112 protein-coding genes, 1 tRNA gene, 1 other RNA gene and 1 pseudogene (1 of these 115 cut by a window edge) are annotated in these 111748 nt (G+C 67.0%); 58 read left to right on the top strand and 57 right to left on the bottom strand.

The annotated features are described in order from the left end of the window. The 4 genes in view from cobJ to cobM are tightly spaced (at most 50 nt apart) and all read left to right on the top strand, a layout consistent with a single transcriptional unit that may run on beyond the window. Positions 1-762 carry the 3' end of a precorrin-3B C(17)-methyltransferase gene (cobJ, locus tag C0R46_RS18200; protein ID WP_102961083.1) on the top strand. 1113 nt of this gene lie to the left of the window's left edge, so 762 of the gene's 1875 nt are visible here — the last part of the coding sequence; its start codon lies beyond the left edge, outside the window; it ends in the stop codon at positions 760-762. 50 nt (positions 763-812) lie between these two features. Further along, on the top strand, positions 813-1043 hold the full coding sequence (locus tag C0R46_RS18195) for a toxin-antitoxin system TumE family protein (RefSeq protein ID WP_102961116.1): 231 nt from the start codon (positions 813-815) through the stop codon (positions 1041-1043). After that, complete coding sequence (locus C0R46_RS18190; RefSeq protein WP_102961082.1) at positions 1040-1402, top strand: HVO_A0114 family putative DNA-binding protein; 363 nt, start codon at positions 1040-1042, stop codon at positions 1400-1402. The genes C0R46_RS18195 and C0R46_RS18190 overlap by 4 nt, the downstream gene beginning before the upstream one ends. A gap of 6 nt (positions 1403-1408) precedes the next feature. Continuing rightward, entirely contained in the window at positions 1409-2179 is a 771-nt protein-coding gene (gene cobM, locus C0R46_RS18185; protein WP_102961081.1) for a precorrin-4 C(11)-methyltransferase, read from the top strand. A 3-nt stretch (positions 2180-2182) separates the two neighbouring features. Here the strand turns inward: cobM and C0R46_RS18180 are convergent, their stop codons facing one another. Continuing rightward, entirely contained in the window at positions 2183-2920 is a 738-nt protein-coding gene (locus C0R46_RS18180) for a cobalt-precorrin-6A reductase (protein ID WP_102961080.1), read from the bottom strand. Beyond that, positions 2910-4040: a cobalt-precorrin-5B (C(1))-methyltransferase gene (locus tag C0R46_RS18175; protein ID WP_102961115.1), complete on the bottom strand. Its 1131-nt coding sequence runs from the start codon at positions 4038-4040 to the stop codon at positions 2910-2912. Before C0R46_RS18175 ends, C0R46_RS18180 begins: the two co-directional genes overlap by 11 nt. A 53-nt stretch (positions 4041-4093) precedes the next feature. Here C0R46_RS18175 and C0R46_RS18170 point away from each other — a divergent pair, with 53 nt between their 5' ends. Genes C0R46_RS18170 through cbiB form a run of 3 tightly spaced genes read left to right on the top strand, consistent with a single transcriptional unit; the run spans position 4094 to position 7430 of the window. Next, positions 4094-5416 (top strand): cobyrinic acid a,c-diamide synthase CobB, encoded by a 1323-nt coding sequence (locus C0R46_RS18170; RefSeq protein WP_102961079.1) that lies wholly within the window; start codon positions 4094-4096, stop codon positions 5414-5416. After that, positions 5413-6438 (top strand): threonine-phosphate decarboxylase CobD, encoded by a 1026-nt coding sequence (gene cobD, locus C0R46_RS18165; protein ID WP_102961078.1) that lies wholly within the window; start codon positions 5413-5415, stop codon positions 6436-6438. Before C0R46_RS18170 ends, cobD begins: the two co-directional genes overlap by 4 nt. A 5-nt stretch (positions 6439-6443) precedes the next feature. Then, positions 6444-7430, top strand: a complete 987-nt coding sequence (cbiB, locus tag C0R46_RS18160) for an adenosylcobinamide-phosphate synthase CbiB (protein ID WP_102961114.1) — start codon at positions 6444-6446, stop codon at positions 7428-7430. An 8-nt stretch (positions 7431-7438) separates the two neighbouring features. Here the strand turns inward: cbiB and C0R46_RS18155 are convergent, their stop codons facing one another. Continuing rightward, positions 7439-8212: an adenosylcobinamide-GDP ribazoletransferase gene (locus C0R46_RS18155; protein ID WP_102961077.1), complete on the bottom strand. Its 774-nt coding sequence runs from the start codon at positions 8210-8212 to the stop codon at positions 7439-7441. A gap of 77 nt (positions 8213-8289) precedes the next feature. Between C0R46_RS18155 and cobT the strand changes: the two genes are divergently transcribed. Further along, on the top strand, positions 8290-9306 hold the full coding sequence (gene cobT, locus C0R46_RS18150) for a nicotinate-nucleotide--dimethylbenzimidazole phosphoribosyltransferase (protein ID WP_102961113.1): 1017 nt from the start codon (positions 8290-8292) through the stop codon (positions 9304-9306). A gap of 62 nt (positions 9307-9368) precedes the next feature. Here the strand turns inward: cobT and C0R46_RS18145 are convergent, their stop codons facing one another. Together C0R46_RS18145 and C0R46_RS18140 are read right to left on the bottom strand one after the other, a co-directional pair. Beyond that, positions 9369-12479: an efflux RND transporter permease subunit gene (locus C0R46_RS18145; RefSeq protein ID WP_102961076.1), complete on the bottom strand. Its 3111-nt coding sequence runs from the start codon at positions 12477-12479 to the stop codon at positions 9369-9371. Next, positions 12476-13777, bottom strand: coding sequence for an efflux RND transporter periplasmic adaptor subunit (locus C0R46_RS18140; protein ID WP_157944685.1), 1302 nt, complete (start codon positions 13775-13777; stop codon positions 12476-12478). Before C0R46_RS18140 ends, C0R46_RS18145 begins: the two co-directional genes overlap by 4 nt. Before the next feature lie 389 nt (positions 13778-14166). Here C0R46_RS18140 and C0R46_RS18135 point away from each other — a divergent pair, with 389 nt between their 5' ends. Further along, a complete protein-coding gene (locus C0R46_RS18135; RefSeq protein ID WP_102961074.1) occupies positions 14167-15660 on the top strand; it encodes a CoA-acylating methylmalonate-semialdehyde dehydrogenase in 1494 nt (497 codons plus the stop codon). A gap of 116 nt (positions 15661-15776) precedes the next feature. Here C0R46_RS18135 and C0R46_RS21375 read toward each other — a convergent pair whose 3' ends face one another. From C0R46_RS21375 to C0R46_RS18105, 7 genes are all read right to left on the bottom strand, one after another. Continuing rightward, the gene (locus C0R46_RS21375) at positions 15777-15896 is read right to left on the bottom strand and encodes an MFS transporter small subunit (protein WP_425349903.1); all 120 of its coding nucleotides are present in this window, start codon (positions 15894-15896) and stop codon (positions 15777-15779) included. A gap of 14 nt (positions 15897-15910) precedes the next feature. After that, positions 15911-17281 carry an L-lactate MFS transporter gene (locus C0R46_RS18130; protein WP_102961073.1) on the bottom strand — a complete coding sequence of 457 codons (1371 nt, stop codon included), beginning with the start codon at positions 17279-17281 and terminating at the stop codon, positions 15911-15913. Positions 17282-17378: 97 nt separating this feature from the next. Beyond that, the gene (locus C0R46_RS18125; RefSeq protein ID WP_102961072.1) at positions 17379-18587 is read right to left on the bottom strand and encodes an OpgC family protein; all 1209 of its coding nucleotides are present in this window, start codon (positions 18585-18587) and stop codon (positions 17379-17381) included. Positions 18588-18600: 13 nt separating this feature from the next. After that, positions 18601-20415 (bottom strand): glucans biosynthesis glucosyltransferase MdoH, encoded by a 1815-nt coding sequence (gene mdoH, locus C0R46_RS18120; RefSeq protein WP_245413662.1) that lies wholly within the window; start codon positions 20413-20415, stop codon positions 18601-18603. A gap of 196 nt (positions 20416-20611) precedes the next feature. Continuing rightward, positions 20612-20974: a hypothetical protein gene (locus C0R46_RS18115; RefSeq protein WP_157944684.1), complete on the bottom strand. Its 363-nt coding sequence runs from the start codon at positions 20972-20974 to the stop codon at positions 20612-20614. After that, positions 20971-22512: an OpgD/OpgG family glucan biosynthesis protein gene (locus C0R46_RS18110; RefSeq protein ID WP_102961070.1), complete on the bottom strand. Its 1542-nt coding sequence runs from the start codon at positions 22510-22512 to the stop codon at positions 20971-20973. Before C0R46_RS18110 ends, C0R46_RS18115 begins: the two co-directional genes overlap by 4 nt. 305 nt (positions 22513-22817) lie before the next feature. Beyond that, positions 22818-23282 (bottom strand): MarR family winged helix-turn-helix transcriptional regulator, encoded by a 465-nt coding sequence (locus C0R46_RS18105; protein WP_245413661.1) that lies wholly within the window; start codon positions 23280-23282, stop codon positions 22818-22820. A 256-nt stretch (positions 23283-23538) separates the two neighbouring features. On the opposite strand from C0R46_RS18105, the gene C0R46_RS18100 reads away from it, so the two are divergent. Beyond that, on the top strand, positions 23539-23949 hold the full coding sequence (locus C0R46_RS18100) for a dihydrofolate reductase family protein (RefSeq protein WP_102961069.1): 411 nt from the start codon (positions 23539-23541) through the stop codon (positions 23947-23949). Positions 23950-23960: 11 nt separating this feature from the next. On the opposite strand, the gene C0R46_RS18095 is transcribed toward C0R46_RS18100, so the two are convergent. From C0R46_RS18095 to pabB, 3 genes are read right to left on the bottom strand one after another with little or no spacing between them, the layout of a single operon-like run. Next, positions 23961-24821: an aminotransferase class IV gene (locus C0R46_RS18095; RefSeq protein ID WP_102961068.1), complete on the bottom strand. Its 861-nt coding sequence runs from the start codon at positions 24819-24821 to the stop codon at positions 23961-23963. Continuing rightward, positions 24814-25398, bottom strand: a complete 585-nt coding sequence (locus tag C0R46_RS18090; protein WP_102961067.1) for an anthranilate synthase component II — start codon at positions 25396-25398, stop codon at positions 24814-24816. The genes C0R46_RS18095 and C0R46_RS18090 overlap by 8 nt, the downstream gene beginning before the upstream one ends. After that, positions 25395-26792, bottom strand: a complete 1398-nt coding sequence (pabB, locus tag C0R46_RS18085) for an aminodeoxychorismate synthase component I (RefSeq protein WP_102961066.1) — start codon at positions 26790-26792, stop codon at positions 25395-25397. Before pabB ends, C0R46_RS18090 begins: the two co-directional genes overlap by 4 nt. Before the next feature lie 294 nt (positions 26793-27086). On the opposite strand from pabB, the gene C0R46_RS18080 reads away from it, so the two are divergent. Next, on the top strand, positions 27087-27374 hold the full coding sequence (locus C0R46_RS18080) for a hypothetical protein (RefSeq protein WP_102961065.1): 288 nt from the start codon (positions 27087-27089) through the stop codon (positions 27372-27374). Between the two features lie 29 nt (positions 27375-27403). Here C0R46_RS18080 and C0R46_RS18075 read toward each other — a convergent pair whose 3' ends face one another. The 3 genes from C0R46_RS18075 to C0R46_RS18065 form a co-directional block, all read right to left on the bottom strand. Further along, the gene (locus C0R46_RS18075; protein WP_102961064.1) at positions 27404-28150 is read right to left on the bottom strand and encodes a Crp/Fnr family transcriptional regulator; all 747 of its coding nucleotides are present in this window, start codon (positions 28148-28150) and stop codon (positions 27404-27406) included. A gap of 206 nt (positions 28151-28356) precedes the next feature. Next, positions 28357-28590: a DUF6894 family protein gene (locus C0R46_RS18070; RefSeq protein WP_102961063.1), complete on the bottom strand. Its 234-nt coding sequence runs from the start codon at positions 28588-28590 to the stop codon at positions 28357-28359. A gap of 242 nt (positions 28591-28832) precedes the next feature. Beyond that, positions 28833-28922, bottom strand: a tRNA-Ser gene (locus C0R46_RS18065). A gap of 386 nt (positions 28923-29308) precedes the next feature. Here C0R46_RS18065 and C0R46_RS18060 point away from each other — a divergent pair. The 4 genes from C0R46_RS18060 to C0R46_RS18045 all read left to right on the top strand — a co-directional run bounded on the left by C0R46_RS18060 (position 29309) and on the right by C0R46_RS18045 (position 32142). Beyond that, on the top strand, positions 29309-29608 hold the full coding sequence (locus C0R46_RS18060; RefSeq protein WP_102961062.1) for a hypothetical protein: 300 nt from the start codon (positions 29309-29311) through the stop codon (positions 29606-29608). 29 nt (positions 29609-29637) lie between these two features. Continuing rightward, positions 29638-30309 (top strand): peptide-methionine (S)-S-oxide reductase MsrA, encoded by a 672-nt coding sequence (gene msrA, locus C0R46_RS18055; RefSeq protein ID WP_102961061.1) that lies wholly within the window; start codon positions 29638-29640, stop codon positions 30307-30309. Between the two features lie 159 nt (positions 30310-30468). Further along, on the top strand, positions 30469-31464 hold the full coding sequence (locus C0R46_RS18050) for a BMP family lipoprotein (RefSeq protein WP_102961060.1): 996 nt from the start codon (positions 30469-30471) through the stop codon (positions 31462-31464). Between the two features lie 141 nt (positions 31465-31605). Next, positions 31606-32142 carry a methylated-DNA--[protein]-cysteine S-methyltransferase gene (locus C0R46_RS18045; RefSeq protein WP_102961059.1) on the top strand — a complete coding sequence of 179 codons (537 nt, stop codon included), beginning with the start codon at positions 31606-31608 and terminating at the stop codon, positions 32140-32142. Positions 32143-32222: 80 nt separating this feature from the next. On the opposite strand, the gene C0R46_RS18040 is transcribed toward C0R46_RS18045, so the two are convergent. Continuing rightward, positions 32223-32432: a SlyX family protein gene (locus C0R46_RS18040; RefSeq protein WP_102961110.1), complete on the bottom strand. Its 210-nt coding sequence runs from the start codon at positions 32430-32432 to the stop codon at positions 32223-32225. Between the two features lie 142 nt (positions 32433-32574). On the opposite strand from C0R46_RS18040, the gene C0R46_RS18035 reads away from it, so the two are divergent. The 7 genes from C0R46_RS18035 to deoA all read left to right on the top strand — a co-directional run bounded on the left by C0R46_RS18035 (position 32575) and on the right by deoA (position 39252). After that, positions 32575-34107 (top strand): ABC transporter ATP-binding protein, encoded by a 1533-nt coding sequence (locus C0R46_RS18035; protein WP_102961058.1) that lies wholly within the window; start codon positions 32575-32577, stop codon positions 34105-34107. Beyond that, positions 34104-34553 carry a VOC family protein gene (locus tag C0R46_RS18030; RefSeq protein ID WP_102961057.1) on the top strand — a complete coding sequence of 150 codons (450 nt, stop codon included), beginning with the start codon at positions 34104-34106 and terminating at the stop codon, positions 34551-34553. Before C0R46_RS18035 ends, C0R46_RS18030 begins: the two co-directional genes overlap by 4 nt. Then, positions 34550-35689: an ABC transporter permease gene (locus C0R46_RS18025; protein ID WP_102961056.1), complete on the top strand. Its 1140-nt coding sequence runs from the start codon at positions 34550-34552 to the stop codon at positions 35687-35689. The genes C0R46_RS18030 and C0R46_RS18025 overlap by 4 nt, the downstream gene beginning before the upstream one ends. Then, positions 35689-36657, top strand: coding sequence for an ABC transporter permease (locus C0R46_RS18020; RefSeq protein WP_102961055.1), 969 nt, complete (start codon positions 35689-35691; stop codon positions 36655-36657). The genes C0R46_RS18025 and C0R46_RS18020 overlap by 1 nt, the downstream gene beginning before the upstream one ends. Continuing rightward, on the top strand, positions 36657-37055 hold the full coding sequence (locus C0R46_RS18015; RefSeq protein WP_102961054.1) for a cytidine deaminase: 399 nt from the start codon (positions 36657-36659) through the stop codon (positions 37053-37055). Before C0R46_RS18020 ends, C0R46_RS18015 begins: the two co-directional genes overlap by 1 nt. Continuing rightward, positions 37052-37855, top strand: coding sequence for a purine-nucleoside phosphorylase (locus C0R46_RS18010; protein ID WP_102961053.1), 804 nt, complete (start codon positions 37052-37054; stop codon positions 37853-37855). Before C0R46_RS18015 ends, C0R46_RS18010 begins: the two co-directional genes overlap by 4 nt. A gap of 74 nt (positions 37856-37929) precedes the next feature. Further along, positions 37930-39252, top strand: a complete 1323-nt coding sequence (gene deoA, locus C0R46_RS18005) for a thymidine phosphorylase (RefSeq protein ID WP_102961052.1) — start codon at positions 37930-37932, stop codon at positions 39250-39252. A gap of 87 nt (positions 39253-39339) precedes the next feature. On the opposite strand, the gene C0R46_RS18000 is transcribed toward deoA, so the two are convergent. From C0R46_RS18000 to C0R46_RS17975, 6 genes are all read right to left on the bottom strand, one after another. Beyond that, on the bottom strand, positions 39340-39894 hold the full coding sequence (locus C0R46_RS18000) for a retropepsin-like aspartic protease family protein (RefSeq protein WP_102961051.1): 555 nt from the start codon (positions 39892-39894) through the stop codon (positions 39340-39342). A 160-nt stretch (positions 39895-40054) separates the two neighbouring features. Then, positions 40055-40684, bottom strand: coding sequence for a uracil phosphoribosyltransferase (upp, locus tag C0R46_RS17995; RefSeq protein ID WP_102961050.1), 630 nt, complete (start codon positions 40682-40684; stop codon positions 40055-40057). A 202-nt stretch (positions 40685-40886) separates the two neighbouring features. Further along, positions 40887-42083: a phosphopentomutase gene (locus C0R46_RS17990; protein WP_102961049.1), complete on the bottom strand. Its 1197-nt coding sequence runs from the start codon at positions 42081-42083 to the stop codon at positions 40887-40889. Between the two features lie 37 nt (positions 42084-42120). Further along, on the bottom strand, positions 42121-42738 hold the full coding sequence (locus C0R46_RS17985; protein ID WP_157944683.1) for a TadE/TadG family type IV pilus assembly protein: 618 nt from the start codon (positions 42736-42738) through the stop codon (positions 42121-42123). Continuing rightward, entirely contained in the window at positions 42735-43304 is a 570-nt protein-coding gene (locus C0R46_RS17980) for a TadE/TadG family type IV pilus assembly protein (RefSeq protein ID WP_102961047.1), read from the bottom strand. Before C0R46_RS17980 ends, C0R46_RS17985 begins: the two co-directional genes overlap by 4 nt. Before the next feature lie 128 nt (positions 43305-43432). Continuing rightward, positions 43433-43891, bottom strand: coding sequence for a pilus assembly protein N-terminal domain-containing protein (locus tag C0R46_RS17975; protein ID WP_102961046.1), 459 nt, complete (start codon positions 43889-43891; stop codon positions 43433-43435). 249 nt (positions 43892-44140) lie between these two features. Here C0R46_RS17975 and C0R46_RS17970 point away from each other — a divergent pair, with 249 nt between their 5' ends. From C0R46_RS17970 to C0R46_RS17920, 11 genes are all read left to right on the top strand, one after another. Continuing rightward, positions 44141-44314 (top strand): Flp family type IVb pilin, encoded by a 174-nt coding sequence (locus C0R46_RS17970; protein WP_102961045.1) that lies wholly within the window; start codon positions 44141-44143, stop codon positions 44312-44314. A 270-nt stretch (positions 44315-44584) separates the two neighbouring features. Beyond that, complete coding sequence (locus C0R46_RS17965) at positions 44585-44758, top strand: Flp family type IVb pilin (RefSeq protein WP_102961044.1); 174 nt, start codon at positions 44585-44587, stop codon at positions 44756-44758. Between the two features lie 108 nt (positions 44759-44866). Further along, a complete protein-coding gene (locus tag C0R46_RS17960; protein WP_102961043.1) occupies positions 44867-45376 on the top strand; it encodes an A24 family peptidase in 510 nt (169 codons plus the stop codon). Positions 45377-45535: 159 nt separating this feature from the next. Next, positions 45536-46363 (top strand): Flp pilus assembly protein CpaB, encoded by an 828-nt coding sequence (gene cpaB, locus C0R46_RS17955; protein ID WP_102961042.1) that lies wholly within the window; start codon positions 45536-45538, stop codon positions 46361-46363. An 11-nt stretch (positions 46364-46374) separates the two neighbouring features. Beyond that, on the top strand, positions 46375-47988 hold the full coding sequence (locus tag C0R46_RS17950; protein ID WP_102961041.1) for a type II and III secretion system protein family protein: 1614 nt from the start codon (positions 46375-46377) through the stop codon (positions 47986-47988). Positions 47989-48008: 20 nt separating this feature from the next. After that, positions 48009-48737, top strand: a complete 729-nt coding sequence (locus C0R46_RS17945; protein ID WP_245413660.1) for a CpaD family pilus assembly protein — start codon at positions 48009-48011, stop codon at positions 48735-48737. Between the two features lie 14 nt (positions 48738-48751). Continuing rightward, a complete protein-coding gene (locus C0R46_RS17940; RefSeq protein WP_102961039.1) occupies positions 48752-50026 on the top strand; it encodes a CpaE/TadZ family protein in 1275 nt (424 codons plus the stop codon). 39 nt (positions 50027-50065) lie between these two features. After that, complete coding sequence (locus C0R46_RS17935; RefSeq protein WP_102961038.1) at positions 50066-51562, top strand: TadA family conjugal transfer-associated ATPase; 1497 nt, start codon at positions 50066-50068, stop codon at positions 51560-51562. Further along, positions 51562-52572 (top strand): type II secretion system F family protein, encoded by a 1011-nt coding sequence (locus C0R46_RS17930; RefSeq protein ID WP_102961037.1) that lies wholly within the window; start codon positions 51562-51564, stop codon positions 52570-52572. Before C0R46_RS17935 ends, C0R46_RS17930 begins: the two co-directional genes overlap by 1 nt. 47 nt (positions 52573-52619) lie before the next feature. Next, positions 52620-53606: a type II secretion system F family protein gene (locus C0R46_RS17925; RefSeq protein WP_102961036.1), complete on the top strand. Its 987-nt coding sequence runs from the start codon at positions 52620-52622 to the stop codon at positions 53604-53606. 119 nt (positions 53607-53725) lie between these two features. Next, positions 53726-54040: a hypothetical protein gene (locus C0R46_RS17920; RefSeq protein ID WP_102961035.1), complete on the top strand. Its 315-nt coding sequence runs from the start codon at positions 53726-53728 to the stop codon at positions 54038-54040. Positions 54041-54166: 126 nt separating this feature from the next. Here the strand turns inward: C0R46_RS17920 and C0R46_RS17915 are convergent, their stop codons facing one another. After that, the gene (locus C0R46_RS17915; protein WP_102961034.1) at positions 54167-54982 is read right to left on the bottom strand and encodes a tetratricopeptide repeat protein; all 816 of its coding nucleotides are present in this window, start codon (positions 54980-54982) and stop codon (positions 54167-54169) included. Between the two features lie 164 nt (positions 54983-55146). On the opposite strand from C0R46_RS17915, the gene C0R46_RS17910 reads away from it, so the two are divergent. The 3 genes from C0R46_RS17910 to C0R46_RS17900 are packed head-to-tail and all read left to right on the top strand — an operon-like array spanning position 55147 to position 57817. Beyond that, the gene (locus C0R46_RS17910) at positions 55147-56523 is read left to right on the top strand and encodes a leucyl aminopeptidase family protein (RefSeq protein WP_102961109.1); all 1377 of its coding nucleotides are present in this window, start codon (positions 55147-55149) and stop codon (positions 56521-56523) included. 57 nt (positions 56524-56580) lie between these two features. Then, entirely contained in the window at positions 56581-56931 is a 351-nt protein-coding gene (locus C0R46_RS17905; RefSeq protein ID WP_102961033.1) for a MarR family winged helix-turn-helix transcriptional regulator, read from the top strand. Between the two features lie 13 nt (positions 56932-56944). Then, the gene (locus C0R46_RS17900) at positions 56945-57817 is read left to right on the top strand and encodes a C40 family peptidase (protein ID WP_102961032.1); all 873 of its coding nucleotides are present in this window, start codon (positions 56945-56947) and stop codon (positions 57815-57817) included. A 30-nt stretch (positions 57818-57847) separates the two neighbouring features. Here C0R46_RS17900 and C0R46_RS17895 read toward each other — a convergent pair whose 3' ends face one another. From C0R46_RS17895 to C0R46_RS21365, 12 genes and pseudogenes are all read right to left on the bottom strand, one after another. Next, positions 57848-58756 (bottom strand): LysR substrate-binding domain-containing protein, encoded by a 909-nt coding sequence (locus C0R46_RS17895; RefSeq protein WP_102961031.1) that lies wholly within the window; start codon positions 58754-58756, stop codon positions 57848-57850. Between the two features lie 367 nt (positions 58757-59123). Next, on the bottom strand, positions 59124-59624 hold the full coding sequence (locus C0R46_RS17885) for an SRPBCC family protein (protein WP_102961029.1): 501 nt from the start codon (positions 59622-59624) through the stop codon (positions 59124-59126). 3 nt (positions 59625-59627) lie between these two features. Beyond that, on the bottom strand, positions 59628-59972 hold the full coding sequence (locus C0R46_RS17880) for an ArsR/SmtB family transcription factor (protein ID WP_102961028.1): 345 nt from the start codon (positions 59970-59972) through the stop codon (positions 59628-59630). 138 nt (positions 59973-60110) lie between these two features. After that, a complete protein-coding gene (locus tag C0R46_RS17875) occupies positions 60111-61052 on the bottom strand; it encodes a 2-hydroxyacid dehydrogenase (protein WP_102961027.1) in 942 nt (313 codons plus the stop codon). 3 nt (positions 61053-61055) lie between these two features. Next, positions 61056-61724 (bottom strand): NUDIX domain-containing protein, encoded by a 669-nt coding sequence (locus tag C0R46_RS17870; RefSeq protein WP_102961026.1) that lies wholly within the window; start codon positions 61722-61724, stop codon positions 61056-61058. Continuing rightward, positions 61721-63397 (bottom strand): ABC transporter ATP-binding protein, encoded by a 1677-nt coding sequence (locus C0R46_RS17865; protein ID WP_102961025.1) that lies wholly within the window; start codon positions 63395-63397, stop codon positions 61721-61723. Before C0R46_RS17865 ends, C0R46_RS17870 begins: the two co-directional genes overlap by 4 nt. Positions 63398-63649: 252 nt before the next feature. Further along, the gene (locus tag C0R46_RS17860; protein WP_102961108.1) at positions 63650-64777 is read right to left on the bottom strand and encodes an ABC transporter permease; all 1128 of its coding nucleotides are present in this window, start codon (positions 64775-64777) and stop codon (positions 63650-63652) included. 116 nt (positions 64778-64893) lie between these two features. Continuing rightward, the gene (locus tag C0R46_RS17855) at positions 64894-66030 is read right to left on the bottom strand and encodes a microcin C ABC transporter permease YejB (protein WP_102961024.1); all 1137 of its coding nucleotides are present in this window, start codon (positions 66028-66030) and stop codon (positions 64894-64896) included. Positions 66031-66069: 39 nt separating this feature from the next. Further along, positions 66070-67938, bottom strand: coding sequence for an extracellular solute-binding protein (locus C0R46_RS17850; RefSeq protein WP_102961107.1), 1869 nt, complete (start codon positions 67936-67938; stop codon positions 66070-66072). Next, positions 67935-69770 (bottom strand): extracellular solute-binding protein, encoded by a 1836-nt coding sequence (locus C0R46_RS17845; protein WP_425349906.1) that lies wholly within the window; start codon positions 69768-69770, stop codon positions 67935-67937. Before C0R46_RS17845 ends, C0R46_RS17850 begins: the two co-directional genes overlap by 4 nt. A gap of 399 nt (positions 69771-70169) precedes the next feature. After that, a complete protein-coding gene (locus C0R46_RS21370) occupies positions 70170-70799 on the bottom strand; it encodes a c-type cytochrome (RefSeq protein ID WP_425349905.1) in 630 nt (209 codons plus the stop codon). A gap of 9 nt (positions 70800-70808) precedes the next feature. Continuing rightward, positions 70809-71561 (bottom strand): annotated as a pseudogene (locus C0R46_RS21365) (c-type cytochrome); the annotation flags it as partial. A gap of 195 nt (positions 71562-71756) precedes the next feature. Here C0R46_RS21365 and C0R46_RS17835 point away from each other — a divergent pair. Then, complete coding sequence (locus C0R46_RS17835; RefSeq protein ID WP_102961106.1) at positions 71757-72503, top strand: 3-deoxy-manno-octulosonate cytidylyltransferase; 747 nt, start codon at positions 71757-71759, stop codon at positions 72501-72503. Further along, positions 72500-73435, top strand: coding sequence for a prephenate dehydratase (locus C0R46_RS17830; RefSeq protein ID WP_102961021.1), 936 nt, complete (start codon positions 72500-72502; stop codon positions 73433-73435). The genes C0R46_RS17835 and C0R46_RS17830 overlap by 4 nt, the downstream gene beginning before the upstream one ends. Positions 73436-73467: 32 nt before the next feature. On the opposite strand, the gene nudC is transcribed toward C0R46_RS17830, so the two are convergent. Both nudC and C0R46_RS17820 read right to left on the bottom strand, forming a co-directional pair. Further along, positions 73468-74415, bottom strand: coding sequence for an NAD(+) diphosphatase (nudC, locus tag C0R46_RS17825; RefSeq protein WP_198598395.1), 948 nt, complete (start codon positions 74413-74415; stop codon positions 73468-73470). After that, positions 74412-74825 (bottom strand): HIT domain-containing protein, encoded by a 414-nt coding sequence (locus tag C0R46_RS17820; RefSeq protein WP_102961104.1) that lies wholly within the window; start codon positions 74823-74825, stop codon positions 74412-74414. Before C0R46_RS17820 ends, nudC begins: the two co-directional genes overlap by 4 nt. Before the next feature lie 85 nt (positions 74826-74910). On the opposite strand from C0R46_RS17820, the gene ffs reads away from it, so the two are divergent. Then, an RNA gene (gene ffs, locus C0R46_RS17815) (signal recognition particle sRNA small type) lies at positions 74911-75008 on the top strand. Between the two features lie 65 nt (positions 75009-75073). On the opposite strand, the gene C0R46_RS17810 is transcribed toward ffs, so the two are convergent. After that, positions 75074-75679 carry a methyltransferase family protein gene (locus C0R46_RS17810; RefSeq protein ID WP_102961020.1) on the bottom strand — a complete coding sequence of 202 codons (606 nt, stop codon included), beginning with the start codon at positions 75677-75679 and terminating at the stop codon, positions 75074-75076. A gap of 247 nt (positions 75680-75926) precedes the next feature. On the opposite strand from C0R46_RS17810, the gene C0R46_RS17805 reads away from it, so the two are divergent. From C0R46_RS17805 to C0R46_RS17790, 4 genes are read left to right on the top strand one after another with little or no spacing between them, the layout of a single operon-like run. Continuing rightward, on the top strand, positions 75927-77921 hold the full coding sequence (locus C0R46_RS17805; protein ID WP_425349904.1) for a DNA polymerase III subunit gamma/tau: 1995 nt from the start codon (positions 75927-75929) through the stop codon (positions 77919-77921). Continuing rightward, the gene (locus tag C0R46_RS17800) at positions 77918-78241 is read left to right on the top strand and encodes a YbaB/EbfC family nucleoid-associated protein (RefSeq protein ID WP_102961018.1); all 324 of its coding nucleotides are present in this window, start codon (positions 77918-77920) and stop codon (positions 78239-78241) included. Before C0R46_RS17805 ends, C0R46_RS17800 begins: the two co-directional genes overlap by 4 nt. A 20-nt stretch (positions 78242-78261) precedes the next feature. Next, positions 78262-78867, top strand: a complete 606-nt coding sequence (gene recR, locus C0R46_RS17795) for a recombination mediator RecR (RefSeq protein WP_102961017.1) — start codon at positions 78262-78264, stop codon at positions 78865-78867. 53 nt (positions 78868-78920) lie between these two features. Further along, the gene (locus C0R46_RS17790) at positions 78921-80174 is read left to right on the top strand and encodes a lytic murein transglycosylase (RefSeq protein WP_102961016.1); all 1254 of its coding nucleotides are present in this window, start codon (positions 78921-78923) and stop codon (positions 80172-80174) included. Between the two features lie 368 nt (positions 80175-80542). Here C0R46_RS17790 and C0R46_RS17785 read toward each other — a convergent pair whose 3' ends face one another. Both C0R46_RS17785 and C0R46_RS17780 read right to left on the bottom strand, forming a co-directional pair. Beyond that, complete coding sequence (locus C0R46_RS17785; protein ID WP_102961015.1) at positions 80543-82096, bottom strand: serine protease; 1554 nt, start codon at positions 82094-82096, stop codon at positions 80543-80545. Between the two features lie 143 nt (positions 82097-82239). Continuing rightward, positions 82240-83331 (bottom strand): DNA recombination protein RmuC, encoded by a 1092-nt coding sequence (locus C0R46_RS17780; protein ID WP_245413658.1) that lies wholly within the window; start codon positions 83329-83331, stop codon positions 82240-82242. Positions 83332-83528: 197 nt separating this feature from the next. Here C0R46_RS17780 and def point away from each other — a divergent pair, with 197 nt between their 5' ends. The 3 genes from def to truA are packed head-to-tail and all read left to right on the top strand — an operon-like array spanning position 83529 to position 85901. Continuing rightward, positions 83529-84041: a peptide deformylase gene (gene def, locus C0R46_RS17775; RefSeq protein ID WP_102961014.1), complete on the top strand. Its 513-nt coding sequence runs from the start codon at positions 83529-83531 to the stop codon at positions 84039-84041. Between the two features lie 59 nt (positions 84042-84100). Next, complete coding sequence (fmt, locus tag C0R46_RS17770) at positions 84101-85084, top strand: methionyl-tRNA formyltransferase (protein WP_102961013.1); 984 nt, start codon at positions 84101-84103, stop codon at positions 85082-85084. 1 nt (position 85085) lies between these two features. Continuing rightward, on the top strand, positions 85086-85901 hold the full coding sequence (gene truA / locus C0R46_RS17765) for a tRNA pseudouridine(38-40) synthase TruA (RefSeq protein WP_102961012.1): 816 nt from the start codon (positions 85086-85088) through the stop codon (positions 85899-85901). Here truA and C0R46_RS17760 read toward each other — a convergent pair. Next, positions 85859-86461 carry a hypothetical protein gene (locus C0R46_RS17760; protein WP_102961011.1) on the bottom strand — a complete coding sequence of 201 codons (603 nt, stop codon included), beginning with the start codon at positions 86459-86461 and terminating at the stop codon, positions 85859-85861. The genes truA and C0R46_RS17760 overlap by 43 nt on opposite strands. Beyond that, entirely contained in the window at positions 86454-87644 is a 1191-nt protein-coding gene (gene dapE / locus C0R46_RS17755) for a succinyl-diaminopimelate desuccinylase (RefSeq protein WP_102961010.1), read from the bottom strand. The genes C0R46_RS17760 and dapE overlap by 8 nt, the downstream gene beginning before the upstream one ends. A gap of 156 nt (positions 87645-87800) precedes the next feature. Here dapE and C0R46_RS17750 point away from each other — a divergent pair, with 156 nt between their 5' ends. After that, entirely contained in the window at positions 87801-89138 is a 1338-nt protein-coding gene (locus C0R46_RS17750) for a lytic transglycosylase domain-containing protein (RefSeq protein ID WP_157944682.1), read from the top strand. A 271-nt stretch (positions 89139-89409) separates the two neighbouring features. Here C0R46_RS17750 and dapD read toward each other — a convergent pair whose 3' ends face one another. Then, entirely contained in the window at positions 89410-90270 is an 861-nt protein-coding gene (dapD, locus tag C0R46_RS17745; RefSeq protein WP_102961008.1) for a 2,3,4,5-tetrahydropyridine-2,6-dicarboxylate N-succinyltransferase, read from the bottom strand. A 163-nt stretch (positions 90271-90433) separates the two neighbouring features. Between dapD and C0R46_RS17740 the strand changes: the two genes are divergently transcribed. Continuing rightward, positions 90434-90736 carry a hypothetical protein gene (locus C0R46_RS17740; protein ID WP_102961007.1) on the top strand — a complete coding sequence of 101 codons (303 nt, stop codon included), beginning with the start codon at positions 90434-90436 and terminating at the stop codon, positions 90734-90736. Positions 90737-90785: 49 nt separating this feature from the next. Here C0R46_RS17740 and C0R46_RS17735 read toward each other — a convergent pair whose 3' ends face one another. Then, complete coding sequence (locus C0R46_RS17735; protein WP_102961006.1) at positions 90786-91505, bottom strand: pyrimidine 5'-nucleotidase; 720 nt, start codon at positions 91503-91505, stop codon at positions 90786-90788. A 185-nt stretch (positions 91506-91690) separates the two neighbouring features. On the opposite strand from C0R46_RS17735, the gene C0R46_RS17730 reads away from it, so the two are divergent. Next, positions 91691-92602 carry an EamA family transporter gene (locus C0R46_RS17730; RefSeq protein ID WP_102961005.1) on the top strand — a complete coding sequence of 304 codons (912 nt, stop codon included), beginning with the start codon at positions 91691-91693 and terminating at the stop codon, positions 92600-92602. 28 nt (positions 92603-92630) lie between these two features. Here the strand turns inward: C0R46_RS17730 and C0R46_RS17725 are convergent, their stop codons facing one another. Then, complete coding sequence (locus C0R46_RS17725) at positions 92631-93950, bottom strand: MFS transporter (protein ID WP_102961004.1); 1320 nt, start codon at positions 93948-93950, stop codon at positions 92631-92633. Between the two features lie 297 nt (positions 93951-94247). Between C0R46_RS17725 and C0R46_RS17720 the strand changes: the two genes are divergently transcribed. Further along, the gene (locus C0R46_RS17720; protein WP_102961003.1) at positions 94248-95327 is read left to right on the top strand and encodes a DUF6910 family protein; all 1080 of its coding nucleotides are present in this window, start codon (positions 94248-94250) and stop codon (positions 95325-95327) included. Positions 95328-95360: 33 nt separating this feature from the next. On the opposite strand, the gene argB is transcribed toward C0R46_RS17720, so the two are convergent. The 5 genes from argB to dxr all read right to left on the bottom strand — a co-directional run bounded on the left by argB (position 95361) and on the right by dxr (position 101093). Next, entirely contained in the window at positions 95361-96257 is an 897-nt protein-coding gene (argB, locus tag C0R46_RS17715) for an acetylglutamate kinase (RefSeq protein WP_102961002.1), read from the bottom strand. A 147-nt stretch (positions 96258-96404) separates the two neighbouring features. Beyond that, positions 96405-97967, bottom strand: coding sequence for a DHA2 family efflux MFS transporter permease subunit (locus C0R46_RS17710; RefSeq protein WP_280953028.1), 1563 nt, complete (start codon positions 97965-97967; stop codon positions 96405-96407). Next, positions 97964-99316 carry an HlyD family secretion protein gene (locus tag C0R46_RS17705; RefSeq protein WP_245413657.1) on the bottom strand — a complete coding sequence of 451 codons (1353 nt, stop codon included), beginning with the start codon at positions 99314-99316 and terminating at the stop codon, positions 97964-97966. The genes C0R46_RS17710 and C0R46_RS17705 overlap by 4 nt, the downstream gene beginning before the upstream one ends. Further along, positions 99316-99822, bottom strand: a complete 507-nt coding sequence (locus C0R46_RS17700) for a MarR family winged helix-turn-helix transcriptional regulator (protein ID WP_102961001.1) — start codon at positions 99820-99822, stop codon at positions 99316-99318. Before C0R46_RS17700 ends, C0R46_RS17705 begins: the two co-directional genes overlap by 1 nt. Before the next feature lie 113 nt (positions 99823-99935). Then, positions 99936-101093, bottom strand: coding sequence for a 1-deoxy-D-xylulose-5-phosphate reductoisomerase (gene dxr / locus C0R46_RS17695; RefSeq protein ID WP_102961000.1), 1158 nt, complete (start codon positions 101091-101093; stop codon positions 99936-99938). Positions 101094-101307: 214 nt separating this feature from the next. Between dxr and C0R46_RS17690 the strand changes: the two genes are divergently transcribed. Next, on the top strand, positions 101308-102237 hold the full coding sequence (locus C0R46_RS17690) for an ABC transporter ATP-binding protein (RefSeq protein ID WP_102960999.1): 930 nt from the start codon (positions 101308-101310) through the stop codon (positions 102235-102237). Continuing rightward, positions 102234-103001: an ABC transporter permease gene (locus C0R46_RS17685; RefSeq protein WP_102960998.1), complete on the top strand. Its 768-nt coding sequence runs from the start codon at positions 102234-102236 to the stop codon at positions 102999-103001. The genes C0R46_RS17690 and C0R46_RS17685 overlap by 4 nt, the downstream gene beginning before the upstream one ends. A gap of 43 nt (positions 103002-103044) precedes the next feature. Here C0R46_RS17685 and C0R46_RS17680 read toward each other — a convergent pair whose 3' ends face one another. Both C0R46_RS17680 and C0R46_RS17675 read right to left on the bottom strand, forming a co-directional pair. Further along, positions 103045-103536 (bottom strand): DUF1579 domain-containing protein, encoded by a 492-nt coding sequence (locus C0R46_RS17680; protein WP_245413656.1) that lies wholly within the window; start codon positions 103534-103536, stop codon positions 103045-103047. Continuing rightward, a complete protein-coding gene (locus tag C0R46_RS17675) occupies positions 103533-104300 on the bottom strand; it encodes a DUF899 domain-containing protein (RefSeq protein WP_198598396.1) in 768 nt (255 codons plus the stop codon). Before C0R46_RS17675 ends, C0R46_RS17680 begins: the two co-directional genes overlap by 4 nt. A 76-nt stretch (positions 104301-104376) precedes the next feature. Here C0R46_RS17675 and C0R46_RS17670 point away from each other — a divergent pair, with 76 nt between their 5' ends. Beyond that, positions 104377-104826 (top strand): MarR family winged helix-turn-helix transcriptional regulator, encoded by a 450-nt coding sequence (locus C0R46_RS17670; RefSeq protein ID WP_102960996.1) that lies wholly within the window; start codon positions 104377-104379, stop codon positions 104824-104826. A gap of 121 nt (positions 104827-104947) precedes the next feature. Here C0R46_RS17670 and hmuQ read toward each other — a convergent pair whose 3' ends face one another. Both hmuQ and C0R46_RS17660 read right to left on the bottom strand, forming a co-directional pair. After that, positions 104948-105274: a heme-degrading protein HmuQ gene (hmuQ, locus tag C0R46_RS17665; RefSeq protein WP_102960995.1), complete on the bottom strand. Its 327-nt coding sequence runs from the start codon at positions 105272-105274 to the stop codon at positions 104948-104950. Positions 105275-105320: 46 nt separating this feature from the next. After that, on the bottom strand, positions 105321-107489 hold the full coding sequence (locus tag C0R46_RS17660) for a TonB-dependent hemoglobin/transferrin/lactoferrin family receptor (protein WP_102960994.1): 2169 nt from the start codon (positions 107487-107489) through the stop codon (positions 105321-105323). Between the two features lie 216 nt (positions 107490-107705). Here C0R46_RS17660 and hemP point away from each other — a divergent pair, with 216 nt between their 5' ends. The 5 genes from hemP to rirA all read left to right on the top strand — a co-directional run bounded on the left by hemP (position 107706) and on the right by rirA (position 111465). Beyond that, on the top strand, positions 107706-107894 hold the full coding sequence (hemP, locus tag C0R46_RS17655) for a hemin uptake protein HemP (protein WP_102960993.1): 189 nt from the start codon (positions 107706-107708) through the stop codon (positions 107892-107894). A gap of 2 nt (positions 107895-107896) precedes the next feature. Continuing rightward, a complete protein-coding gene (locus tag C0R46_RS17650) occupies positions 107897-108871 on the top strand; it encodes a heme/hemin ABC transporter substrate-binding protein (protein WP_102960992.1) in 975 nt (324 codons plus the stop codon). A gap of 11 nt (positions 108872-108882) precedes the next feature. Further along, positions 108883-109971 carry a FecCD family ABC transporter permease gene (locus C0R46_RS17645; protein ID WP_102961099.1) on the top strand — a complete coding sequence of 363 codons (1089 nt, stop codon included), beginning with the start codon at positions 108883-108885 and terminating at the stop codon, positions 109969-109971. Continuing rightward, the gene (locus tag C0R46_RS17640; protein WP_102960991.1) at positions 109971-110777 is read left to right on the top strand and encodes a heme ABC transporter ATP-binding protein; all 807 of its coding nucleotides are present in this window, start codon (positions 109971-109973) and stop codon (positions 110775-110777) included. Before C0R46_RS17645 ends, C0R46_RS17640 begins: the two co-directional genes overlap by 1 nt. Positions 110778-110967: 190 nt before the next feature. Next, on the top strand, positions 110968-111465 hold the full coding sequence (gene rirA, locus C0R46_RS17635) for an iron-responsive transcriptional regulator RirA (protein ID WP_102960990.1): 498 nt from the start codon (positions 110968-110970) through the stop codon (positions 111463-111465). Positions 111466-111748 lie beyond the last annotated feature (283 nt).

Raw genomic sequence — 111748 nt, 5'->3', positions numbered from 1 at the left:
CTCGTCGGCTACTCGCTCTACCTCGATCTTCTGGGGTCCCTGGCGGCCGGCAAGCGCCGGCACGATTTCGATCTCGGCGCGGAAGAGGCGCGGGTGCGCCATGCCATGGAACTGGCGGGCGAGGGGCGGAGCGTCGCCCTCGTCTGCTCCGGCGATGCCGGCATCTACGCCATGGCGACTTTGGTTTTCGAGCTTCTGGACAAGGGCGGCCTCTCCGACTCCGCGCGCCGGGTTGCCATAGCCGTCTCGCCGGGAATCTCGGCGCTGCAGGGGGCGGCGGCACGGGCCGGTGCGCCGCTCGGCCACGACTTCTGCACCATCTCGCTGTCCGACCTGCTGACGCCCTGGGCGGACATCCAGCGCCGCGTGCGGGCGGCGGCCGAGGCCGACTTCGTCATCGCCTTCTACAATCCGGTGTCGCGCAAGCGCCGCACGCAGCTCGCCTTCGCGCGCGATGTGCTGCTGCAGCATCGCCCGGCGGAGACGCCGGTGGTGCTCGCCACCAATCTCGGGCGTCCCGGCGAGCATGTGCGCATCGTGCCGCTCGGCGAACTCGACATCGACGAGGTCGACATGCTGACGGTTGTGGTGGTCGGCTCGTCGGAAAGCCGCACGGTGACGACGGGCGACGGCCGGCGCTGGGTCTACACACCCCGCGGCTACTCGGGAAAGGCAGGGACGGGCATGGCGGGGGAGGGAATGACGGGCGAGGGTGTGGCAGACAAGCTGACTTCCCTCGTTTCACCGGCAGCCCAGCAGTGAAGGCGAGTCTAATCCTCGACATCAAAGAGCCGATCGTAGGTGACCTCATCATGCAGATACGCATCTGGCGACTGCCCGAGGTCACGCCGGAGCGGCCGCATGGACTGAAATACTCGCTCTTCTGCGGGCGTCCCAATGAGCGTATCGTCGGATATGATAACGAGCTAGGCAAAGGCGATCATCGGCACTACCGAGATCATGAGGAGCCTTATGTCTTCGTCGACATTCCGACGTTGATCCTGGATTTTCGTTGTGACGTCATGAGGGAGATCGGTCTGTGAGCGAGATAATTCTCCATGTTGCGAGCTTGGACGCGTTCTTCGCTCATGCCCTAGCCTCAGCCCGACGGATCGACGCGGGCGACTACACACCTGAGACACCGCGGATCGGATTCCAGAGCATCGAGGAGCTTTGGCGCACCATGTCGCCGGAGCGGTGGGACCTCTTGGAAAAGTTGCAGCATGCCGGGCCGACCATGCCGGACGCTCTTGCCCAGAGGCTCGGCCGCGACGCCGATATGGTTGCCGCTGATGTCAAGGAACTGAGCTGGCTAGGCCTTATCGAGAGCGACGAAGAGGGTCGGCTCCACGTGCCTTGGTCGAAGATCACGGCCGAAGTCAGCATCGCCAACGCCGCCTGAGACACCATGACCGTTCATTTCATCGGCGCCGGTCCCGGCGCGCCCGACCTCATCACCGTGCGCGGCCTGCGGCTTATCGAGGCCTGTCCGGTCTGCCTTTATGCCGGCTCGCTGGTGCCGGAGGAGATCGTCAAGGCCGCCCCCGCCGGTGCCCGCGTGCTCGACACCGCGCCGATGACGCTGGACGAGATCATCGCCGAGATCGAGGCCGCACATGCCGCGGGAAAGGATGTTGCACGCGTCCACTCCGGCGATCCCTCGATCTATGGCGCCACCGCCGAGCAGATGCGCCGGCTCGACGCCCTCGGCATCCCCTATGACGTCACCCCTGGCGTCCCGGCCTTTGCCGCGGCTGCGGCGGCGTTGCAGAAGGAGCTCACGGTCCCCGAGGTCTGCCAGACGATCATCCTGACGCGCACCGCCATGCAGTCCTCCAAGATGCCGGAGGGCGAGGAGCTGTCGACGCTCGGGCAAAGCGGCGCGACGCTGGCGATCCACCTCTCCGTGCGCAACATCCCGCACATCCAGCGTGAGCTGATCCCGCTGCCCGCCTATGGCGAATCCTGCCCGGCGGTCATCGCCTACCGCGTCGGCTGGCCGGACGAGGCCTTCATCCACGGCACGCTCGGCGATATCCACCGCAAGGCGCGCGCCGCCAAGCTGACGCGCACGGCGCTGATCCTCGTCGGCCGCGGTCTCGGCGCCGAAGGCTTCATCGATTCCAAGCTATACGATGCCGACCACGTCCATGTGCTGCGCCCGGCGCGCAAGGCGTGAGCCTCAGCCGTCGAACCAGGCCATGACCTCATCCACCGACGCGACGCTTGGGCCCGGCGGCGCCGGTGGCCGCTCGATCATGATCACCGGCAAGCCGAGGTGCCGCGCCGCTTTGACCTTGCCGTATGACGCGCTGCCGCCCGAGTTGCGGCAGACGAGGTGGGTGGCGCGGGTGCGGGCCAGCAGCGCGGCCTCGTCCGCGGCATCGCCGGATGGCTTGCCGAGGATGATTTCCGCCGCGAAGGGCAGGGGCTCGGCGGACGGATCCACCATGCGCACGATCGCCCGAAGGTCCGGGCGCTGCGCGAACGGCTTCAGATGCTGGCTGCCAAGCGCCAGGAAGGGTCTGGCGCCGGGCGGCAGTGCGTCGCGCGCGGCGCCGAGGCAGGCAACGCTGGTCCAGTTGTCGCCGGTGACCGGCGTCCAGCCCGGCCGCTGCAGCATGAGGCGCGGCACGCCTGCGCGGGTCGTCGCCTTTGCCGCATTGCGGCTGATGCCCGCGGCGAACGGATGCGTCGCATCGACCAGGCGCCCGATGCGCTCATCTGTCAGGAACGCCGCCAACCCGTCGGCGCCGCCGAAGCCGCCGATCCGCAACGTCCCCGGCATGGCGGCCGGCGCCGCGGTACGGCCGGCGAGCGAGACGATCAGCCGCCGTTCCGGCCAGCTTGTCGTGATCCGTCGTGCCAGCGCTGCCGCCTCCGCGGTGCCACCGAGGATGAGGATCGTCTCAGCCGGCACGCGCGATCACCGCGCCGCCGCGATCCACCACGACGACGTCCACCGCGACCGCTGCGCCCCGCAGCACGTCGGCCGCCGCGCGCTGCGCCTCGATGGCAACGCCTGCGGCAAGGTCGATGCCCTCGCGGGCGGCGAGTTCCAGCGCGGCCTTCGCTGTATTGGCCGAGAGGATCGCGGCTCCGAGCGCCGAACTGCGCTTCGGCTGCAGATGCAGCGCCAGCGCATCGAGGAAGGCGAAGTCGACCTGACTGCGGCCGGAATGCAGGTCCATGGACCCCTGCGCCAGCTTGGTCAGCTTGGCAAAGCCGCCGGCGATGGTCAGCCGCGGCACGGGATGGGCGCGCAGATACTTGAGGAGCCCGCCGGCGAAATCGCCCATGTCGAGATAGGCGATCTCCGGCAAGTTCGGGTAGAGCACTCGCACGGCGTCTTCGCTCGCCGAGCCCGTGGCGCCGACGACATGGCCGAGCCCAGCCGCGCGGGCGACGTCGACGCCACGATGGATGGAGTGGATCCAGGCCGAGCAGGAGAAGGGATGCACGATTCCCGTCGTGCCGAGGATCGACAGCCCGCCCAGGATGCCGAGCCGCGCATTCCAGGTGTGGCGCGCCAGCGCCTCGCCATTGGTGACGCCGATGGTGATCTCGACATCGGCGGGTCGGCCTGCTTCGGCGCAGAGGGCGGTTACGACCTCGCTCATCAGCCGCCGCGGCACCGGGTTGATTGCCGGCTCTCCGGGCGGCAGCGGCAGGCCCTCCAGCGTCACCGTGCCGACGCCCGGGCCGGCCTTGAACATGATGCCGGAGCCTGGCGCGCCGAGCCGAACGGTCGCGACGATTTCAGCCAGATGGGTCACGTCCGGATCGTCGCCGGCATCCTTGATGATGGTCGCGAAGGCCTCGTGACCGGCGAAGCCCTGCCGGTTGAGGGCAAAACTCGGCCGCTCGCCCTTCGGCAGGGTGATCTCCACCGGATCGGGAAAGACGCCCGTGAGGAGTGCCGTCAGCGCTGCCTTGGTCGCCGCGGTGGCACAGGCGCCTGTCGTCCAGCCGCGGCGCAGCGGCCGGTCCGGCTGTTCCGCCCGCTTCCTGTTGCCTTCGCTGCCGAGATTGAAGCCCATGCGCGGCTTATAGAAGCCTGCTGCGGTGGGCGAAAGCACGTGAGCGCTGCCGTATGAGCGGCGGCCTCCTGATCGCCGCGCCGTCCTCCGGCGCCGGCAAGACCACGGTGACGCTGGCGCTCCTGCGCGCGTTGACGCGCCGCTTGACGCGCCGCGGCGTCACCGTGGCCTCGGCCAAGGCAGGCCCGGACTATATTGATTCCGCCTTCCACGCCGCGGCGAGCGGCAGCGCCTGTATCAACCTCGATCCCTGGGCGATGCGCCCGAGCCTGCTCGCGGCGCTCGCTGCCGACTCCTGCGACAAGGCCGAGGCCTTCGTGGTGGAAGCGATGATGGGGCTGTTCGACGGCGCGGCCGACGGCACCGGCTCGGCGGCCGATCTTGCCACCACCCTCGATCTTGCCGTGGTGCTGGTGGTCGACTGCGCCCGCCAGTCCCACTCCATCTCCGCGCTGGTCAGCGGCTTCGATCGGTTCCGATCCAATCTTCGACTTGCCGGCGTCATCCTCAACCGCGTCGGTTCGCCGCGCCACGAGGCGCTGCTGCGCGAGGCGCTGGCGCCGATCGGCACCCCCGTGCTCGGCGCGCTGCCGGCGCTGCCCACGCTCGACATCCCGTCGCGCCATCTCGGCCTCGTCCAGGCCGGCGAGCATCCGGAACTCGAGGCGTTTCTGGAACGGGCGGCGGACTGGATCGAGGCGGGGTGCGATATCGAGGCGCTCAAGGCACTGGCACGTCCGGCTGCTGATCGTCCCTCAGCAGTCGCGACGATCGAACGTCCCGCACCGCTGCCGCCGCTCGGTCAGCGCATCGCCGTTGCACGCGATGCCGCATTCGCCTTCGCCTACCCGCATCTGCTCGACGGCTGGCGACGGGCCGGCGCCGAGCTCACCTTCTTCTCGCCGCTTGCCGACGAAGCGCCCGAACCCTCGGCAGCGGCCGTCTACCTGCCGGGGGGCTACCCCGAGCTGCATGCCGGCAGGCTGGCGGCCGCAGAGAGCTTCCGCGCCGGCCTCAACGCTGCCGCGGCACGCGATGCGGCCGTCTGCGGGGAGTGCGGCGGCTACATGGTGCTGGGTGAGACGCTGGAGGACGCTGACGGGGCGACTCACGCCATGCTCGGCCTGCTGCCGGTGGCGACGAGCTTCCGCACCCGCCGTCGCCATCTCGGCTATCGCCGGGTCGAGGCCGCCGGACCGCATTGGCAAGGGACATTGACCGCACACGAATTCCACTATGCGACAGTCGTCCGTGAAGGGCCTGGCGAGCCGCTGTTCCCGGTGGTGACCGATGCACGTGGCGAGGCGCAGGGGCCGCAGGGCCTGCGCCGCGGCCGGGTCGCCGGCTCCTTCATGCACCTGATTGACCGGGCATGAGCGCGACCGAAGCTCACCGGCACGGCGGCGCACTGGATGCGGCCATCGCTCGCTATGGCGGCCGGCGAGAGGATTGGCTCGATCTCTCCACCGGCATCAATCCGGTTCCGCCGCCACTGCCGGAGCTTGCGCCGGAGCTTTGGACGCGCCTGCCCGATGCCGGCCTGGAAGACGAGGCACTGAGCGCGGCGCGGCGCTTCTACGGCGTCACGCAGGCCGATGCGATCGTCGCGGCGCCGGGCACGCAGGCGCTGATCTCAACTTTGCCGCATCTCTTCGCGCCGACGCGCGTCGCCGTCGTCTCACCGACCTATGCGGAGCATGCCGGCGGCTTTTGCGCCGCTGGTCACGATGTCCGGCGCATGGCAACACTGGACGACCTCGATGCGGGTACTCGCATCCTCGTCGTGGTCAATCCGAACAACCCCGACGGCCGCTCCTACAAACGAACGGCGCTGCTGCGCCTGCGGGACGAAATGGCGGTCCGCGACGGCCTTCTGATCGTGGACGAGGCCTTCATCGATCCCGATCCCGGCGAAAGCCTCGCCGGCGAGGCGGGGCGTCCTGGCCTTCTCGTCTATCGCTCCTTCGGCAAGTTCTTCGGTCTTGCGGGCCTCCGCCTCGGTTTTGCGCTGACTGAGCCGGATCTTGCCGCCAGGCTCGCATCCCGCTTCGGCCCTTGGGCGGTCTCGGGGCCGGCACTGGCGATCGCCAAAGCCATGCTGGACGAGAGCGTCGCCGCCACCGTGCGGCAGTCGCTTGATCGTCAGAGCGGCGCACTCGCCGCGGTGTTGGAGCGGGCAGGGCTGGAGCGCGTCGGCGGCACGACGTTGTTCCAGCTCGTCCGGCATGCCCGAGCCGGCGCGCTGTTTGAGGCGCTGTGCCGCCGTCACATCCTGACGCGCCCTTTCACGGACCAGCCGGACTGGCTGCGCCTCGGCAACCCGGCCGACGCGGCGGCTGCGGAGCGGCTGAGCGCGGCACTGCAAGACAGCCTGACCGAGCTCAGCCGGGGACGCTGATCGTGCTGACCGGTCACATCGCGACGCTGCTCATCGGATCGCTGCTCGATCGCCTTATCGGCGATCCGCCGTGGCTGTGGCGGCGCCTGCCGCATCCGGTGGTGCTGATCGGCGGCGCCATCACATCGCTGGAGCGACGCGGCAACCGGCCGGCGCTGCCCTTCGCCACACGCCGCCGCAACGGCGCCCTGGCGGTCGCACTGCTGCTCTTCGGCGCCATTCTCGCAGGACTGGCGCTACAGGCGCTGTTCGCCGCCGCTCTCGGCCGCTTCGCCATCCTGCCCGAGGCGGTGATCCTCGCTGTGTTCCTGGCGCAGAAAAGCCTCCTTAATCACGTCGCGGCCGTCGACGCGGCATTGCGCTCGGGCGGGCTCGCCGCCGGGCGCCGCACCGTGTCGATGATCGTCGGGCGCGATCCGGAACAGCTGGACGAGGCCGGCGTCTGCCGCGCCGCGATCGAGAGCCTCGCCGAGAACGCCTCGGATGGCATTGTCGCGCCGTGGTTCTGGTTCCTCCTTGCCGGACTGCCGGGCCTCTTTGCCTATAAGGCGCTCAATACGGCGGACTCGATGATCGGGCACATGAACGAGCGCTACCGCGCCTATGGCTGGGCGGCGGCGCGGCTCGACGATGCCGCCAACCTCGTCCCCGCCCGGCTGACGGCGCTGCTGATCGCCCTTGTTGCAGGACTGGAGCGTGGAGCCACGGCGGGACGCTACGCACTGGCCGTCGCGCGCCGCGATGCGCCGTCCCACCGCTCTCCCAATGCCGGCTGGCCCGAGGCGGCGATGGCCGGCGCCCTCGGCCTCTCTCTGGGCGGGCCGCGCCGCTATGGCGAGCTGGAGGTGTCCGCACCGATGCTGAATCCCGACGGGCGCCGGGAGGCAGAGCCCGCGGATATTGCGGCCGCGCTCCGCCTCGCCGATGGCCTGTTCCTGGCGCTCTCAACCGCTGTGCTGGTGCTGTGTCTCGGGCTTCTCGTCACCCGCTGAACGCCATGTCAGGCAAGCGCGACGGCAAGACCGAGCAGGATCGCGATCTCGCATAACTGCTGGCAAGCGCCGAGGCAGTCGCCGGTCTGGCCGCCGAGCCGGCGCTTGACGAAGGCGCGGAAGAGAAACGTCGCGATGCCGCCAAAAAGGATCGGCAGAACCACGCCGAGAGCAGCGGCCGCAGCGTATCCGAGCACCGCGAGGATCGCCGCGCCGAGGCCAAGCCCGAGCCCGCCGGTGCGCCGGCTCGGCTGGCCGACACGGTCGGCTAGCCCACCGATGTCGGCGGAGGGCAGGCTTGCCCACAGCCAGCCCATTGCGCCGCGGCTGGCCGCTGCTGCGGCGAGCACCGCCAGCGCTGCCGCCTCATGGGAGCGCCCGGCGATCTCGGCGGTAAGCCCGATCCTGAGCCCGATCGATAAGATCAGCGCCAGGGCGCCATAGCTGCCGATCCGGCTGTCCTTCATGATGACGAGCGCCCGCTCGCGTTCATGGTGGCCGCCGAGCCCGTCGGCGACGTCGCCGAGCCCGTCCTCGTGCAGCGCACCGGTGGTGAGGACCAGCACCGCGATCGAGAGCGTCGCCGCGACGAGAGGTGACAGGCCGACGGCCGCGACCGCCGCGACGGTGATTGCCGCCGGCAGGGCCGCGATCAGCCCGGCGATCGGAAAGGCATGGGCATCGTCCCCCAGCGGATGGTTGCCGGTGAAGGCGCGGCCGACCGGCGGCAGTCGCGTCAGGAAGGCCAGGCTGCGCAGGGTTGCCGCGGCGATATCGATCATCCATCCCTCGCCGTCTCTGGCGTCGAGGGCGCAGGTCCCTCTAAGAAGCGCCACGATAGACACGAACGGAGCCAATGATGTCCACCACCGGATTGCCCTTCGACGACATCCGCCGGCTGCTGGCAACCATGCCCGGTCCCGATGCCGCCGCCGTGCAGGCCAAGCGCTCGCGCGAAGGGCTGCTGACCAAGCCGCCAGGCGCGCTCGGCCGGCTCGAGGAGCTGTCGGAGTGGCTCGCCGCCTGGCAGGGCCGCGCGCCGGCGGTGACCCGTCCGCTGGTGGCAGTCTTCGCCGGCAATCACGGCGTCGCGGCCAAGGGTATCTCCGCCTATCCACCGGAGGTCACGGCGCAGATGGTGGCGAACTTCGCGGCCGGCGGTGCCGCGATCAACCAGATCTGCGCGGCCTACGATCTAGGCCTCAAGGTGTTCGACCTCGCGCTGGAAGTGCCGACCGAGGACATTTCCGAGGATGCCGCGATGGACGAGCGCGGCTGTGCCGCCACCATGGCCTTCGGCATGGAGGTGCTGGCCGGCGAGCCGGACCTCCTCTGCATCGGCGAGATGGGCATCGGCAACACCACGATCGCCGCGGCGATCTTCGCGGCCCTGTTCGGCGGCCCCGTGCGCGACTGGGTCGGGCCCGGCACCGGCCATGGTGCGGAGGGTATGGCGCTGAAGACGCGTGTCATCGAGCAGGCGCTGGAGCTGCACCGGTCGCATCTTGGCGATCCGCTGGAGGTGCTGCGGCGCCTCGGCGGCCGCGAAGTCGCGGCCATGGCCGGCGCCATCCTCGCCGCCCGCATGCAGCGCGTGCCGGTGATCGTCGACGGCTATGTCGCAACGGCCGCTGCGGCGGTGCTGCAGGCGGCCGAGCCCTCGGCGCTCGACCACTGCCTGTTCGGCCACGTCTCGGCCGAGCCCGGCCACATGAAGGCGCTGGAGCGGATGGGCAAGGTGCCGCTCCTGGCACTCGGCATGCGTCTCGGCGAAGGCACCGGTGCGGCGCTTGCGGCCGGCATCGTCAAGGCTGCCGCCGTCTGCCACACCGGCATGGCCACCTTTGAGCAGGCCGGCGTCTCCAACAAGGAGTGAACCTGCACCTGCCGCTGCGGCTTGATGATCAGCATCGACAGCCGCATCGGGGGGGGCGGCGGTTATTCCGCCGGCGTCCCGCGCGGTGCAGGCGCCGGGGCGTGACCGTCGGGCGCTGCCACAGGGCTGTTGAAGGCGAAGGTCAGCAGCCGTCGGATCCGCGTCTTGGCGCCTTCAATCAGGCTGTGCAGCGTCGGGATGAATACCAGCGACAGCAGCGTCGAGACGACGAGCCCACCGATCACCGCCACGGCCATCGGAGAGCGGAACTCGCCGCCTTCGCCGACGCCGAGGGCGGAGGGCACCATGCCCGCCGTCATAGCGATCGTCGTCATGATGATCGGCCGGGCCCGCTTGTGGGCGGCGTCGATGATCGCGTCGCTCCGCTTCATGCCGGCCGCCTCCTGGGCCACCGCAAATTCCACCAGCATGATGGCGTTCTTGGTGACGATGCCCATCAGCATCAGGAAGCCGATGACGACCGGCAGGCTGATCGCATCGTCGGCAAGGTAAAGGCCGAGGATGGCACCGCCGATCGACAGCGGCAGCGACAGGAGGATGGTGATCGGCGTGATGAAGCTGCCGAAGAGCAGCACCAGCACGGCATAGACCATCAGCACGCCGGCCGCGATGGCGAGCGCAAAGCCGGTGAAGACCTCGCCCATCACCTCGGCATCGCCGGTGTTCTGGATGCTGACGCCGGGGGGCGCGGACTTCACCACCGGCAAGGTCTGGATGGTCTCGACGATGGTGCCGAGCGGCGCACCGGCCGGCAGGTCGGCGCCGACCGTCACCCGGTCACGCCGATCGTAGCGTTCGAGCTGCGAGGGGCCTTGCCCGAGCCTCACATCCGCGACGACGCCGAGCGGCACACTGCCGCCCGTGGATGTCGCGACCTTCTGGTTGCGCAGGAGCGACAGGTCGTTGCGCGCACGCTCCTCGAACCGCACCACGATCGGGACCTGCCGCGTCTCCTTGTTGAACTTGGCCAGATTGGCGTCGACGTCGCCGATGGTCGAGACCCGGATCGTCTGCGCCAGCGAGTTGGCGGTGACGCCGAGTTCGGCCGCGACATCGGCGCGCGGGGTGATCTGCAGCTCCGGCCGCTGCAGCGCGGCACCGCTGGTGACGTTCTTCACCTTGCCGAGCTTGTTGATCTCCGCGATCAGGTCGTTGGAGAAGGCCTCGGCCTTCTGCCGGCTGTCGCCGAGCACCGAAATCGACACGGCGCGCTGGCCGTTGTCGTCGGCAAAGTAGGTGCGGATGTCGGGAATGGCGGCGAGCTCGTCCTCAAGGGCGGTTTCCAGCTGCGCCTTGGTGCGCGTGCGGTCCTCGCGCGGCTTGTAGAAGATGCTGACTGTGGCTCGGGTGGGATCCGTGGTGCCGCCGCCCACCGCCTTGCCGCCATTGACGAGCACATGGGCGATCTCGGGAATGCCATGCATCCGCTCCTCGATCTCACGCATCTTGTCTTCGTTGTCGGAGATCAGCGCACCCGGCGGCAGCTCCACAGACAGGATCGAGCGGCCATTGTCGATGACGGGAATGAAGGTCGTCTCGAGCAGCGTCGCGGAATAGATCGAGCCGGCAAAGAAGCTGAGGCCGAGGACCAGCGTGATCACCCGGTTGCGCAGCGTCCAGGCAAGCATGCGCAGGTAGCCGCGCATCAGGAGCCCGTCCTTCACCGCGCCGTGGTGCGGCCGGTTGCGCAGCATGTAGGCCGCCATCATCGGGGTGATCAGCCGCGCCACCGCCAGCGAGAACAGGACGGCGATCGCCACCGTGAGGCCGAACTGCTTGAAGTACTGGCCGGCAATGCCGGACATGAAGGACACCGGCGTGAACACCGCGACAATGGTCGATGAGATCGCGATGACGGTGAGGCCGATCTCCTCCGCCGCCTCCATGGAAGCGTGGTAGGGATCGCGGCCCATTGCCATGTGGCGCTCGATGTTCTCGATCTCGACGATGGCGTCGTCGACGAGGATGCCGGTGACGAGCGTCAGCGCCAGCAGGCTGATCTGGTTGAGCGAGAAGCCCAGCACCGACATCACGAGGAAGGTCGGGATCACCGACAACGGCATCGCCACGGCGGCGATCAGCGTCGCGCGCCAGTCCCACAGGAACAGGAACACCACGATGACGGCGAGCGCCGCGCCCTCGTAGAGGGTGTCCATCGTCTGCTCGTAGTTGCCGGACGTGTAGGCGCTGAGATCGTCGATCAGCGTGAAGGTGGCATTGGGATAGGCCGTCTGCAGCCGCTGCACGGCGTTACGTACGTTCTCCGCCGCCTGCGTATCCGAGCCGCCGCTCGCCCGCACGATCTGGAAGGCGACCACCGGTTCGCCGTCATAGGTCGCAAAGGAGCGGATCTCGGCGCCGCCGGATCGGACCGTGCCGAGCGCGTCGAGGCGTACCGAGCGGCCGCCGGGGATGGCGATCGGCAGGGCCGCGAGATCGCCGACGCTGAGCGCCGAGCCGATGGCGCGGATGGAGAATTCCTGGCTTCCGAGCGTGCCGCGGCCGCCGCCGAGATTGATGTTGGTGGCCGAGAGCTGCTGGCTGACCGCCGCCGCCGTGACGCCCAGCGAGGCGAGGCGATCGGGGTCGAGGTCGACATTGATCTGCTCGTCGATGCCGCCGATCCGGTTCACCTCGCCGACCGAGGCGAGGCCCTGCAGCTCGCGCTGCACCGAATCGTCGACGAAGTAGGACAGCTCCTCCACCGACAGGGTGGGATCGGTGACCGCATAGGTCATGATCGGCAGGCCCGAAACGTCGACGCGCTGGACGATCGGCTCCTCGATCGCGCCCGGCAGATCGGTGCGGATGCGCGTCACGGCATCCTTGACGTCGTTCAGCGCACGCTGCGGATCGATCTCGAGATTGAACTCCACCGTCGTCGTCGACGTCGAGTCGTTGGCGATGGTCGTGATGTGCTTGACGCCGTTGACGCCGGTGATGGCGTTTTCGACCGGCTGGCCGATCTGCGTCATGATCTCCGAGGGGGCCGATCCCGCCTGTGTCACCGTCACGTTGACGATCGGGATGTCGACATTGGGGAACAGCGTGATCGGCAGCCGGAGAAAGCTGACGATGCCGACGGCGACCAGCGCCAGGAAGATCGCGATCGGCGGAATCGGATGGCGGATCGACCAGGTCGAGAAGTTCATTGCGCGGTCCCCGCGTCCGCCGAGGCTTCGGCGCCTGCCGACTGGGGCGTGTTGGCGCTGACCTCCTGCGGCCCCGGCGTCGCCTCGGACGACGCAGGCTTCACCGGAACCGGCTGGATCTTCATGCCGTCGCGGAAGAACGGCCCGGACTTCGCCACCACTGTCTCGCCGGCGGAGAGGCCCTCGGCAATCTCGATGAAGTCGCCCTCAACGATGCCGGTCCGCACCGGCTTGACGTGGATGGTGCCCTCCTTGTCGACCACCTGCACCGTCTGGCTTTTCGGGCCGGGCACGACGGCGGACAGGGGGACGGCGACGGCGTTGCGCTCCGCGGTGATCACCACGGCGCGGGCGAAGATACCGATCGGCAGGCGGTCATTGCCCGCGATGGAGATCTTCACCGTGCCCTGGCGAGTCTGCGGATCGACATAGGGCGACAGGAGCCGCACCGTCCCCTGATATTCGGCGAAGCCCGAGGGGTAGAGCCTGGCCTTCTGCCCCGGCTTCACATCGGGGATGGCGGTCTCGATGATGTCACCATCGAACTCTACCTCGCCATTGCGGATGAGGGTAAACAGCGGATCCGCCGTGCCGCCCGCCATCTGTCCGATGTCGGCGGCACGTGTCGCGATCACGCCGTCTACGGGCGAGCGCACCTCGGTGCGCGAAAGCTGCAGCGCCGCGTCGTCGCGGCGGGCGCGCGCCTGCTCGATCTGTGCATTCGCGTTGGCGAGCGCATCGCGGCCGGCCTGCAGCGCAGCCTGCGCATTGGCAAGGTTGGTCTCGGCCGTATCGACGGTGGCCTGCGTGCCGGCGCCGCTCCTCAGGAGCTTGTTCGCCCGCGACAGCGCCGTCTCGGCTTGCGAGAGCGTCGCCTGCTGGCCGGCGATCTGGCTGTTCGCCTGCTGCGCGGCGGCTTCGGCGGCGCTGACGGCCGCCTCGGCCTGGGCAAGTTGTGCTTCCAGCGGCGCGCGGTCGAGCCGGACGAGCACGTCGCCGGCCTTGACCTGATCGCCCACCTCGACGCTGACGTCGGTGATCCGGTAGCCCGTCACCTGCGCAGTGACGAGGACGCGTTCTCGCGCCACCAGCGAGCCGTTGATCGGCGCCGTCGCAGTCATCGTCCGTTGGCTTGCCGTCACGACGGTCGCCGCAGGCAGGCGAAGGCGGCTCTCGGCGGCTGGCGCCGGCTTTTCCTGCGCCAACGCTGCCTCGCCCGAGGCGAGCGGCGCGATGCTCAGTGTCGCCAGGACGAGGAAAGCCGGTGCCGGACGTCCGACGATACGAATGAGCGACACTGCGGCATCCCCTGGTATGCTATTGGTCCGGCGGCCAGAGGACGCTGCGGTACCGTCGGCAACATGTGGGTGCGACGTCATCCGCTTGCGAGTCCGGCGGCGCAGCTGCGCCTGTTGCCCGATGACGCTTTGCCGGGCCACACCATTTTCCGCATGGCGGACGTGCGGCACCAAGTCCGCCGTCGCACGCAACGCGCCATTATCACGCGAAAGCGTTGCAATTCTTTTCGGCGATTTCACGAAGGATGGCAACGGATCGCCTGACGTAGCGGCATCAGCCGCGATGCGGCCGCCAGGAGCGTCTCGGCGCCGTCGGCGTGCTCTTGAAGCTTGCCGGGCGCAGCAAGGCGCGCGATGACTGCGCCGAACGGGATCGGAGGACATCTGACATGAGCGATATCGGCCACTTCATCGACGGCGCGCGGATCGAAGGCGGCGATCGCAGCGCCGCGGTCTTCAATCCCGCGACGGGCCAGGTTGAGCGGCGCGTCGCTCTGGCCGATGCGACCATCCTGCAGCGGGCGGTGGATGCCGCCAAGGCCGCACAGCCGGGCTGGGCCGCGACGAACCCGCAACGGCGTGCCCGCGTCTTCATTCGATTCGTCGAGCTCCTGAACGCTCACATGCAGGAATTGGCCGAGCTTCTCTCCTCCGAGCACGGCAAGACCGTCGAGGATTCCAAGGGCGACATCGTGCGCGGCCTGGAGGTCTGCGAGTTCGTCATCGGCATTCCGCACCTGTCGAAGGGCGAGTTCACCGAGGGCGCCGGACCGGGCATCGACATGTATTCGATCCGCCAGCCAGTCGGCATCGGGGCCGGCATCACGCCGTTCAATTTCCCCGCGATGATCCCGATGTGGATGTTCGCGCCAGCGATCGCCTGCGGCAACGCCTTCATCCTCAAGCCCTCCGAGCGCGATCCGTCGGTGCCGATGCGTCTCGCCGAGCTGATGATGGAGGCAGGCCTGCCGAAGGGCATCCTCCAGGTCGTCAATGGCGATCGCGAGAGCGTCGACGCGATCCTCGATCATCCCGATATCGGCGCGGTCTCCTTCGTCGGCTCGACGCCGATCGCGGCACATGTCTATGCCGAGGCGACGCGCCGGGGAAAGCGCGCCCAGTGCTTCGGCGGCGCCAAGAACCACATGATCATCATGCCCGATGCCGATCTCGATCAGGCCGCGGATGCGCTGATCGGCGCCGGCTATGGCTCGGCGGGCGAGCGCTGCATGGCCATTTCGGTAGCCGTACCGGTGGGCGAGGCGACCGCGAACGCGCTGGTCGAGCGGCTGGCGCCGAAGGTGGAGGCGCTGAAGATTGGCCCCTTTACCGATGCCGCCGCCGATTTCGGGCCGGTCGTCACCAAGGCCTCGCAGGAGAAGATCCTCGGCCTCGTCGACAAGGGGATCGAGGAGGGCGCCGAGCTCGTGGTCGACGGGCGGGGTTTTCGCATGCAGGGCTATGAGGAGGGCTTCTTCGTCGGCGCCTGCCTGTTCGACCGCGTCACGCCGGACATGGCGATCTACCGCGAGGAGATTTTTGGCCCGGTGCTCTCTGTCGTTAGGGCGGCGGACTACGAGGAGGCGCTGTCGCTGCCGATGCGGCACGACTACGGCAACGGCGTTGCGATCTTCACCCGCGACGGCGATGCGGCCCGCGACTTCGCTTCGCGCGTCAATGTCGGCATGATCGGCATCAACGTGCCGATCCCGACGCCGCTCGCCTACCACTCCTTCGGCGGCTGGAAGCGCTCGGCCTTCGGCGATCTCAACCAGCATGGCCCGGATTCAATCCAGTTCTGGACGAGAACCAAGACGGTGACCAGCCGCTGGCCATCCGGCATCAAGGAGGGCGCGGAGTTCTCCATGCCGGTCATGCGGTAGGACGAGGGCAGCTGCCGCTCGGCGGCGTGGCCATCTGCATATGACAAAGGCGGCACCGTTGGGCGCCGCCTTCCGTTTCGTTTGTTTTGAGGACTGACCGGCCGTGCCGGCGGTCCTCAGCGGAACAGCGCCATGGCATTGCTGAGCGTCATGATCACGCCCCAGGCGAGCGGGATCCCGACAAAGGCCCAGGCGAGCACGAGCTTGGCGGTGCTGGTGGTGGTTTGCGTCTGCATCGCGGCCTCCTCCTCTAGGCCACAGCCGGTTCGGCCGCCATGTGGTGGCGGTCGGCAACAGGGCTCATCAGGAAGTTCAGGACGAAGCCGACCGCGAGCAGGCCGGCCATGATGTACATCGTCACCGTATAGGCGTCCGCTTTCACCACGCCCTGGCTGATCTGGTACTCGCGGATGTAGTTGACGAGCACCGGCCCTGCGACGCCCGCGACGGACCAGGCGGTCAGCAGCCGGCCATGGATGGCGCCGACATAGCGTGTGCCGAAGATGTCCCTGAGATAGGCGGGAATAGTGGCAAAGCCGCCGCCATACATCGACAGGATCACGGCGTAGAACAAGACGAACAGCACGACGCTGCCCATCTGGCCGGCCGTCGGCACCAGAGCGTAGAGAACGATGCCGAGCGCGAAGAAGCACATATAGGTGTTGCGCCGGCCGATATAGTCCGAGGTCGAGGCCCAGAAGAACCGCCCCGCCATGTTGAAGAGGCTGAGGAGCCCGACGAAGCCGGCGGCGGCCGCCGGCGTGATCGTGCCCGGAAACATTTCCTGGATCATCGCCGAGGCCTGGCCGAGCACGCCGATGCCGGCGGTGACGTTGAGGCAGAGAACACCCCAGAGCAGCCAGAACTGCCGTGTCTTCAGCGCCTCGTCCACATGGACATTGGCGGTCGTGACGAGGCGGCTCGACGTTGTCGGCGCCACATAGCCAGCCGGTGCCCAACCGGGCGCGGGGGTGCGCACGATCATCGCTCCGACCATCATGAAGATGAAGTAGGCGATGCCGAGGATCAGGAAGGTGCCGGCAACGCCGACCAGGCTCATCAGATAGACCGACAGCGGCGAGGCGATGAAGGCGCCGCCGCCAAATCCCATGATCGCCATGCCCGTCGCCATGCCGGGCCGGTCGGGAAACCAGCTCATCAGCGTCTTCACCGGCGAGATGTAGCCGAGGCCGAGACCGCAGCCGCCGATCACGCCATAGCCAAGGTAGATCAGCCAGAGCTGGTGCCAGAGGACGCCGAGCGCCGCGACGATGAAGCCGCCGCCGAAGCAGGCCGCCGCCGTCGCCATGGTCTTGCGCGGGCCGACCTTCTCGACCCACGCCCCGCCGAAGGCTGCCGACAGGCCGAGGAAGACGATGGCGATGGAGAAGATCCAGCCGAGCTCGGTCAGCTTCCAGTCATCCGGTGCCGGCTCGGCGCCGCCGATCAGCTTGGACATCGGCAGGTTGAATACCGAGAAGGCATAGGCCTGCCCGATGCACAGATGCACGCACAGGGCTGCCGGCGGCACCATCCAGCGATTGAAGCCCGGCCCGGCCACTGTGCGCTCGCGCGACAGCCAGCCGCCGCCGGACGCCGCGCGTCCAGTGGGTAACGTCATGGTGTTCCTCCCCAAGATACGAAGGGAAGCTTCCGATATTTTGAGGAAATGTACAACCGAGGCGCGCTGCGGCGGAATCGCGCCTCGAGTCAGGCGATCAGGCCTTGGCGGGAGCGGCGCGGGCGCCGCCCTCGGACATCGCAGCCCCGATACGTCCGCCGGCATCAGCGCGCCGGTCTGCGGTCTGCCGGGCAGGCGTGTTGAGATCACGCCACCAGTCGAGATAGCGGGCGAGGGCGAACTGGATCGCAAGGCCGCTGACGATCAGCACCGTATCCAGCGCGACGGACGGGATGGTCCCGTAGCGGATCACCTGGCCAGCCAGGGAGAGCATCGTGCCGGTCGCGAAGATCGGCAGCGAATGGCGGCCGAGGACGGCCAGCGGGTTTTCGCGTCGGATGGCCGAGATCGGCGAGGTTTTCGGTGCATAGGCGAAGACGTAGATGACGGCCAGCACATGCAGCAGGCGAGGCGCGGTCAGGTAGGTCTTGTCGAACGTTCCCAACAGGAAAGGCAGGCCGAGCGACTGCTCCATTCCGAAAAGGTCGAAGCTGACGAAGACCAGCGCGAAGACGACATAGGCGAGCGCTGCGCAGTAGACGAGCGGCGAATAGGCGACGGCGTAGCCGCGCTGCCAGCGTGACAGGCCGCAGTAAAGGCCGAGCGCGAACAGGAACTGCCAGGCGAAGGGATTGAAGAACCAGCCGCCCTCCTGCGGAAAGTTGGGCATGTCGAAGCGCCAGATTCCGCAGGCGACCCACAGCGCCGCCGAGGCGAGCAGCATGGTGTGACGTCCGTATCGTGCGACCAGGAGCAGTACCGGCAGCATCACGAGGATCGCCGAATACATTGGCAGGATGTTCACATAGCCGAGCTGATGGCCGAGCGTCGGGATACCGATCATCACATCCAGCGGCCGCGTCAGGAACATCGCGAGATTGTTCATCTGCAGGAGCTCGCCCCGCCCGAAGGCGAACGCGGACCAGGCAAACAATGCAATCGCCATGACCGTCAGAAGGATGTGCACGAGATAGAGCACGCCCGCGCGGCGCAGCGCCTTGATCGATGCCTTGACCGGATCGCCCGACAGATAGCCCTTGCCATAGGCAAAGGCGGACGCGAAGCCTGCGAGGAACACGAACACCTCCGCCGCATCGGAGAAGCCGAAGTTGCGGCTGGTGACGTTCTCCCAGATGGTGCCCGGTATGTGATTGACGAAGATCATCATCAGCGCGACGCCACGCCAGAAGTCGACGCGGTGGTCTCGCCCGGCCGGCTTCGGTGTGATTGCGGGATTACTCGACACTGTATGACTCGTCTCAGGCTGACTTCGCGGCGAGGGCCGGCCGCAGGACGGCGGCGCGGTCGGGCAGCGGAACGCTGTCGTCGATCCGCGACAGGCGCCGACGCCACTCACGCGCCGACAGGATGATCGGCTCCGGCCGCGTCTCGAACGGGGTCGCGAAGAGGCCCGTCTTGCGCGCGGCGTTGCCGAGGCCGGGGTCGCCTGTGAAGCTGATCAGGAAGGGAGCGGCGACGAGCGGCAGGGCGATCGGGCAGACCCACAGGAACAGCTCGGGCGCATAGAGGAAGGTTGCGACCAGCAGGGCAGCACCGGCGATCACCATCCACCAGCTGCTGCTGAAGGCTGCTGAAAGCGGAAGGCCTTCGTCCTCGCGGTCGGTGGACGGCCAGCCGCTGTCGGCGCCGATCAGGATCTCCACCACGGCCTTCGACTGGAACATCATCATGATCGGGGCGAGCACGCTCGTCATCACCAGCTCGGCGGTCGCGCTGGCCAGCACGGTCAGCGGTCCGCCGAAGGCCCGGCCGCTCGGCGTGAACGCGCGCGAGAAGGAGATCAGCGTCTTCGGCAGCAAGAGCAGGATGAAGATGCCGAGCAGCAGCAGCAGCGCCTTGCCGGTTTCCGGCTGCGGGAACACCGGGAACAGCGAATCGGCCGGGAAGTAGTTCGGCGCCGGCGTCAGGATCGGATCGAGAAGGCTGACGATCAGGAACATCAGCCAGATCGGCGAGGCGACATAGGCCATGATGCCGCTGACAAGCGACACCCGGCTCCACAGCCGCAGTCCCGGTGCCAGCACCAGCCCGCCATGCTGCAGGTTGCCCTGGCACCAGCGGCGGTCGCGCTTGGCATATTCGATGATGTTCGACGGGGCTTCCTCGAAGGAGCCGCCAAGGTCCGGATCGACGCGTACCTTATAGCCGGCGCGCGAGAGGAGGGCGGCCTCCACGGTGTCGTGGCTGAGGATCTCGCCGCCGAAGGGCGCCTTGCCCGGCAGCTTCGGCAGCCCGCAGGAGGCCGCAAAAGCCCTTGTGCGGATGATGGCGTTATGGCCCCAGAACGGTCCCTCGCGGCCCTGCAGCGCCGCAATGCCGCGCGAGAAGATCGGTGAATAGAGGGCGGCGGAGAACTGCAGCGCCCGGCCGAACAGCGTGCTGCGGCCGATGATCAGCGGCTGCGTCTGCAACAGGCCGAGCTCCGAATCGCTGTCCATGCGCGCCACCATCTGGACGATGGTGTCCGGTCGCATCAGGCTGTCGGCGTCGAGCACCAGCATATACTCGTAGGCGCCGCCGTTATTAGTGACGAAGTCCGCGATGTTGCCCGCCTTGCGGCCGACATTCTGGGCGCGATGGCGATAGTAGAGCCGGCCGGCGGCCTGCAACTGCGCCGTCAATGCGTAGACGGCGCGGGTCTCCGCTTCGACATGGGCCGGTTTGGTGGAGTCGCTGAGAACGTAGATGTCGAAATCATCGGCAAGGCTCGTCTCCCGCAGGCCCTCCAGCATGGCGGCGACGCGGGCGAAGACGGAGGTCGCGTCCTCGTTGTAGACGGGCACGAGGATCGCCGTGCGTCCCTCGCTGCGCCAGCTCGGCCGCAGCGCGGGCTTGGGCGAGACCTTGGCGCTGATGATGCCGGCCACGGCCGTGTTGAAGCCCCAGGCAAGCCAGAGGCAGCAGATCACCAGCAGCGCGATCTGGACGATGTGCAGATTGGTCGTGCCATTGACCGTGATGATCGTCGCGAACAATCCGCCTGCGGCGATCGCGAGAAGGAGCGAGGTCAGCGCGAAGATCGCGCGCCGTAGCGGTATCATGCGATCGCCCACCGATTGCGCTCCTAGCGGTCAGGAAACGTCTGGAAAAGGGAATGTCACGGTCGACGCATGCGTCGGCCGTGATCTATGATGTCTAGATGGCTTATGTCAGCTGAACCGCCGATGAACGATCGTCCACCAAGCTGTCATCCTCTGCCCGCCCATCACTGCCACGCATGTGCTGCGACGGAAGAGCTGGGCTGGATGATCAGCGGCGGCGGACCGGCAGCCGGGCGAAAGCCAGGACGCCGTTCTCCCGGCCAGCTTCGCGCCGGCGCTCGTTGCGGATGATCTGCAGCGGCATCGACAGCCGCGCCTGCGGCGGCGGCAGAACCAGCGTGCGCATGAACTTCAGGGCCGCGGCATCGCCGCCCTTCGCCCTCTCCAGCACGCGCGCGGCACCATCGGGCGAACGGCCACGAACGGCGAGCTGCATCGCAATCGCCTCGATCACGACGTCGTCGGAAAGATCCGGCCGGCCGACGATCATGCCGCCGGTGGGCAACTGGCCACCGAAGGCATCCGCTACCGCAGAGTCATCGCTTTCGGCAGGCAACGCTGTGGGAGTCATACGGCACCCGTCCACTGATAGAGCCAAGTCTCGCTTATAATGCGTTGCAACATAGAAAGTTTCGCACGCAATTCCACGGGCTCGGAATCAAGTTTTTCGAGTTCGAGGGAGAGTCTCCAGCCGTTGTCGGGGAGTCGATCGACTCCGACATGGATGATCTTTGCATTCGCCGATACGTCGACCACCGGATCGATGGGCGTACCGATCGGCAGGTTCCTAGCGGTGCCGCCGATGAAGTTGATGGCAAAGCGCCGCGTCGTCGGCGTGCCCTTGTCGAGGTCGGCCGCATTGCCGCCGACGCCGACGAAGCTTCCGCCGACACGGGCAAGCCCGTCGGGTGCCTGCACGTCCAGGCCCCAGCGCATGCGGTAGCGGAACTCATAGGCGCTACCGGCATCCGGCTTCTCGTCCGGAACCCAGAAGGCAACGATGTTGTCGTTGACCTCGGACGGCGTGGGGATTTCGACGAGCTCGATGGATCCGCGGCCCCAGTCGCCGAGCGGCTCGATCATCAGCGACGGCCTGAGGTCGTAGCGGGCCTCGACGTCCTCGTAATGCGAGAAGGTGCGATCGCGCTGCAGGAGGCCGAACGCACTGGGCGACGACTCCTGGAAATACGACATCGACAGCTTTTCCGGGTTGTTCAGCGGCCGCCACAGGCGATCACCGTTCTGCCGGTGGATGGCAAGGCCGTCGCTGTCGTGGACTTCCGGCCGGAAGTCGTCATGACCTTCGGCATTTTCGCCGAAATAGTACATGCTGGTCAGCGGCGCGACGCCGAGCCGGTCGACCGCCTTGCGGAAGTAGAGCCGCGTCGTCACGTCCATCACCGTCTGCGGGCCAGGCGTGATGGTGAAGGCATAAGCCCCGGTCAGGCTCTCGCTATCGAGCTCGGCCATCAGGCGCAGCGTCGTCTCGCCCGGCTGCGGACGGGTGACGTAGAAGGCGGTGAAGCGCGGGAACTCTTCCGGTGATCCGGTGGCGGTGTTGATCGCAAGGCCGCGGGCCGAGAGGCCGTAGCGCGTCCCCATGCCGAGGGCGCGGAAATAGCTGGCACCGAGGAAGGTCACCAGCTCGTCGAAATAGTCCGGCCGGTCGAGGGCGGCATGCAGGCGGAAGCCCGCGACGCCCGACAGGTTGATCGGCTGGAAGCGCGAGGGGTCGAGCGGCGGCCGATACTCGAAGTCGGAGGAGCTGAAGACCTTCGGCTCGAAGGTCTTGCCGTCGCCGATGAAGATCTGCGTCGTATCCTTAAACACCCAGCCGGGATAGAAGGCCTGCAGCTGGAAGTTGACGGGATCGTTCAGCCACTGGGCGTGATCCGGACGGAAGCGGATCGCCCGATGCTCGTCATAGTTGAGAGTGGCGACTTCCTCAGGGAGCTGCGACTCCGGAAGCTGGAAAGGCTGCTGCGACAGCTGCAGCATCTTGGCCGACAGGGCCTCGAAGTCGAACGGCGCGGGCTCCGCCGCCGGAGCGGGAGCAGGGGCGGCAGGCTGCGGCGCAGGTGCCTGCGGGGCCGCTGCCTGTTGCGCCATGGCCGGGCGCGCGACAGCTGCGGCCACCGCCGCAGCAAGAGCTGATTTCAAAGCGGTACGGCGGGAAGGCAACGCAGTCTGGGTCACTAATTCACTGTCTGTTTGTGCGAGTGCTCAGGCGATTAGCATATGCACAAACATGGCCCTTGCAAGGCTGTTGAAGGGCGAGTCGGAGTGCAATTCACCATCGTGGTGAACCGGTTTAAAGACGCTCATCCGACGCGCGCAAAGTCGCTGCTTCGCGCGACCTCGCGCGGCTGTAAACCGCCGAAATGCGACGCCGGCTCAGACCTCTGCCGTACAGCTCAGCGGCGGCGCCGCAGCTTCGTGCTCAGAAGTGTATCGGCCTTGGCAAGGGCCGTCGCCAGATGCAGGCGCTCACCCTCGGGAAGGGAGCCACTGAGCTCGGCCTCCAGGCGGACCCAGACGTCGCGAGCAGCGTCTCGCACTTCCTGGCCGGCTGGTGTGATGATCACCATGGTCCGCCGGGCATCGTGACTATGCGACTGCCGTTCAACCAGCTGCTTCTCGATCAGCCGGTCCAGCATCTTGGAGACCGTCGAAGGCCTGACGGCGAGCTGGTCGGCAAGATCGGAGACGCTGACCGGCGTATCCTGATCGAGTCGGTCCAGGAGTTGGTCCTGGCCGGGATGCAGATCGATCTCGGCCAGAACGAGGGAGAGGAAGGCTCGCGTCGACTTTGCAATCGACAGCAGCGATGGGACGAGCGTCTGCGGCGTACCGCCGACGGTCGACCGGCGTGACTGCAACGGAGCACGCGAAGGTGAGTGAGTGAGAGCTAGTTCTTCCATGGGTAGAAACGTAAAAGCCTCTCCCCCCGCTGACACTAAAGTATTTTAGTCATCGAAATAATTTTAAGATCACGCATTCGTCAGATATTTCCGTCTGCTACGGGGATGCAGTTCCTCTGGACAACGTGCCTTGACGACCTAGGCGCGGCGCGACAAACGGTTGTGATATCCGCTCTCCTCGGAGCGGCACGCGACGTCGAACAGGGTACATGACATGGCAGATGTAAGGTCGATCATTGCGATCGGGCAGAGCGGACAGCTCGGCCTCAACGGTCATCTTCCCTGGGAAGGCAAACGCGGACGGCCCTTCGTTGAGGATGTCGAGCGCTTCTTCGATATCACCCGCGGGCACGTGCTGATCGCCGGGCCGAAGACGATCGGCGCGGTGCCCGACTTCGCGCGCGGCGACCGGACTCTGGTGGTGATCCGTTCGGGCGATGATCCGCAGGAGGTACTGGGCCGTTTTCCGGACCGGACTGTCTACATCGGCGGCGGCCCGAAGGTCTGGGACGTCTATGCCAAGTACATCCGGCATTGGGATATCAACCGCATGCCCTATGATGGTCCCGCCGACCGCTGGTTCGATCCCGCCTGGCTGCTGGCCGGCGGCACCGCCAAACGCTGAGCCTCGGTCAGTCAGTCAGGCAGCCTCGCGCCGAGCTCGCGCGGGTCGCGTCCGCACTCGGCGGCGACGGCCTTGCAGAGCCGCTCCATTAGCAACCGCAGCGGATCCGGCAGTGCGACCGGTACCTCGTCTCCAAGGCTGGCGGGCGCGATGAGGCGCAGGCTGTTGCTGACGAACAGCGAGGCTCCTGCCAGATCCGCCGGAACAAGCGAGCGCTCGGCAATGGCCAGCCCGGCGTCCTCCGCCTGCGCCAGGATCCAGCGCCGCATGATGCCTGGCAGGACACCGTCCGCAAGCGGCGGCGTCGACAGGTGCCCGTCCTTCAGAGCGAAGAGGTTGCCGAGCGCGGTGCAGGCGACATGCCCGGCCGTGTTCAGGAACAGCGCCTCGTCGGCGCCTGCGGCCTTGGCCTCGTTTTGGGCGAGCACCGCATCGAGATAGGACAGGGACTTCAGCCGCGACAGCGGCGAGGTCTCGTTGCGCCGGATGCGCGCCGCCGCAAGTCTTAGCGGCGCGAACATCGATGTGGGCGCGAGCGGCGCCGCCGTGCCGAGAATGGTCGGCCGCGGCTCGGCCGGCATCTGCAGGCCGCGCGGGCCAGGCCCGCGCGTCACGCTGAGCCGGATCGATCCATCGCCCTGCCTTGCTGCGAGCGCCGTCATTGCCGCTTCGAGGTTGCTTTGGGCAACGGGGATCGACAGCTGCGCCAGCCCATCGGCGAGGCGTGCGAGATGATCGTTCCGGCGGAACACCACGCCGTCGATGAGAAGCGCCGTGTCGAAGAGGCCGTCCGCCAGCAGCAGCCCGCGATCCGCGGCGTCGATGGCGTTCCCGGCCGGCACGAAGGCCCCGTTCAGCCAGACCTCAGCCACGGAACGCTGCCGCGAGACGCAGGAAGTTGGCGAAGATGTCCGAGCCGCCTTCGGTGAGCACCGATTCCGGATGGAACTGGATGCCGTAGGTCGGATGCGAGCGGTGGGAGAGGCCCATGATCTCACCCTCCTCGGAGCGGGCGTCGACCTGCAGCGCCGCATCCAGCGCCGGCGTCTCCCTGACGATCAGGGAGTGGTAGCGGCCGGCCTGCATCGGCGCCGGCAGACCGGTAAAGAGGCCCGTCCCTTGATGTTCCACTGCCGAGGCGCGGCCGTGCAGCGGCCGGGCGGCGCGCTCGACGCGGCCGCCAAACGCTTCGCCGATCACCTGATGGCCGAGGCAGACGCCGAGGATCGGGACCGTGCCAGAGAGCTCCCGCACCAGCTCCAGCGAGATGCCGGCCTCGTGGGGCGTGCAGGGGCCGGGCGAGAGGATCACCGCCTCAGGCTGCATGGCGCGCACGCCATCCAGCGTCAGCGCATCGTTGCGGATGACGCTCGTCTCTGCGCCGAGGCGCCTCAGGTAGCGCGCGACGTTGAAGACGAAGGAGTCGTAATTGTCGACGACGAGGATCACGATGCCGTCTCGCCCGCGAAGGCTGCAAAGATCCGGCCCGCCTTGGTCAGGCTCTCGGCATATTCCCCCTCCGGTTCGGAGAGGATGGTGATGCCGCCGCCGGCCTGCAGCCGGGCCTGCCCGCCAGCGAGCGTCACGGTGCGGATGGCGATGTTGAGGTCCATCGACCCGTCGAACCCGATATAGCCGATCGACCCACAGTAAGGGCCGCGGGCCTTGCCCTCGATCTCGGTGATGATGTCCATCGCTCTCAGCTTCGGCGCGCCGGTGATCGAGCCGCCGGGGAAGGTGGCGGCAACGAGATCGAGTGCGTCACAGCCGGGCGCAAGGCGGCTCGTCACCACCGACACGAGGTGGTGGACCGAGGCGTAGCTTTCCAGGCCGCAGAGCACGGACACCTCGACCGAAGCCGGCTCCGAAACGCGCGACAGGTCGTTGCGCAGGAGGTCGACGATCATGACGTTCTCGGCACGGTCCTTGGCTGAGGCGAGCAACGCGTCCGCACTGTCCCGATCGGCGGCGGGATCGGCATGGCGTGGCGCGGTGCCCTTGATCGGCCGAGTCTCGACGGCGCCGCCGGACAGCTTCAGGAAGCGCTCCGGCGACGAGGAGGCGATCGCGAGATCGCCATAGTCGAGAAAGGCGGCGAAGGGGGCGGGATTGCTGTCGCGAAGACGCCGGTAGAAGGCGAAGGCGTCGAATCCGCCAGGCAGCTCGGCGGTGAAGCCCTGCGCGATGTTGGCCTGATAGATGTCGCCGTCGAGGATATACGACTTCACCCGCTCGATCGCGGCCGTGTACTGCTCGGCTGTCACGTCGGCACGCCAGGCGTCCCGCCGGACCAAAGGTGCGGCATCCAGCCCGGACGGCTCCGCCGGCGCCTGCAACACGGCCTCGAAGGCGGCGATCCGGGCCCGGCTGCGTGCCTCTCGCGTTCCCTGGTCGGCTTCCGGAAAGCCGGAGGAGATCAGCCATGCTGCCCTCTCAGCCAGGTCGAAGGCGATCACCGTGTCATAGAGATCGAAGCGCAGCATCGGCTTGGCCGGATCGAAATCGGCCGGCGCCGCGACGTGCTCGAGATGATGGGCGAAGTCATAGGCGATGAAGCCGACGGCGCCGCCCTGAAACGGCGGCAGTCCCGGGACCGGCTCCAGGGCGAAGCGTGACAGAACGCCGCGCAAGGCCTCCAGCGGCGGTCCCGCAAGCGCTGACCCGTCGAGACTGGCTCCTGCCGCGTCGACGCTGAAGCGGGCAAAGGGGCTTGCTGCGACATAGGCGTAGCGGCCGAGCTCGGCATGCGCCATCGCGCTGTCGAGAAAGGCGAGGCCGCCGAGCCGGCGGAGCCGCGCCGCCGCTTCGACCGGCGGCAGGAAGTCGATGCGACGATGCTGCATGGCTGATGAGATGCACGTTTGCCGCGATGAGGTAAAGCCGCGCTGCGGCGACGATGCTTGTGCGCAATGCGCGCTTGAGCCGACGGTGCGGACCCCGATTGTCCGCTGGCGGCGCGTAGGTCGCTCGGCTGCGGCCCGGCTGCGACATGCGCCCGGCTAATGGTGTTGCGGCTCCCTGGCTGGAACCCAGCCTTGCCCGCGACATTACGGCAAGCACCGTCAATACAGTGCAAACGTGATCGAGCGTCGGGCGGAAGCCGCTCTCGTCACAGCCCGACCTGCGAGGAGCTCGTCATGAAATGGATCGTCGTCGCCGCGGGTTGCGCTCTTCTCGCCGGCTGCAACACCACGCCATATCCGAATGGTACGCCGATCCGGGGTGCCGATCTGTCGGCCAACCGTCATGCTGGTTCGCGCGACGACTTCTGCCGGAACTATGCGCGGCAGACGGCTGCAAACGACTACGAGAACAGGGTCGATCGCGGCGAGGATGGCTTCGGCGAACGCGCCATCCACAGAAATCAGGCGCTGCGCCAGGGCGATCGCGCCTATCAGCGCTGCATCGAGGGGCGGCGCGGCTGATCCTGGCCGACCGCTCTGGACCGTTGCGATCAGGTGTTCCGGCGCGCGTCGAGCACCGCGCCTTCGTGCCTGAAGTGCAGGTAGTTCTCGTTGAACATCGCAATATTGATCAGCCCCGGCAGATCAACGATGTGGAACCGCTTGCCCTTCCAGACGATCAGCCCGCGTGCCCGCAGATCCTGGACCGTACGGTTGAGATGCACTGGCGTCATGCCGGTCGTTTCGGCCAGATCCGTCTGGCTGAACGGCATCTCGAACTGGCCGTCTTGGGCCTGCCCGACGCCGCGCAGGCGATAGTAGATCTCGCAGAACAGGTGCGAGACTCGCTCGATCGCATTGCGCTGCCCGAGATTGAGGATCCATTCCCGCTGGATGGATGCGGAGACCAGACCCTCCCACCACAGCGCCTGCGTGACCCGGGGCCGCTCCGCCGTCAGACGCTCCAGCTCCTCGCGTGGGATCTGCGCGACCCGCACCTTGATTAACGCCCCGATCGAATGGTCCATCTCGCGCAGGATGAAGACGTGGATGTCGCAGAGGTCGCCCGGCACGAACAGTGCCGTGATCTGACGGCGTCCATCCTCCAGCATCTTGTAGCGGCAGGCCCAGCCTTCGAGGATGAGATTGACGACGGTTGGACGATCACCCTCCTTGATGATGTCTTCACGCGGGCCGCAGACCTTCGTCGAGCTTCGTTCAAGATCCTGCAGTGCCGCGACATCGTCGGCAGAAAATCGGACGAACTGCTCCAGTTTCAGGACGAGTGGGCTGACCATGGCGGTCCCTTCTACTGAGATCTGCCGCTGACAAAGGCATGCGTGGTCAGCCAACGATAGACCTACTCTCGCTCCGGGGACATTAACTTTGCTTAGCGCGCCCGAATTCGTGCTCCATCCTGACTTGACGCTGCTGCAGGCGATTGACGCCGGTTGAGCGCAACCCGTCAGCGGGCCGTCAGCCGTCTGAAGTCACGGGAAAAGCCTCAGCCCTTCACGTCTTGCGAGCGCGTGGCGACCGAGAAGAACGTCGTGCCCGCGTCATCGCGAACGCGGACCTGCATCGTTTGGCCGCCGTCGACGAGACTCGGATCGTCCTTGAGACAGGCGCCGGCGAGGACGATCGCCTGCTTGCGGGCCTCGTCCGCGCTCGGCAACTCCACGCCGGTCGTGTCGGGGGAGAGGTGATGGTTGGACAGATCGAAAAAGTAGCGGGGCACGGGCTAAACCTCCATCAGGAGGCGAGCGGCGTCCTGTCGGGCCGCTTCTTGCGCCTTTCCGCTACGACATGCCACCACATGCATCAAGATCGGCCGCATTCGCCATCAATTGGAACGCGCATCGATTCGGCTCGTCCGCACGCAGCCCGTCAGCCACCGCATGACGGCCCAGTAGCCTGAACGGCGCGGCGCCTGTGGCGGTTTCGCAGAACCAGCCGTTGGTAGGTGCTCGTGGATCAAAATGGCGGAGAGAGGGGGATTCGAACCCCCGATACGGTTTCCCGTATACACACTTTCCAGGCGTGCGCCTTCAACCACTCGGCCACCTCTCCGTGCCGGTCCGATCGTACACTGATCCAGGGCGGTCGCCGTGGGCAGATCGACGCCGCTGGTCCGCCGAAAACTCGGCACGGCGTCGCTGGGGAAGTAGCGGGCGCAAGAAACCCGTCGCTCGCCCCTTGAGTCGAACGCGGCGGACTATAGCTGCAAAGCCACGCCGTTCAAGCGCAATTTCAGTCGCAGTGGGACGGGCGAATGGAGGCATCCGGTGCCGCAACGGTGATCGCCGCAGTCAGCTGCGGGGCACCCCGGCAGTTGCCTCTGGCGCCGTCTGCTCCCACATTTGCCGCATGCACCGCCGCCATGCGCGCAACGGCAGACCTCGCGCGTCGAGGCAGTGCCTGCCGGCGTGATGGTTGGGGCGGCTAGGGAGCTTTGGATGATCCGTTTCGTGATCCGTCTCGTCGGCATGCTCGTCCTGGCGGCCGCAGTGGTCTTCGCCGTCGGTGACATCGCCCGCACGATCGCCGACGATGTCGTGCAGATGACGCCGCTGGCCACGGCGCTCGCGACGCTCGGCCTCGCGCCGGCCTTGCCGCCAGATGCAGCAGCGCCGCTGCAGGCAGGCCTGGCCCAGCTTCTCGCGGCACCGACCTCGATCGTCCTCGCCGTCTTCGCCTTCATCATCCTGTTCATCGGGCGCCCGACGCGCCCGCGGCGGCTCGGCGCCCTGCGCTGAGCGAACCGACCTCACGAAGGAGATCCATCATGTCCATCCTCGACATGTTCGCCAGGAAGACGCAGCTGCCGCAGCCCGGCACGGCGCTGCCCGGGCGGGCCCAGCCGATCCCGACCGCGGCGAAGCACTTCGTCAACGGCAAGGCGCTGAAGGGGCCGTTCCCGGAGGGCTTTCAGACGGCTCTGTTCGGCATGGGCTGCTTCTGGGGCGTCGAGCGCAAGTTCTGGAACCTGCCCGGTGTCTATGTGACGGCGGTCGGCTATGCCGGCGGCGAGACGCCGAACCCGACCTATGAGGAGACCTGCACCGGCCGGACCGGCCATAACGAGGTGGTGCTCGTCGTCTTCGATCCGGACCAAGTGTCATATGAGACGCTGCTGAAGACCTTTTGGGAAGGGCATGACCCGACCCAGGGCATGCGCCAGGGCAACGATGTCGGCACGCAATACCGCTCCGGCATCTACACCTTCGACGCGGATCAGCGCCGGGCGGCCGAAGCCTCCCGCGCGGCCTATCAGGACGCGCTGCGGCAGGCTGGCCATCGCGGCACGATCACCACCGAGATCGTCGATGCGCCGACCTTCTACTATGCCGAAGATTACCATCAGCAGTACCTCGCCAAGAACCCGACCGGCTACTGCGGCGTCGGCGGTACCGGCGTCTCCTGCCCGATCGGCATTGCGGGCGTCGCGGCTGAGTAGAGCCCGCTGAGGCTTCATGATTTGAAGTGATTTCGCCGCCTAAGCGTGCCAGTCTGCCAGACTGCTGCGGCCGGCTGCTCCTTTGACGAGCCGTCGCCGCGAGACGGGTCGTCCCGCAATATCGGGCGCCCACTGCCCGATCAACAGGGAAGACGATCCATGCTCAAGGTCATCGCCGGTCTGCTCGCCGCCACCGTCCTGTCCGCCTCCGGCGTCTCCGCCGCCGAAATCAAGCCGGCGGTCATCTACGACCTCGGCGGAAAGTTCGACAAATCCTTCAACGAGGCGGCGCATGTCGGCGCCGAGAAGTACAAGACCGAAAAGGGCGTCGAGTACCGCGATTTCGAGCTGCAGAACGACGCCCAGCGCGAGCAGGCGATGCGCCGTTTCGCCCGTGATGGCTCGAGCCCCATCATCGTCATCGGCTTCAGCCAGGAAGCGGCGCTGAAGAAGGTCGCCGCCGAGTTCCCCGACACCAAGTTCGCCATTGTCGACTCGGTCGTCGATCTGCCGAACGTGCGCTCGATCCTCTTCAAGGAGGAGGAGGGCTCCTACCTCGTCGGCATCCTCGCGGCGATGAAGTCGCAAACTGGCAAGCTCGGCTTCGTCGGCGGCATGGACATTCCGCTGATCCGCAAGTTCGCCTGCGGCTACAAGGGCGGCGTCAAGGCGGCCAAGCCCGATGCGACGGTCGCCGAGAACATGACCGGCACCACGGGTGCGGCCTGGAATGACCCGGTGCGCGGCGGCGAGCTCGCCAAGGCGCAGATCGACGGCGGCGCCGACGTCATCTTCCATGCCGCCGGCGGCACCGGCATCGGCGTGCTGCAGGCGGCGGCCGATGCGGGCAAGTTCGGCATCGGCGTCGATTCCAACCAGAACGCGCTGCATCCGGGCCATGTCCTGACCTCGATGGTGAAGCGCGTCGACAATGCCGTCTACAAGGCCATCGACGATGCCGCGACGGACAAGTGGACGTCCGGCGTCAACATCCTTGGCCTCAAGGAAGATGGCGTCGCCTATGCCCTGGACGACAACAACGCCTCGCTGATCACGGACGAGATGAAGGCGGCGGCGGAGAAGGCCAAGGCCGACATCATCGCCGGCACGGTGAAGGTGCACGACTTCAGCACCGACTCCACCTGCCCGTACTGATCCGGCCAGTCGAATAAGCAGCGGCTGGCGGCTGCGCCGGCCGTTCGCTTGTCAGACGCCTAATCGGCGAGACGTGGCTGTTGAGGATCGGCAGGCCGGCCATGCCGCCGTCGCCTGCGACCTCTGGCCTGGGAGGAGCACATGCCGGACGCCATCCTCTACGCCTATGCCGACAGCCCGCTGGGGCCGCTACTCCTCGCAACGGCTGGCCAGGGGCTGCGCCTCGTCTCCTTTCCGGAGGGCTCGCGCACGCGCCGCCCCCTGGACGGCTGGCGGGAGGATCGTAGCGCCTTGGCCGAGCCGATGCGCCAGCTCGACGCCTACTTCGCCAAGCGGCTGAAAAGCTTCGATCTTCCCCTCGATCCAGTAGGCACGCCGTTCCAGCGCGCGGTCTGGCTGCATCTCGCCGGTATCCCGCATGGCAGCGTCACCAGCTACGGCGCGATTGCCGCCGCGCTCGGGCGTCCAGGTGCCAGCCGTGCCGTCGGTGCCGCCAACGGTGCCAATCCACTGCCGATCATCCTGCCCTGCCACCGCGTCGTCGGCGCCGATCGCTCGCTCACCGGCTTTGGCGGCGGCCTGCCGGCCAAGCGCTTCCTGCTGGAGCATGAGGGCGTCGCCGGGCTAAGCGGGATGGGCTCCGGCGAAGGCGCCGGGCAGCTGCGCCTGTTCGCCTGAAGGGCTCTGATCCGGTCCGCACAGCTGATGCGGCGGCCGGGCTTGCGGCCGCCGCAGCTACTCGGCGGCGCCTTTAACCCTCAGTAATGCGGCGGCTTGGTGATCTCCGGCCGCGGCGTCACCGCCTCTTCGAGAGCGCCGCAGCGCTCGGCGAGCCCCTTCACGGCCTTGCGCAGCTGCTCGATGGTCCCATAGGCTTTCTGGAGCTCCTCCGACAGTTCCTCGATCGCCTTGGCCTGATGCGCGGCCATGATCTCGAGATCGTCGATGCGGCTCGTCTCGTCGCTCACTGGTTCCTCCGTTTCCGCTTCGTCGGTGGCGGCGCCACGACGATAGCGCCGTGGCAGTGCCGCGCCCTCTGCCAAATCATGCTGGTCATACCGCTGTCTGCTGCTTTAAGCTTTCGGCGACAAGGACGTAGCTGAGAGTGCCATGGCGGACGCGGCGATCCAACTGATCGACATCGACAAGCGCTTCGGCGCCGTCCACGCCAACCGCAGCATCAACCTGTCCGTCGAAAAGGGCACCATCCACGGCATTATCGGCGAGAACGGTGCCGGCAAGTCGACGCTGATGTCGATCATCTACGGCTTCTACCAGGCCGACAGCGGCGAGATCCGCGTCGATGGCCGCCCTGCTTCCATCACCGATCCGAGCGCGGCGATCGCTGCCGGCATCGGCATGGTCCACCAGCACTTCATGCTGGTGCCGAACTTCACCGTCGTCGAGAATGTCATGCTGGGCGCGGAAAAGTCGCCCTTCCTCGGCGCCGGCATCGCCAAGGTGCGTGCCGAGCTGAAGCGCCTGGAGCGCGAGCATGCGCTCGACGTCGATCCGGACGCGGTGGTCGAGGAGCTTCCCGTGGGACGCCAGCAGCGCGTCGAGATCCTGAAGAGCCTCTATCGCGGCGCCGACATCCTGATCCTCGACGAGCCGACCGGCGTCTTGACGCCCGCCGAGGCCGACCACCTCTTCGCCGTGCTGCGGCACCTGCGCGACGAGGGCAAGACGATCATCCTGATCACCCACAAGCTGCGGGAAATCATGGCCGTGACCGACGCCGTCTCGGTGATGCGCCGCGGCGAGCTGGTGGCGACCCGCCGCACGGCGGAGACCAACGTCGCAGAGCTGGCCGAGCTGATGGTCGGGCGGCGGGTGCTCCTCACCGTCGACAAGGGGTCAGCCGCGCCGAGGGAGGTGCGCCTGTCGGTCGAGGGCCTGCGGGTACGCGACAGCCGCGGCGTCGTCATGGTGGACGACGTGTCCTTGAACCTGCGGGCCGGCGAGATCGTCGGCATCGCAGGCGTTGCCGGCAACGGCCAGTCCGAGCTGATCGAGGCGCTCGCAGGCATCCGCGCCACCGAAGCCGGCCGCGTCGCGCTGATGGGACGCGAGCTTGGGCCACAGGAGATGACCGATCCCGCCGGGCTGCGCGCGGCCGGCCTGGCTCATGTGCCGGAGGACCGGCACCATATGGGGCTCGTCCTGCCCTTCGAGGAAAACGAGAATGCGGTTCTCGGCTATCAGCGCGAGGCGCGCTTCGCCAGAGGGCCGCTGCTGGATCGCGCTGCCATGCGCCGGGACGCCGCCGAGAAGATCGCCGCCTACGACATCCGCCCGCCGGATTGCCGGCTGAAGACGGCCAACTTCTCTGGCGGCAACCAGCAGAAGATCGTCCTTTCCCGTGAGATGGAGCGTGATCCGGACGTTCTCCTGATCGGCCAGCCGACCCGCGGCGTCGATGTCGGCGCCATCGAGTTCATCCACCGCCGCATCGTCGAGATGCGCGATGCCGGCAAGGCGATCCTGCTCGTCTCTGTCGAGCTCGACGAGATCCGGGCGCTGTCGGACCGTATCCTGGTGATGTTCGCCGGCCGCATCGTCGGCGAGCGTGGGCCGGACGCAGGCGAGGGCGAGCTCGGCCTCCTGATGGCCGGCATCGAGGAACGCGAGGCGGCGGAATGAGGGACGCACGGATCTGCCTGGTGACGCTGGCGGTCGACGATCTCGCCCGTGCTGCCGCCTTCTATGAGGCGCTCGGCTGGAGCCGTGCGGACGCCGGCGGCGAGGGCGTCGTCTTCCTGCGAGGGGAGGGGATCGTGCTCTCGCTCTTCGGCCGCAGCGACCTTGCCGCCGATGTCGGTCTGGCTATGGACGGCAGCCGCCCGTACCCGAATGTGACGCTCGCCATCAACATGCCGAGCGAGCGCGACGTCGACCGCCTCTATGACAGCGCGACCGCCGCCGGCGCCTCGGCGGTGAAGCTGCCGCAGCCGACCTTCTGGGGCGGCTATGCCGGCTACTTCGCGGACCTCGATGGCCATCTCTGGGAGATCGCCCACAACCCGTTTTTCAGGCTGACGCCGGCGGGTCATCTCGACCTTGACCGTGCGGAGCGCGGCGCCGCATGAGCCGCCCCTTTGCCAAGCTGCCGGCCTGGATCGACTACGGCCTGATTCCGCTCCTCAACCTCGTCGTCGCCTTCCTGGTCGCCGGTCTCGTCGTGCTGGTGGTCGGCGAAAGCCCGGCCGAAGCCGCGATGCTGATGCTGCGCGGTGCCTTCGGCTATGGGGAGGGCGTCGGCTTCACCCTCTATTACACGACAAGCTTTATCTTCACCGGCCTTGCCGTGGCGGTCGCCTTTCATGGCGGCCTCTTCAACATCGGCGGCGAGGGTCAGGCCTATCTCGGCGGCCTCGGCATCACCGTCGTTGCGCTGGCGCTCGGCGGCATCCTGCCCTGGTGGCTCAACCTGCCGCTGGCCGCCGCCGCCGCGGCCCTCTTCGGTGCCGCCTGGGCGCTGATCCCCGCCTGGCTGCAGGCGCGGCGCGGCAGCCACATCGTCATCACCACAATCATGTTCAACTTCATCGCCTCGGCGCTGATGGTCTACCTCCTGGTCGGGCCCTTGAAGCCGGCCGGCTCGATGAACCCGGAAAGCCGCACCTTCGAGGCCGGCGCCAGCCTGCCCAAGCTCGACGGCCTGTTCGAGTTGTTCGGCGCCTCGCTCGGCGGCGCACCGCTGAACGTCACGCTCTTCGTGGCGCTGGCCGCCGCGCTCTTTGTCTGGGTGCTGATCTGGCGCACGCGGCTGGGCTACGAAATCCGCACGCTCGGCCACTCGCCGAAGGCCGCGCGATATGCCGGCATGGCTGAAACGCGCATCATCGTCGTCACCATGCTGATTGCCGGCGGGCTTGCCGGGCTGATGGCGCTGAACCCGGTTATGGGCGACCAGTACCGGCTCCAGATCGACTTTCCCGCGGGTGCCGGCTTCGTCGGCATCGCGGTGGCGCTGATGGGGCGCGGCCATCCCGCCGGCATCCTCCCGGCGGCACTGCTCTTCGGCATGCTCTACCAGGGCGGCGCAGAACTCGCCTTCGACATGCCGGCGATCTCGCGCGACATGATCGTCATCATCCAGGGGCTGGTGATCCTGTTTGCCGGCGCCCTGGAGAACATGCTGCGGCCGGGTGTCGGCGCGCTCTACGGCCGGCTCCGCCGGCAGGGGCCGGTTGGCGCCGAGGCTGGAAAGGCGACGGCCTGATGGATGCGGCTCTCGCCATCAACATCGTTGATTCCACCATCCGGCTGTCGACGCCGCTGCTCTTTGCCGCTCTGGCCGGCCTTTACTCCGAACGCTCCGGCGTCTTCGACATCAGCCTCGAGGGCAAGATGCTGATCGCCGCCTTTGCCTCGGCGACGGTGGCAGCGCTCAGCGGCTCGGCCTGGGCCGGGCTCCTCGCCGGCGTCGGCGCGGCCGTTGCCTTCGGCCTCGTCCACGGCTTCGCCTCGATCACCTGCCGCGGCAACCAGATCGTCTCGGGCGTTGCCATCAACTTCATCGCCGCCGGTCTGACGGTGATCCTCGGCCAGAGCTGGTTTGGCGAGGGCGGCCGCACGCCGCCGCTCACCGGCGATGCCCGCTTCAGCGACAAGGTCCTGCCCTTCGCCCAGGAGCTGTCCGGCGTTCCCGTCGTCGGGCCGATCTACAGCGGCATCATCTCGGGGCAGAACGTCCTCGTCTATCTCGCCTTCCTGCTGGTGCCGGCGACATGGTGGGTACTCGCCCGCACCCGCTTCGGCCTGCGGCTGCGCGCCGTCGGCGAGAACCCCGCCGCGGTCGACACGGCCGGCATTTCGGTTGCCTGGTTGCGCTACCGCGCCGTGATCATCTGCGGCGTCCTCACCGGCCTCGCCGGCACCTATCTTGCGGTGGCGCAGGCGGCCGGCTTCAACCGCGACATGACCGCTGGCAAAGGCTACATCGCGCTCGCCGCGCTGATCTTCGCCAAATGGCGCCCTGTTCCGATCCTTTTCGCCTGCCTGCTCTTCGGCTTCCTCGATGCGATCTCGATCCGCATCCAGGGTGTTGCGCTGCCCGGCATCGGCACGGTCTCCGTGCAGTTCGTGCAGGCGCTGCCCTATATCCTCACCGTCGTGCTGCTCGCCGGCTTCGTCGGACGGGCCATTCCGCCGCGCGCAGGCGGCGTGCCTTACGTGAAGGAGCGGTAATGGCCGCGAACGACCTCTTCGAGCGTGCACACACGGTGATGGGCCGGGCTCACGCGCCCTATTCGCGCTTTCCCGTCGGCGCGGCGATCAGGACAAGCGACGGACGCATCTATGCCGGCTGCAATGTCGAGGTCGTCAGCTTCCCCGAAGGCTGGTGCGCCGAGACGACGGCGATCGGCCAGATGGTGGCCGACGGCGGCGGTACGATCGCCGAGATCGCCGTTGTCGCCGAAAAGAAGCGGCTCTGCACGCCCTGCGGCGGGTGCCGCCAGCGTATCGCTGAATTCGGCTCAGCGGCAACGCGCGTCCATCTCTGCGATGCGGCGACCGGCATCGTCGAGACGGTGGGCCTCGCCGATCTGCTGCCGCGCAGCTTCGAGGCGGAGAGCCTCGGATGACTGAACAACGCCGGTCCTTGCGCGAGCACCTGCCGACCTGCGAGGCTCGCATCGCCATCATCCTCGGCTCGGGGCTCGCCGGACTGGCGGATGCCGTCGAGGAGCCGGTCCGCATCCCCTATGATGCGATCGCGGGCTTTCCGCGCATCGGCGTCAGCGGCCATTCGGGCGAGGTGGTCGCGGGGCTGCTCGGCGGCGTGCCTGTGCTGCTCCTGTCCGGCCGCGTCCACTATTACGAAAACGGCGATGCGAGCGCGATGCGCCCGGTGATCGAAGCGTTGGCCGCCTTCGGTATAGGGACTCTGGTGCTGACCAACGCCGCCGGGTCGCTGCGCGAGGAGATGGCGCCGGGCACGGTGATGCTGATCGAGGATCACATCGCCTTCTCCGGCCGCAATCCGCTGATCGGCGAGCCCTCCGATCGCCGCTTCGTCGGCATGACCAGCGCCTATGACGCAGCCTTGCGCGAAAGCCTGATCGCGGCGGCAGCGGCAGAAGGGGAGACGCTGCATCGGGGCGTCTACATGTGGCTTTCCGGGCCGTCCTTCGAGACGCCGGCCGAGATCCGCATGGCGCGGCTGCTTGGCGCCGACGCCGTCGGCATGTCCACGGTGCCGGAAACGATCCTCGCCCGCTTCTGCGGCCTCAAGGTCGCCGCCGCCTCTGTGATCACCAATTACGGGGCCGGCATGACCGGGGCCGAGCTGTCCCATGCCGAGACCAAGGACGTGGCGCCGCGCGGCGGCCGCAGCCTCGCCGCGATCCTGAAGCGGGCATTGCCGGCGCTCGCCGCGGCCTGAGCATTGCCGCCGCTCGACAGCGACCGCAGCGCCCGGCATGAAGCGCCCGAATGACGAGAACAGGACGATCGCCGATGACGCTGATCCCGCAGGAGCTCATTCGCGCCAAGCGCGATGGCGGCACGCTGGACCCCGAAGCCATCCGCGCCTTCATCGCCGGTTTCGAGGGGGAGCGGGTGACGGAGGGCCAGGTCGCGGCCTTTGCCATGGCGGTGTTCTTCAACGGCATGCAGCCCGCCGAGACGGTGGCGCTGACCGAGGCGATGCGCGATTCCGGCGACGTCCTCGACTGGAGCGATCTCGACAGGCCGGTGCTCGACAAGCACTCCACCGGCGGCGTCGGCGACAATGTCTCGCTGATGCTGGCGCCGATCGTAGCGGCCTGCGGCGGTGCCGTGCCGATGATCTCCGGGCGCGGCCTCGGCCATACCGGCGGCACGCTCGACAAGATGGAATCGATCCCCGGCTACAGCGTCGCGCCGGATAATGCACTGTTCCGCCGAACGGTGAAGGAGGTCGGCTGCGCCATCATCGGCCAGACCGGGCGGCTCGCGCCGGCCGACAAGCGCTTCTATGCCATTCGCGACGTCACCGCGACGGTGGAATCGATCCCGCTGATCACCGCCTCCATCCTGTCGAAGAAGCTCGCCGCCGGTCTGCAGGGCCTCGTCCTCGACGTGAAGTCCGGCTCCGGCGCCTTCATGGCGCGGGAGGAGGATGCGCGCGCGCTGGCAAAGAGCCTCGTCGCCGTCGCCAACGGCGCCGGCCTGAGGACGACGGCGCTCCTCACCGGTATGGATGAGTCGCTCGCCTCCGACGCCGGCAATGCCGTCGAGGTGCGCAACGCGGTGCGCTTCCTCACCGGGGCGCATCAGGATGCGCGGCTTCGCGAGGTCACGCTGTCGCTCGCCGCCGAGATGCTGGCTCTGGGCGGCCTTGCAGTTGATGTGGAGGACGGGCGCGGAAAGGCTGAGGCGGCTCTGACGGGCGGCGCTGCCGCTGAAATCTTCGGCCGGATGGTCGCAGCGCTCGGCGGCCCCGCCGACTTCGTGGAACGGACGGACGGCTATCTGCCGGTGGCACCGGTGGTGAAGGAGGTCGCGGCGGAGGGCGCCGGCACGGTCGCCACCGTGGATACGCGCGCGCTCGGCATGGCCGTGGTGGCGCTCGGGGGTGGCCGGACGCGGCCGCAGGACCCGGTGGATCATGCCGTCGGCCTGACCGGGCTCGTCGGTCTCGGCACGACGCTTGCGAAGGGTGATCCGCTCTGCCTCGTCCATGCCCGCAGTGACGACGCTGCGGATGCCGCGGCTAGGATGGTCAGACAAGCATACCAACTCGCCGACGCAATTGCGGCCGGAAGCGGCCGACCGGCCGTACTGGATCGCTTCGGCTGACGGTGGAAATCGCCTGATTATAACGGACCGAGGCGCGCCATAGGCCTTCGCCGAGCACCGGCGGTGATCACCGGACGTCTGATGTGATCACTGCACCAGGTTGAGCGTCCCGGCCTCGACACCGAAGCGCTTCAGCTTCTTCAGAAAGCTCATGCCGAGCAGCGTCACCGGCATGTCGTCACCTTTGGAGACCACGGCCTCGACGTTGCGCACGGCGACGCGGCCGACCTCGAGTCGATCGATGGTGGCGAGCGCAACGGGACGCGTGCCGTTGGCCGTCTGGACGCTGTAGCGGAAGTCATCTGGCGCGACGTGGATGCCGAGCCGGCGGGCCGTCGCTTCATCCAGCGCCACATAGGTCGCGCCGGTGTCGACCAGCACGGGAACGGTCCGGCCGTTGAGGCGGGCGTCAGTGCGGAAATGGCCGTCAGGACCGGCAGTGAGCCGCGTGGTGCCGCTGGTGGGCGCAGGCTGCGCCCCTGGCGCGCCTGTTACCGGCGCCGCGGCCTCGACCACGGGCGGCGCCGGGTCGATCATCTCCTGCTCGTGGTCGACAAGCTGCTCGCGGTAGCGCTCGAAGACGGACGGGGCGGTCAGCGCCAGCAGCGAGGCGCCGGCAAGGACGAACAGGAACTTGTGCATCAACCGGCCGCAGCTCGTTGGTCGAGAGACCGCAGAGCCTAGCCGCCGCTCGTTAAGGGTGGCTGTGTCGCGGCCGGCTGTCTAAGCTCATTCCGCCGGCAGGGTTGCCGGAGCCTTAACGCCGGCATGGAATCGACCGGAAAACCGAAAGCGCCGGCTGCTATTTCGTGCCGTACATCCGGTCGCCCGCATCGCCGAGGCCGGGCACGATATAGCCCTTCTCGTTGAGGTGGCTGTCGACCGCCGCGGTGAAGACCGGCACGTCCGGATGCGCAGCGCGGAACCGCTCGATGCCCTCGGGCGCCGCGAGCAGGCAGAGGAAGCGGATGTTGCGGCCGCCCCGATCCTTCAGGCGCTGGATCGCGGCGATTGCCGAGTTGGCGGTTGCCAGCATCGGGTCGACCACGATCACCAGCCGGTCGGCGATGTCCTCGGGCGCCTTGAAGTAGTACTCCACCGGCTGCAGCGTTTCATGGTCGCGATAGATCCCGAGATGGGCGACGCGAGCGGCCGGCACGAGGTCGAGCATGCCTTCGAGGAGCCCGTTGCCGGCGCGCAGGATGGAGGCGAAGACGAGCTTCTTGCCCTCCAGCGTCGGTGCATCCATCGGCTCCAGCGGCGTCTCGATCCGCATGGTGGTCAGTTCGAGGTCCCGGGTCACCTCGTAGCAGAGCAGCGTAGAGATCTCCCGCAGGAGCCGTCGGAAGCTCGCCGTCGAGGTCTCCTTCTTGCGCATGATGGTGAGCTTGTGCTGCACGAGCGGGTGATCGATGACGGTGACGCCGTTCATGCAGGAAGCCTCGATTGTTTGGCGGCGCGGTGACATCGCGCCGGGAAGGGAAACGGTCAGCGGCAGAGCGATGAAGCCTGTCCGATGACGACGACGCCGACGTTCTGACGCCCAATGTTCTAATGCATCAACCCGGCGCCATGCACGAGTTTCCGTGCCGGGCCGGTCTGCCTCCACATCGTAGATCTCGAGCGCGGCTGCCTTATAGGAAAGTCGCCCCGTGTGGACCGGCCGGCAGGCGCAGATGCGCGGCGACGCTCTCCCCGATATCGGCAAAGGTGTCGCGGTGGCCGATCTCCCGCGCCGCAATTCCGGGGCCGAAGGCGAGGATCGGCACCTGCTCGCGCGTATGTTCGGTGCCGGGATAGGTCGGATCGCAGCCATGGTCGGCGGTGATGATGGCAAGATCCCCGGCCTTTAGCCTGGCGAACAGCTCCGGCAGGCGCCGATCGAAGGCCTCGAGCGCGGCAGCATAGCCGGGCACGTCGCGGCGGTGGCCGTAGAGCATGTCGAAGTCGACGAAATTGGCGAAGACGAGGTCGCCGTCAGCGGCCTGGTCGAGGGCTTCCAGCAGCCGGTCGAACAGCGCCATGTTGCCGTCGCCCTTCAGCACCGTGCTGACCCCCTGATGGGCGAAGATGTCGCCGATCTTGCCGACGGCGATCACCCGGCGCCCGGCCTCGACAGCCCGGTCGAGGATCGTCGGTTCCGGCGGCGGCACCGCATAGTCGCGCCGGTTGGCGGTGCGGCGGAAGGAGGCCGCGGTCTCGCCGACGAAGGGGCGGGCGATCACCCGGCCGATATTCAGGGGATCGACGTGGCGGCGGGCGCTGAGGCAGAGTTCAAAGAGGCGCTCGAGCCCGAAGGCCTCCTCATGCGCGGCGATCTGCAGCACGCTGTCGGCCGAGGTGTAGAAGATCGGCTTGCCGCTCGCGATGCTCTCCTCGCCAAGCGCCGCGATGATCTCCGTTCCCGAGGCGTGACGGTCGCCGAGTATGCCGGGAATGCCGGTGTCGTCGATGATCTCGTCGATCAGCGAGGCGGGGAAGGCCGGGACAGTGTGCGGGAAGTAGCCCCAGTCGAAGCGCACGGGGACGCCAGCGATCTCCCAGTGGCCTGACGGCGTATCCTTGCCGCGCGACACCTCGGCGGCCGAGCCCCAGCAACCTGTCGGCGCTTGGCTCTCGCCGCCGGATCCGGCGGCGTTCAGAAGGCCGAGCGCGGTGAGATTGGGGATGTGCAGTGGTCCGCTGCGCAAGCCGTCGCGGTCGCCGCGGCCGGCCTCGCAGGCCTCGATGATGTGGCCGAGCGTATCGGCGCCGGTATCGCCATAGGCGGCAGCGTCGGCTGCGCCGCCGATGCCGACGGAGTCGAGTACGATGAGGATAGCGCGACCCAAGGGCTTCTCCGCCGCATGACGCGCGGCGGCCGATGCGTCACGTGCAGTTGCCGCAGGTGACCTTATCGCCGAGGCGCGGGTTCAGATATGACGTTTCGCCCATGTTGATGACGTTGGTCAAACCATATCCGCCAAGCGGCGTGTAGTCGTAAGCCGTCTCCGCCACCATGATGTACTTGTTGATATAGCCGGAGAACTGCGTCGGCAATACATAGCTCGATTTGGCGGCGAGCTTCGTGAGCCCGCGGCCGACCGACCACTCCACCGTCTGCTTGCCGGTGGCGTCGATCTTGATCGACGACACGCGGACCTTCAGGAGCGAACTGTCATAGGGCTGCACGATCGACGCGGCGATATTGAAGATGCCGTTCACGTCGTCCGTCGTCACGTCCGACGACTGCGTGATCAGGTCGTTGATCGTGCTCGAGGCATGCTGAACCTTCCGGTTCAATGTGATGGCGATCGAGACCTCCGAGCCCGTCATGTAGAGAATCAGCATGAAGGGCGCGATCAGCGCGAACTCGACGGCGCCAAGCGCACGTTTATCGCGCAGGAAGGCCAGCAGGCTCGTGCCGCCGCCGGCCTGCGCCCGTCGGCCTGCGGCCGTCACACGGGCAGGGAGGCGCGCGTCCGGGCGGTTCGGGGCGCCCATCATGACGTGTAGGGCTCCGTCCGGAAGGCCGCCATGCCGAAGAGGAGGTGCGAGCCGTCGGCGGTGTCGCTCAGATATTTGCGCATGACGTCGGTGAAGATCGGCCACTTGTAGTAGACGCGCAGCGCGGTGATCGTTTCGCCGGCGGGGAGCTTGTAGCCGAAGCCGCTGCTGTCGACGTCGCCGTCCTTCATCGGGGTCAGGATCGGAATCGAGGCGAAGCTGGTATAGGTGTTGAGGTCGATCTTCAGCTTGCTGCAATCCATGAGGTAGCTGACCTGGTCGCAGATTTCCTTCTTGAAGGTCGCCTCGTCCATCTTCTTGGCGGCGACCTCTCCGGTCCGGATCTTCCGGCCGACTTGCTCCACCGCGTGATCGAGAGCAACCTCGCCGAGGAAGACGAGGGATGTTTCCAGTGTGGCGAAGACCAGTCCGAAGAAGGGCAGGGCCAGCATCGCGAATTCGATGACGGTTGCGCCACTGCGGTCGCGCGAGAACAGCCGTGCCCGCGTCCTGAGGCTCCTTGGACTCGAAGCCTGGTCCGGCATGGTCTGTCGCTGATCGTTCATACGGTCCGATCGTGCTGTTAGTGGCCGCCGGGGCGGCATGGGTCAGGTGAGATTAGTCCTGTGACCGTTTCGAATGGGTTGCGGCTGATCGGCGGTTTTTAGCGTCCCGGTTCCTTTCGGCCGACCCGCTACTTCGCTCCCGTCGCCATCGTCTGGCGGGTCGCATATTGCTGCGCCGCCGCGTCGAAGGCGGAACTCTCGTCGCCGATCGTGACCGTCGGTTCGCAGGAAGGGGCACAGGCATAGGTCACGCGGCTGGCCTGGCGGTAGACGCGGACGGTCTTCTCTTCGAAGCTCTGCACGGCGACGGACTCGTCCATGATCGCCTTGCCATCTCCGTCGAGCACGACGAGGTTGGTAATGCCGTAGGAGCGGCCGGTCAGGACAAGCGTCGAGGAGTCATTGACCGTCACGTCGACGATCGAAGGATTGCCGACGATCACGGTCGCGGCCGGGCGGTCGATCTTCAGGACGCGGGCATGGTCGACCTCTACGCGCAGCATGTCCTCTGCTGCTGCAGGCACGACCAGCCAGGACAGCAGCGCGAGCGCGATGCAGGCCGTCACCGAAGGGAGGGAGCTGCGCATGGGCGATCTCATATGGTCAATACCGGTTGCTGCAAGAGGCCTAACACCGGTTCGGTAAATGAAGCTTTAAGCAGACAATTTTAGCAAATAGACTTGGACTTCGCTGATGTTAACTTGCCGGCCGGTGGTATAGATAAGCGTTAACTGAATTCCTTAAGCGGATCGAAACTGCGCAGGCCTAGGGTGCGGCATCCGATCGACGGGAACAGTCGACGGGAGTGCTGTTACAACGGGCTGTAAGGAGTTCCCATGTCCAACGTTTTCGCTCGCTTTCTGAAGAACGAGTCCGGCGCCACCGCGATCGAGTACGGTCTCATCGCTGCGCTGATCGGCACCGCCATCATTACCGTGGTCGGCACGGTCGGCACGAACCTGAAGCAGACCTTCACGGACGTCGGCGCCGCGGTCACGACGAAGAAGTAAGCCGCGTCGCGGCCGGCGGCAGCGACTATGCCGCTGCCGGCCTCGCACGACGCCCGGCAGATAGCACTGAGCGCGAAGCAGCGGCGTCATGCCGAAGCTTCGCGTTTGGCGTTGAATATCTGGTGTCGGCGGTAGAAGTGTAAACAAGATCGTAAAGATATGGCGTTCGATCATTAACTATCGCGCTTAAGTTGAACGCAACAATGCACTGATAGGCTGACTGTATTCCGCGGCGAGGGCTGTGGGACGACAGAACCCCTGGAGGAGCACATGAAGACCACCTTTACGAACTTCCTGCGCAATGAGGCCGGCGCGACGGCCATCGAGTATGGGCTGATCGCCGCGCTGATCGGCACCGCGATCATCACGGTGGTCGGCACGGTCGGCACGAACCTGAAGCAGACCTTCACGGATGTCGGCGCCGCCGTCACCACCAAGAAGTAAGCCTGTGGCCGGTGAGGCCGAGGCTGGAGACGATCCGGCCATCGGCCCGCCGACGCAGCCGGCGAATGTCAGCCGACTGAGCACGCCGGGCACAGAAGGAGAGAGACGATGCTAGCTGCCGTTCTTCTGGTCGTCTTCCCGTTCTCCATGGCCTTTGCGGCCTTTTCCGACCTCGTCTCCATGACGATCTCGAACCGGATCCCGATCGTCCTGTCGATCAGCTTCCTGGCGCTCGCCCTCGTGACCGGCATGCCCTATCCGACGATCGCTCTGCATCTTCTCGTCGGCATCCTCTGCCTCGCCATCACCTTCGGCTTCTTTGCGGCTGGCTGGATGGGCGGCGGCGATGCCAAGCTGATCGCAACGACCGCTCTGTGGCTCGGCCCGACCGCGAGCCTCCTCGAATACCTCTTCGTCGGCTCCATCCTTGGGGGCATGCTGACGCTCGGCCTCCTGATGGCGCGCGCCAACATGGTACCGGCAACGGGCATCGATTTCGTCGACCACCTTCTCGAGCGGGAGACGGGCATCCCCTACGGGATCGCGCTCGGTGCGGCAGGCCTAATTGCCTATACGTCGAGCGCCTGGCTTGACCTTGCCTTGCAGCCTGTCCTTTGAGGATCGGCAGGACTTTGATGTCTGCCGTTACGGCAGCTGCTACGAAACTCTTAAATGCCATTCGCATTGATAGGGCTTCGTTAACCATACATTGAGGGTTTGCGCCGATAACCGTTGTACCGGGCCTGCATGTGCGGGCCTCGCTGAAGGGTTCAACGGATGAAGATCGCGCGCCTCGCCGTCGTGGCAGTTGCGCTCCTCGCTGCGGGAGGAGCGGCCCTCATCGTGATGAACATGTCGGCGCCCGAGCCAACGGAGCCCGTCATCATCACTGCGACCCCCGCTGAACCACCGATCAAGCTGACGGAAGTTCTCGTCACCGAGCGCGACCTGGCCATGGGCACCACGGTCGACGATGCGCTTGGCTGGCAGAAGTGGCCGGAGGAGGGCGCCGGCCCGACCTTCATCCTGCGCAGCCAGCGACCGGATGCCATCGAGGAACTGAAGGGCTCCGTCGCACGCCAGTCCTTCTTCGCCGGTGAGCCGGTGCGCGAGGCGAAGCTGATCAAGGCCGATCACGGCTTCATGTCGGCGATCCTGCCGGCCGGCAAGCGCGCGATCGCCGTGCAGATCGCGGCCGACACCTCGGCAGGCGGCTTCATCCTGCCGGACGACCATGTCGACATCATCATGGCCCGCCGGCGGACGGATCAGAACGGCAGTTCGGGGGGCGACCAGTTCGACACCGAAACCGTGCTGCAGAACCTGCGCGTCCTCGCCATCGATCAGACCATCGAAGAGCAGAACGGGGCGAAGGTCGTGGTCGGCTCCACCGCGACGCTCGAAGTCGATGCCCAGCAGGCCGAAGCGCTCACCGCGGCGCAGCTGATGGCCGAAAAACTGGTCCTGTCGCTGCGCTCGCTCGCCGACTCCGTGCCGGGCTCCCCAGGCTATGCCGCCTTCCTGCTCGCCAAGGGCGAAGGGCGCAACGGCAAGATCCGCGTCGTGCGCTACGGCCAGACCACCGACATCACCACCAAGAAGTGACGGGACGCGCCATGAACACGTTCGCGAACAAGGCCCATCGCCTCTCCGTCTCCCGCCGCGCTCTGGCCCTCGGCCTCAGCGTGCTCACCGCCGCGGCGCCGATCGCGACCGCACCGGCTTTCGCCGAGGACGCGGTGATGCGCGTCACCCGCACCCAGCAGTCGATCAGCCTCGGTCTCGACAAGTCCAAGGTCATCGATCTGCCGCGCGATGCCCACGACATCCTGGTCGCCAACCCGGAGGTCGCCGACGCGGTCACGCGGACAGCCCGGCGCATTTACATCTTCGGCAAGCAGATCGGTCAGACCAACGTCTTCATCTTCGACGCGCAAGGGCGCGAGATCGCCGTGCTCGACCTGCGCATCGAGCGCGACATCAACGGCCTCGAGGCGACGATCCGCAAATACATCCCGACCGCCGAAGTGCAGGCCGAGATGCTGAACGACAACGTCGTCCTCACCGGCACTGTGCAGACGCCGCAGGATGCCTCGCAGGCCGTGCGCCTGGCGCAGATCTACGTCACCGGCGGCGAGGCGACGACGAGCCAGTACATCAAGTCCGCCATCGGCCAGAGCGGCTCGGGCGGTGGCGGCGACGTTTCGCAGGCCGGCGAGGAGCGCCAGCGAAGCCAGATCGTCAACCTCCTGAAGATCCAGGGCGAAGACCAGGTGACGCTGAAGGTCACCGTCGCCGAGGTCCAACGCTCGATCGTCAAGCAGCTGGGTCTGAACGGCGCCGTCTCGACAGCAATCGACGGTATCGATTTCGCATCGAACATCAACAACCCCTTCGCGCTTGGCAAGGCCGCTTCCGCCAGCTTCCTCGGCGCGTCCGGCGGCGTCGGTAACGGCAATCTCGACGCCACCTTGAGCGCACTTGACCAGGCTGGCGTGATGCGGACGCTGGCCGAGCCCAGCCTGACCGCAATTTCCGGCGAGAGTGCCAGCTTCAAGGTGGGCGGAGAGTTCCTGATCTCGCAGGGGCAGGACTACTCGCCCGGCAAAGCGGAGACGTCAGAATTCAAAGGCTACGATGGTTCCGGCAAGCCTATCTACGAGACGGTCCCCGCAACGCTGCCAAGGCGCGAGTACAAGACCAAGGAAGTTGAGTACGGCATCGGGCTCGACTTCACGCCCGTCGTGCTCTCGCCGGGCCGGATCAGCCTGAAGGTCCGGACCAGCGTGTCCGAACCCACTTTCGAATCCCCCTTCCACATGTCCGGAGGATCGGACGGCGGCGTTGGCGCGGTGAGCATCCGCAAGCGCCTGGCCGATACGACAGTCGAGCTGCCCTCCGGCGGCTCCCTCGTCATCGCTGGCCTGGTGCGCGACGAGATGCGGCAGGTGATCTCCGGCTACCCAGGCCTCTCCAAGCTTCCCGTCCTCGGCACGCTGTTCCGCAGCCGCGATTTCCAGCGCTACGAGACCGAGCTGGTCGTGATCGTCACGCCCTATCTCGTGCGGCCCGTTGCCCGTCAGGACCTCGCCCGGCCGGACGACAACCTGAACTTCACCAGCGACGGCGCCGGCAACTTCCTCGGCCGGATCAACCGCGTCTATGGCGCCATGGACACCAAGCTGCCGGCCGGCCGGTACCACGGCGTCGTCGGGTACATCTACAAATGAGCGGCTTCAGGAGAGAGAACGTGTCGATCACCGTAGCGCCCTCCGACGGCCGCCGCGCCACCAGGCGTGGCGCGAGCAAGGCCGCCGCCACCGGGGCGGTGCTCCTGGCCGCGCTCGTGGCCGGCTGCGCCAACGTCCAGCACGTCGAGGTCGGTGCGATCCCGGACGACTACCGCACCCGCCATCCGATCACCGTGTCGGAGGCCGAGGAGGACCTGGAGATCCCGGTTGCCTCGTCCGAGACGCGGCTGTCGGAAGCCAATGCCAGCCGCATCCGCGCCTTCGCGGCCCGGTTTCGTGCCTCCGGCGCCGAGGTCATCCGGGTCATGCTGCCGCACGGCTCGACCAATGAGGCGGCCGCCGAGCTCGTGTCGGGCAGCGTCCTGAAGACGTTGCGCGCCCGCGGTGTCGCCCAGCATCGCATCCTCATCCAGCCCTATGCCGCAGCCGGCCTTTCCGGGCCGACGCCGATCCGGCTCGCCTTCGTCACGTTGGCGGCGAAGACGGCGCCCTGCGGACGCTGGCCGAAGGATCTCGGCGATACCACGGACAACAAGAACTACTTCAACTTCGGCTGCGCCAGCCAGCAGAACCTCGCCGCCCAGATCGCCGATCCGCGCGATCTTCTGGGACCGCGCGGCGTCGGCGAGATCGATGCGGAGCGCCGCACCGACATGCTGGACAAGTACCGCCGCGGCGAGGCGACGCCATCCGAGCGCTCGCCCACCGAATCCGACTACGACTGGTAAGCGGGAGATTGAGCATGGATGCGGGTTTCAAGCATTCCGGCGATCCTGACGCCGTCATGGGAGAGCCGTCGGCGGAGATGGACGCGCTGCGGCCGATCCCGCGCATCTCGATCCAGGCCTTCTGCGAGACGGAAGCCGTCGCGCGGCCGATCGAGCGCGCCGGCGAGGACCGGCGCATGGCCAAGGCGCATTTACGCGTCCATATGGGCGGCGTGAGGGCGGCGGCGGAGCATTATGCGAGCGCGCCGACGCCGAACCTGGTGATCCTGGAGTCGCGCTACGCCCCGGGCGAGCTGATGACCGAGCTGGAAGCGCTGGCGGAGGTCTGCGACCCCGGCTCCAAGGTCGTGGTGATCGGTCACTACAACGACGTCGCGCTCTATCGCGACCTCATCCGCAACGGCATCTCGGAATATCTCGTCGCTCCCGTCGCCCTGGCCGACATCATGGGCGTCATCTCCTCGCTGTTCGTGGCGCCCGATGCCGAGCCGCTCGGTCGCTCGCTCGCCTTCGTCGGCGCCAAGGGCGGTGTCGGCTCGTCGACCATCGCGCATAACGTCTCCTGGGCGATTTCCAAGCTCTTCTCCAGCGATGTGGTGGTGGCCGATCTCGACCTGCCCTTCGGCACTGCCAATATCAACTTCGACCAGGATCCCGCGCAGGGGATCGCCGAGGCGATCTTCTCCGCCGACCGCATGGACGACGTCTTCCTCGACCGCCTCCTGTCGAAATGCGCTGACCATCTTTCACTGCTCGCGGCGCCGTCGATCCTCGATCGCACCTACGATTTCGATGCCGATGCCTTCAGCGCGCTGATCGAGACGGCCCAGCGCGGCTCGCCGATCGTCACGCTTGACGTGCCGCATGTCTGGAACGACTGGACCCGGCAGGTGCTCGCGCGTGCCGACGAAATCGTCATCACGGCAACGCCGGATCTGGCCAATCTGCGCAACGCCAAGAACCTCGTCGACACGCTGAAGCGTCTGCGGCCGAACGACCGAGCGCCCCGCCTCGTGTTGAACCAGCTGCAGATCCCGAAGCGCCCGGAAATCTCGCCGCAGGAATTCACCGATCCGCTGGAGCTCGAGCCGCTGGCGATGATCGACTTCGATCCCGCCATCTTCGGCGCCGCCGCCAACAACGGCCGGATGATCGCCGAGACGGACGCCAAGCACCCGGCAGCCGAGGCCTTCAGCCAGATCGCCCATGTGCTGACCGGCCGCGGCGAGGCGAAACGGCCGAAGAAGACGGGCCTGTTGGGCCTGAAAGACCTGCTCCGGCGCAAGTAGGAGCGGCAGCTGCGACAGGGCTGACAGGAAGAGCTGACGATGTTCGGAAAACGCGGAAACGACAGCCCGGCACCGGTTCGGGCTCCGACGCCGGAGCGGCCACAGGCGCAGCCCGTGGCCGCAGCGCCAGCGCCTGCGCCGGCGCGCGCCGAGGCAGCGCCGCGCGCCGCCGTGGCCGCGCCGTCGATGCGCATGCCCGATCCCGTTCCGGCCGCGTCCGAGCCGCAACCGGCCCGCGCCCGTCCGGAAAGCTACTACGAGACGAAGACGCAGGTCTTCGCCGCCCTGATCGACACCATCGATCTCTCGCAGCTCGCCAAGCTCGACGCCGAGAGCGCGCGCGAGGAGATCCGCGACATCGTCAACGACATCATCGCGATCAAGAATTTCGCGATGACCATCGCCGAGCAGGAGGATCTCCTCGGCGACATCTGCAACGACGTCCTCGGCTATGGCCCGCTGGAGCCGCTGCTCGCGCGCGACGACATCGCCGACATCATGGTCAACGGCGCCCGCCAGACCTTCATCGAGGTCGCCGGCAAGGTGCAGGAGACCAGCATCCGCTTCCGCGACAACCAGCAGCTCCTCAATATCTGCCAGCGGATCGTCAGCCAGGTCGGCCGGCGCGTGGACGAGACTTCGCCGATCTGCGACGCGCGCCTGCCCGACGGCAGCCGCGTCAACGTCATCGCCCCGCCACTGGCGATCGACGGCGCGGCGCTGACCATCCGAAAGTTCAAGAAGGACAAGCTGACGCTCGATCAGCTCGTCAAGTTCGGCGCCATCTCGCCGGAAGGCGCGACGATCCTTCAGATCATCGGCCGCGTGCGCTGCAACGTCATCATCTCCGGCGGCACGGGCTCGGGCAAGACGACGCTGTTGAACTGCCTGACGCGCTACATCGACACGGACGAGCGCATCATCACCTGCGAGGACTCCGCCGAGCTGCAGCTCCAGCAGCCGCATGTGGTCCGTCTCGAAACGCGCCCGCCCAACATCGAGGGCGAGGGCGAGATCACCATGCGCGATCTCGTCAAGAACTGCCTGCGTATGCGCCCCGAGCGCATCATCGTCGGCGAGGTGCGCGGCCCGGAGGTGTTCGACCTCCTCCAGGCCATGAACACCGGCCATGACGGCTCGATGGGAACGATCCACTCGAACTCGCCCCGCGAGTGCCTGAACCGCATGGAATCCATGATCGCCATGGGCGGCTTCACGCTGCCGGCGCGCACCGTGCGCGAGATCATCGTCGGCTCCGTCGATGTCATAATCCAGGCGGCGCGCCTGCGCGACGGCTCGCGCCGCATCACTCACATCACCGAGGTGCTGGGGATGGAGGGCGATGTGATCACCACGCAGGACCTTTTCCTCTACGACATCGTCGGCGAGGACTCGCAAGGGCGCCTCGTCGGCCGCCATCGCTCCACCGGCGTCGGGCGCCCGGCCTTCTGGGAGCGCGCGCGCTACTACAATGAGGAGCAGCGGCTCGCCGCAGCTCTGGACGCCGCCGAGATCAGCGAGGGGGCGCTGCGCTGATGTCGTCCTCGCTCGGCATGCTGATGGTCGTGGTTCTGGCGGGCGTCGCTGCGGCGGCGCTTGCCTATGCCATCCTGCAGCCGCGGATCGCTGCGGAGCGCAATGCCGAGAACCGGCTGAACCAGTACAAGAAGGCCGAGACCGACAGCGCCTCCAAGCGCATGAACCGCGACCGCGTGCAGGAGCAGGCACGGCGACGGCGCACACTGCAGTCCTCGCTGAAGGACCTGGAGACCAAGCAGAAGGAGCGCGACCGCCACACGACGCGCCCCACCATGCAGCGCCGTCTCGACCAGGCCGGTCTGTCGATCAGCGTGCGCCAGTTCATCATCTTCAGCGTCGTCACCGGCTTCGTCTTTCTGCTGGTCGCGATCGTCCTCGGCCTGTCGCTCCTCCTTGCCCTTGGCCTTGCGGTCATCGGTGGCCTCGGCCTGCCGCGCTTCGTCGTCGACCGGTTGCGCAAGCGCCGCCAGATGAAGTTCATCGACGAGTTCCCGAACGCCGTCGACCTCATCGTGCGCGGCGTGAAATCGGGCCTGCCGCTGAACGATACGCTGCGCATGATCGCTGGCGAGACGCCCGAGCCCGTGCGCTCGGAGTTCCAGAAGGTGATCGAGGCACAGCAGCTCGGCCTCTCGACCGCCGAGGCCGTCGAGCGCCTCTACCAGAACATCCCGCTGTCGGAGACGAACTTCTTCGCCATCGTCATCCAGATCCAGAGCCAGGCCGGCGGCAACCTCTCCGAGGCGCTCGGCAACCTCAGCCGTGTGCTGCGCGACCGCAAGAAGATGAAGGGCAAGATCCAGGCGATGTCGATGGAGGCAAAGGCCTCCGGCGGTATCATCGGCTCGCTGCCGATCATCGTGGGGGTGCTCGTCTATCTGACGACGCCCGACTACATCGCGGTGCTCTTCACCACGGATATCGGCCGCATCGTTCTCCTCGCCTCGGCGGTGTGGATGGCGCTCGGCATCTTCACCATGAAGAAGATGATCAACTTCGACTTCTAGAACGGATCGGCAGCCGGCGGTGTCGCCGTCGGCAGGAGAGTTGCACGATGGAGTCCTTCCTGGAGCATTACGGCCTGTCGAGCTCGCTGATCCTCAGCGCGCTCGTGGCCGTCGCCGTCTTCGCCACCTTTCTCAGCATCGCCCTGCCGCTCCTGTCCGGCAACGAGCTGAAGGGGCGCATGAAGGCCGTCGCGCTCGAGCGTGACCAGGTTCGTGCCCGCGAGCGTGCCCGGCTTGCCGTCGACAAGGAGCGCGGACGGGGCCTCCGTCAGAAGGAGAGCAAGGGCATCGCAGCGCTCGTCGTCGAGCAGCTGAACCTGAAGAACGCGCTGGCCGACGAGAAGACGATCGCCAATCTGCGCGTCGCGGGCTATCGCGGCTCGCGCCCGCTGACGCTGTTCCTGTTCCTGCGGGCGGTGCTGCCGATCCTGACATTCTCCGTCGCGCTCGGCTACGTCTTCGGCCTTGGACTGCTCGAAGAGCGGCCGACCATGATGCGCCTGCTCGTCTGCATCGGCGCGGCCTATCTCGGCTTCTACCTTCCGAACATCTACATCTCCAACAAGGCGACCAAGCGCCGGCTGTCGATCACCCGCGCCTGGCCTGACGCGCTCGATCTCTTGCTGATCTGCGTGGAGTCCGGCAATTCCATCGAGGCTGCGTTCCGCCGCGTCGCGGAGGAGATCGGCATCCAGTCGGTGCCGCTGGCCGAGGAACTGGTGCTGGTCTGCGCCGAGCTGTCCTATCTGCCGGACCGCAAGGTGGCCTATGACAATCTCGCCGCCCGCACCGGCCTCGACAGCGTGCGCGCCGTTACCACGGCGCTGGTCCAGGCGGAACGGTATGGCACGCCGCTGGGCCAGGCTTTGCGGACGCTGTCGCAGGAAAACCGCGACATCCGCATGAACCTGGCGGAGAAGAAGGCGGCCGCGCTGCCGCCGAAGCTCACCGTGCCGATGATCGTCTTCTTCCTGCCGGTGCTCTTCGCCGTCATCATCGGACCCGCCGCCATCAAGGTGATGGAGGTCCGCTGAGGCCGGCCGGATGCCTCCGATCGCTCCCGTTGGTAAAATGATAAGGCAGCCGGATCATTCGGCTTGGTTCGACGTTCCTGGGCGAGACTGACAGTCCCAGTCATCGAAAGGAACCGAGCATGAAGAAGTTGGCTCTCGCGGCTCTTGCCCTCATCTTGGCCGGTACGGCCCCGACGCTTGCGCAGACGCATCGCAGCGAGTCGCGCGAGCACCGGCAGGAGCATCGCATCGTCCGCGGCGTCGTCACAGGCAAGCTGACACCGCACGAAACGCGCAAGCTCGTCCGCCAGCAGCATCGCATCGACCGTGCCCAGCGCCGCGCCGCGCGGGACGGCTATGTGTCGCCGCACGAGCGGCGCAGGATCGAGCGTATGCAGAACCGGGCGTCGAGGAACATCGTCCGCAAGACGCACAACCGGCGCGGCACCTACTGATCAGAGCGCAGCCCGGTTAGAACAGAAGCCCCGCCGGCTTGCGTCGGCGGGGCTTCGCTATGTCGGTCCATGAGCGATTCTTGGACGCCTCGTGCCCGGTCCCGGAGCGTCCGGGTAGGCGGCCGATCAGGACTTCTTGTCCTTGTCCTTCAGCATCGACCAGGTGTTCTGCTGCGCCAGCATCTGGCGGAGATAGGCGACATTGGCCTGGGCGTCCTGCGGCGACAGCTCGGCCGACGCGATCCGCTCGGCTTCGTCGAAGCGCCCCTGCAGGCCGACGACGAGCGCCAAGTTCTGCCGCACGCGGCTGTCAGCGCCCGGCTGGGACGCCGCGGAGCGCAGATAGGTCTCCGCCTGCTTCAGCTCGTTGCCGAGGAGATAGGACATGCCGAGATTGGACAGCACCGACGGCTCGTTCGGCTGGATGTCGAGAGCCTTGCGGTAGAGGGTTCGCGCTTCTTCGGCACGGCCGAGCTGGTCGAGGATCGCGCCCTCCGCCGAAAGGAGCCGCCAGTCCGGCATGTCCGGCGTCTGCGCGCGCCGCACCGTGGCGAGAGCCTTTTCGAGATCGCCGGCCGCCGCCAGCGCCTTGCCATAGGCGGCCAGTGCGTCGCGGTCCTTCGGGTGGGCGATCGCGACCTGCTGCATGACTGCCAGCGACTGGTCGTTACGGCCTGTCATCTGCAGCGCCGAGGCGTAGGTGAGGCCGACGCCCTTGTCCTTGGGGTTCTTCTGGTAGGCCGCGCCATAGGAGCGCACCACGGAGTCGAGCTGCGTGGCGTTCATCCCATCCAGGGAGCGGGCCTTGGTCTGGCGCACCGAGCCGGTCGTCATCGGGGAGACGTTGGCGCAGCCGCTGGCCGTCAGCAGCGTCGCGGCCGCGACAGCGAGGAGGAGGCCCTGTGCGACGCGGCGGGATGTCCCGAGAGGCTTGCGGCTCATGGTGGCTCCCATGCGGGGGTGTTGTGGACGATGCCGGCGAACCGAAGCGCGCCATCGCACCGAAAATATTTCGTTAACCCTAATGACTGGTTAATAGCTGTGACGCAGCGCTGCGGCGGCAGGCTGATGATGGATCACGAAAAGGGCCGGCAATGATCGACGACATGCTGCTTTCGCACGGGGATGACGGCACGGCGGAGGCTCTCCCGGTGTGGCCGGCGACGAAGGCGGAGTTGAACGAGCTGCCGGTCGCGGCGCGGGATTGGAGCATCGCGGCCGACTTCCAGGCGGGTGCCGGCGAAATCCTGCTGGTGCCCGGGGCCGATGGAGCGAGCGGCGCGATTCTCGGGCTCGGTGATGATGGCGCAGGGGCAGGCGCCGCGATGCTGGCGGGCGTCCTGACGAAGGGTCTCCCCGAAGGGACGTGGCGCATCGAAGGCGATGCGACTGACGCCCATCTCGGCGCGCTTGCCTTCCTGCTCGGCAGTTATCGCTTCGATCGCTACCGCAGCAAGCCGGCGCCGATGAAGCACGTGCGGCTGAGTGTTCCGTCCACTGTCGATCCTGCGGAAGTGGCGAGCATCGCCGCCGGCATCTTCCTGGCGCGCGACCTGATCAACACGCCGGCCAATGACATGGGACCGGATGCCCTGGAAGCGGCGGTTCGCACGCTGGCCGGCGAGTTCGGCGCGAGCGTCTCCGTCATCGTCGGCGACGACCTCGTGAAGCAGAACTTCCCGATGATCCACGCGGTTGGCCGCGCCAGCGTGGTGGCGCCGCGGCTGATCGAACTGAACTTCGGACCGGAGGACGCGCCCAAGGTGACGCTGGTCGGCAAGGGCGTCTCCTTCGACACGGGCGGCCTCGACATCAAGCCGTCCTCGGCGATGCTGCTGATGAAGAAGGACATGGGCGGCGCTGCCAACGTGCTCGGCCTCGCCCGCATGATCATGGCGGCGAAGCTGAAGCTGCGGCTGCGCGTGCTGATCCCCGCCGTGGAGAACGCCATCTCCGGTGCAGCCTTCCGCCCCGGCGACATCCTGACGAGCCGCAAGGGCAAGACGGTGGAGATCGGCAACACCGACGCGGAAGGCCGGCTGATCCTCGCCGACGCACTGGCCCTCGCCGATGAAGAAGCGCCGCAACTCCTGATCGACATGGCGACGCTGACCGGTGCTGCGCGTGTCGCGCTCGGACCGGATCTGGCGCCTGTCTATACCGACGATGAAGCACTGGCCGCGGCGCTGAACGAGGCATCGATCGCCGTGCGTGATCCGATGTGGCGCATGCCGCTGTGGCAGCCCTACGCCAAGGCGCTCGCCTCCAAGATCGCCGACATCAACAATGTCACCACGGACGGCTTTGCCGGCTCCATCACCGCGGCGCTGTTTCTCAAGGGCTTTGTCGAAAAGGCGGCAAGCTGGGCGCATCTCGACGTCTATGGCTGGCGGCCGCAGGCTTCGCATCTCGGCCCGGTCGGTGGCGAAGCGCAGGGGATCCGCGCCATCTACAGCGTGTTGAAGAGCCGCTACGGCGCTTGAAAGCTGAGGTGACATCGCGTCTACTCACGATCGGACCGGGTACGGAATGAGCTGCGAATGGGTGTGGAGCTGAGGCCGGCGCAGGCGCTGCGCCTGATCCACCAGACGGCGCTGCGCCAGGCGCAGGATTCCGCGCCCGATCTCACTGTCCGCCAGACGGCGATCCTGATGACGATCTATCTGGAGCCGCCGCCTCATACGGTGCGGGGCCTCGCCGCGCGCCTCGGCGTCACCAAGCCGGTGATCACCAGGGCTCTCGATACGATGGGCGCCATGCACCTTGTGGAGCGCCGGCGCGACCCGGAGGACCGACGCAACGTCCTCATCCGGCGCACCGTCGAAGGCAGCCTCTACGTCTCGCGCATCGCCGACCGCATGGTCGAACAGGCCGGCATTCTCGCCCCGTAAGGAAGTGGTTCAGATGAATGCTCCGCTCGACCGACGCATCCATGCGGTGCGCGAGGATCTTGCCGACAGCCGCCTCAAGGGCCGCGTCGAGGCGGCACGCTTCGTCGATGGCGAGCCCATGCGCGTGGTGCTGCCGGCCGCGCCGCTGCGCCGACGTCCGATGCCGGACGCGCCGCTCGAGACGGAGGCGCTGCTCGGCGAACCCGCTCTTGTCTTCGAACACACGGCGGAGGGCTGGGCCTGGGTGCAGCTCGAGGGCGATGGCTATGTCGGCTGGATGCCGCAGGCCGCCCTCGGCCCGAGCAGTGAGGAGCCGACTCATGTCGTCTCGGTGCCGCGGACGCTGCTGTTTCCCGGACCCGACATCAAGCTTCCGCCGATCGATGGCCTGCCGCTCGGCGCCCGTGTCACGGCCACCGGTGAGGCGCAGGACCGCAACGCGACCTATCGGCTCATCGCGGGCCAGGCGGGCTTGTCGGGCGCGGTGGTCGCGCAGCACCTCGCGCCGCTCAAAAGCTTTGAACCGGACTTCGTCGCCGTCGCGGAGCGCTTTCTCGGTGTCCCCTATCTATGGGGTGGCAAGACGATGCTGGGTATCGACTGCTCCGGCCTCGTTCAGATGGCGCTGACGATGAGCGGGCAGTCGGCGCCGCGCGACACCGACATGCAGGAGCAGATGCTTGGAACGCCGCTCGCGGACGACGCTGCGCTTGCGCGCGGTGACCTTGTCTTCTGGAAAGGCCATGTCGGCATTATGCGCGATGCCGAGACGCTGCTGCATGCCAACGCCTTTCACATGATGACGGCGGTCGAGCCTCTGGCCGAGACCGTCGCGCGCTACTCCGCCAAGGGCGTCGAGATCACCAGCATGCGCCGCCTCGCCTGACGGCGGTTAGCCTATCATCGCAGATCAAACTCAAGGCACCGGCGCGGCGTCCGCGAAGAGCGGCAGCAGCCAGTCGCGAAAGGCGCGGATCTTCGGCAGGTTGCGGCGAGGCTCCGGGTAGCAGAGCCAATAGCTCTGACCGTCGCCGGCCAGGATGTCGAAAGGCTGGACGAGCAGGCCGGCGGCGACCTCGTCCGCGTAGAAGGAGGGCGTCAGCATCGCGACGCCGTGGCCGGCGATGCAGGCCCGCGCTTCCAGATGCTGGTCGCCCAGCGTCGAACGTTGTCGATCGGCAGCCGCCGAGGTCGCCTCCGTCGCGACACCCGCGGAGTTCCACCAGAACGGCCACCATGGATCGCTGGCATCGATGATCGGCAGCCGCAGCAGATCGACCGGCTCGGTCAGCTGCGGATGGGCGCGTAGGAGAGTCGGACTGACCATCGGCGCGAAGGTGATGTCGAAAAGCCGGTGCTGTACCAGTCCCGGCCATGGACCGCGTCCCAGCCTCACCGCCAGGTCGAATTCTTGCCTGCCGAAGTCCACCAGCTCGCGCGAGGCGCTGATCCGCACCGCCAGTTCGGGATGGCGCATCTGGAACGCGCCGATTCGCGGCGCCAGCCACGTCGCGGCGAAGGTCGGCACGGCACTGACGGCGAGAATGCCGGCCGTCGTGCCCTTCGCGGCTGCATACGCCACTGCGATGGCGTCCAGCGCCTCCGTCGCCGCCGAGGCCAGCATCCGGCCCGGGGTCGACAGGCTGACGGCGCGCGTCTGGCGGATGAAGAGGGGAGCACCGACACGCTCTTCCAGGAGCTTGATCTGATAGCTCACCGCCGACTGCGTCATGCCGAGCTCGTCGGCCGCGCGCGTGAAACTGAGATGGCGCGCTGCTGCCTCAAAGGCGCGCAGGGCGGCGAGCGGCGGCAGGTCACGAGCCATGATGCATAAGGCCTCCTGATGCATGCTGCCGCTTTTCGCATTGGAAGCGCAATCCCCCTGCAGGCAGTCTGTGATCGCGAAACAGACCGAGGAGGCGGCGCTTTGCCGTAAACGCCATGTCATCAGGAGACGCGCTGCGCCGTCAGCCGGCCTTTGCCCGCATGGCAGACGCATTAACGAGGATGCTGGACTCCTGGCGTGCGATCCAGGTCAGGCGACGGCGAGCCAAGATGGCGGAAGCAAGGGATCTGCCGGATGCGTTTCTGCGGGATATCGGCCTGATGGACGGTCGCGGCCCATCGCTGCGCCGGCCGGAGGATGAGTATCTCCGGCGCGGCGGCGGCAGAGCTCGGCAGGGACCGCAGGTCTAATCCAGGACCTCGTCGAGCCGGTCGAAACTACCGCTCCAGCCCTCATTCATCGAGGCGGTGTTGGAGGCAAAGGTCCGACGCTCTTCGTCCGACGCTTCGATCGGCCGCCAGGTCAAGGTCACGCGTGTCGCCGTGCCTTCGTCGGCGAAGGCGACCGTAGTCAGCATCTCCAGCGGCCATTTGCCGTCGAAGAAGGGTGCGCGGATGATGGCGCCCTGGGCATCGGCGAAGGAGTTGACCCATACGAGGCGCGACGGCTCGACGATCTCGCGATAGACGGAACGACCCCACATGCGGCTGCCATCCGGCATTACCATCGCATAGTGCAGCATGCCGCCCGGGCGCAAATCGAAGGCCTCCACATGCGTGGTCGTGCCCTTCGGACCAAACCAGCGCGAAAACAGCTCCGGCTTCGTCCACGCCTCCCAGACGCGCTGGCGTGGTGCCTGGAAGCTGCGGGTGATGACGAAGTCCGGCGTCTCGTGGGTGGCATTCATGCGCTAGTCCTCTTTCTTGGGCGAAGGGGTCTCTGAAGCGAGAAAGGTCTCGAGGCGGTCGAAGCTGTCGCTCCAAAGCTTCTGCAGGCCGTTCAGCCAGTCCGTCAGCTCGGTCAGAGCCTGAGGGCGGAGGCGGCGAGGCCGCGACTGACCGAGCTTCACGCTCTCGATCAGGCCTGCCTCTTCCAACACGCGAAGATGCTTCGAGATCGCCGGTTGGCTGATCTGAAAGGGCTTGTTCAGCTCAGCGACTGTCGCTTCACCCATTGCCAGTCGCGCCAGGATCGCGCGGCGCGTTCGATCGGCAAGTGCGGCAAACTTCACGTCGGAGGCTTCACGTATATCCATGAGGTTATATAACCAGATGGATATGTAGGAGTCTAGGCAATCTCCGCAGCAGAGTGCTCCAATGCCCTATCGCCAGCGGGTGAGAGGGAAGAACGGAGTCCGGCGGCGGAACGTCGCCGGACCCCACCGTGCGTCGGATCAGTAGCCGGCGCTGCGGTCGACGGCGTGCTTCAGCGGCTCGCCGGCGCGATGATTGGCGATCTGCCGCATGATCAGCGACGACAAGGCGTCTGGATCAGACGCCGCGGCCGCATGCGGCGTGACGAAGACGCGCGGGTGGCTCCAGAGCGGGCTTGCCGCCGGCAGCGGCTCCGTCTCGAAGACGTCGAGCGAGACTTCCGAGAGGCGGCCGCCGTCTAGAGCGCGCAGGATCGCGCCCTCGTTCTGCAACCCGCCGCGGCCGGCATTGATCAGCACCGGTGCGCCAAGCGGCGTCTGCCGCTTCATCTGCTCGAACAGCGGTGTGTCCAGGATGCCGCGCGTCTCCTCGGTCAGGGGCAGCAGCACGACGAGGATGTCCGTCACACCGAGCATCGCGGCGAGACCATCCGGCCCTGAATAGCAGGTGATGCCGTCGATGTGCTTCGGCGTGCGGCTCCAGCCCGCGACCTGGAAACCGAGCGCGCGCAACTTGGCCGCCGCGTCCTGCCCCAGCGCGCCGATGCCCATGAGGCCGACGGTGATCGCATGGGCCGCCGGCTGGTGCTCTTCGCCCCAGAGCCGCTGGGTCTGCCGTTCGCGGTAGAGCCGTCCCTGTCGCGTGTGGTCCAGCACGCGCCAGACGACATATTCGCTCATGCGGTTGGTGAGATCCTCCGCGACGATACGCAGGATCGGCACGTCCGGCAGCGTGTCGTCGGCCAGGATGTGGTCGACGCCGGCCCCGAGCGAGAAGATGGCCTTGAGGTTCGGCAGGCGCGTCAGGAGATTGCGCGGCTGTTTCCAAACGACCGCATATTCGATGCTCGGATCTTCGGGACCGTCCGGTGCCAGGACGATCGTCTCCTCCGGCGCTTCCCGGCCCATCGCCGTCAGCCAAGGCTGCGGATCATAGCTGCCGATCGACAGGAGAATCGGCATGACTCAGCCCTCCCCGGCGAGCGTGGCCGCAAGGCTCGCGGCGAAGGCGCGACCCTTGCGGGCGAACCAGTGGGTACCGCCGACGAGAAAGCCGTTTTCGACCCGGCCTTGGTCCACCGCCTCGATCAGCTCGTCGACAGGCGCCAGGATCGGGCGGATGTCCTCTGCCTCCTCGGCCTTGCCGGCCGATGTCGCCAGGGCCGAGGCATCGACGATGGCAAGGAAGATGAAGGCGTATTCGTCCGTGAGGCCAGGCGAGGGGAGCAGCGTGTAGCAGCGCTCGATGGCCTTGGCCGTCAGCCCGGTTTCCTCTTCGAGCTCGCGCGCCGCCGCGGCTTCGGGACTGGCATCGTCTGCGTCGACGAGGCCCGCCGGCAGCTCCAGCGCGGCAGCGTTCGGCGTCTTCAGCGCTGCGGCAAGGCGGAACTGCCTGACGACGACGATGGCGTCGAGCACCGGATCATAGGGAATGATGATCGCAACGGAGCCGGTCGCCAGGAACTCGCGATGGACCGGCCCGATGATGCCGTCGGCGCCGAGCCTGGCATGGGTCAGCGTCACTGCCTCCAGCGGCCGGAACCCGTCATGCAGGCGCTCGCGCCGCTCCACCGTGAAGTCGAGCGGCTGGTCCGCCAGCGCGTCACGGTAGTGGCCCTGCGTGTTCGCCGTCACTGCGAGACCACACCGGTCGGAGCCGTCTCGATGGCGAAGGCAGCCGCCATCAACGCCTTGGTGTAGTCGGTCTGCGGTCGCTCGAAGATCTCCGCGGCGGGACCGCGCTCGACGACGAGGCCGTTGCGCATCACCACCACCTCGTTGGCGAGCGCCCGCACCACCTTCAGGTCGTGGCTGATGAAGAGATAGGCGAGCTGGTGCTTCTGCTGGAGATCGCGCAGGAGATCGACGACCTGTGCCTGCACGCTCATGTCGAGCGCCGAGGTCGGCTCGTCCAGCATGACGAAGCGCGGGTTGAGGACCATGGCGCGCGCGATGGCAATGCGCTGGCGCTGGCCGCCGGAGAATTCGTGCGGGTAGCGGAAGCGCGTCGCCGGGTCGAGGCCGACTTCGCCCAGGGCCGCAACCACGCGGGCGTCCCGTTCAGCCGCGCCGATGCCGGGCTGGTGCACCCTCAGGCCTTCGGAGATGATGTCGGTGATCGGCATGCGCGGGCTCAGCGAGCCGAACGGATCCTGGAAGACGATCTGGATGCGGTCGCGCAGCGGTCGCATGCTCTTGAACGAGCGTGCATCGATCCGCTCCCCGTCAAAGGCGATCTGCCCCTTGGAGGCGATCATGCGGCAGAGGGCGAGGCCGAGCGTCGTCTTGCCCGAGCCGGATTCGCCGACAATGCCGACGGTCTGGCCGGCTCTGAGCGTCAGGTCGATGCCGTCGACGGCCTTCACATGGTCCGTCACGCGCCGGAACAGGCCGGTGCGGATCGGGAACCACACCTTCACGTCCTTGGCCTCCATCACCACGGGCGCATTGGCGTTCGCGGCGGGCGGCATGCCGCGCGGCTCGGCGGCGAGAAGATGCTTCGTATAGGCATGCGATGGCTCGGCGAAGATCCGGGCCGTCGGCCCCTCCTCGACGATCTTGCCGCGATACATGACGCAGACGCGGTCGGCGATCTTGCGCACGATGCCAAGGTCATGGGTGATGAACAGCATCGCCATCTGACGTTCGGCCTGCAGCTTCTTTAGAAGCTCCAGGATCTGCGCCTGCACGGTGACGTCGAGGGCCGTGGTCGGCTCGTCGGCGATGAGGAGCTCAGGCTCGTTGGCGAGCGCCATCGCGATCATGACGCGCTGGCGCTGGCCGCCGGACAGCTGGTGCGGGTAGGCGCCGAGCCGCTTCTCCGGCTCCCGGATGCCAACCTGGCGCAAGAGCTCAAGCGTGCGCTCGCGCGCCTGCCGGTCGGAGATGCCGCGGTGGATCTTCAGGACCTCGCCGACCTGCCGCTCGATCGTGTGGAGCGGGTTCAGCGAGGACATCGGCTCCTGGAAGATCATCGAGATCTTGTTGCCGCGAACGCGCCTGAGATCCCGCTCGTCCTCGTCGATGAGGTTCTCGCCGGAAAATATCACCGCGCCGTTCGGGTGGCTCGCCGCGGGGTAGGGCAGGAGCTTCAGGATCGACAGCGCCGAGACCGACTTTCCGGAGCCGGATTCGCCGACCAGCGCGAGCGTCTCGCCCTTGGCGATGGAGAAGGAGACGCCGTCGACGGCAAGCGTCGTGCGCCCGCCCTGATGGAAGGCGACCGAGAGGTTCTCGACGGAGAGGAGTGGCGCGCCGGCCGGGCCGTTGCTTGGCCGCGATGCGACGGCGGATGCGGTCTGGCTCACGCGAACGCCTCAAAGTGGAAATGGTGAATGGTCATCATGGCGACCCCAGTTCGGCAGCATTCTCGATGGCGATGCGCGTCAGTCCAGGCGGAAGCTTGAGCCGCTGGCCGCACGAGATGATGTCCCAGCCGCATTCCCGAGCTGTCGCGACGTGAATGGCGTCCGGCGTCTTCCCGCCAATCAAGGGCCACGCTTCGGCACTGCTGCCCACCCGGTATCAGCAAGAGCCAGCCCTCGCCCATCCCGGAGACGTCACCGGAAACTCTTGCGGGGGTCGAAGGCGTCGCGCACCGCCTCGCCGATGAAGACGAGGAGCGACAGCATCAAGGACAGCACCACGAAGCCGGAGATGCCGAGCCAGGGCGCCTGGAGGTTGTTCTTGCCCTGCGCCAGGATCTCGCCGAGCGAGGGCGATCCGGGCGGCAGGCCGAAGCCGAGGAAATCGAGCGAGGTGAGCGTGGTGATCGAACCGTTCAGGATAAAGGGCAGGAAGGTCAGCGTCGCCACCATCGCGTTCGGCAGGAGGTGCCGCCCCATGATGGTCCAGTCGCCGACGCCGAGCGCGCGGGCGGCATTCACATATTCGAAGTTGCGCGCCCGCAGGAACTCCGCCCGCACGACGCCGACAAAGGCGACCCAGGAGAACAGGAGCATGATGCCGAGCAGGATCCAGAAGCCCGGCGGCAGGATCGCCGCGATGATGAGGAGGAGGTAGAGCACCGGGATCGACGACCAGATCTCGATGAAGCGCTGGAAGATGAGGTCCACCCAGCCGCCGAAATAGCCCTGGATCGCGCCGGCGGTGACGCCGATGACGGCGGAGGCGAGCGTCAGCACCAGGCCGAACAGCACCGAGATGCGGAAGCCGTAGATCAGCCGCGCTGCGACGTCGCGCGCCTGGTCGTCGGTGCCGAGCCAGTTGTAGTTGCCGGGCGTGCAGTTGGGATCGTTCAATCCTTGCGGATAGCGCCCGCAGAGCTCCTCCTTGGTGAAGGTCCAGGAGGGGGCGGATGGCGCCGGCGTCGGGATCTCGTTGTTGACGCTCATGTAGGAGTAGCGGATCGGCGGCCAGATCATCCAGCCATTCGCGCCGATCTCATCCTGGATGAAGGGGTCGCGATAGTTCGTCACCGGCAGGAAGCCGCCGAACGTTTCCTCCGGATAGTCGACGAAGATAGGCGTGTAGAATTCGCCCTTGTAGGAGACGAGGATCGGCTTGTCGTTCGCCAGGAACTCGGCGAACAGGCTGAGGATGAACAGGATGCCGAACACCCAGAGCGACCAGTAGCCCCGGCGGTTGGCCTTGAAGTTCTCCCAGCGGCGCGCGTTCAGCGGCGACAGGCCGGAAGGGCGGCCGGTGTCCGGCACGGTCGGCGCCATCTGCGCGACGCCCGTCGCCTGCGCCTCGCCGATGTCGGCGGCCTGGAACTCTGCCGGGCGTGCCGGCGGCGCGGCGGTATCCGTCGCGGCCTTTTCGCGGATCGGCTCGTCCACCGTCACACCTCCCGCCGGTCGAAATCGATGCGTGGATCGATCCAGGTGTAGGTGAGGTCGGAGATCAGGGTCGTCACCAGTCCGAGCAGTGAGAAGATGTAGAGCGTCGCGAACACCACAGGGTAATCGCGCTTGTAGATGCTCTCGAAACCGAGCAGCCCGAGCCCGTCGAGCGAGAAGATCGTCTCGATCAGCAGCGATCCCGCGAAGAAGGCGGAGATGAAGGCGCCGGGGAAGCCCGCGACGATGATCAGCATGGCGTTGCGGAAGACGTGGCCGTAGAGGACGCGCCGTTCCGTCAGCCCCTTGGCGCGGGCCGTTGTGACATACTGCTTGCGGATCTCGTCGAGGAAGGAGTTCTTCGTGAGCAGTGTCGTCGTCGCGAAGGCGGAGAGCGCCAGGGCGATCAGCGGCAGCGTCAGGTGCCAGAAGTAGTCCGGGATGGTTTGGGTGACGCAGCGCCCGGCATCCCAGTTGACGTTCCAGAAGGCGCACCAGTTGCCCTGGACGTTGTCGGAGAGGAGGCCCCGCAGCGGAAACCAGTCATAGAAGGAGCCGCCGGCGAAGAGAACGATCAGGAGAACCGCAAAGAGGAAGCCCGGAATGGCGTAGGCGATGATGATGATGCCGGACGTCCACACGTCGAAGGCCGAGCCGTCGTTCAGCGCCTTGCGGATCCCGAGTGGGATCGAGATCGCGTAGGACAGGAGCGTGATCCAGAGGCCGAGCGAGATCGACACCGGCATCTTTTCCAGGATCAGGTCGATCACCGACACCGAGCGGAAGTAGCTCTCGCCGAAATCGAAGCGCGTATAGTTCCACAGCATGGTGCCGAAGCGCTCGAGCGGCGGCTTGTCGAAGCCGAACTGTACCTCCAGCCGCTTGATGAACTCCGGATCGAGCCCTTGCGCGCCGCGATAGCCCGAGTTCTCACCGCCGCCTTGCGCGCCCTGGCCGCCGAAGTCGGCGCCGCCGCCGCTGACGCGGTCCATCGCACCGCCGCTCTGGCCCTGCAGATTGGCGATGACCTGCTCGATCGGGCCGCCCGGCGCGAACTGGATGACCACGAAGGACACCGCCATGATGCCGATCAGCGTCGGTATCATCAGCAGGATGCGGCGGAGAATGTAGGCGCCCATTCGGCTCCAGTCTGTTCTGTCGGACGGCTCGCGGCGGCGTTACGCCTTCCCGATCGCGGCAGCCTTCTGTGCGTCGTACCACCAGAGCGATTCGATGGGGAAGCCGTATTCGGGCTTCTGTTCCTTGAATCCGAACATGTTCCAGTATGCAACACGGTGGACGTCGGAGGTGATGTTAGGCAGCCAGTCCAGCCGCCAGCGCAGCAGGCGGTCGAGCGCCTTCATGACGGTGGTCAGCTCCTCGCGGCTCTGTGCCGCACCGGCCTTGGCGATCAGCGCATCCACCGCCTCGCTCGCCATGCCCGGATAGTTGTAGGCACCGGGATTGTCCCGCGCGGCGCTGCCGAAGAAGATCGCCAGGCTGTCCTGCGTCGGCGTCGGCGCGAAGCTGAAGGCGGCGAGGATCATGTCGAAGTCGAAGCGGTTGACGCGCTCCTGATACTGCGCGGCATCGACGAGACGGATGCTGGCATCGACGCCGATCAGCCGCAGCGTATCGATGAACTTGCCGTAGACGCGGCCCTGCTCCTGACCGTTGGTCATGTATTCGAGACGGAACGGCTCGCCCTTGGCATCAACGAGCTGGCGGCCCTGCCGCGCCCAGCCGGCGGCGGCAAAGAGGCCTGCGGCCTCCCGCAGCTTCACCCGGTCCGCGCCCGAGGCGTCGGTGACGGGCTGTGTCCAGACAGGCCCGAACACCTCATCCGGCACCTTGCCGCGCAGCGGCTCAAGGAGCGCGCGCTCGGCCTCCGAAGGCTCGCCGGTCGCAACGAAGTCGGAGCCTTCGAAGGGCGACTGCGAATGAACCCGCTGACCGAAGAGGAGGTTGGCATTGGTCCATTCGAAGTCGAAGCACAGGTTGATCGCGTGCCGCACCCGCGCGTCAGTGAAACGCTCGCGGCGCTGGTTCAGCGCCCAGCATTGGAAATGCGGCCTCGTCTCGTCGGGGAACTCCTGCCTGACGACTGCACCGCTCGTGACGGCCGGGAAGTCGTACTGCGTCGCCCAGTCCTTGGTGGTGAACTCCTCGCGGACCGTGATGAGACCCTTCTTGAAGGCCTCCAGCGCCGGCTGGCGGTCGCGGAAGAAGTCGATCCGGATGGTCTGGAAGTGGTTGAGCCCGCGCACGAAGGGCAGGTCCTTCGCCCAGTAGTCGTCGCGCTTCTCATATTCGATGAAGGTGCCGAACTCGGCGCGTCCGATCCGGTACTGCCCGCTGCCGGGCACTGCCTCGCGGCTGACGGAATCAAGACCGCGGCCTGCAAAGAAGGCCCGCGGGATGATCGGGACACCGAAGGTGCCGAGCGCCTGCGCGACATTCTGACGGCCGGAGAAGGTGAGCACGGCGGTGCGCTCGTCGCTGGCAGTGACGCTCGTCACCTCGGCCAGCATCACTTGCAGGCTCGGATGCCCGTCCTTCTTCAGCGTCTCGTAGGAAAAGGCGACATCGTCCGCCGTCACCGGCGCCCCGGTCGAGAAGCGCGCCTCCGGCCGCAGCCGGAAGGTGAAGCGGTTGCGGTCCGCCGACATCGAGACGCTCTCCGCCAGCGCGCCGTAGAGCGCGTCCGGCTCGTCCAGCGAGCTGACCATCAGCGTGTCGTAGAGAAGCTCGATGCGCGGCGGTGCGTTGCCGCGCAGAACGAAGGTGTTCAGCGTGTCGAAGGTCAGCGGCGACTGGTTGAGGATCCAGCTCGGCACCGAGAGGTTCAACCGTCCCCCGCTCGGCGCTTGCGGCGAGGCATAGTCGAAATGAGCGAACCCGGCCGAATATTTCAGGTCGCCGAAGGCGGAGAGGCCATGCAGCTCAGTGTCCGCAGGCACGGCTGCGAAGGCCGGACGCAGTGCCGCGCCGGCAGCGCCGGCAAGAGCCAGTTGGGTGAACCGGCGCCGCGACAAAAGCATCGTCATGGCTGAGCCGGCGCTTGCGCTGCCGCAGGCTGCGGCGTCGCCGTGGATGCCGCCGGGGCGGACGCGCCCTTGACCCACCAGGAGAAGATGTCGACGCCCGAGGATTCCGGTGCCTTCGCCGGCATGTCCAAGGTGTTCCAGTAGGCCAGCCAGCTCTTGCCGAGATACCACTGCGGCACGACGACGTAGTTCCACAGCATCACGCGGTCGAGTGCGCGTGTGGCGGCGACCAGCGAGTCGCGGTCGGGTGCGTGGATGATGTTGTCGATGAGCTGATCGACCGCCGGGTTCTTCAGGCCGGCATAGTTGCGGCTTCCAGGCGCGTCGGCGGCGGCGGAACTCCAGAAATCACGCTGCTCGTTTCCGGGCGAGAGCGACTGCGGATAGTACTTCATCGCGACGACTTCGAAGTCGAAGTTGCGCATCCGCTCAATATACTGGTTGCTGTCGACGATGCGCACATTTGCCTGGATGCCGAGGCGGCCGAGGTGGCGCACGAAGGGGCCGAGCACGCGATCATCGCTCGGGTCGTCGCCGAGAAGCTCGATCGTGAAGGGCTGCCCCGTTCTGGTATCCACCATCCGTCCGCCGCGGGACTCGTAGCCCGCCTGCTTCAGGAGATCGAAGGCCTCGCGCAGATAGGCCCGATCGGCGTTCGGCTGGCTGTAGTCGGGCAGGGTGAAGGGCTTGGTGAAGACCTCCTCCGGCACCTTGCCGCGCAGCGGCTCCAGATATTCGAGCTCCTTCGGCGATGGCAGGTCCTTGGCCGCGAGCTCGCTGTTCTCGAAGTAGCTGGCGACACGGCGATAGTAGCCGAAGAACAGCGTGCGGTTCATCTCCTCGAAGTTGTAGAGGAGCGTCAGCGCCTTGCGGACGCGGATGTCGGAGAACTTCGGCAGGCGGTTGTTGAGGACATAGGCCTGCATCGACACGACGTCGTGGTTCTCGACCTCCTTGCGGATCACGCTGCCATTCTTGGCGGCCGGGAAGTCATAGCCCTCGGCCCAGCGGCGGGCGCTGTTCTCGAGCCGGTAGTCGTCGAGCCCGCCCTTCTTGAAGGCTTCCCAGGCCGCGTTGGAGTCGCGGAAATAGACATAGTCGATGGAGCCGAAGTTATAGCGGCCGACGCGCGCCGGCTTGTCCTTCGCCCAGTAGTCGGCGACCCTTTCCCAGGTGATCGCATCGCCGATGCGGAAGGCCGAGATCTTGTAGGGGCCCGAGCCGAGCGGCAGCTCGCTGGTCGGCTGAGTGATGTCGCGCTTCTTGCCCTTCGAATCCGTGCCCTCCCACCAGTGCTTGGGCAGGATCGTCAGGTCGCCCATGATGTTGGGCAGTTCGCGATTGTTCTTCTGGTTGAAGGTGAAGGTGATTTCGCGCTCGCCGGTCTGCGTCGCGGCCGTCACGTTCTGGTAATAGGTCGCCCACTGCGGATGCAGCTTGATCAGCGTCTGAAAGCTCCAGATCACGTCCTCGACGGTGATCGGCTGCCCGTCATGCCAGCGCGCCTTCGGATCCAGCCGGTAGGTGACCGACGAGTAGTCGCTGGGATAGCGCACCGCCTCGGCGATCATCGCATGTGAGGTCGAGGGCTCGTCGGTCGACTGGTCCATCAGCGTATCGTAGAGGAGCCCGCCGCCGAAATTGGCAAGGCCGGCCGCCGGCGTTCCCCTGACGATGAAGGGGTTGAAGCTGTCGAAGGAGCCGATCGCCACGGAATGTAGCGTGCCGCCCTTCGGCGCGTCGGGATTGACGTAGTCGTAGTGCTTGAAGTCGGCGGGATAGCGTGACGGCTTGATCAGCGAGATCGATTCCGACCACTCGCCCTGCGTCACAGCCTCTTGGGCATCTGTTGGGCCCGCGGCCGGTGTCGCCGCTGCCGGCGTCTGCGGCGCCGAAGCGGTCGGTGCCTCCTGCGCGGAGGCCGGTGCGGCGAGGATGATCGTGGCGGTGAGGCTGCCGAGAAGGCGCAGAAGAACGGTCAAGTCGGTCTCCGGATAATCCGCTGTCGGCGGACGCTTGCAGGAGTTTATGGCCATCGTCCGGCTGGACAAGCTACCGGAGGACGATTTGCCGCCATTGGGAGCGTCTCTTCGACTTGGTGGAAGGCGCGACCCGCTGCGAGATGCCGTCAGCCGTGTGCGCGGCAAGGCGGTCACGGCACGATCAAACGAAAAGGCCCGCGCCGGGAAGCGCGGGCCTTTCAGGATCAGGCTGGTCGACTGGAGCCGCTCTTACTTGGCGGCGCCGTTCTCGTCGAAGCTCGCGAGATAGGCGATGACGTTGGCGACGTCTTCCGGCTTCTTCAGCCCCGGGAAGGCCATCTTGGTGCCGGGCACCGTCGCCTTCGGGTCCGTCAGCCAGGGCGTCAGGTTCTCCGGCGTCCAGGCCGGGTTGGCTGCTGCGAACTGCTGCAGCGCCGGCGAGAAGGAATAGCCTTCGACCGCGGCCGGAGCCTCGCCGACGATGCCGTTCAGCTCCGGGCCGATCTTGTTCTTGGCCCCTTCGCCGACGGCATGGCAGGCCTTGCACTTGTTGAAGACCTGCTTGCCGGCCGCCGGATCACCCGCGACCGATGCAGTCTGCTGAGGCGCTGCAGCCGGGGCCGCCGGAGCGGCCGAGCCGGTCTGCTGGCCGGCAGCCGGCGGCGCGGCCGGAGCAGGAGCTGCCGGTGCAGCAGGCGCTGCGGGAGCCGGAGCCGCGGGAGCTGCAGGAGCGGGTGCCGCCGGAGCCGGAGCCGTCGGCGCAGGCGCGCCGGAGGTGGTGCCCTGGGCCGCCGGAGCCGATGTGTCGCCGCCCGTCGGTGTGCCGCCGCTATTGGCATTGGCGGGAGCCGCCGGTGCGTTGTCGCCGGTGGAGGGGATTTGCGTCGGCGCCGGGCCCGGCGTCGGAGCGGCCGTGTCGGTGTCGGTGGTTGCCGGCGTCTGCGGCTGGCCCATGCCCTGCTGCGTGTCGGCGGTGGTCGTGCCGGCATCTGCAGCCGGGGCCGCGGCGCCTGCCGCCGGCGCGGCGCCGTCCGCGGCCGGAGCTGCACCCTCGGCCGGAGCGGCCGCAGCGTCGGCTGCTGGGGCTGCCGGCAGCGGAGCCGGGTTGCCCGAGAGCGTGCGCAGATAGGCGATGAGCGCCGCACGGTCCTCAGGCTTCTTCAGGCCGGCAAAGCCCATCGCGGTGCCGGGGACGTACTCCTTCGGCGCCTTCAGGAAGTGATAGAGATGGTCGAAGTCCCAGTGCGTTTCACCGCCCTTGGAGAAGTCCTTCATGGCAGCCGAATAGGAGAAGTCCGACACGGATGCGACCGGACGGTTCACCACGTCCCACAGATGAGGACCGACACGGTTCGCGCCGCCTTCCTCGCCGGTGTGGCACGCCTGGCACTTCTTGAACTGCGCCGCACCCGCCTCAGCGTCGGCGGTCTGCAGCAGCGCCGCGATCGGCGGCTCCTCGGCGCCGGCTGCCGCGCCCGCTGCCTCTCCGCCGCCGCTCTCCTCGGCCGCCTCGATCAGGTAGCCCGGCTTTTCCGGGGCTTCGGAATGGAAGATGCTTCCGGTCAGAAGGCTGCCGCCAAACAGAACGAACACCGTCGCCAGGACGGCGCCGAAGATCTTGTTGGCCTCGAACGAATCCATTGAACGGGCGGCTCCCCTCGGTCGGCCTGTCGCTAGCCGACGGATTGCTAAGCAAAAAACGTGCGGAAGCTAGGTCTTTTGCGGTTTCGTGGCAACCGCTGTAAGGAGCGCTGCCGAAGCACCTTTTGTCATCACGACCGCCTCGCTTCAAGCCACTTTAGATTGGTTCTCAATCGATTTCGGATGCCTGCTGAGATGTCCATCGTCGTCCTGATCCCGGCCCGAATGGCCTCGACACGTCTGCCGGGCAAGCCGCTCGCCGACATCGCCGGCCGGCCGATGATCGTGCGCGTCGCCGAACGGGCGGTCGCGGCCGCTGTCGGACGGGTTGTGGTGGCGACCGATACGGCGGCCATCCGGGACGCGGTGGAGGCAGCCGGCTACGAGGCCGTGATGACCGGGATGGAGCATCAGTCGGGCTCTGACCGCATCCATGAGGCGCTCAGGGCAATCGATCCGGACGGTGCGGTCGAGACGGTGGTGAACCTGCAGGGCGACCTGCCGACGGTCGAGCCGGAGGCGGTGCGGCGGGTGCTCGCGCCCTTCGACGATCCGCGCTGCGACATTGCGACACTCTGCGTCGACATCCGCGAAGAGGCCGAGCGCACCAATCCAAATGTCGTGAAGCTGGTCGGCACCGAAACCTCGCCGACGCGGCTGAGGGCGCTGTACTTCACGCGCGCAACGGCGCCCTGGGGCGAGGGGCCGCTCTTCCACCATGTCGGGCTCTATGCCTATCGGCGTGAGGCGCTGGAACGCTTCGTGGCGCTCGGGCCCTCGCCTCTGGAGCGGCGTGAGAAGCTTGAGCAGCTGCGCGCACTGGAGGCCGGCATGCGGATCGATGCCGAAATCGTCGATACCGTGCCGCTCGGGGTCGATGCGCCGGACGACCTGGAACGCGCCCGCGCGCACTACGCCGGCACGACGGGAGCATTCGCATGACCAGGGTCATGGGGAAAATCGCCTTCCAGGGCGAGCCCGGCGCCAACTCCGACATGGCCTGTCAGGCAATGTATCCGGACCTGGAGCCGCTGCCGTGCCCGTCCTTCGACGATGCCTTTGCGGCAGTGGAGAGCGGCGAGGCCGCGCTCGCCATGATCCCGATCGAGAACACGCTCGCCGGCCGCGTTGCCGACATTCACCGGCTGATGCCGGAGAAGAAGCTGCAGATCGTCGGCGAGTATTTCATGCCGATCCATTTCCAGCTGATGGCGCTGCCGGGTGCTCGGCGTGAGGAGATCCGCACCGTCCACAGCCACGTCCATGCGCTCGGCCAGTGCCGCGACTACCTGCGGCGCAACGGCTGGAAGCCGATGATCGCCGGCGATACCGCGGGCTCGGCGCGCGAAGTCGCCGCGATGGGCGATCCGACCCAGGCCGCGCTCGCGCCGGAGCTCGCCGCTGGCTACTACGGCCTGACCATCCTCGACCGCAATGTCGAGGATTCCGAGAACAACGTCACCCGCTTCGTCGTGCTGCGCGATCCCGCGCGCATCCAGCTGTCCGATCCGGAGGAACGGCGCCTCAGCCTCTGGGCCGCGCGTGACCCGCAGCAGGTCGAGAACGGCCGCGCCTATATCAGCCGCAACGTCGTGACGACCTTCGTCTTCCGCGTCCGCAACATTCCGGCGGCGCTCTACAAGGCGCTCGGCGGCTTTGCCACCAACGGCATCAACATGACGAAGCTGGAGAGCTACCAGATCGGCGGCAGCTTCTCCGCGACGCAGTTCTACGCCGACATCGAAGGCCATCCGCATGACCCGGCCGTTTCCCGCGCGCTGGAGGAGCTGAGCTTCTTCTCCGACGAGTTCCTGTGCCTCGGCGTCTACCGGGCTTCGCCGGAACGCCACGCCCTGCTGACCCCGGCAGAGTAGAAAGCCGTAGAGCATGTCCGGCCGGAAATGCTCTAGACCTCGCCATCGGCAAAGGCCTTGATCAGGTGGTGCGCGATGGCAAAGCGCCCGGGCAGCATCAGTCCGTCCGGATGGCGCCCTTCGAACATCTGCCGCACCTCGGCGCGGGCGAACCAGCGGCAGTCCTCCAGCTCCGTCGCGTCAAAGAGGATCTCCGTGCCGGCAGCAAGCGCGGTGCAGCCGATCATCAGCGATCCCGGAAATGGCCAGGGCTGCGAGGCGAGGTAGCTGACGGCGCCGACCTTGATGCCGGCCTCCTCCAGCGTCTCGCGTCTCACGGCATCCTCGATCGTCTCGCCCGCTTCGACGAAGCCGGCAAGGCACGACCAGAAGCCCGGCTTGAAGCGCGGCTGCCGGCCGAGGATGCAGCGGCCGGCGCCGTCATGCACCAGCATGATCGTGACCGGCTCGATGCGCGGGAAGATGACCTCTCCGCAGGCTGTGCAGCGACGCCTGAGGCCGGCGGCCTCGGACACCGTCGCCCCGCCGCAGCAGCCGCAAAAGCGGTTGCGCGCGTGCCAGCCGAGGAGATGCGTCGCCTGCGCCAGGCGGCCTTCGGTGTCGGCGTCGACCAGCATGCCTTCGGCGATGCCGCGCAGTTCGTAGGCGGCAATCCCGCCGTCCGCCGGCGGCATTGCTGGCAGCCTTGCGGCCAGAACGGGCCGGCCCATCGGATCGGTGCCGAGCAGCACGGCCTCGCCAAATTCAGCGCCGAGGCGCTCCGCGGCAGAAACGCTGAAGGCGAACCCCTCCCGATCGCCCGGCGCCAGCCAGTTTCGGTCCGCGGTGAGGTAGACAACGGCATCCGGATGCTCCAGCGCCGTCGTCAGCGTTGCCGCGCCACGATGCTCGCTGTCCCGAAAGAGCCGGTTGCCGGCAAAGCCGGTGCGGGCGCTCATCTCGGCGGGCTGCGCAGCGCGCCCGTTCTGGATGCCGCTCATGCGGAAAGGACCGCCTCGCGCACACGCTCCAGCAACTCGGAAGCCTCCATCTCGCCATAGGGGATCGCGCTGCCATGGCCCCAGACGGGCCCCGGCCAGTTCGCGTCGCCGGCGCTGCGCGCGACGATATGGAGGTGGAACATCGACACGACATTGCCGAGCGTGCCGATATTCAGCTTGTCGGCGCGGGTGATGCGCTTCAGCACGGGGGCCACCAGCGACACCTCGAAGGTCAGCATCGTCTGGTCGAGCGGCGTCAGCTCGTGGAACTCGACGACGTCATTGCGCTGCGGAACGAGGATCAGCCAGGGCCAGCGCCGGTCGTTCATCAGCCGCAGCTCGCAGAGGCCGAGGCGTCCGACCGCGAATGTGTCTCGCGTCAACCGAGGATCCAGTTCGAAAGCCCGCATCGATTCCCCCAAGCGGCACGGCGCAACGGCGCCGCGATTGCCGAGCGCTTGCATTTAGATCGCGAACCAACGATATGTAGCGGTGGGAGGTTGGTAGTGGACGAGCCACTCGCCAACCGGGTCAGGTCCGGAAGGAAGCAGCCCCAACGAGCCACGGCACGGGTCATCGTGCCAGCCTCCCACCTTTCCCATCCTAGCGTGCGAATGAGCTATGGGGCGTCGACCGGCCCCTTGCTGGCGGCTGCAAGTCACGGCAGCCGCAGCAGAACCGGCACGAGCCCACTGTCCTGCAGCCATTCCACACCTTCCAGCAGCGGCATCGAGACGAAGAAGACGAGCCCGTCGGCGAGCGTCGAATAGATGCGCCTCGTGCGGATCGACAGCTCCTTCTCGTCGCGGAAAAGGGCCGGGTTCGGGATGAACCGCGGCACGCGGGCGAGATAGGCTTCGTAGGCGGGACCGAACTCTCCCCGCAGGAATCTTTCTTCCCGGCGAATGACGATCTGGAACGCGGCCACGCAGCCGAGCATCGCGACGACGGCAATGGTGATGCTGCCGGTCTGCGCGCCAAGCCCCGCCGCGCCGATGCTGGAGAACACGTAAAGCGGGTTGCGGGTGATCGAGTAGGGTCCGCTGTCGACCACCTCGGCCGCCTTGCGTCCGCCGATATACAGCGTGCACCACATGCGTCCGATGATCGCGATGGCGATGAGGCCGAGGCCGACGGCTTCGATCAGCTCATGGATCAGGTCGTCCTCCCAGCTGGATCGGACGAACAGGAGGATGAGGAGCGCGGCAGCGAGAACGGCTGCGAGCACGAAGCGGCGGAGCCGCTGGTAGCGGTGGAGAGCCATGGCACCGTGAGAGGAGGGCGCTGCGGGAGGAGCGGGTGGTTCCGCATGATACGGTCTGCTCCGCCAAGATGCCAAGATTGTGGAACGCGGTCACCAACGCCATCTTGATGTCGAACCAGCTTGCGTCTTTCAGCCCGACGCCGCAGAACCGTCCGGCTCCGCTCACGGGATCGTCCATGCCGAACCGCTTCACCTGCCTTGCTCGACGCACGCCCTTGGCGGCGCAGCGGAGGCGTGCGCGGTGAGCGTGGAGACCGAGGCACTGGCAGAGGCGCTCGCCAAGCCGTACCGGGTGCTTGCCCGCAAGTACCGGCCGAAGAGTTTTGACGACCTGATCGGCCAGGCGCCTATGGTGCGCACCCTGACCAACGCCTTCGACACAGGCCGCATCGCCCAGGCCTGGATGCTCACCGGTGTGCGCGGCGTCGGCAAGACCACGACGGCGCGCATCCTCGCCCGCGCGCTGAACTTCCAGACCGACGAGATCGGGCAGCCGACCATTGCCATGCGCGGCCTGGGCATCCACTGCCAGGCGATCATGGAAGGACGCCATGTCGACGTTGTCGAGATGGACGCGGCCTCGCATACCGGTATCGACGATATCCGCGAGATCATCGCGCAGGTGCGCTACCGGCCGGTGTCGGCGCGCTACAAGGTCTACATCATCGACGAAGTTCACATGCTGTCGAACCAGGCCTTCAACGGCCTGTTGAAGACGCTGGAGGAGCCGCCGGAGCACGCCAAGTTCGTCTTCGCCACGACCGAGATCCGGAAGGTTCCGATCACGGTGCTGTCGCGCTGCCAGCGCTTCGACCTGCGCCGCGTCGATACGGTGACGATGATCTCCCACCTGCGCGGCATCACCGAAGCCGAAGGGGTCAAGGCCGACGACGACGCGCTGCGGCTGATCGCGCGCGCGGCGGAAGGCTCGGTGCGCGACGCGCTGTCGCTGACGGACCAGGCGATCGCCCATGGCGCCGGCACCATCGACGCCGCAACGGTGCAGGACATGCTCGGCCTTGCCGACCGTGTCCGTATCATCGATCTCTTCGAGCATCTGATGAAGGGAGACGGCGCCGCCGCGCTGGCCGAGCTGCGGGCGCAGTACACGGCCGGTGCCGACCCTGTCGTCATCTTGTCGGACCTCGCCGACTTCACCCACCTCGTCACCATGCTGCGCTACGTGCCGGACGCGACGGACGACGCCTCGCTGTCGCCGGCAGAGATCGAGCGCGGCCTTGCCTTCTCCTCGAAGCTCTCGGTCCGCACCCTGTCGCAGGTCTGGCAGATGCTGTTGAAGGCGATCGAGGAGGCGCGGGCCGCGGTCTCGCCGCGCCAGGCCGCCGAGATGGCGCTGATCCGCATCGCACATGCCGCCGACCTTCCGGCGCCCGAAGACCTCCTGCGCATGCTGCGCTCCGGCGAGCCGCTGCCGGCGCTGCCAAGTGGGCCGGTACGGGACGCGCCGGCGGTGACAAACGGCCGCGATGGCGGCTCCTCCATGCAGTCCGCCGCAGCCGCATCGGCCGCAGGTGGCGCGCCGCGCGCGGCTGCCGCAGCGCCCCGGCCGATGGCAGGCAGCAGTGCCGCGCCGGCCACCGCCGCCGCGCCGGCTGCGACAAGCCTGGCGCCGCGGCCGCAGCTCTCGATCGCCCCGCGCAGCGAAGCCGCGCCAGCTCTGGCCGCCGCGCCTAAGCCTGCGCCGGCAGGGCCCGAAGTCGAGATCGGCTCCATCGCCGCGCTGGCGGACCTTGCGGAGGAGAAGCGCGATTCGCTGATGCGCGTATCGATCCGCCGCTATCTGCGCCTCGTATCCATTGAGCCCGGCCGCATCGAGGTGGCGCTGAAGGATGGTGCGCCGCGGACCTTGCCGGGCGATCTGTCGCGTCGGCTGCACGACTGGACCGGCCGGCGCTGGGTCGTCAGCGTCGCCAGCTCCGGCGGTGCCGAGACGCTGGAGGAGACCGAGCGCAACCGGCGCGACGCCCTCCTGTCCGATGCGACGAGTGATCCCGAGGTGGCGGCGATCCTGGCGGCCTTTCCGGGCGCCAAGGTCACCGACGTGCGGCTGCGGGGGGAGGCCGAGGCCGTAGCCGAGGCCGCCGGGGCGACCGTGCTGCCGGAGCCCGCTGCTGGCGAACTGGAGCCGGACGTTGAGACGGCTGAAGACGAGTTCCCCGATCATCCGGGCATCGACCCGATCGAGGATGACGACGAAGACGACGAGGAGACGCTGTCGTGAAAGACCTGATGGGCATGATGAAGCAGGCGAAAGCCATGCAGGAGAAGATGCAGGGCCTGCAGGAGGAGATCGCCGGCCTCGAAGTCGTCGGCCAGTCCGGCGGCGGCGTCGTGTCCGTCACGCTCAGCGGCAAGGGCGAGTTGACCGCCATCGGCATCGATCCGAGCCTCCTGAAGGAAGGCGAGAAGGATATTCTGGAGGATCTGGTGGTTGCGGCCCATGCCGACGCCAAGGGCAAGCTGGACCTCGCCATCCAGGAGCGCACGCAGGAACTGACCTCGGGTCTGCAGCTGCCGGGCGGGATGAAGTTTCCATTCTGACCGCAGGCTCCTGACGTTAGATGGCGAAATCGATTGCAGGGCCGGAGATCGAGCGGCTGATCCAGCTGCTTGCCAAGCTCCCCGGCCTCGGCCCCCGCTCGGCACGGCGCGCGACGCTGCACCTCGTCAAACGGCGGGAGCAGCTGCTGGCGCCGCTCACCACCGCAATGGGTGAGGCGCTGGCGCATGTGCGCGTCTGCTCGGCCTGCGGCAACATCGACACGCGCGACCCCTGCACGATCTGCTGCGACCCCGGGCGCGACCAGTCGACGGTCGTGGTGGTCGAGGATGTCGCCGATCTCTGGGCGCTGGAGCGCGCCAAGGCGCTGAACGCCGCCTACCACGTGCTTGGCGGCGTCCTGTCGCCGCTGGAGGGTGTCGGACCTGACGATCTCACCATCGGCCGGCTGGTGGATCGTGTCGCCGAAGGTAGGGTCAAGGAGCTGATCATCGCGGTCAACGCGACGGTCGAAGGGCAGACCACGGCGCACTACCTGATCGACCAGCTCGCCGGCTTCGACCTGAAGATCACCCGGCTCGCCCATGGCGTGCCGGTCGGCGGCGAGCTCGACTATCTCGACGAGGGCACATTGTCTGCCGCGATGCGCTCGCGCACGGCGTTCTGACGCTGGCCTCGATCGCCTGCATCGATCATGCCGCGCATGGAGAGGGAGACGGGATGAGGATGATCCTTCGCGCCGCGACGATCGCGATGGCTGTGGTGCTGGCGATGCTGCCGCTGGCGAGCCGTCCGGCTTTTGCCGACGATGCTGCGATCCGCAAAGGCTTCCGCGCCTTCCTCGAGGCTGACATCTGGCCCGATGCCCGGAAGCGCGGCGTGCCCCGCGCGATCTTCGATGCGGCCTTCGATGGCGTCTCGCCCAATCTGAAGCTGCCGGACCTGCAACTGCCGGGCCAGCCGGAGACGGTGGAGGAGGTCAACTTCCAGGCCGAGTTCAAGAGCCCGGCCGCCTATTTCGACGAGGCGCAGCTGAAGCGCCTGTCGGCCAAGGGACGCACGCTGCTCGCCGAGAACAAGCGCGTCCTGTCGCGCATCGAGGCCGCCTATGGCGTACCGGCGCCGATCATCGTCGCCATATGGGGCCGCGAATCCGGCTTCGGCGCCGCCAAGATCCCCAACAACGCCTTCGAGGTGCTCGGTACCAAGGCCTACCTCTCGCGCCGCAAGGCAATGTTCCGCGAGGAGCTGCTGGCGGCGCTGGAGATCGTCGCCGACGGGCATCTGAGGGTCTCCGACATGCGCTCTTCCTGGGCCGGCGCGCTCGGTCAGCCGCAGTTCATGCCGTCGAAGTTCCTGAAGCTTGCGGTCGATTTCGACGGCGATGGCCGCAAGGACATCTGGCGTTCGGTACCCGACACGCTAGCGTCGATCGCCAACTATCTTCGACAGGCCGGCTGGACGCCGGGCCGGGACTGGGGATTCGAGGCGAACCTGCCGGAGTCGGTCTCCTGCGCGCTGGAAGGGCCAGATCGCGGGCAGCCGATCAGTGCCTTCGTCGACACGGGTGTGCGCCGTGTGTCCGGCAAGGCGTTTCCCGCAGCCGAGCTGAAGGCCAAGGGCCATCTCATGCTGCCGGAGGGCCGGCTCGGCCCGACCTTCGTGGTGACGCCGAACTTCTACGTCCTGAAGGACTACAACAACTCCGACCTCTATGCGCTTTTCATCGGCCATCTCGCCGATCGCATGAGCGGTGGAACGGGTTTCGCCGGACGCTGGACGAAGACGGAAGGCCTGACGCGCGGCGATGTCGCCCGCCTGCAGCGCAAGCTCGAGGCGATGGGTTCCGACGTCGGTGGCGCGGATGGGCTGCCGGGCTTCAAGACCCGCCGCTCCATCGGTCTCGCTGAGGAAAAGCAGGGCCTGGATGTCACCTGCTGGCCATCCAAGTCGCTGCTGCGCGCACTTCGATGACCGAACGGCCTTATCGTAGTCGGACTGCCGGTCTCCGGCAGACGGCTTCTTAACGCTTCGTTGAGGATGCCTTCGGAAAGGCTCGCGCCGTTGCGCAAGGGTCCTATTCGCTGCGGCAGCTGTCGGACTAGCTTCTAGGTCTCGGCCAGGAGAGCGCGCCCCGAGCGTGGCGCGTGACGCGGTGGAGTTGCCTGGGGAGGCAGCGGGGAAGTTCCGTTCTCGAACGGAACTTCCCCGATCCAGTCGCCCGCTACCGACGAATCACTTACCGGAGGAACGGGTACTCACACGCGTCTCCCGCCGGCCGAACTGGCAAAAGGTTCGGACCACGGGTTCATCGGACGGCAGGGCCGTCCCTGCGTTTCGGCTTACTCGTTGCCAAGGCAGAGCACCGGCAGGACAGCATCCTTCACCTTGGCCGTAGCGTCTGGGACGCTCTCCAGAGCAGCGCCTGCATCGGCGGTCTCGAACTCGATACCGTTCTCGGTCAGGAACTTCGTCGCGGCATCCGTGCGGATGGCGAAGTTGATGGACTGCGGGATGTCGCCGGTGACGTCGGCGACCGCGACGGCGTTCAGCTTGGCGGTCACGACGCCGACGACGCGGCCGGCGAGATCGATGAGCGGGCCACCCGAGTTGCCCGGCTGGACCGGCGCCGAGATCTGCAGGTAGTTGGGGTCGTTCATCAGGCCCATCAGCGACGAGACGTTGCCGCGGGTGACGTTGAGGCTGTCGGCCAGGATCGAGCGCAGCGGGAAGCCGAGCGCCAGGATGTCCTCGCCGAGGCGCGGCTTGGTCGCGGAGATCGGCAGCGGCTCGGCCAGCTTAGCCTCGACATGGATCAGCGCCAGGTCGTTGGCCTTGTCGATGATGCGGCGATCCGAGGCGCCGAGGTCGCCGACAAGGATCGTTTTGCAGGCGCCGGCGACATGCGCGTTGGTCAGGATCCAGCCGTCACGGGACACGACGAAGCCGGTGCCCGACGTATCGGACGGACCGTTGCCGATCTCGGCGCGACGATCGTGGTCCGAGGGCTGGCTGCGCGCCGCGGGCTCCTGCGGCAGCTCGAAGAGATGCGGGTTGGCCGGATCGGAATAGGCCATCGCATAGCGGGTGCCCTCCGGCGAGCGGCGGGCCGCGCTGATCAGCTCGCGCAGGCTGCGGCCATTCTGGTTGGAGGCGACCAGCGCATCCTCCGGCTCGCCGGCGAACGGGTCGACGAGGTTCGAAGCGACCGCAACATAAGGCTTCATCCGCTCGGCCTGCGCAGCGGCATAGGAGGCCGAGAAGCCGCGCAACTCGTCGCCGCGATCCTGGAAGCGGATGAAGTAGGCGCGGCCCTTTTCCTCGCCGGCGACCGTAAACCACGATCCGCCGAACTCCGCGGCCGTGACGGAGCGGTCCGGCGTCGCCGTCGACAGCGCTGCGTAGAGGCCTGACAGCGTCTTGTTGCCGTCGGCGAGGCGGACGGTCTCGATCTCGATCGATTCGTCGGCCGAACGCCAGACGCGGCCGACACTCGTGCGGCCGAGATCGCGCACCAGAGCGAGCGGCAGCGGCAGGGTCACACCGGTGGTCGCGTCGGCAACGTTCATGAGGCCGAGCTGCGACTGGATGCGATCGCTTTCCTCGACCAGCTGGCGCAGCAGCGGCTCGCTGATCACGCCATCAGCAGTGAGACCATGGCGGGCCTGGAAGTCGCGAATCGCCCGGAGGCTGCCGGCGCCGATGTCGCCATCGAACGCACCGGCATAGTCGCCCGTCCAGGCGAGCCGCATCTGCAGGCCCTTCCGGAAGGCGGCATCGGTCTGGCTGTTATAGGCGTCGGACAGCGCGCTTGCGGCCTGAACCGGAGCAGAAAAAGCTGCCGGAACCGCCGAAAGAACTAGGCTCGCCACCAAGGCGTGAACTGCGCGACGCATCCCACTCTCCACAGTCAAGTGTCGTGCAAGCAACGTCAACGGATCGTTTTTTGATCCACCGCGCCTTTACTTTTTGTTAGGGCGATGCATCACCAATGCGGCATCCGGCCCGACTGCACGTCGATGCTTGATTAATGCAACTGTCACGAAGCAAACTGCTTTGTGAGGCTTTCACTATCGTCGCCGAGATCCACCGCTTCGATCCGCTCGCCCCGCTTCAGGAGCTTCTCGGTCGAGACCAGGATCTGGTCGATGTCGCGTCCTGTATGGGCGAAATGGGTCCGCAGCGCCGCCACGCGTGCATCGAGCCGCGCAAGATCCTCGGTGAGAAGCCGCACCTCCTTCTGGATGCGGCCGGCTTCCGCTCGCATGCGGGCGTCCTTCAGCACCGCCTGGACGACCTGGATCGACAACATCAGCAGTGACGGCGAGACGATCACCACCCGCGCCCGATGCGCCTTCTGCACGACATCGTCAAAGCTCTCGTGCAACTCCGCGAAGATCGACTCGGATGGCACGAACAGGAAGGCGGTGTCCTGTGTCTCGCCGGGCACGAGGTATTTCTCGGCGATGGCGCGCACATGCACGTCCATGTCGCGCCGCAGACGTTGGCCGGCAAAGCTGCGCGCCTCCTCGCTTTCGGCAGCATGGATGGCCGTCCAAGCCTCCAGCGGGAACTTCGCGTCGATGGCGAGTGCCGGCGCGCCGTTCGGCATCAGCACCAGACAGTCCGGCCGCTTGCCGTTGGAGAGCGTCGCCTGGAAGGAATAGGCTCCGGCCGGGAGCGCATCCTGGATGATCGCCTGCATCCGCCCTTCGCCGAAGGCGCCGCGGGTCTGCTTGTTGGCGAGGATGTCCTGCAGCCGCACCACCTCGCCGGCCAGACCCTTGATCTCGTTCTGCGCCCGGTCGATCACGGCAAGACGCTCCGACAGGGCGGAGAGGCTCGCCTTGGTGTCCCGCGTCGTCTCGATGATGCTCTGGCCGACGCGGCTGCTCATGCCGTCCAGCCGCTCTGAGACGGCGCGGGCGAGCTCGGCCTGCCGCGTGCCGAGGATCTCGGTCATGCTCTGCATCCGACCGGTGATCTCGGCTTGCGAACGCAGCACCGCGTCGAGCCGCGTCTCGCCGTCCTCGGCCCGGACATCGGCCTCACGCAGCAATGCGGCCACGTCCGCTCGCGTCCGCAGCCACAACGCGGCGAAGAGGATGGCGAGGCCAACCGCGATCGTCATGGCCAGGCTCACCCGCACACCCGCCATGGAAAGAACGGGACGGGAGAGAATCGTCGGGAGGTCGGACAGGTCCATCCGCACAGCGTAGCGGAAGATGCGGGGTTTCACCAGATCAAAGGGTGAACATCGATATGTCCGCCTCGTGTCCGGTGTCGCCTCCGATTGACCGTTCTTCGGCCAGCGCTTAGTTGACGAATATGACGATCAAGCCGCTCATCATCCTCCCCGATCCACTGCTCCGCGAGGTCTCGCGTCCGGTGGAGACGGTTGACGATCAGGTGCGGCGGCTCTCCGCTGACATGCTGGAGACGATGTATGACGCGCCCGGCATCGGCCTTGCGGCGATCCAGGTCGGCGAGCCGCTCCGCATGCTGGTGATCGACGTTGCGCGGGAAGGCGAGGAGAAGGCGCCACGCGTCTTCCTCAATCCGGAGATCGTCGCCGCGACGGACGAACGCAACACCTATGAGGAAGGCTGCCTCTCGATCCCCGACTACTATGCGGAGGTGGAGCGGCCGGCCGGCGTGACGGTGCGTTATCTCGGCCTCGACGGGGCCATGCATGAGGAGCAGGCGGACGGGATCCTGGCCACCTGCCTGCAGCACGAGATCGATCACCTCAACGGCGTCCTCTTCATCGACCACATCTCGAAGCTGAAGCGCGACATGGTGGTGAAGAAGTTCACCAAGGCCGCCCGCAAGATCGGCTGACGCCCCACAGGCTGACACCTGCGGGCTGTCGCCTCCAGGCCACTTCCGAAGGAGGAGCGATGCCGCTCCGCATCGTCTTCATGGGCACGCCGGCCTTTTCCGTGCCGACGCTGATGGCGCTCGCCGAAGCCGGCTACGATATCGCTGCCGTCTACACGCAGCCGGCCCGGCGTGCCGGGCGCCGCGGCCTGGAACTGACGGCCTCGCCCGTGGAAGCCGAAGCGCGGCGGCTGGGCCTTGCCGTTGTGACACCGGAGAACTTCAAGGACGCGGCAGACCGCGAGGCCTTCGCGGCGCTGAAACCGGACGTCGCCATCGTCGTTGCCTACGGCCTGCTGCTGCCGCAGGCGATCCTCGACGTGCCGCGCCATGGCTGCCTTAACGGCCATGCCTCACTGCTGCCGCGCTGGCGCGGCGCGGCGCCCATCCAACGGGCGATCGAGGCCGGTGACCGCAGCACCGGGATGATGGTGATGCGGATGGAGAAGGGGCTCGATACCGGTCCGGTTGCGCTTTTCGAGGAGATCCTGATCGGCGGCACCGAGACGGCCGGCGAGTTGCACGACCGCCTGTCGCGTCTCTCGGCGACCTTGATGGTACGGGCACTGGCGCAGCTTGAGGCGGGCACGCTCGCCTTCGAGGACCAGGCAAGCCTGGCTGCGCGCACGGGGCGTGAGCCGGTCTATGCCAGGAAGATCGACAAGGCCGAAGCTGAAATCGACTTCACGCAGGCGGCCGAGGCCGTCGCGTCACGGATCAACGCCTTCTCGCCCTTTCCTGGCGCCTGGACGACGATCCCCTTCGGCGGCAAGCCGGAACGGGTGAAGCTGCTGCGCGCCGAAGCCGTGCGGGCAGATCCGTCCGGCTCGATCAGTATCGAGGGAGAGCCAGGCACCGCCGTCGATGCGGCGCTGACGGTGGCCTGCGGCTCGGGCGCGGTGCGCCTCCTGGAACTGCAGCGGGCAGGCGGGCGGCCTCTGGCTGCGGCAGAGCTTCTGCGCGGCACGCTAATCGCCGCCGGTACGCGGCTGGGCGCTGCTTGAGATGCCGCGCTTCAAACTCACAGTGGAATATGACGGCCGGCCCTATTGTGGCTGGCAGCGGCAGGCGAATGGCCTCTCTGTTCAGGAGGCGATCGAGATCGCGTTGCAGGCCTTTACCGGCGAGGCGGTGACGCTGTTCGGCGCCGGCCGCACCGACGCAGGCGTCCATGCCAGCGGGCAGGTGGCCCATTGCGACCTGTCCCGCGACTGGACCGGCGACACGGTCCGTGACGCGCTGAATGCGCACTTACGTGAGGAATCGGTCTCGATCCTCTCCGCCGAGCCTGTGCCGGACAGCTTCGATGCCCGCTTCTCCGCGCGCAAGCGGCACTACCTCTACCGCATCTTCAACCGTCGTCCGCCACCGGCGCTTCTGGCGGGCCAGGTCTGGTGGGTGTGGAAGCCGCTCGACGTCGAGGCGATGGACAAGGCGGCGAAGCGCCTTCTCGGCACGCATGATTTCAACACCTTCCGCTCCGCCCACTGCCAGGCGAAGAGCCCGGTCCGCACGCTGGAGCGGCTGGACGTGGTGCGCGGTCCCGGCGACGAGGTGCATATCCACGCCTCGGCGCAGTCCTTCCTGCACAACCAGATCCGCTCCTTCGCAGGGTCGCTGAAGCTGATCGGAGAGGCGCGCTGGAGCGAGGACGATCTTGTCGCGGCGCTCCAGTCGCGCGACCGCAAGCGCTGCGGCCCAGTCGCGCCGCCGGACGGGCTGTATTTGACGCGGGTCGACTATACCGGCGAACGGCGGTTGAGCCTGCCCGGTGATGGTCAGATCAGCTCGATGCCGGTGACATCGCCAACTGCGGCGTAGCTGAGAAGCGAGGCGACGACCATCAGCGCGGTGATGGCGATTGCCGCCGAGTAGTCCCTGTCCGTCGCGACGAAGAGCAGCCGCGCCGTCAGCACCACCATTGCCAGCGTCATCAGGCTGCTGAGGAGCAGCATGCCCTCGCCGGCGCCGAACAGCATCATCAGCACCCAGTAAGGTGCGGTTGCCCAGCTGAGGAGCGCACTGCCCCAGTTCCCCGCAACCACGATGGGCACAATCGTGCGCGTCATGCCGAGCGGGCGCGCGAGCATCATCAGGATCAGCACCGGCAGCAGCCAGGCGGTCAGATCGGCGGCGGCATGGGCGGCATAGACCGTCAGTGGTCCGGCAAGCCTTGAGGCATCGGCAGGCTGCAGCGACTCGGATGCGATCCAGGAGAGGGCGATCGGCGGCAGCGCCACCACCAGGGCCGAAAAGGACGTCCAGAACCCGTCGGCCGTGAGGTCGAGGCCGCGCAGCCCGTCCGCATGGCCCAGCATCATCCGCCAGCTGGCCGAGAAATAGCGCAGCACCTCGTCCAGGCGCGGAAAGGCACTATCCATGCGCGGCGAACCAGCGGTCGATGAAGACCTCGTAGATACGCGTCAGCGTTTCGAGATCGGCAAGCGGCACCCGCTCGTTGGTCATGTGCATCGTCTTGCCCACGAGACCGAACTCCACCACCGGGCAATAATCTTTGATGAAGCGGGCATCGGAGGTGCCGCCGGAGGTGGAAAGCTCCGGCCGTCGTCCCGTCACGGCCTCCACGGCGCCGCTGAGCGATTCGATCAGCGCATCGTCGCGCGTCAGGAACACCTCCGCCGGCCGCTCCCGCCATTCCAGCGTGAAGCGCGCGGGCGCATCGCGGCCCTGCCGCAGCGCGGTTGCCGCCGCGGCCGCTTCCAGCCTCGACCGGATCTCGGCCTGAAGGCTGGCGGGTGTCCAGATGTCGTTGAAGCGAATGTTGAAGGCGGCGCTGGCCCGCGCCGGAATGACGTTCACCGAGGGGTTGCCGGTATCGACCGCGGTGACTTCGAGGTTGGTGGCCTGGAACCGCTCGTTGCCGGCGTCGAGCGGTTCGCGCATCAGCGCGTCCAGCATCTGCGTCAAGCTGCGCAGTGGATTGTCGGCGAGATGCGGATAGGCGACATGCCCCTGCACGCCCTCCACGGTGATATGCCCCGAGATCGAGCCGCGCCGGCCGATCTTGATCATGTCGCCCATAGCTTGCGGGTTCGTGGGCTCCCCGACCACGCAGGCATCGAAGCGCTCGCCGCGCTCCGCCGCCCACTGGAGAAGCTTGTCGGTTCCATTGACCGCCGGCCCTTCCTCGTCGCCGGTGATCAGCAGCGAAACCTGACCGGCCGGGACACCATGATGCCCGACGTGCCTGGCGAGAGCCGCGATGAAGCAGGCGATGCCGCCCTTCATGTCGACCGCGCCGCGCCCATAGAGCTCGCCGTCCTCGACCGCTGCCGCGAAGGGCGGGTGTCGCCAGCCTGCCTCGTCTCCGGGGGGCACGACGTCGGTGTGCCCGGCAAAGGCGAGATGAGGGCCGTCTGTGCCGAGCCGCGCAGCCAAGTTTTCCACATCCGGCGTTCCGGCCTCGGTGAAGACCGGGCGATGGCAGTCGAAGCCGAGGGAGGACAGCATCGCCTCCAGCTCGCTCAGCGCACCGCCTTCGGCAGGGGTAACGGACGGGCAGCGGATGAGGCGGGACAGGACGGCGGCGGGATCGTTCAGCATGGCCGGAGCAGATAGCTTAAAGCGTGCAGGCCTGCCACACTGGCGTTGCCGAGGTGATTCCGTTGGGGAATGCGGCAAGCCTCGATCCAATCCTGCCACGTTTCGGCCTTCTTTCCCAAGGAGACCCTAACGAGCGAAACAGGTGAGGGGATCACCATGACGGTACGCGGCTGGACCCTGGTCGGCTTCGACGCCCAACGCTTGATCGGGTCAGCCGCTGTGCTGGCAGGAACTTTGACGCTCGGGGCCTGTGTTTCCGAGGGCCCGCAGCTCGCCAAGCGGACGAGCGTAGCGCCTGCAACGGCCGATGTAGCATCGGCAGCGCCGTCCGCCGCAGCTGGGAGCGCCGTCGCCAAGACGGCCGATGCGGATGCCCCGGACAGCAAGAGCGGCGTAGCGCTCGCTTCCGCGGATGCGGCGAAGACCGCGAAAGCCGGCACGATCGCCACGGACAAGACCTCGCGCGTTGCCGCAAAGGCTGATGTGGCCGCGGACACTGCGGCCGCCGTGCAGGTTGCGGATGCAACTCAGGCCAAACCGCAGATCGCCGCCGTCACGGCTTTACAGGGTGAGGACGGCGCCGCGCAGCGTCGCCTGTCCGTCGTCCAGTCGGCCCGCCAGGCGGTGGCGCTTGCAGCCAAGGATGTGCCGGCCGTCGCAGACGCGTCCGAGCTGCCCCAGGCTCCGGTCGCGATCGCAGTGTCGGACACGACCGGTTCGATCAGCGGCAGCGCCACCATCGACCGCCTCATCGAGAGCTATGCGGCCGAGAACAACATCCCGAGCGAGCTCGCCTATGCCGTTGTGCATACGGAAAGCCGCTACAATCCGAATGCCCGGGGCAGCGGCGTCTACGGTCTCTCGCAGATCAAGCCCTCGACCGCCCGGGGCCTCGGCTTCTCCGGCCCGGCCTCGGCGCTGCTCGATCCTGCCACCAACCTCAAATACGGCATGAAATACCTCTCCGGTGCGTGGGAGAAGAGCGGCCACGACGTCTGCGGCACCTCGATGCGCTACAAGGCCGGCCACCGTGCCACGCGCATGAGCCGGGCAACGCTGGCTTACTGCTCGTCGGTGAAGTCGCACATGGCCGAGGTGCGCAGCCGTATGCCGAAGACGCTGAAGGCAGGCGTTGTTCTGGCTGCTGCCGAGACCGGCAAGCTGGTTCGCGCGGTGAAGCCGACCCTGTCCACCGCTCTGCAGCCCATCGCCGCCGCCGCGGTGCTCCCCGGCGTATCCTGGGGCAAGGGCGCGACCAAGACCGAAGCGGCCGCGGCGCAGCCCGCCGAAGCGGCAAGGACGGTGGCCTCCGCCGAGGCACCGAAGCCGACTCTCGCGCCGCGCACGTCGTTGTTTGCCCGTGCCGGCTCATCCGCCAAGGGCGGCCGAATCGCCGCCGCCTCGTCGCTGGACGCCGGACGTTTTGACACCAGCGCGCCGGCCGCTTCCGAGACAGCTGCCATCGACGGCTCGTCCGGCATCGGTTTCCGCTGAGCGAGCGCCCAGCCGCAAGATTACATTGAGTTCAGGCCAGGCGCTCGAGGGCGCCGACCACCCGACATCTTCGCGGGTTCCGGCCGGCGCGCCATACGCCGCACGGCCTCATCGCACCGTCGCATGCGTGTCTCGGGCGGCTCTCAGCCGCTGCGGCACGCCCGGGCGGTTGCTGCATCAGTCATGAACGTCGTCGAAGCGGCGTAGAGCATCAGCTCCGCGAGCCGCCGTCCTTCAGCCGCCCGCAGCGCCCCGCCCCAGACAGCGCAGCTCAGCTGCGCAGGAGATCGTTGATCGAAGTCTTCGACCGCGTCTTCTCGTCGACCCGCTTGACGATCACAGCGCAGTAGAGGCCCGGCCCCGGCTCGCCATTGCCCATCGGCTTGCCCGGCAGCGTACCGGCGACGACGACGGAGTAGGGCGGTACCTCGCCATAGGTGATCGAACCGGTGGCGCGATCGACGATCTTAGTCGACTGGCCGATGAAGACGCCCATGCCGAGCACCGAGCCTTCGCGCACGATGCAGCCCTCGACCACCTCCGAGCGCGCGCCGATGAAGCAGTTGTCCTCGATGATCGTCGGCCCGGCCTGCATCGGCTCCAGGACGCCGCCGATTCCGACGCCGCCGGAGAGGTGAACGTGGCGGCCGATCTGCGCACAGGAGCCGACCGTGGCCCAGCCGTCCACCATCGATCCCTCGCCGACATAGGCGCCGAGATTGACGAAGGAGGGCATCAGGATGACGCCCTTGTCGATGAAGGCCGAACGCCGCACGATCGATCCGGGCACGGCACGGATACCGCTTGTCCGGAAGCGCTCCGCGTCCCAGCCGGCGAACTTCGATGGCACCTTGTCCCACCAGGGGGCACCACCGGCACCGCCTTCGATGATCGCCATGTCGCTCAGCCGGAAGGACAGGAGCACGGCCTTCTTCAGCCACTGGTTGACGTGCCAGGTCCCATCCTCGCCGCGCTCGGCGACGCGGGCCGCGCCGCTGTCCAGAAGCTCCAGAGCCGTATCGACCGCGTCGCGCACCTCGCCCTTCGTCGAGGCGGAAACCGTGTCGCGCGCTTCGAAGGCGCTCTCGATGGTGGATTCGAGGGCGGCTCGGGTCTGCGCGGGCACGGTCATCGGCAAGATCTCGTTCTCGACTGAAAGGGCCTGCCGTTCCTATTGGAAGGGGTTCGGAGGGTCAATCAAGCCACGCCTGCTGCCGTGAGGAACCATGACGGCAAGGCTCCCGTTCGATTCCAAAGGCTGCCGGGTGGCAGCGTGGTCCTGCGGAGGCAGTACGATGTCGGACACCGATTCCCAGATGATGCGGCGCCAGCAGGCGCTCGATGTGCCGGAGCATATCGATGAGGACGAGACGGAGGGTCGGCATGATCGCTCCGACTCGGACGGCCGCAGCCGCGCCGATCGCGAGGCGGCGCTGCGCGGCGAGGCGACCCAAGCCAACGAGCAAATGGACGCGGTATTTGCCGAAAACGGCGGGGGCACCGGGCGCGGCAAGGCCGAGGCCGACATGCTCAGCGATGCCGCCACCGACGGCAAGGCTTCGCTCGCCCATCCGGGGCGTTCGCTTCTCGGCGATTGATAACGGAGAGCTTTTCGGCGCCCGCCCCAGCGGCGGGCGCGGCGTTATCTCAATGGATGGCGCGCAGGAACGCGGTCAGGTCGTCGGTGACATAATCGATGTGTTCGCCATCGCGCCCTTCGTGCTCCCAGACGTCGCCGAAGGTCGTCTCGAAGTTGCGTGGCACGATCAGAACCGTGCGCATGCCGAGGCGCTTCGGCACTTCCAGATTGCGGGCGAGATCCTCGAACATGACCGCGTGTTCGGCATCGACCCGGTGCAGCCCCATGAACTTGTCGTAAGTCGCGGAAGCGGGCTTGGGCAAAAGGTCGGCGGCAACGAGGTCGAAGATGTCCTCGAAATGATCGAGGATACCGAGTGCTCGCGCCGTCCGCTCCGCATGGCCGCGATCGCCATTGGTGAAGATGAACTTGCGCCCCGGGAGCGCCTTGATCTCCGCGCCGAGCTCCGGATCGGGCAAGAGGCGCGAGTAGTCGATGTCGTGGACGTACTGCAGGAAGGCGTCCGGATCGACCTCATGCTCGCTCATCAGCCCGCGCAGCGTCGTGCCGTAGCGGCGGTAGAAATCCTTCTGCCGCACCCGTGCCTCTTCGGGCGGTAGCGACAGGAGCTTGGCGACGAAGGACGTCATGCGCTCGTCGATCTGCGCAAAGAGGTTCGTGTGCCGCGGATAAAGCGTGTTGTCGAGATCGAACACCCAGTCGCGCACGTCGGAGAAGTCGCGGCGGTCGGCTTCGGCCGTCTGCTTGATGGCTGGCTGGGCTGTCATTGCTCGGATGGGACTTTCGCTTTGCGGACGATGCAGTTCGGACGCTTGATCTTACCGGCTCAAGCTGGCGGCAGGCCTAACGTCTGGAGCGATCGACGCTTAAGCTGCCTGGAGCGATCGACGCTTAAGCTGCTAGGAAGGCACCATGATGACGCGGCCGATCGCGTCATAGGACATGATGCCCCATGCCGCTCTGGATCCCCCTCACGCTCGCCGCCGCCTTTCTGCAGAACCTGCGCTCGACGCTCCAGAAGCATCTGAAGCGTCAGATGGGCACCACGGGCGCGACCTTCGTGCGCTTCGGTTTCGGCCTGCCCTTCGCGCTGCTCTATCTTGCGATCCTGCACGAAGGCTTCGGTCTTGCTATGCCGGCGCCGACGCAAACCTTCCTGCCGGCGGTGGCCTCCGGAGCGCTGGCTCAGATCGGCGGGACATTCCTGCTGCTGCGGCTGTTCGGCCTGCGCAACTTCATGGTCGGTACGGCCTATTCCAAGACCGAGCCTGTCCAGGCGGCGCTGTTCGGACTTTTGATCATCGGCGAGACGATCTCGGCCGCGGGCCTGGCGGCGATCCTCGTCGGCATTGCCGGCGTGGTGCTGATTTCGATCGGCGGACGGGCAGCCGCCGGGAACTTGAGCATTCGCGATGCGCTGTTCTCCCGCTCCGCGGCGATCGGCGTCGGCTCCGGCGCACTGTTCGGCATTTCCGCCGTCTGCTTCCGCTGGGCTTCGCTGTCTCTGGATGGTGGCGATGTCGCGATCCGGGCGGCGACGAGCCTCGCCGCGGCGACCGCTGTCCAGACCGTTGTGATGCTGGCCTGGATGATCCTGCGCGAGCCGGCCGAGATCCGGGCGGTCGCCATCGCCTGGCGCACCTCGCTGCTGGTTGGGCTTGCCGGCGTCCTCGGCTCGATTGGCTGGTTCACCGCGATGACGCTGGAGCGCGTCGCCTATGTCCGGGCGCTCGGCCAGGTGGAGCTTCTCTTCACCTTCGCCTCGTCGGTGCTGCTGTTTCGCGAGCGGATCACCCGGCTGGAACTGGCGGGCTGTCTGATGATCCTGGCTGCGATTCTTGCCCTACTCGGCAGCGCCGCCTGAGCGCGACGCCGCCGACTGACGGTGAGGATCAGGCGCCGAGCTGGCGCCTGATGCGGCGCGGGATCGCCGCAATGGCGATCGCGGTGATGAGGCCGGCGATCGTCAGGTAGTAGCCGACATAGGCGAGGCCGTAATGGGTGGCCAGCCAGGTCGCGATATAAGGCGCCAGCGAGGCGCCGATGATGCCGCCGAGGTTGAAGGTCAGCGACGAGCCGGTGTAGCGCACCGCGGTCGGAAACAGCTCCGCCAGCGCCGTGCCGAGCGGACCGTAGGTGAGGCCCATCAGTGCCAGGCCGATGATCGAGAACAGGACCACGCCGACGACGCTGCCCGAGCCGAACAGCGGCCCGAAGGTCAGACCGAAGATCATGATGGCCACCGACGTCCACAGGATGGTCGTGCGGCTGCCGAAGCGGTCCGCCAGGAGGGCGGAGACTGGAATGGCGAGACCGAAGAAGACGACGCCGAGCATCTGGATCGGCAGGAACGTGCCGCGCGCATAGCCGAGACCACCCTTGGCCGCATCGAGCGTCGCCCAGCCGAGCGAGAACACCGTCATGAGGTAGAAGAGCACGAAGGTGGCGAGTGCGCCGAGCGTGCCGAGGAACAGCTCGCGCTTGTGGTCGGCAAGCACCGCGAGCACCGGGACGCGGACGCGCTCGTGCTTTTCGACGGCGCGTTGGAAGGCCGGAGTCTCGGTCAGTTTCAGCCGGACATAGAGGCCGACGAAGACGAGAAGCGCGCTGGCGATGAAGGGGATGCGCCAGCCGATCGAGAAGAACTGCTCGTCGGTCATGACCTCGCTGAGGAGGAGGAAACTGCCCGTCGCACAGATGAAGCCGATGGGTGCTCCGAGCTGCGGGAACATGCCGTACCAGGCCTGACGGCCGGCCGGCGCGTTCTCCGTCGCGAGCAGCACCGCGCCGCCCCACTCACCGCCGAGGCCAAGACCCTGGCCGAGCCGGCAGAGCGCCAGCAGCAGCGGCGCCAGAACGCCGGCCGTGGCGTAGGTCGGCAGGCAGCCGATCAGAACGGTCGACAGTCCCATGGTCATCAGCGCTGCGACGAGGGTCGCCTTGCGCCCGATGCGGTCGCCATAATGGCCGAAGATCGCCGCACCGATGGGGCGCGCGAAGAAGGCGATCGCGAAGGTCGCAAAGGACTGGAGCATCGCCGAGGTCGCGTCGGAGCCCGGAAAGAACAGCTTCGGGAACACGATCACCGCGGCGGTGGCGTAGATATAGAAGTCGAAGAACTCGATCGTCGTGCCGATCAGACTGGCAAACAGGACACGGGACTTCGAATTCGCCGGCGCATTGCCAGCGGACGTAGGAGAGACGGCGGACACGGGGCGTGTGCTTTCGGGTCGTTGAGGAGCGTACCTCAAGGTACGGCTGCGGAGTACCGCAGGTTACACCCTGTGGCAACCGCCGTGCAGGATTCCTGGCATCCGGCGCAGGCAGCAACGCCGGAAGCTGACAAGCGGCGTTGCTCGATCGGGCCCTCTGGGGCTGCGCCGGCTCAGATGGGCACTGCCGAAGTGACGCGGTCAGATAAGATGTATTGGCGAAGACGATCTGCGATTGAGCTGCTTTGGGAGAAACTGTACTGATGTCGTCTTGTGATCGCTTGTCGGGAGGCTGCGATGCTGAAGGCTGTAGGCTCGAAGTTCCATCCATTGCTTCTCGGGCTGGCGCTTTGCTCGCCCTTGCCATCCCACGTCCTCGCCGATGACAAGGCTGTGACCGTTGCTCCCGATGCGACCATCACCGTTTCAGGGCACTTCGCCGGCAAGGACGGGGACACGGCCGAAGATCTCAGCGGCATCGGTTGTGTGAAAATCGCGTCGTCAGGAGACCTCCGCTGTCTCATCGTCAATGACGAGAACCGGACGGGGCAGCTCGCGACGCTCTCCGACGGGCAGATGGTCGTCGGGCCGGAGATCGAACTCATCGGCAAGAAGGAGGCAAAAGGCGCCGTCGGCTCGCCGCCGCAGTCCTTTTCCTGCGCAGGCGGCAAGAAGAAGTTCAAGGACCTCGATGGCGAGGCCGTTGCGGCTGCCGGCGCCGGGGTATTCTACGTGGCCGGCTCCCACGGCTGCAGCCGCAATGATGACGAGTATCGTGACTCGAGCTTCCTGCTCGTCCGTGTGACGCTCGACGGCGAAGGGCGGGCGGTCGAGATCCTGCCGAGCTATCGCCTCTTCGAGGCCCTGTCCGCGTCGACGCTCAAGGACTACCTCACGCGCTCGCTGAAGCGTGAGGACGGTCTCAATATCGAAGGGTTGGCGGTCGTCGGTGACGACCTCCTGGTGGGCCTTCGCGCGCCCTCGGTCGATGGCAATGCAGTCGTGCTGTCCGTGCCGGCTGACATGTTGTTCACCGCGGCTGCCGAGACGGTGAAGCCCAGCCGCGAATGGCGTCTGCCGCTCGGGCCGAACACCGGGATCAGGGACATGGCCACGCTGTCAGACGGTTCCCTGCTCATCCTGGCAGGGCCGACGTTGGAGCAGGACGACATCCCCTATGCGGTCTTTCGCGTCGCTCTCCCTGACGGAAGCACTGACAAGCTCGCCGTCCTTGACGACGTCGCATCAGGGTCTGGGCGCGCCAAGGCCGAGGCGGTGACCGTTCTCGAGCAGAGCGAGGATCAACTTGAGATCCTCGTTCTCTTCGACGGACTGGCCGATGGTGGCCCGCGTAAGTACCGCATTCCGCTGCATTGATGTGGCGGATCGCTGAGGCGGCTTCGCCTCGCCTCAGGGCACGATCAGCGTGCCGGCGCCGTGCTCGGTCAGGAGCTCCAGCAGCACGGCATGCGGTGTCTTGCCGCTGAGGATGACCACGCCCTCGACGCCGCGGTCAATCGCCTCGATGCAGGTCTCGACCTTCGGGATCATGCCGCCCGAAATCGTGCCGTCGGCGATGAGGGCGCGCGCTTCGGCGACCGACAGCTCCTTGATCAGCTTGCCGGAGCGATCGAGGACGCCGGGCACGTCGGTGAGAAACAGCAGGCGCGCGGCGCTCAGCGCGCCGGCGATGGCGCCGGCAAAGGTGTCGGCATTGATGTTGTAGGTCTTGCCGTCGCGACCTGGCGCGACCGGCGCGATCACCGGGATCATCTCGGAGCGGGCGAGAAGGTCGAGAAGGGTGCGGTCGACCTCCGCGGGCTCGCCGACATAGCCGAGATCGAGCACCCGCTCGATGTTGGAATCGGGATCGATCGCTGTCTTGGTGGCCTTCTGCGCGAAGACCATGTTGCCGTCCTTGCCGCAGAGGCCGATTGCCCACTCGCCCTCGGCATTGATCAGCGCGACGATCTCCTTGTTGATGGAGCCGGCGAGAACCATTTCGACGATCTCCATCGTCCGCTCGTCGGTGACCCTGAGGCCCCCCTCGAAGCGCGATTCGATCCCCATCTTCTGCAGCATGCGCGCGATCTGCGGCCCGCCGCCATGGACGACGACCGGATTGATGCCGGACTGCTTGAGCAGCGCGATGTCGCGGGCAAACGCCTTGCCGAGCGCGATGTCGCCCATGGCGTGGCCGCCATATTTCACGACGACGTTCTTGTTCTCGTAGGCCTGCATGAAGGGCAGGGCTTCTGCGAGCATATGGGCCTGCAACTCGCCCGTGCCGTTCATCTCGTCGCTCATCGTCTCGCTCGTCCTCGTCACGGGGCTGCGGAGGTGCTCAGAACAACCCGCTGCGGTGAGGACGCCTTAGAGCATCCGTGTCGCCGTTTGAAGACGCCGAGGGGTCGCCGTTCCCCTGCCGCAGGATCGTTTCGGCAGGGGTGGCGGCTACTCCATGGCGACGTGAGCCGGATCCGGCTTGCCGCCGCCCATCTGCGGCTTGCGCAGGAACAGGAGCAGCGGGATCACCGCGAGAGTGATCCACATCATCAGCATGAAGTCGTCGAGATAGGAGATCATCGCCGCCTGCGTCGAGACCTGGCTGCTGAGGAGCGCGATCGCCGTCTCCGGACCGACGCCCAACCCGTGCGCCATGCCGGCGATGTCCATGTTGAACGGAGTCAGCTTGGAGACCAGCTCGGTGCGGTTCACCTGCGTGTTCTGCGCCAGCGCCGTCACCACGATGGAGATGCCGACGCTGGAGCCGAGATTGCGCAGGAGGCTGAAGAGGCTGGCGGCGTCGGTGCGCTGCTCCGGCCGCAACGTCGCAAAGGCGAGCGTCGACAGAGGCACCATCACCAGGCCGAGGCCAAGACCCTGGACGACGCCGCTGACGATGATCGGGCCGTCGCTCATAATCGGCGAGAAACCGGTCATGATGTAGAGGGAGTAGGCTGTCAGTCCCAGGCCGGCGAGGATCAAGAGGCGCGCATCGATGAGGCTGACGAGGCGGCCGACCACCAGCATCGAGATCATCGTCCCAACGCCGCGCGGCGCCAGCACGAAGCCGGTCGTCACCACGGGATAGCCGAGGATGTTCTGCAGGAGCGGTGGCAGCAGCGCGAGGCCGGCCAGCAGGATGACGCCAATGATGAAGATCAGCACCAGCGCGGTGACGAGGTTGCGATCCTTGAAGATCTTCGGATCCATGAAGGGGTTGTTCCGGCCGGTGATATGGATGACGAACATCCACAGGCCGGAGACTGTCAGGCCGAGCTCGATCCAGATCTCAGGCGAAGCGAACCAGTCCTCCTGCTCGCCGCGGTCGAGCAGCATCTGGAACGCGCCGATGGCAATCGACAGCATGGCAAAGCCCAGGAAATCGAAGCCGCGCAGGCGCCGCTCCGTGCGCGGCAGCGTCGCCACCATGCCGAGGATGGCGAGGATGCCGATCGGCAGATTGACGAAGAAGACGTAACGCCAGTTGAAGACGTCCGTCAGCCAGCCGCCGAGGGTCGGTCCGATGATCGGTCCGATCATGATGCCGGCGCCCCAGATCGCCATGGCCTGGCCATGCTTCTCCTTGGGGTTGATGTCGAGGAGGACAGCCTGGCTCAGCGGCACGAGTGACGCGCCGCAGATGCCCTGGAACAGCCGGAAGACGATCATCTCGTTGAGGCTGGAGGCGATGCCGCAGAGCATCGACGCGACGACGAAGCCGACGGCCGAGGCGATGAACAGCTCGCGCCGCCCGAAGCGGTCGGAAAGCCAGCCCGTCACCGGCGTCATGATCGCGGCCGCGACGATATAGGAGGTCAGCACCCAGCTGATCTGGTCCTGCGAGGCGCCCAGCGAGCCCTGCATGGATGGCAGCGCCACGTTGGCGATCGTCGTATCCAGCACCTGCATGATGGTCGCGAGCATGGTCGAGACCGTGATCAGGCCCTTGTTGTGGACGGCGTTGCGGGCTGCAGGAGCTGCGCCGGCCGCCCCGGCGGAGGCCGCGCTCACCGGACCGGCGCCTCGGCGGCGCTTGCCGCCATGGCGCCGCCAGACCTGGCCGGCAGGAGGCCGGCGTCGGCGAGCGGCTTGGCGATCGACTGCGGAAGATTGGCCGTCGCGAGCGGCTTGGCGACGAAGTCCGGCAGGCCGCGGGCATGCCCCGTATCGACGGTGACGCTGGCGCTCATGCCGGTGCGCAGCGCAACTTCCGCCGGATCGTCGTCGAGCGCGATGCGCACCGGGATGCGCTGCACGACCTTGACCCAGTTGCCGGTCGCATTCTGCGCCGGCAGCAGCGAGAATTCCGAGCCGGTGCCGGCGCCGATGCTCTCCACCGTGCCGCGGAAGGCGTGGTCGGGGAAGGTATCGATCTCGATCTCGACCGGCTGGCCCGGCTGCATGTGGGTGAGGTCCGTTTCCTTGTAGTTGGCGGTGATCCAGAGCGGGTCGGTCTGAACCAATGCCACCACGGCGACGGACGGGCCGACATACTGGCCGACCTGCAGACGATCGATCTGGCTGACGATACCGTCAGACGGCGCCGTGACGACCGTGTGGCGCAGATCGATCTCGGCGCGGTTCAGCTCGGACAGGGCGGAGATGACGTCGGGATGGCGGTCGGTCTCGATGGCCGGATTGCCGCCGAGAGCGGCCTTGGCGCTCAGCACGGCCTGCTCCGCGGAAGCGAGCTTGCCCTGTGCCTGCTGCAGCGACAGGCTGGACTGATCGAGGGCGGCCTCCGAGATGACGCCGCCCTTGACGAGGTTCTGCTGCCGCCGCTGGTTGGTGCGCTGGAAGTCGAGCGCGTCCTGCGCCGTCTTGCGGTCGGACAGAGCCGACTCATAGGCCGCCTTCAGACGCTCGACGCCGAGGCGCGCGGTCGCGACCTCGGCCTGCTTCTGGTCGACGGCCGCCCGGTAGGTGGAATCATCGATGCGGAACAGGAGATCGCCCTGGTGGACGATCTTGTTCTCGCCGGTGCCGATCTCGACGATCTGGCCCGAGACCTCCGGTGATATCGACACCATGTTCTGCTGGACGTAGGCGTCCTCGGTGTTGATGAAGCGTCCGCCGGTGACCCAGTAGTAGCCACCCGCCGCGGCAAGCCCAAGCGGCAGGATGATCATCATCAGGAAGCGCAGGGGCCGCCGCTTCTTCTTCGGCTTGGCAGACACGTCGGCTGCAGCGGCGGGCGCGGCCGGCGGTGCGCTTGCGGCAGCGGCGGCCGGTGCCTGAACCGGTGCCTGCTCCGCTGCGGGCTGCGTCGTGCTCTCCAGGGAGGCGGGCGCTGTCTGGCTCGACTGTGCCGGAATGGCTTCGGCGGCGTCGATGCTCTTCTGGTCGGGCTTCATGTTCATCACGCGTCTTCCGTGACTTGCGCGGCGGCGGCGAGATCGCAGGCGCGATCACCGTCCTCGCCGAGATTGGCAATGATGGTGTTGAGAGTGGCGATAACGGTCTGGACGTCGGCTTCGCTGACGCCGCGGAGCGCCGCCTTCACGACGCGTTCGCCGCGTATGCGCATGTCGGGAAGCAGCGCACGCCCGGCTTCGGTGGTGAAGAGCTGACGTGCCCGGCGATCGGCCGGGTCGGGACGACGCTCGACCAGCCCGGCCGCCTCCATGCGGTCGACGTGCCGGCAGAGGGTGATCGGCTCGAGGTCGAGAGCATTGGCCAGCCGTGCCTGGCTGGTGCCTTCCATCTTCCAGACGCGCGCCAGGATCTTCATCTGCGCGGCGGTCATGGCGATGTCGCGGCTCTCATGCTCGAAACGTTTGCGCATCAGGCGCGAGGCGTCGGCCAGGAGGAAGCCGATATGCGGCGACTTCGGGTCGAGGAGAAGTTCGTGCTGCGGCTCGTTCATGAGCCTTAATATTATAAGCGAGCTTATGATCGCAAGATGCGTGCGGAAATTGTGGTTACGAGACGATCTATTTCGATGAGAAAACCGCCTCTGCGGTGGAGATCTGGCTCGTTCTATCGCCGTGGCGCATAGGCATCGGCACGGCGTCGTGCTTCCCCATCGGCAGCGAAGACAGCTTCGATCGTCTCGGGGTCCGAACCGGGCGCGACCTCGTCCATCACCTGTTCGACGATCCGTGCGATGTCGAGGAAGCCGATCCGCCGATCGATGAACGCGCCCAGAGCCACCTCCTTGGCGCCGTTCAGGATCGCGCCGGACAGGCCGCCCGCCTCCATCGCCCGCCGTGCGAGTCGCAGCGCAGGGAAGCGGCCCTCGTCCGGAGCCTCGAAGTCGAGGCGAGCGAGGGCCGAGAAGTCGAGGCGCTCGACCGGCAGGTTCGGACGTGCCGGATAGGTCAGGGCGTAGCCGATGGCCGTGCGCATGTCCGGCGGGCCGAGCTGCGCCAGCACCGAGCCGTCGCTGTAGCCGACCATGGAGTGGACGACCGACTGCGGATGCACGACGACCTCGATGGTGCGTCCCGACGCGCCGAAGAGGTGCTTGGCCTCGATCATCTCCAGCGCCTTGTTAAACAGGCTGGCGCTGTCGATGGAGATTTTCACGCCCATCGACCAGTTGGGATGGGCGGCCGCGACCTTCGGGGTGACATCCGCCATCCGCTCCGCCGGCCAGAGCCGGAACGGGCCGCCGGATGCGGTGAGGATGATCCGTTCGACGGCTGCTTCGGCGGCGCGGTCGATGACCTGGAAGATGGCGCTGTGCTCGCTGTCGACCGGCAGCAGCAGCCCGCCGGCACGCTCGATCGCCCGCTGGAACAGAGCGCCGGCGGAGACGAGGCATTCCTTGTTGGCGAGCGCGATGCGGGCACCCTGGCGTGCGGCGGCCAGCGTCGGCGCAAGGCCGGCGATGCCGACGATCGCCGCCATGCACCAGTCGACCGGGCGGCTGGCGGCCTCGACGAGCGCGGCGTCACCTGCCGCAGCCTCGATGCCGGTGCCCGCCAGGGCGCTGCGCAGCTCGGGCAGGCGCGCTTCGTTCGCGGTGACCGCGACAGCTGCCCCGAATTCGACCGCCTGGCCGGCAAGCAGCTCGACATTGTCCTGGCCGGTTAGTGCCACGACCTGGAAGGCGTCGCGGCCGCCGAGATGGCGGATCACGTCGAGCGTGTTGCGCCCGATCGATCCGGTAGAGCCGAGCACGCTGATCCGCATCGGGGTTCCGAGAGCTGTGCGGCGGAGGGGCCCGGCGCTTGAGGAGTGAACGTGCCCTGCTGACGGCTTTAGCCGCTCGAGGTCAAGAGGCGAGGGGATCAACTCGGCGCTGAATAGCGACGGGCATGGCGGTGTGGACAGAGCGTCCGCATCACCCGACTTGCCGACTCGGCGGCGATCGCCCACTTACCCGCATCGTCCAGCGGTTCATCCCATGTCCTCCGTCATATCCATTCAGCAGCTTTCCAAGACCTACGAGTCCGGCTTCCAGGCGCTCAAGGGCATCGACCTCTCGATCGAGAAGGGCGAGATTTTCGCGCTGCTCGGGCCGAACGGCGCCGGGAAGACGACGCTGATCTCGATCGTCTGCGGCATCGTCAATCCGAGCGGGGGGACGGTGACGGTGGCCGGCCACGACATCGTGCGCGACTTCCGGGCCGCGCGCTCGCAGATCGGCCTCGTGCCGCAGGAACTGACCACCGACGCCTTCGAGACGGTATGGGACACGGTGAGCTTCAGCCGCGGTCTGTTCGGCAAGCCGCGCGATCCCGCCCATATCGAGCGGGTGCTGAAGGACCTGTCGCTCTGGGAAAAACGCGATTCCAAGATCATGACGCTGTCGGGCGGCATGAAGCGGCGCGTCCTGATCGCCAAGGCGCTGTCGCACGAGCCGGACATCCTCTTCCTCGACGAGCCTACCGCGGGTGTCGACGTCGAGCTCCGGCGCGGCATGTGGAACGTGGTGCGCGCGCTGCAGGCGCGGGGCGTCACCATCATCCTGACCACCCACTATATCGAGGAAGCCGAGGAGATGGCCGACCGGATCGGCATCATCTCGCGCGGCGAGATCATCCTCGTGGAGGAGAAGGCCGAGCTGATGCGCAAGCTCGGCAAGAAGCAGCTGACGCTGCAGCTGCAGCAGCCGCTCGATGCGGTGCCGCCCGGCCTGTCCGAGTTTGCTCTGACGCTCGGGGCAGGCGGCCGCGAACTCGTCTATACCTATGATGCCAATGCCGCGCGCACCGGCATCAACACCCTCATCGCGGCGCTCGGCACCGCCGGCATCGCCTTCAAGGACGTCGAGACGCGCCAGAGCACGCTGGAGGAGATCTTCGTCGGCCTGGTGCAGGAGCAGCGGTCATGACCGTCAATGTCCGGGCGATCCGCGCCATCTACGTCTTCGAAATGGCGCGCACCTTCCGCACGCTCCTGCAGAGCATCATCTCGCCGGTGATCTCGACCTCGCTGTATTTCGTGGTCTTCGGCGCTGCGATCGGCTCGCGCATTACCTCCGTCGAAGGCGTCAGCTATGGCGCTTTCATCGTGCCGGGCCTGATCATGCTCTCGCTGCTGACGCAGAGCATCTCCAACGCCTCTTTCGGCATCTACTTCCCCAAATTCACCGGCACGATCTACGAGCTCCTGTCGGCGCCGATCTCGGCCTTCGAGATCGTCACCGCCTATGTCGGCGCCGCGGCGACGAAATCGATCATGCTCGGCCTGATCATCCTGGCGACGGCCGCGCTGTTCGTGCCGCTGCGCATCGAGCATCCCTTCGTGATGCTGCTCTTCCTGGTGCTGACCTCAGTAACGTTCAGCCTGCTCGGCTTCATCATCGGCATCTGGGCCGACGGCTTCGAGAAGCTGCAGCTCGTGCCGCTCCTCATCGTCACGCCGCTGACCTTCCTGGGCGGCAGCTTCTATTCGATCAGCATGCTGCCGCCGGCCTGGCAGACGGTGACCCTCTTCAACCCGGTGGTCTATCTCGTCAGCGGCTTCCGCTGGAGCTTCTACGGCATCGCCGACGTCTCTGTCGGGGTCAGCCTTCTGATGACGCTGCTGTTCCTGGCCGTGTTCCTCGCCGTCGTCTGGTGGATCTTCAAGACCGGCTACCGCGTGAAGAGCTGACCGGCGCGCTTCAAGCGCCGGTCGCGAGAACAGGCGCCTCGTTTCAGCCGTTGCGGCGATAGGCGACCTGCATCACCTGGTGCCAGCTGCCGTCCTCGCCGCGCATCCGCGAGGTCAGGGTGCGGCCGCCCGAACCGTCGAGCGCGATGATGTCCTGAAAGGCCGCCGGCGAGCCGTCGCCCATCATATTGGGCCCGGTCGTATCGAGCACGAGCGTCTGCCCATCCTCGCTGAGGCGGCCTTCATAGACCCATTGATGCGTCATCATCGAGCCGACGAAGCTGCCGACGTAGCAGTTTCGCGCCGGGTCGAAGCCCAGCATCATGACGGTGGTCACCGGCGTGTCGCCCGCCATGGTGCCGTGGCCTTCCGCCATGACCCACAGGCCTTCCAGCGAGCGGACATGCTCGTTCCAGGTCACGCCGGTTGCATCCGGCGCGCAGTCGGTCGGCTCGTCCATCGTGGCCGTCCAGTCGCCGACGAGTTGCTCCAGCCAGCGATGCTCGGCCTGCGGTTGGGGAAAGCTCATGCTCATGCGGCGTCTCCTTGGACGTGTGGTAGGGTGGTAGCGGTACTGCAGCACGAGGCGCTGGCAGGACCGTCCTGGTACTCGTCGTGCCGGCGCACGAAGCTTAAGGTGCCGGTTTCGTTGCGGCCCTTCGGCGCCCGGTCGAGGATCATCAGCGTGCCCGCGATCTCCTCGACGCCGCGCGCATAGGTCGAATAGGTGTGGAAGATCGCGCCGCTCTCGTCGCGGAAGAAGGCGCTGAGGCCGTGCAGATCCTCCATATCCATGCCGGCCGGCAGTGGTTCGAAGTTGTAGGTGGCGGTTCCGCTGGCGAGCTGTTCGCGTGTAAAGGAAACGTCGAAGTCGAAGTTGAAGTCGCTGCCGGACGAGGACACCCAGGGAAAGCGCCAGCCCATGCGGCGCTTGTAGGCCTCGATACGCGGCAGCGGTGCGCGGGACACGGCTGCCAGCGTCACGTCATGGTGCTCCAGATGCGGCAGCGCCCCGTCGAGATGGTCGGCAAGGAACGAACAGCCGGTGCAGCCGGCCTCCCAATCCGTGGCGAGCATGAAGTGATAGACGATCAGCTGGCTGCGTCCGGCAAAGAGATCGCCCAGCGAGCGGCGGCCATGGGGCGTGTCGAAGGCGTAGGGCTTGTCGACCCGAACCCAGGGCAGTGCCTGGCGCTCGGCATTGACGGCGTCACGCAACTGGAAAAGCGCCTTCTCCCGTGCCAGATGCGCCCGGCGGGCGGCGATCCATTCCTCGCGGGACACGATGGAATGCTGCAACATACGATCCTCCTCTCGTCTGCCAGTGATGCAACGATCCTTGACAAATAAGTTGATGTCAACCCAATTAGAGCTGATGAGTGCTGATCGCGCAGTGCCCTTCGAGACAACCCTGCTGGTGCGCGACACCTGCCTGTGTCTGCATGCGCAGCGGGCCGCGCGGGCTTTGGCGCGCCGCTTCGACGAGGCGCTGCGTCCCGTCGGCCTGTCGAATGGCCAGTTCTCGCTGCTGATGTCGTTGAATCGTCCGGAGCCGGCAAAGCTCGGCGGCGTCGCCGCGCTGCTGGCAATGGACCGCACCACGCTGACGGCGGCGTTGAAGCCGCTGCAGCGGCGCGGGCTCCTGACGGTGCAGCCGGATCCACGTGACGGCCGTGGCCGGCTGCTGACACTGACGGAGGAGGGCGTTCAGCTTCTGGCCACAGCGGTGCCGATCTGGCGCGACACCCATGCCGCGGTGGATGCTGAACTGGGGGACGTCGATCCGCAGGCACTGAGGCACGCACTGCAGGTGCTCGCCGGCTGAAGCATCGGCGACGATCGCTGCGGGAGGCGGGCCCGAACCAGTGTCCAGCGCCGACCACCCCGCGTCGAAACGCGAACGCCGGCCAGAGGCCGGCGTTCGCTGTCGGAACGGTGCTGCCGGGTCAGGCGGCCGCGCTCATCCCGATCGTCTGCAGGACCTCGAAGCCCTCGAACTCCGGATGGCCGGCGGTCAGCGGCTTGCGCTCGCCGGCGCCGCGATGCGCCTGGCGGAAGGCCTCCGACTTTGTCCAGGCCTCGAAATGCTCCCGGCTCTCGAACAGCGTGTGCGAGGAGTAGAGCGTGTAGCCGTCACGCTCCGGACCCTTCAGGAGGTTGAACTCGACGAAGCCCGGCACCGTGTGGAGCTGCGAGTCGCGGTTCTGCCAGACGGCCTCGAATTCGGCCTCCGATCCCGGCAGCACCTTGAAGCGGTTCATTGCGATGAACATGGATTCGTCCTCTCCGTCGATTGATCGGTCATCCGGCCGCCGCTGATCACTGCGTCACGCCGAGCTTGGCCGTGAAGGCGACCTTCGCCGTCAGGCCCGGCGCGGCATATTGGTCGATGGCCGCGCCGCCCGTGTAGGGAATATACTTTTTGTCGAAGATGTTTTCGATGCTCGCGTCGAGGCGGGCATTTTCGTTCAGCTCGTAGCCGGCGAAGACGTCGAACGTGTTGTAGGAGTCGGTCTCCATCGCGGGATCGCTGGTGTCGTGCTTGCCGGCAACGGCGTTCCAGCGCAGCCCGTAGACCAGCTTGTCCTCCAGCGCCCGGAAGCCGACCGTGGTGGTCAGCCGATCCGGGAAGACGCTGTCGAGCGCATCGCCGGTTTCGCGGTCCTCGCCGTCGATGATGCTGCCATTGACCATGGCAAAGCCCCAGTGCCAGTCATAGCTCGCCTCCAGCTCGACGCCTTCCAGTCGCGCCTCGTCGATGTTGATGTAGCGTATGGCATCGAAGGGGAGCCGCGCCACGCAGCCGACGCCCGGGATGTTGGCGACGCAGGGGTTCATCACACCCGGCCGGTCGATGTTCTCCGTGCCGATGAAGTCGTCGACGTCGTTTCGGAACACGGTCAGCTTGGCGCGGAAGGCGTCGTCCGGCGTCAGCAGCGCATCATAGGAGAGGTTCACGCCGCCTTCGATCGTGTGGCCGATCTCCGGTGAGAGGTCGGGGTTCGCCAGGAATTCGAACGCCGGGAACGGGTGCAGGCCCGAGATGATGGCCTCGCTGAGCGCCGGCGCGCGCAGCCCCTCCGCGTAGGACGAGAACAGCTGCAGGCCTTCGATCGGCGTGATGCCGACGCTGACCTTGGGCGAGAAGCGATCGCCCTCGTTGTTGTCGGCGTTGTCGCTGCTGAGGTCGAACTTGTCGTAGCGCCCTCCGATGCCGACCTCGAGCCAGGTGTCGTATTCGAATTTGGCGTTGACGAAGCCGCCGAAGACGGTGCGATGGCCTGACGGCGTGAACAGCTCCGTCGTGCCGAGCGGATCGACGCTCTCGACGCTGTCGCGGAAATAGTCGCCGCCGTAGCTCAGCGTCGTTCTGACGGCGGCGAGATCGAACTGCGAGGCGTTGGTGATGTCGAAGCCCGTCGTGTCGACGTCGACGCTCCGCTCCGCTCCGATGTCGTCGAGGTCCGTCTGATCGAGCGACGTCTTGTTGTGGTAGATGTTGGCGCTGAGGTTGATCAGCGTCGTGTCCGGGCTTTCGAAGGTCCAGCCGGCCTTGTAGGTCTCGTTGCGCACGTCCGTGTCGCGGTCGACGCCGTCGGCCGTCGAGGAGATAAAGTCGGTGTCGTAGATGAGGCCCGACAGCGTGATCTCGTGTCCTTCTGCCGGGCGGAAGCGACCCTTCAAGAGGCCCGACTGAACGTCGAAGCCGGTATTGTCGATGTCGTTGCTGTCGCCGTCCCGGAAATCGTTGTTCCGCCGGATGACGGCCGCCGCATAGATGTCGGCGTCCTGCGAGAGGCGCACGCCGCCTTCCGCCTTGCCGAGGCCGCTCGGGCCGTTGGAGCCGATCTCGGCAGTAAAGCGCGCGGCATAGCGCTCGCTCGGCAGCAGCAGGTCATCGAGATCGAGCGTGCGCATCTGCACCACGCCGCCGATGGCGCCCGAGCCATAGGCATTGGCGACGGGGCCGCGGATCACGTCGACGCCGCCGATCAGTGCCGGATCGACATAGAAGGTGCCATTGGCGCTGTGGCCGGAAAACTGGAAGTTCTGGCGCGCGCCGTCGATCAGGACGTTGACGCGGCCGAAATCCTGCAGGCCGCGGATATTGACGGACGTGCCGGGATCATCGTCGCGCGGCGAGACGGCGACGCCGGGGATCCGCTTCAGGACGTCGTCGATCTGGTCCGGCTGAAAGCGCTCGATCTCCTCGCGGTTGACGACGCTGACGCCGCCGAGGGTCGTGATCGGCGTCCCCTCGGTGCGGTCGGCGAGAACCGTCACCGTGTCGAGCTCGATCGTCTCGCCGGAAGCCGTCGACGCCGCAGCCGTTTCTTCGGGCGTCTGCGCATTGGCGTCGACACTCTGTGAGGCCGTCTGAGCATGCGCGTCCGGCACCGCGGCCAGAATGGCGAAGCCCATCAGCAGGAGGGGGGAAACGGACGCGCAAAGACGCGCCCGCGCGCAGCGACGGCGGTGGCCAGCCATGGGCAAAACTCTCGGGAACTGGGTGGGGAGCTTGGCTGGCTGCGGCGGGGACGCCGCTGGCTGGCGAGCGGGCTGGACACTGTCCGGAGCCGGCTTGCAGGCGTTACGTTAATATGACTATGTGAGTCAAGAATTGCGGCGGCCGAGCGGCTGACGCAAGGCAGGAAAGGGCCAATTGCGACCTTCTTGCAACAGTCACGGATTGGATTGGACGCGATGGTTGAGGAAGACGGCAAGCGACCCAGTGCCGAGGGAGCAGCTGATCCCACCCATATCCGACCGCCGCGGGAACGCTTCAGCAGCAGCGAACTTTTCGCCCGTGGACGCGAAGTTCTGATCCAGCATGAGGATGAGGTCTATCGGCTTCGTCTTACATCCAAGAACAAGCTCATCCTGACGAAGTAGCCATGATCACCCAGACTCTGTTTCGCGCCGTCACGCCCGCGCGCCGTACCCTGTCCTGCGCCGTGATCCTCGCTGCCGCTCTGGCGGCTTGCCTGCCAGCGGCAGCCGATACGATCGTCGATGCCGAGGGGCGAAGGGTCGAGGTGACGGATCGCTCCCGCATCGTGTCGATCGGCGGCGCCGTCACCGAGATCCTGTTCGCGCTGGGGCTCGCCGACCAGGTGATCGCCGTCGACACGACGAGCACCTATCCCGCAGCGGCACAAGCCAAGCCCGACGTCGGCTACATGCGCGCCCTGTCCTCCGAAGGCGTCCTATCGCTGGGCCCGAGCCTGATCCTCGCGGTGAAAGGATCCGGCCCCAAGGATGTCGTCGACGTTCTGGCGACGGCATCGGTCCCGATGGTGATGATCCCGGACGAGCCGACAGCGGCCGGTGTGGGCGCTAAGATCCGCGCCGTCGCAGCCGCCGCGGGCGTGCCGGAAAAAGGCGAGGAACTCGCCAAGGCGGTCGAGGCCGATCTGAAAACGGTGACGGACGCCGTCGGCAAGGCGGGTGCGCAGCATTCCGCGGCCTTCGTCCTGTCCATGGCGAACGGCGCGCCGCTGCTCGCCGGCGATCACACCTCGGCCGCCGGCATGTTCGCGCTGGCGGGCCTTCGCAACGCCTTCGCCTTCGACGGCTTCAAGCCGGCCTCGCCGGAGGCGATCGTGGAGGCGGCGCCGGCCATCATCGTCACCATGGGGCGCGGCGGCCATGACGCGACGGACGCGATCCGCCAGAACCCGGCGTTCGCGACGACCCCGGCGGTGAAGGACGGACGCATTCTGGCCTTCGATGGCGCCTATCTCCTGAACTTCGGGCCGCGCACGGCCGAGGCCGCCCGGGAACTCGCCATGACGGTCTATCCCGAACTCGCAATACCGCCGCTGGCGCGCCATCCCTGGACCGAGACTGCGGCGGCTGCCAAGCCGTGAGCGCCGAGGGCATGTCCCTGCCGACGGCCACGGCCCGGCGAGCCGGTGCCGGTGACCGCTCCAGCCGTGGCCGTCAGGCCGTGCTGGTCGCCGCCACCCTGGCCGTCGCAGCCGGCCTCGTCTCCGTTGCCGCAGGCGCGGCGGGGCTCTCGCTCGGCGAGGTCGTCCACATCCTATGGGCCGGCGCCACCGGCCAGCGTCATACGCTGCCAGTGGGTGCCGCGACCATCATCCTCGACATCCGCCTGCCGCGCGTCCTGCTGGCACTCCTCGTCGGCGCCAGCCTGGCGCTGTCGGGGGCCGCGATGCAGGGGCTCTTCCGCAATCCGCTGGCCGATCCCGGCATCGTCGGCGTGTCCTCGGGCGCGGCACTGGCGGCGGTCATCGTCATCGTGCTCGGCCCGACGCTGATGCCATTCATGCCGGCCGCCATATCCCGCCATCTCCTGCCGCTCGCCGCCTTTTTCGGGGGGCTTGGCACGACGGCGCTGCTCTACCGATTGGCGACCCGCGAGGGGCAGACCTCCATCGCGACCATGCTCCTCGTCGGCATCGCGCTGGCCGCGCTCGGCGGCGCGATCACCGGCATCCTCATCTTCATCAGCGACGACCAGCAGCTGCGCGAGCTGACCTTCTGGACCATGGGCGGCTTCGGCGGCGCGACATGGCTGAAGCTCGCTGCCGCCCTGCCGCTGATCGTGCCCGCCTTCATCGCAGCCCCCTTCATGGCGCGCGGCCTCAATGCCCTGGCGCTCGGCGAAGCGGAGGCCTTCCACCTCGGCATCGAGGTCGAGCGGTTGAAAGGCCTCGCCATCCTGGTGATTGCGGCGGCCGTCGGCGCGGCGGTCGCTGTCTCCGGCATCATCGGCTTCGTCGGCCTCGTGGCGCCGCATCTCCTACGCGTCGCTATCGGACCGGATCATCGCACGCTGTTGCCGGCCGCCGCCTTTCTGGGCGCCGCGCTGCTCGCCATCGCCGACCTCATCGCCCGCACCAGCGTCGCACCTGCGGAGATGCCGATCGGCATCCTGACGGCGCTGATCGGCGCGCCCTTCTTCCTCTGGCTTCTGCTGCGCCGCCGCGGCGCGCTGGTGCTGTGATGCTGTCGGCGCACGACGTTACGGTGGAGCGCGGCGGCCGCGCTGTCCTGTCGAGCTTCTCGATCGACATCGCCCCGGGCGAGGTCGTCGTCCTGATCGGCCCCAACGGCGCGGGCAAATCGACAGCCTTCAAGGCTCTTTCGGGCGAACTGCGGGAGGTGGCGGCAAGGGTTTCCCTCGACGGCACACCGCTCGCCTCCCTGTCCGCTGCCGCGCTGGCGCGGCGCCGCGCGGTCATCCCGCAGGCGACCGCAACCGCCTTTGCCTTCACCGCTCTGGAGGTGGCCCGCCTCGGCGCCGAGGCCGGCGGCGCACGGGCCAGAGACCAAAACGAGCTCGCCGCCCGGGCGCTTGGAACCGTCGGACTGGCCGGGTTCGAAGCCCGCGACGTAACGGAGATGTCCGGCGGTGAGGCCCAGCGCGTGCACCTTGCCCGGGCGCTGGCGCAACTGGCGGCGATCGCGAAGCGCGGCACGGCGACCGCCTATCTCCTGATGGATGAGCCGACCTCCAGCCTCGACCTGCAGCATCAAATCGCAGCAATGCGCCTGGCGCGTACAGCGGCGGACGAGGGCGCCGGCGTCCTCTGCATCCTGCATGACATCAACCTGGCGGCGATGGCGGCCGACCGCATTGTCGCGCTGGTCGGCGGCCGTATCATTGCGGATGGCAGACCCAGCCTGGTGGTGACGGACGACCTCATCCAGCGCCTCTACGGCACGCCGATCAGCGTCCGGGGGATACCCGCCGGCGACATGCCCTTCATCCTGCCGCAGGCGGCCGGAGCGCCATCTCCGGAGCTCTGAGCGATGATCAACGCGCGTCCGAAGCAGGCGCCGCAGGGAGTCAGCTCCGCAGTTCGTATCCCAAGCAGGCCACATTGATGGCACGCTGTGGAACGAACCTCAGGCAGATTTACGATTTTGTCTTCACATCACTTGGAATTCTTCTAAATTAGCGTCTAGCCTTTTCGAAGCCTGATGACAGGACTTCCCCATGCGCCTGACCCGGCAGACGAACTACGCCATCCGTATCCTCATGTATTGCGCCAGCAACAATGAGCGCCTCAGCCGTGTGTCCGAGATTGCCGCCGCCTACGGCGCGTCGGACCTGTTTCTGTTCAAGATCCTGCAGCCGCTCGTCGAGGCCGGCATGATCGAGACGGTGCGCGGCCGCAATGGCGGCATCCGTCTTGGCCGTGCAGCCGCGGAGATCAGCCTTCGGCAGGTCGTGCAGGTGACGGAAGAAAGCTTTGCGCTTGCGGAGTGCTTCGAGACCGGCGCGACGGACTGCCCGCTGGTGGAAAGCTGCTCACTCAATTCGGCGCTGCGTGCGGCGCTCGACGCGTTTCTGGGTGTGCTCGGCAGCTATTCGATCGAGGATCTCGTCGAGGACAAGGTGTTCATGCGTCGCCGCCTCGGCTTGGCGGACGTGATCCCGGCCACGCGGGCCGTTCCGGCGCCGATCCTCCCGGCTGTGGCGGTCGCCGTCTGAGGCATTCCGCCGGCGGCGCGACCGCTGAGAGTTGAAAGAAAAGGGGCTGCGGACGGGCGATCCGCAGCCCCTTCTCGTTCGGAGGACCGTTGGCGGCCCTGCGATGGCTGTCGTCAGACCCCGAGCGTACCGGTGAGGTTTGCGAGGTCTTCGGCAAGCGTCGTGATGGGACCCTGGAGCGCCACGCGGTCCTCCTGGGTGAGCTTGTCATAGGTCTGGAAGCTGCCGTCGGCGTTCCGGTACTTGGCCAGGATGTCGTTGACGGTCTTGAAGTTGGCGTCGA

It is taken from the genome of Mangrovicella endophytica, from assembly GCF_002893625.1.
GTDB classification, from domain to species: domain Bacteria; phylum Pseudomonadota; class Alphaproteobacteria; order Rhizobiales; family Rhizobiaceae; genus Mangrovicella; species Mangrovicella endophytica.
The sequence above is the reverse complement of the archived record's forward strand: the minus strand, read 5'-3'. Positions and strand labels throughout refer to the sequence as shown.

Coding starts and splice junctions, on each gene's coding strand:
- C0R46_RS17690 (WP_102960999.1), top strand. CDS start 101,308: ATGTCCTCCGTCATATCCATTCAGCAGCTTTCCAAGACCTACGAGTCC.
- C0R46_RS17935 (WP_102961038.1), top strand. CDS start 50,066: ATGTTCGGAAAACGCGGAAACGACAGCCCGGCACCGGTTCGGGCTCCG.
- C0R46_RS17905 (WP_102961033.1), top strand. CDS start 56,581: ATGGGTGTGGAGCTGAGGCCGGCGCAGGCGCTGCGCCTGATCCACCAG.
- rirA (WP_102960990.1), top strand. CDS start 110,968: ATGCGCCTGACCCGGCAGACGAACTACGCCATCCGTATCCTCATGTAT.
- C0R46_RS17685 (WP_102960998.1), top strand. CDS start 102,234: ATGACCGTCAATGTCCGGGCGATCCGCGCCATCTACGTCTTCGAAATG.
- C0R46_RS17880 (WP_102961028.1), bottom strand. CDS start 59,972: ATGGATATACGTGAAGCCTCCGACGTGAAGTTTGCCGCACTTGCCGAT.
- msrA (WP_102961061.1), top strand. CDS start 29,638: ATGTCCATCCTCGACATGTTCGCCAGGAAGACGCAGCTGCCGCAGCCC.
- C0R46_RS18170 (WP_102961079.1), top strand. CDS start 4,094: ATGAGCGGCGGCCTCCTGATCGCCGCGCCGTCCTCCGGCGCCGGCAAG.
- cpaB (WP_102961042.1), top strand. CDS start 45,536: ATGAAGATCGCGCGCCTCGCCGTCGTGGCAGTTGCGCTCCTCGCTGCG.
- C0R46_RS18025 (WP_102961056.1), top strand. CDS start 34,550: ATGAGCCGCCCCTTTGCCAAGCTGCCGGCCTGGATCGACTACGGCCTG.
- C0R46_RS17925 (WP_102961036.1), top strand. CDS start 52,620: ATGGAGTCCTTCCTGGAGCATTACGGCCTGTCGAGCTCGCTGATCCTC.
- C0R46_RS18110 (WP_102961070.1), bottom strand. CDS start 22,512: ATGGCGCAACAGGCAGCGGCCCCGCAGGCACCTGCGCCGCAGCCTGCC.
- C0R46_RS17985 (WP_157944683.1), bottom strand. CDS start 42,738: ATGATGGGCGCCCCGAACCGCCCGGACGCGCGCCTCCCTGCCCGTGTG.
- C0R46_RS18100 (WP_102961069.1), top strand. CDS start 23,539: ATGGCAGATGTAAGGTCGATCATTGCGATCGGGCAGAGCGGACAGCTC.
- C0R46_RS17740 (WP_102961007.1), top strand. CDS start 90,434: ATGTCGGACACCGATTCCCAGATGATGCGGCGCCAGCAGGCGCTCGAT.
- C0R46_RS18020 (WP_102961055.1), top strand. CDS start 35,689: ATGGATGCGGCTCTCGCCATCAACATCGTTGATTCCACCATCCGGCTG.
- C0R46_RS17835 (WP_102961106.1), top strand. CDS start 71,757: ATGTCCATCGTCGTCCTGATCCCGGCCCGAATGGCCTCGACACGTCTG.
- hemP (WP_102960993.1), top strand. CDS start 107,706: ATGGTTGAGGAAGACGGCAAGCGACCCAGTGCCGAGGGAGCAGCTGAT.
- C0R46_RS17790 (WP_102961016.1), top strand. CDS start 78,921: ATGAGGATGATCCTTCGCGCCGCGACGATCGCGATGGCTGTGGTGCTG.
- C0R46_RS17830 (WP_102961021.1), top strand. CDS start 72,500: ATGACCAGGGTCATGGGGAAAATCGCCTTCCAGGGCGAGCCCGGCGCC.
- C0R46_RS18115 (WP_157944684.1), bottom strand. CDS start 20,974: ATGACTCCCACAGCGTTGCCTGCCGAAAGCGATGACTCTGCGGTAGCG.
- C0R46_RS17730 (WP_102961005.1), top strand. CDS start 91,691: ATGCCGCTCTGGATCCCCCTCACGCTCGCCGCCGCCTTTCTGCAGAAC.
- pabB (WP_102961066.1), bottom strand. CDS start 26,792: ATGCAGCATCGTCGCATCGACTTCCTGCCGCCGGTCGAAGCGGCGGCG.
- dapE (WP_102961010.1), bottom strand. CDS start 87,644: ATGCTGAACGATCCCGCCGCCGTCCTGTCCCGCCTCATCCGCTGCCCG.
- C0R46_RS18080 (WP_102961065.1), top strand. CDS start 27,087: ATGAAATGGATCGTCGTCGCCGCGGGTTGCGCTCTTCTCGCCGGCTGC.
- C0R46_RS17910 (WP_102961109.1), top strand. CDS start 55,147: ATGCTGCTTTCGCACGGGGATGACGGCACGGCGGAGGCTCTCCCGGTG.
- C0R46_RS17965 (WP_102961044.1), top strand. CDS start 44,585: ATGAAGACCACCTTTACGAACTTCCTGCGCAATGAGGCCGGCGCGACG.
- C0R46_RS17720 (WP_102961003.1), top strand. CDS start 94,248: ATGCTGAAGGCTGTAGGCTCGAAGTTCCATCCATTGCTTCTCGGGCTG.
- C0R46_RS17640 (WP_102960991.1), top strand. CDS start 109,971: ATGCTGTCGGCGCACGACGTTACGGTGGAGCGCGGCGGCCGCGCTGTC.
- C0R46_RS18060 (WP_102961062.1), top strand. CDS start 29,309: ATGATCCGTTTCGTGATCCGTCTCGTCGGCATGCTCGTCCTGGCGGCC.
- C0R46_RS17930 (WP_102961037.1), top strand. CDS start 51,562: ATGTCGTCCTCGCTCGGCATGCTGATGGTCGTGGTTCTGGCGGGCGTC.
- C0R46_RS17875 (WP_102961027.1), bottom strand. CDS start 61,052: ATGCCGATTCTCCTGTCGATCGGCAGCTATGATCCGCAGCCTTGGCTG.
- C0R46_RS21375 (WP_425349903.1), bottom strand. CDS start 15,896: ATGCAGACGCAAACCACCACCAGCACCGCCAAGCTCGTGCTCGCCTGG.
- C0R46_RS17885 (WP_102961029.1), bottom strand. CDS start 59,624: ATGAATGCCACCCACGAGACGCCGGACTTCGTCATCACCCGCAGCTTC.
- nudC (WP_198598395.1), bottom strand. CDS start 74,415: ATGAGCGGCATCCAGAACGGGCGCGCTGCGCAGCCCGCCGAGATGAGC.
- C0R46_RS17660 (WP_102960994.1), bottom strand. CDS start 107,489: ATGGCTGGCCACCGCCGTCGCTGCGCGCGGGCGCGTCTTTGCGCGTCC.
- C0R46_RS17810 (WP_102961020.1), bottom strand. CDS start 75,679: ATGGCTCTCCACCGCTACCAGCGGCTCCGCCGCTTCGTGCTCGCAGCC.
- C0R46_RS18030 (WP_102961057.1), top strand. CDS start 34,104: ATGAGGGACGCACGGATCTGCCTGGTGACGCTGGCGGTCGACGATCTC.
- dapD (WP_102961008.1), bottom strand. CDS start 90,270: ATGACCGTGCCCGCGCAGACCCGAGCCGCCCTCGAATCCACCATCGAG.
- C0R46_RS18135 (WP_102961074.1), top strand. CDS start 14,167: ATGAGCGATATCGGCCACTTCATCGACGGCGCGCGGATCGAAGGCGGC.
- C0R46_RS18195 (WP_102961116.1), top strand. CDS start 813: ATGCAGATACGCATCTGGCGACTGCCCGAGGTCACGCCGGAGCGGCCG.
- fmt (WP_102961013.1), top strand. CDS start 84,101: ATGCCGCTCCGCATCGTCTTCATGGGCACGCCGGCCTTTTCCGTGCCG.
- C0R46_RS17820 (WP_102961104.1), bottom strand. CDS start 74,825: ATGCGGGCTTTCGAACTGGATCCTCGGTTGACGCGAGACACATTCGCG.
- C0R46_RS18145 (WP_102961076.1), bottom strand. CDS start 12,479: ATGAACTTCTCGACCTGGTCGATCCGCCATCCGATTCCGCCGATCGCG.
- C0R46_RS17850 (WP_102961107.1), bottom strand. CDS start 67,938: ATGACGATGCTTTTGTCGCGGCGCCGGTTCACCCAACTGGCTCTTGCC.
- argB (WP_102961002.1), bottom strand. CDS start 96,257: ATGAGCGACGAGATGAACGGCACGGGCGAGTTGCAGGCCCATATGCTC.
- C0R46_RS17700 (WP_102961001.1), bottom strand. CDS start 99,822: ATGAACGAGCCGCAGCACGAACTTCTCCTCGACCCGAAGTCGCCGCAT.
- C0R46_RS17950 (WP_102961041.1), top strand. CDS start 46,375: ATGAACACGTTCGCGAACAAGGCCCATCGCCTCTCCGTCTCCCGCCGC.
- C0R46_RS17940 (WP_102961039.1), top strand. CDS start 48,752: ATGGATGCGGGTTTCAAGCATTCCGGCGATCCTGACGCCGTCATGGGA.
- C0R46_RS17705 (WP_245413657.1), bottom strand. CDS start 99,316: ATGAACATGAAGCCCGACCAGAAGAGCATCGACGCCGCCGAAGCCATT.
- C0R46_RS18045 (WP_102961059.1), top strand. CDS start 31,606: ATGCCGGACGCCATCCTCTACGCCTATGCCGACAGCCCGCTGGGGCCG.
- C0R46_RS18155 (WP_102961077.1), bottom strand. CDS start 8,212: ATGATCGATATCGCCGCGGCAACCCTGCGCAGCCTGGCCTTCCTGACG.
- C0R46_RS17750 (WP_157944682.1), top strand. CDS start 87,801: ATGACGGTACGCGGCTGGACCCTGGTCGGCTTCGACGCCCAACGCTTG.
- C0R46_RS18075 (WP_102961064.1), bottom strand. CDS start 28,150: ATGGTCAGCCCACTCGTCCTGAAACTGGAGCAGTTCGTCCGATTTTCT.
- recR (WP_102961017.1), top strand. CDS start 78,262: ATGGCGAAATCGATTGCAGGGCCGGAGATCGAGCGGCTGATCCAGCTG.
- C0R46_RS17735 (WP_102961006.1), bottom strand. CDS start 91,505: ATGACAGCCCAGCCAGCCATCAAGCAGACGGCCGAAGCCGACCGCCGC.
- C0R46_RS17670 (WP_102960996.1), top strand. CDS start 104,377: ATGAGTGCTGATCGCGCAGTGCCCTTCGAGACAACCCTGCTGGTGCGC.
- C0R46_RS17855 (WP_102961024.1), bottom strand. CDS start 66,030: ATGGGCGCCTACATTCTCCGCCGCATCCTGCTGATGATACCGACGCTG.
- C0R46_RS17960 (WP_102961043.1), top strand. CDS start 44,867: ATGCTAGCTGCCGTTCTTCTGGTCGTCTTCCCGTTCTCCATGGCCTTT.
- C0R46_RS17920 (WP_102961035.1), top strand. CDS start 53,726: ATGAAGAAGTTGGCTCTCGCGGCTCTTGCCCTCATCTTGGCCGGTACG.
- upp (WP_102961050.1), bottom strand. CDS start 40,684: ATGAACGGCGTCACCGTCATCGATCACCCGCTCGTGCAGCACAAGCTC.
- C0R46_RS17860 (WP_102961108.1), bottom strand. CDS start 64,777: ATGGCGCCGACCGTGCCGGACACCGGCCGCCCTTCCGGCCTGTCGCCG.
- cobD (WP_102961078.1), top strand. CDS start 5,413: ATGAGCGCGACCGAAGCTCACCGGCACGGCGGCGCACTGGATGCGGCC.
- dxr (WP_102961000.1), bottom strand. CDS start 101,093: ATGCGGATCAGCGTGCTCGGCTCTACCGGATCGATCGGGCGCAACACG.
- C0R46_RS17645 (WP_102961099.1), top strand. CDS start 108,883: ATGTCCCTGCCGACGGCCACGGCCCGGCGAGCCGGTGCCGGTGACCGC.
- cobM (WP_102961081.1), top strand. CDS start 1,409: ATGACCGTTCATTTCATCGGCGCCGGTCCCGGCGCGCCCGACCTCATC.
- C0R46_RS17975 (WP_102961046.1), bottom strand. CDS start 43,891: ATGCGCAGCTCCCTCCCTTCGGTGACGGCCTGCATCGCGCTCGCGCTG.
- C0R46_RS17895 (WP_102961031.1), bottom strand. CDS start 58,756: ATGGCTCGTGACCTGCCGCCGCTCGCCGCCCTGCGCGCCTTTGAGGCA.
- C0R46_RS17680 (WP_245413656.1), bottom strand. CDS start 103,536: ATGAGCATGAGCTTTCCCCAACCGCAGGCCGAGCATCGCTGGCTGGAG.
- C0R46_RS17760 (WP_102961011.1), bottom strand. CDS start 86,461: ATGGATAGTGCCTTTCCGCGCCTGGACGAGGTGCTGCGCTATTTCTCG.
- C0R46_RS17915 (WP_102961034.1), bottom strand. CDS start 54,982: ATGAGCCGCAAGCCTCTCGGGACATCCCGCCGCGTCGCACAGGGCCTC.
- hmuQ (WP_102960995.1), bottom strand. CDS start 105,274: ATGTTCATCGCAATGAACCGCTTCAAGGTGCTGCCGGGATCGGAGGCC.
- C0R46_RS17900 (WP_102961032.1), top strand. CDS start 56,945: ATGAATGCTCCGCTCGACCGACGCATCCATGCGGTGCGCGAGGATCTT.
- C0R46_RS18130 (WP_102961073.1), bottom strand. CDS start 17,281: ATGACGTTACCCACTGGACGCGCGGCGTCCGGCGGCGGCTGGCTGTCG.
- C0R46_RS18010 (WP_102961053.1), top strand. CDS start 37,052: ATGACTGAACAACGCCGGTCCTTGCGCGAGCACCTGCCGACCTGCGAG.
- C0R46_RS17650 (WP_102960992.1), top strand. CDS start 107,897: ATGATCACCCAGACTCTGTTTCGCGCCGTCACGCCCGCGCGCCGTACC.
- C0R46_RS17970 (WP_102961045.1), top strand. CDS start 44,141: ATGTCCAACGTTTTCGCTCGCTTTCTGAAGAACGAGTCCGGCGCCACC.
- truA (WP_102961012.1), top strand. CDS start 85,086: ATGCCGCGCTTCAAACTCACAGTGGAATATGACGGCCGGCCCTATTGT.
- deoA (WP_102961052.1), top strand. CDS start 37,930: ATGACGCTGATCCCGCAGGAGCTCATTCGCGCCAAGCGCGATGGCGGC.
- C0R46_RS17780 (WP_245413658.1), bottom strand. CDS start 83,331: ATGACGATCGCGGTTGGCCTCGCCATCCTCTTCGCCGCGTTGTGGCTG.
- C0R46_RS17980 (WP_102961047.1), bottom strand. CDS start 43,304: ATGAACGATCAGCGACAGACCATGCCGGACCAGGCTTCGAGTCCAAGG.
- def (WP_102961014.1), top strand. CDS start 83,529: ATGACGATCAAGCCGCTCATCATCCTCCCCGATCCACTGCTCCGCGAG.
- C0R46_RS18035 (WP_102961058.1), top strand. CDS start 32,575: ATGGCGGACGCGGCGATCCAACTGATCGACATCGACAAGCGCTTCGGC.
- C0R46_RS18015 (WP_102961054.1), top strand. CDS start 36,657: ATGGCCGCGAACGACCTCTTCGAGCGTGCACACACGGTGATGGGCCGG.
- C0R46_RS17785 (WP_102961015.1), bottom strand. CDS start 82,096: ATGCGTCGCGCAGTTCACGCCTTGGTGGCGAGCCTAGTTCTTTCGGCG.
- C0R46_RS18000 (WP_102961051.1), bottom strand. CDS start 39,894: ATGCACAAGTTCCTGTTCGTCCTTGCCGGCGCCTCGCTGCTGGCGCTG.
- C0R46_RS18050 (WP_102961060.1), top strand. CDS start 30,469: ATGCTCAAGGTCATCGCCGGTCTGCTCGCCGCCACCGTCCTGTCCGCC.
- C0R46_RS18175 (WP_102961115.1), bottom strand. CDS start 4,040: ATGGGCTTCAATCTCGGCAGCGAAGGCAACAGGAAGCGGGCGGAACAG.
- cobT (WP_102961113.1), top strand. CDS start 8,290: ATGTCCACCACCGGATTGCCCTTCGACGACATCCGCCGGCTGCTGGCA.